This window comes from Hyphomicrobiales bacterium (assembly GCA_016710435.1).
In the GTDB taxonomy this organism is placed as follows: Bacteria; Pseudomonadota; Alphaproteobacteria; order Rhizobiales; family Aestuariivirgaceae; genus Aestuariivirga.
In genome coordinates this window covers 2259621-2374963 of record JADJVV010000001.1, presented here as the reverse complement: position 1 = coordinate 2374963, position 115343 = coordinate 2259621, and the positions used below count along the sequence as shown (strand labels likewise).

General features: G+C 63.1%; 109 protein-coding genes and 1 pseudogene (2 of these 110 cut by a window edge). 43 read left to right on the top strand and 67 right to left on the bottom strand.

Annotated features, from left to right (window positions below):
* The 8 genes from IPM06_11470 to IPM06_11435 form a co-directional block, all read left to right on the top strand.
* Window positions 1-829, top strand: the 3' portion of a protein-coding gene (locus IPM06_11470; GenBank protein MBK8771039.1) for a DSD1 family PLP-dependent enzyme. It extends 266 nt beyond the left edge of the window; 829 of the gene's 1095 nt are visible here — the last part of the coding sequence; its start codon lies beyond the left edge, outside the window; its stop codon occupies window positions 827-829.
* A 12-nt stretch (window positions 830-841) separates the two neighbouring features.
* Window positions 842-1261: a RidA family protein gene (locus tag IPM06_11465; GenBank protein ID MBK8771038.1), complete on the top strand. Its 420-nt coding sequence runs from the start codon at window positions 842-844 to the stop codon at window positions 1259-1261.
* A 3-nt stretch (window positions 1262-1264) separates the two neighbouring features.
* Complete coding sequence (locus tag IPM06_11460) at window positions 1265-2059, top strand: PhzF family phenazine biosynthesis protein (protein ID MBK8771037.1); 795 nt, start codon at window positions 1265-1267, stop codon at window positions 2057-2059.
* A gap of 84 nt (window positions 2060-2143) precedes the next feature.
* Window positions 2144-3649 (top strand): sugar ABC transporter ATP-binding protein, encoded by a 1506-nt coding sequence (locus tag IPM06_11455; GenBank protein ID MBK8771036.1) that lies wholly within the window; start codon window positions 2144-2146, stop codon window positions 3647-3649.
* On the top strand, window positions 3646-4605 hold the full coding sequence (locus tag IPM06_11450; protein ID MBK8771035.1) for an ABC transporter permease: 960 nt from the start codon (window positions 3646-3648) through the stop codon (window positions 4603-4605). The genes IPM06_11455 and IPM06_11450 overlap by 4 nt, the downstream gene beginning before the upstream one ends.
* A gap of 17 nt (window positions 4606-4622) precedes the next feature.
* Complete coding sequence (locus IPM06_11445; GenBank protein ID MBK8771034.1) at window positions 4623-6617, top strand: substrate-binding domain-containing protein; 1995 nt, start codon at window positions 4623-4625, stop codon at window positions 6615-6617.
* Window positions 6614-7573: a cyclase family protein gene (locus IPM06_11440; GenBank protein MBK8771033.1), complete on the top strand. Its 960-nt coding sequence runs from the start codon at window positions 6614-6616 to the stop codon at window positions 7571-7573. The genes IPM06_11445 and IPM06_11440 overlap by 4 nt, the downstream gene beginning before the upstream one ends.
* Window positions 7574-7583: 10 nt before the next feature.
* A complete protein-coding gene (locus IPM06_11435) occupies window positions 7584-8348 on the top strand; it encodes an SDR family oxidoreductase (GenBank protein MBK8771032.1) in 765 nt (254 codons plus the stop codon).
* Here IPM06_11435 and IPM06_11430 read toward each other — a convergent pair.
* From IPM06_11430 to IPM06_11400, 7 genes are all read right to left on the bottom strand, one after another.
* Window positions 8343-8864, bottom strand: a complete 522-nt coding sequence (locus IPM06_11430; protein ID MBK8771031.1) for a hypothetical protein — start codon at window positions 8862-8864, stop codon at window positions 8343-8345. The two genes, IPM06_11435 and IPM06_11430, sit on opposite strands and share 6 nt — an antisense overlap.
* The gene (locus IPM06_11425; protein ID MBK8771030.1) at window positions 8861-9598 is read right to left on the bottom strand and encodes an SDR family oxidoreductase; all 738 of its coding nucleotides are present in this window, start codon (window positions 9596-9598) and stop codon (window positions 8861-8863) included. Before IPM06_11425 ends, IPM06_11430 begins: the two co-directional genes overlap by 4 nt.
* Entirely contained in the window at window positions 9595-10518 is a 924-nt protein-coding gene (locus IPM06_11420; protein MBK8771029.1) for a hypothetical protein, read from the bottom strand. The genes IPM06_11425 and IPM06_11420 overlap by 4 nt, the downstream gene beginning before the upstream one ends.
* A gap of 186 nt (window positions 10519-10704) precedes the next feature.
* Window positions 10705-11967, bottom strand: a complete 1263-nt coding sequence (locus IPM06_11415; GenBank protein ID MBK8771028.1) for an ABC transporter substrate-binding protein — start codon at window positions 11965-11967, stop codon at window positions 10705-10707.
* Between the two features lie 74 nt (window positions 11968-12041).
* Entirely contained in the window at window positions 12042-13100 is a 1059-nt protein-coding gene (locus tag IPM06_11410) for an aldo/keto reductase (protein MBK8771027.1), read from the bottom strand.
* Window positions 13101-13103: 3 nt separating this feature from the next.
* Entirely contained in the window at window positions 13104-13457 is a 354-nt protein-coding gene (locus tag IPM06_11405) for a TIGR04076 family protein (protein ID MBK8771026.1), read from the bottom strand.
* Entirely contained in the window at window positions 13447-14190 is a 744-nt protein-coding gene (locus IPM06_11400) for a GntR family transcriptional regulator (GenBank protein MBK8771025.1), read from the bottom strand. Before IPM06_11400 ends, IPM06_11405 begins: the two co-directional genes overlap by 11 nt.
* A gap of 101 nt (window positions 14191-14291) precedes the next feature.
* On the opposite strand from IPM06_11400, the gene IPM06_11395 reads away from it, so the two are divergent.
* The 5 genes from IPM06_11395 to IPM06_11375 are packed head-to-tail and all read left to right on the top strand — an operon-like array spanning window position 14292 to window position 19189.
* A complete protein-coding gene (locus IPM06_11395) occupies window positions 14292-15095 on the top strand; it encodes an ABC transporter ATP-binding protein (GenBank protein MBK8771024.1) in 804 nt (267 codons plus the stop codon).
* A complete protein-coding gene (locus IPM06_11390; GenBank protein MBK8771023.1) occupies window positions 15092-15832 on the top strand; it encodes an ABC transporter ATP-binding protein in 741 nt (246 codons plus the stop codon). Before IPM06_11395 ends, IPM06_11390 begins: the two co-directional genes overlap by 4 nt.
* Window positions 15829-16743, top strand: coding sequence for a branched-chain amino acid ABC transporter permease (locus IPM06_11385; GenBank protein ID MBK8771022.1), 915 nt, complete (start codon window positions 15829-15831; stop codon window positions 16741-16743). The genes IPM06_11390 and IPM06_11385 overlap by 4 nt, the downstream gene beginning before the upstream one ends.
* A complete protein-coding gene (locus IPM06_11380; GenBank protein ID MBK8771021.1) occupies window positions 16740-17708 on the top strand; it encodes a branched-chain amino acid ABC transporter permease in 969 nt (322 codons plus the stop codon). Before IPM06_11385 ends, IPM06_11380 begins: the two co-directional genes overlap by 4 nt.
* The gene (locus tag IPM06_11375; GenBank protein ID MBK8771020.1) at window positions 17705-19189 is read left to right on the top strand and encodes an aldo/keto reductase; all 1485 of its coding nucleotides are present in this window, start codon (window positions 17705-17707) and stop codon (window positions 19187-19189) included. Before IPM06_11380 ends, IPM06_11375 begins: the two co-directional genes overlap by 4 nt.
* Here IPM06_11375 and phoB read toward each other — a convergent pair.
* From phoB to IPM06_11330, 9 genes are all read right to left on the bottom strand, one after another.
* Entirely contained in the window at window positions 19186-19896 is a 711-nt protein-coding gene (gene phoB, locus IPM06_11370; protein ID MBK8771019.1) for a phosphate regulon transcriptional regulator PhoB, read from the bottom strand. The two genes, IPM06_11375 and phoB, sit on opposite strands and share 4 nt — an antisense overlap.
* 22 nt (window positions 19897-19918) lie before the next feature.
* Window positions 19919-20635 (bottom strand): phosphate signaling complex protein PhoU, encoded by a 717-nt coding sequence (gene phoU / locus IPM06_11365; protein MBK8771018.1) that lies wholly within the window; start codon window positions 20633-20635, stop codon window positions 19919-19921.
* Window positions 20636-20650: 15 nt separating this feature from the next.
* Window positions 20651-21469 carry a phosphate ABC transporter ATP-binding protein gene (locus IPM06_11360; protein MBK8771017.1) on the bottom strand — a complete coding sequence of 273 codons (819 nt, stop codon included), beginning with the start codon at window positions 21467-21469 and terminating at the stop codon, window positions 20651-20653.
* A 2-nt stretch (window positions 21470-21471) separates the two neighbouring features.
* On the bottom strand, window positions 21472-22695 hold the full coding sequence (gene pstA, locus IPM06_11355) for a phosphate ABC transporter permease PstA (GenBank protein MBK8771016.1): 1224 nt from the start codon (window positions 22693-22695) through the stop codon (window positions 21472-21474).
* Complete coding sequence (pstC, locus tag IPM06_11350) at window positions 22688-23635, bottom strand: phosphate ABC transporter permease subunit PstC (GenBank protein ID MBK8771015.1); 948 nt, start codon at window positions 23633-23635, stop codon at window positions 22688-22690. The genes pstA and pstC overlap by 8 nt, the downstream gene beginning before the upstream one ends.
* Before the next feature lie 85 nt (window positions 23636-23720).
* On the bottom strand, window positions 23721-24758 hold the full coding sequence (locus IPM06_11345; protein MBK8771014.1) for a PstS family phosphate ABC transporter substrate-binding protein: 1038 nt from the start codon (window positions 24756-24758) through the stop codon (window positions 23721-23723).
* 97 nt (window positions 24759-24855) lie between these two features.
* Entirely contained in the window at window positions 24856-25869 is a 1014-nt protein-coding gene (locus IPM06_11340; protein MBK8771013.1) for an ATP-binding protein, read from the bottom strand.
* Between the two features lie 65 nt (window positions 25870-25934).
* A complete protein-coding gene (locus IPM06_11335; GenBank protein ID MBK8771012.1) occupies window positions 25935-27071 on the bottom strand; it encodes a Gfo/Idh/MocA family oxidoreductase in 1137 nt (378 codons plus the stop codon).
* Complete coding sequence (locus IPM06_11330) at window positions 27068-27841, bottom strand: sugar phosphate isomerase/epimerase (GenBank protein MBK8771011.1); 774 nt, start codon at window positions 27839-27841, stop codon at window positions 27068-27070. The genes IPM06_11335 and IPM06_11330 overlap by 4 nt, the downstream gene beginning before the upstream one ends.
* Window positions 27842-27972: 131 nt before the next feature.
* Between IPM06_11330 and IPM06_11325 the strand changes: the two genes are divergently transcribed.
* From IPM06_11325 to IPM06_11315, 3 genes are all read left to right on the top strand, one after another.
* Complete coding sequence (locus IPM06_11325) at window positions 27973-28971, top strand: substrate-binding domain-containing protein (protein MBK8771010.1); 999 nt, start codon at window positions 27973-27975, stop codon at window positions 28969-28971.
* An 86-nt stretch (window positions 28972-29057) separates the two neighbouring features.
* Window positions 29058-30518 (top strand): undecaprenyl-phosphate glucose phosphotransferase, encoded by a 1461-nt coding sequence (locus IPM06_11320; GenBank protein MBK8771009.1) that lies wholly within the window; start codon window positions 29058-29060, stop codon window positions 30516-30518.
* Window positions 30519-30679: 161 nt separating this feature from the next.
* Window positions 30680-30967, top strand: a complete 288-nt coding sequence (locus tag IPM06_11315) for a hypothetical protein (protein MBK8771008.1) — start codon at window positions 30680-30682, stop codon at window positions 30965-30967.
* A 50-nt stretch (window positions 30968-31017) separates the two neighbouring features.
* Here IPM06_11315 and IPM06_11310 read toward each other — a convergent pair whose 3' ends face one another.
* From IPM06_11310 to IPM06_11285, 6 genes are all read right to left on the bottom strand, one after another.
* Window positions 31018-31503 carry a YbaK/EbsC family protein gene (locus tag IPM06_11310; GenBank protein MBK8771007.1) on the bottom strand — a complete coding sequence of 162 codons (486 nt, stop codon included), beginning with the start codon at window positions 31501-31503 and terminating at the stop codon, window positions 31018-31020.
* A 9-nt stretch (window positions 31504-31512) separates the two neighbouring features.
* Window positions 31513-33948 (bottom strand): GcvT family protein, encoded by a 2436-nt coding sequence (locus IPM06_11305; protein ID MBK8771006.1) that lies wholly within the window; start codon window positions 33946-33948, stop codon window positions 31513-31515.
* 155 nt (window positions 33949-34103) lie between these two features.
* Window positions 34104-34403: an HU family DNA-binding protein gene (locus IPM06_11300; GenBank protein MBK8771005.1), complete on the bottom strand. Its 300-nt coding sequence runs from the start codon at window positions 34401-34403 to the stop codon at window positions 34104-34106.
* A gap of 194 nt (window positions 34404-34597) precedes the next feature.
* A complete protein-coding gene (locus tag IPM06_11295) occupies window positions 34598-35290 on the bottom strand; it encodes a glycosyltransferase (GenBank protein ID MBK8771004.1) in 693 nt (230 codons plus the stop codon).
* A 7-nt stretch (window positions 35291-35297) separates the two neighbouring features.
* Entirely contained in the window at window positions 35298-35936 is a 639-nt protein-coding gene (locus tag IPM06_11290) for a glutathione S-transferase family protein (GenBank protein MBK8771003.1), read from the bottom strand.
* A gap of 50 nt (window positions 35937-35986) precedes the next feature.
* On the bottom strand, window positions 35987-37306 hold the full coding sequence (locus IPM06_11285; protein ID MBK8771002.1) for a glutamate--tRNA ligase: 1320 nt from the start codon (window positions 37304-37306) through the stop codon (window positions 35987-35989).
* Window positions 37307-37367: 61 nt separating this feature from the next.
* On the opposite strand from IPM06_11285, the gene IPM06_11280 reads away from it, so the two are divergent.
* Window positions 37368-38357 carry an aldo/keto reductase gene (locus IPM06_11280; GenBank protein ID MBK8771001.1) on the top strand — a complete coding sequence of 330 codons (990 nt, stop codon included), beginning with the start codon at window positions 37368-37370 and terminating at the stop codon, window positions 38355-38357.
* Window positions 38358-38381: 24 nt separating this feature from the next.
* Here IPM06_11280 and IPM06_11275 read toward each other — a convergent pair whose 3' ends face one another.
* Window positions 38382-40007, bottom strand: coding sequence for an NAD+ synthase (locus tag IPM06_11275; protein MBK8771000.1), 1626 nt, complete (start codon window positions 40005-40007; stop codon window positions 38382-38384).
* Window positions 40008-40132: 125 nt separating this feature from the next.
* Here IPM06_11275 and IPM06_11270 point away from each other — a divergent pair, with 125 nt between their 5' ends.
* Together IPM06_11270 and IPM06_11265 are read left to right on the top strand one after the other, a co-directional pair.
* Complete coding sequence (locus IPM06_11270) at window positions 40133-41134, top strand: neutral zinc metallopeptidase (protein MBK8770999.1); 1002 nt, start codon at window positions 40133-40135, stop codon at window positions 41132-41134.
* A 156-nt stretch (window positions 41135-41290) separates the two neighbouring features.
* Complete coding sequence (locus IPM06_11265) at window positions 41291-41686, top strand: hypothetical protein (GenBank protein ID MBK8770998.1); 396 nt, start codon at window positions 41291-41293, stop codon at window positions 41684-41686.
* Window positions 41687-41746: 60 nt separating this feature from the next.
* Here IPM06_11265 and IPM06_11260 read toward each other — a convergent pair whose 3' ends face one another.
* Window positions 41747-42535, bottom strand: a complete 789-nt coding sequence (locus IPM06_11260) for a 2OG-Fe(II) oxygenase (GenBank protein ID MBK8770997.1) — start codon at window positions 42533-42535, stop codon at window positions 41747-41749.
* Between the two features lie 93 nt (window positions 42536-42628).
* On the opposite strand from IPM06_11260, the gene IPM06_11255 reads away from it, so the two are divergent.
* Window positions 42629-43624: a LysR family transcriptional regulator gene (locus IPM06_11255; GenBank protein MBK8770996.1), complete on the top strand. Its 996-nt coding sequence runs from the start codon at window positions 42629-42631 to the stop codon at window positions 43622-43624.
* Here IPM06_11255 and IPM06_11250 read toward each other — a convergent pair.
* Genes IPM06_11250 through IPM06_11230 form a run of 5 tightly spaced genes read right to left on the bottom strand, consistent with a single transcriptional unit; the run spans window position 43512 to window position 49744 of the window.
* Complete coding sequence (locus tag IPM06_11250; GenBank protein MBK8770995.1) at window positions 43512-44054, bottom strand: hypothetical protein; 543 nt, start codon at window positions 44052-44054, stop codon at window positions 43512-43514. The two genes, IPM06_11255 and IPM06_11250, sit on opposite strands and share 113 nt — an antisense overlap.
* Window positions 44047-46977, bottom strand: a complete 2931-nt coding sequence (locus tag IPM06_11245; protein ID MBK8770994.1) for a sarcosine oxidase subunit alpha family protein — start codon at window positions 46975-46977, stop codon at window positions 44047-44049. Before IPM06_11245 ends, IPM06_11250 begins: the two co-directional genes overlap by 8 nt.
* The gene (locus IPM06_11240) at window positions 46974-47219 is read right to left on the bottom strand and encodes a sarcosine oxidase subunit delta (protein MBK8770993.1); all 246 of its coding nucleotides are present in this window, start codon (window positions 47217-47219) and stop codon (window positions 46974-46976) included. The genes IPM06_11245 and IPM06_11240 overlap by 4 nt, the downstream gene beginning before the upstream one ends.
* A 10-nt stretch (window positions 47220-47229) precedes the next feature.
* Window positions 47230-48489: a sarcosine oxidase subunit beta family protein gene (locus tag IPM06_11235; protein ID MBK8770992.1), complete on the bottom strand. Its 1260-nt coding sequence runs from the start codon at window positions 48487-48489 to the stop codon at window positions 47230-47232.
* Between the two features lie 55 nt (window positions 48490-48544).
* Entirely contained in the window at window positions 48545-49744 is a 1200-nt protein-coding gene (locus tag IPM06_11230) for a multidrug effflux MFS transporter (protein ID MBK8770991.1), read from the bottom strand.
* 146 nt (window positions 49745-49890) lie between these two features.
* On the opposite strand from IPM06_11230, the gene IPM06_11225 reads away from it, so the two are divergent.
* A complete protein-coding gene (locus IPM06_11225; protein MBK8770990.1) occupies window positions 49891-51102 on the top strand; it encodes a cytochrome P450 in 1212 nt (403 codons plus the stop codon).
* Between the two features lie 707 nt (window positions 51103-51809).
* Complete coding sequence (locus IPM06_11220) at window positions 51810-53381, top strand: trimethylamine methyltransferase family protein (GenBank protein MBK8770989.1); 1572 nt, start codon at window positions 51810-51812, stop codon at window positions 53379-53381.
* On the opposite strand, the gene IPM06_11215 is transcribed toward IPM06_11220, so the two are convergent.
* Both IPM06_11215 and IPM06_11210 read right to left on the bottom strand, forming a co-directional pair.
* Window positions 53382-54311: a DMT family transporter gene (locus tag IPM06_11215; GenBank protein ID MBK8770988.1), complete on the bottom strand. Its 930-nt coding sequence runs from the start codon at window positions 54309-54311 to the stop codon at window positions 53382-53384.
* A gap of 74 nt (window positions 54312-54385) precedes the next feature.
* Window positions 54386-55876 carry a DUF853 domain-containing protein gene (locus IPM06_11210; GenBank protein MBK8770987.1) on the bottom strand — a complete coding sequence of 497 codons (1491 nt, stop codon included), beginning with the start codon at window positions 55874-55876 and terminating at the stop codon, window positions 54386-54388.
* 77 nt (window positions 55877-55953) lie between these two features.
* On the opposite strand from IPM06_11210, the gene IPM06_11205 reads away from it, so the two are divergent.
* From IPM06_11205 to IPM06_11190, 4 genes are all read left to right on the top strand, one after another.
* The gene (locus IPM06_11205; GenBank protein ID MBK8770986.1) at window positions 55954-56325 is read left to right on the top strand and encodes a hypothetical protein; all 372 of its coding nucleotides are present in this window, start codon (window positions 55954-55956) and stop codon (window positions 56323-56325) included.
* 50 nt (window positions 56326-56375) lie between these two features.
* Entirely contained in the window at window positions 56376-57488 is a 1113-nt protein-coding gene (locus IPM06_11200; GenBank protein ID MBK8770985.1) for a hypothetical protein, read from the top strand.
* A complete protein-coding gene (scpA, locus tag IPM06_11195; GenBank protein ID MBK8770984.1) occupies window positions 57488-59638 on the top strand; it encodes a methylmalonyl-CoA mutase in 2151 nt (716 codons plus the stop codon). Before IPM06_11200 ends, scpA begins: the two co-directional genes overlap by 1 nt.
* Before the next feature lie 79 nt (window positions 59639-59717).
* Window positions 59718-60380, top strand: coding sequence for a TerC family protein (locus IPM06_11190; GenBank protein MBK8770983.1), 663 nt, complete (start codon window positions 59718-59720; stop codon window positions 60378-60380).
* 3 nt (window positions 60381-60383) lie between these two features.
* On the opposite strand, the gene IPM06_11185 is transcribed toward IPM06_11190, so the two are convergent.
* Entirely contained in the window at window positions 60384-61001 is a 618-nt protein-coding gene (locus tag IPM06_11185; GenBank protein ID MBK8770982.1) for a hypothetical protein, read from the bottom strand.
* Window positions 61002-61078: 77 nt separating this feature from the next.
* Between IPM06_11185 and IPM06_11180 the strand changes: the two genes are divergently transcribed.
* Window positions 61079-61840, top strand: a complete 762-nt coding sequence (locus IPM06_11180) for a hypothetical protein (GenBank protein MBK8770981.1) — start codon at window positions 61079-61081, stop codon at window positions 61838-61840.
* 4 nt (window positions 61841-61844) lie between these two features.
* On the top strand, window positions 61845-62768 hold the full coding sequence (locus IPM06_11175) for a sugar kinase (protein MBK8770980.1): 924 nt from the start codon (window positions 61845-61847) through the stop codon (window positions 62766-62768).
* On the opposite strand, the gene IPM06_11170 is transcribed toward IPM06_11175, so the two are convergent.
* Window positions 62765-64012 (bottom strand): FAD-binding oxidoreductase, encoded by a 1248-nt coding sequence (locus IPM06_11170; GenBank protein ID MBK8770979.1) that lies wholly within the window; start codon window positions 64010-64012, stop codon window positions 62765-62767. The genes IPM06_11175 and IPM06_11170 overlap by 4 nt on opposite strands.
* Window positions 64013-64212: 200 nt before the next feature.
* Here IPM06_11170 and IPM06_11165 point away from each other — a divergent pair, with 200 nt between their 5' ends.
* From IPM06_11165 to IPM06_11140, 6 genes are all read left to right on the top strand, one after another.
* Window positions 64213-64758: a flavin reductase gene (locus IPM06_11165; protein ID MBK8770978.1), complete on the top strand. Its 546-nt coding sequence runs from the start codon at window positions 64213-64215 to the stop codon at window positions 64756-64758.
* A 113-nt stretch (window positions 64759-64871) separates the two neighbouring features.
* On the top strand, window positions 64872-65288 hold the full coding sequence (locus tag IPM06_11160; protein ID MBK8770977.1) for a RidA family protein: 417 nt from the start codon (window positions 64872-64874) through the stop codon (window positions 65286-65288).
* A gap of 4 nt (window positions 65289-65292) precedes the next feature.
* The gene (locus IPM06_11155; protein MBK8770976.1) at window positions 65293-65970 is read left to right on the top strand and encodes a DUF1028 domain-containing protein; all 678 of its coding nucleotides are present in this window, start codon (window positions 65293-65295) and stop codon (window positions 65968-65970) included.
* Between the two features lie 9 nt (window positions 65971-65979).
* The gene (locus tag IPM06_11150) at window positions 65980-67332 is read left to right on the top strand and encodes an 8-oxoguanine deaminase (GenBank protein MBK8770975.1); all 1353 of its coding nucleotides are present in this window, start codon (window positions 65980-65982) and stop codon (window positions 67330-67332) included.
* 50 nt (window positions 67333-67382) lie between these two features.
* A complete protein-coding gene (gene pepN / locus IPM06_11145; protein ID MBK8770974.1) occupies window positions 67383-70007 on the top strand; it encodes an aminopeptidase N in 2625 nt (874 codons plus the stop codon).
* Between the two features lie 150 nt (window positions 70008-70157).
* The gene (locus tag IPM06_11140) at window positions 70158-72437 is read left to right on the top strand and encodes a PAS-domain containing protein (protein ID MBK8770973.1); all 2280 of its coding nucleotides are present in this window, start codon (window positions 70158-70160) and stop codon (window positions 72435-72437) included.
* A 6-nt stretch (window positions 72438-72443) separates the two neighbouring features.
* Here IPM06_11140 and IPM06_11135 read toward each other — a convergent pair whose 3' ends face one another.
* The 12 genes from IPM06_11135 to ccmI all read right to left on the bottom strand — a co-directional run bounded on the left by IPM06_11135 (window position 72444) and on the right by ccmI (window position 85408).
* On the bottom strand, window positions 72444-72986 hold the full coding sequence (locus IPM06_11135; protein ID MBK8770972.1) for a periplasmic heavy metal sensor: 543 nt from the start codon (window positions 72984-72986) through the stop codon (window positions 72444-72446).
* On the bottom strand, window positions 72983-73348 hold the full coding sequence (locus tag IPM06_11130; GenBank protein ID MBK8770971.1) for a hypothetical protein: 366 nt from the start codon (window positions 73346-73348) through the stop codon (window positions 72983-72985). Before IPM06_11130 ends, IPM06_11135 begins: the two co-directional genes overlap by 4 nt.
* A 3-nt stretch (window positions 73349-73351) precedes the next feature.
* Window positions 73352-73963, bottom strand: coding sequence for a sigma-70 family RNA polymerase sigma factor (locus tag IPM06_11125; GenBank protein ID MBK8770970.1), 612 nt, complete (start codon window positions 73961-73963; stop codon window positions 73352-73354).
* A 10-nt stretch (window positions 73964-73973) separates the two neighbouring features.
* The gene (locus IPM06_11120; protein ID MBK8770969.1) at window positions 73974-74435 is read right to left on the bottom strand and encodes a hypothetical protein; all 462 of its coding nucleotides are present in this window, start codon (window positions 74433-74435) and stop codon (window positions 73974-73976) included.
* 116 nt (window positions 74436-74551) lie between these two features.
* The gene (locus tag IPM06_11115) at window positions 74552-77461 is read right to left on the bottom strand and encodes a bifunctional [glutamine synthetase] adenylyltransferase/[glutamine synthetase]-adenylyl-L-tyrosine phosphorylase (GenBank protein MBK8770968.1); all 2910 of its coding nucleotides are present in this window, start codon (window positions 77459-77461) and stop codon (window positions 74552-74554) included.
* A 59-nt stretch (window positions 77462-77520) separates the two neighbouring features.
* Complete coding sequence (locus IPM06_11110) at window positions 77521-78921, bottom strand: HAMP domain-containing histidine kinase (GenBank protein ID MBK8770967.1); 1401 nt, start codon at window positions 78919-78921, stop codon at window positions 77521-77523.
* Window positions 78911-79585, bottom strand: coding sequence for a response regulator transcription factor (locus IPM06_11105; protein MBK8770966.1), 675 nt, complete (start codon window positions 79583-79585; stop codon window positions 78911-78913). The genes IPM06_11110 and IPM06_11105 overlap by 11 nt, the downstream gene beginning before the upstream one ends.
* 211 nt (window positions 79586-79796) lie before the next feature.
* Entirely contained in the window at window positions 79797-81263 is a 1467-nt protein-coding gene (locus IPM06_11100) for a DegQ family serine endoprotease (GenBank protein MBK8770965.1), read from the bottom strand.
* Window positions 81264-81382: 119 nt separating this feature from the next.
* Complete coding sequence (locus IPM06_11095) at window positions 81383-81832, bottom strand: cytochrome c-type biogenesis protein CcmH (GenBank protein MBK8770964.1); 450 nt, start codon at window positions 81830-81832, stop codon at window positions 81383-81385.
* Window positions 81833-81837: 5 nt separating this feature from the next.
* Window positions 81838-83826: a heme lyase CcmF/NrfE family subunit gene (locus IPM06_11090; protein MBK8770963.1), complete on the bottom strand. Its 1989-nt coding sequence runs from the start codon at window positions 83824-83826 to the stop codon at window positions 81838-81840.
* Window positions 83823-84308 carry a cytochrome c maturation protein CcmE gene (gene ccmE, locus IPM06_11085; protein MBK8770962.1) on the bottom strand — a complete coding sequence of 162 codons (486 nt, stop codon included), beginning with the start codon at window positions 84306-84308 and terminating at the stop codon, window positions 83823-83825. The genes IPM06_11090 and ccmE overlap by 4 nt, the downstream gene beginning before the upstream one ends.
* Window positions 84305-85408, bottom strand: a complete 1104-nt coding sequence (gene ccmI, locus IPM06_11080) for a c-type cytochrome biogenesis protein CcmI (protein MBK8770961.1) — start codon at window positions 85406-85408, stop codon at window positions 84305-84307. Before ccmI ends, ccmE begins: the two co-directional genes overlap by 4 nt.
* A gap of 152 nt (window positions 85409-85560) precedes the next feature.
* On the opposite strand from ccmI, the gene IPM06_11075 reads away from it, so the two are divergent.
* Genes IPM06_11075 through IPM06_11060 form a run of 4 tightly spaced genes read left to right on the top strand, consistent with a single transcriptional unit; the run spans window position 85561 to window position 90781 of the window.
* Window positions 85561-86814, top strand: coding sequence for a sarcosine oxidase subunit beta family protein (locus IPM06_11075; protein ID MBK8770960.1), 1254 nt, complete (start codon window positions 85561-85563; stop codon window positions 86812-86814).
* A gap of 12 nt (window positions 86815-86826) precedes the next feature.
* The gene (locus IPM06_11070; GenBank protein ID MBK8770959.1) at window positions 86827-87171 is read left to right on the top strand and encodes a sarcosine oxidase subunit delta; all 345 of its coding nucleotides are present in this window, start codon (window positions 86827-86829) and stop codon (window positions 87169-87171) included.
* Window positions 87172-87174: 3 nt separating this feature from the next.
* On the top strand, window positions 87175-90195 hold the full coding sequence (locus IPM06_11065) for a sarcosine oxidase subunit alpha family protein (GenBank protein MBK8770958.1): 3021 nt from the start codon (window positions 87175-87177) through the stop codon (window positions 90193-90195).
* Complete coding sequence (locus IPM06_11060; GenBank protein ID MBK8770957.1) at window positions 90188-90781, top strand: sarcosine oxidase subunit gamma; 594 nt, start codon at window positions 90188-90190, stop codon at window positions 90779-90781. The genes IPM06_11065 and IPM06_11060 overlap by 8 nt, the downstream gene beginning before the upstream one ends.
* Window positions 90782-90846: 65 nt before the next feature.
* Here IPM06_11060 and IPM06_11055 read toward each other — a convergent pair whose 3' ends face one another.
* A complete protein-coding gene (locus IPM06_11055; GenBank protein MBK8770956.1) occupies window positions 90847-91746 on the bottom strand; it encodes a methylenetetrahydrofolate reductase in 900 nt (299 codons plus the stop codon).
* Window positions 91747-91951: 205 nt separating this feature from the next.
* On the opposite strand from IPM06_11055, the gene IPM06_11050 reads away from it, so the two are divergent.
* Window positions 91952-92962 carry a GlxA family transcriptional regulator gene (locus IPM06_11050; protein MBK8770955.1) on the top strand — a complete coding sequence of 337 codons (1011 nt, stop codon included), beginning with the start codon at window positions 91952-91954 and terminating at the stop codon, window positions 92960-92962.
* A 301-nt stretch (window positions 92963-93263) separates the two neighbouring features.
* Here IPM06_11050 and IPM06_11045 read toward each other — a convergent pair whose 3' ends face one another.
* The 21 genes and pseudogenes from IPM06_11045 to IPM06_10945 form a co-directional block, all read right to left on the bottom strand.
* Complete coding sequence (locus tag IPM06_11045) at window positions 93264-94661, bottom strand: sensor histidine kinase (GenBank protein MBK8770954.1); 1398 nt, start codon at window positions 94659-94661, stop codon at window positions 93264-93266.
* Entirely contained in the window at window positions 94651-95322 is a 672-nt protein-coding gene (locus IPM06_11040) for a response regulator transcription factor (protein MBK8770953.1), read from the bottom strand. The genes IPM06_11045 and IPM06_11040 overlap by 11 nt, the downstream gene beginning before the upstream one ends.
* 41 nt (window positions 95323-95363) lie before the next feature.
* The gene (locus IPM06_11035; protein MBK8770952.1) at window positions 95364-95750 is read right to left on the bottom strand and encodes a hypothetical protein; all 387 of its coding nucleotides are present in this window, start codon (window positions 95748-95750) and stop codon (window positions 95364-95366) included.
* 137 nt (window positions 95751-95887) lie between these two features.
* A complete protein-coding gene (locus tag IPM06_11030; GenBank protein MBK8770951.1) occupies window positions 95888-96340 on the bottom strand; it encodes a hypothetical protein in 453 nt (150 codons plus the stop codon).
* Entirely contained in the window at window positions 96340-97017 is a 678-nt protein-coding gene (locus tag IPM06_11025) for a lysozyme (GenBank protein MBK8770950.1), read from the bottom strand. Before IPM06_11025 ends, IPM06_11030 begins: the two co-directional genes overlap by 1 nt.
* Window positions 97014-97232: a hypothetical protein gene (locus IPM06_11020; protein ID MBK8770949.1), complete on the bottom strand. Its 219-nt coding sequence runs from the start codon at window positions 97230-97232 to the stop codon at window positions 97014-97016. The genes IPM06_11025 and IPM06_11020 overlap by 4 nt, the downstream gene beginning before the upstream one ends.
* 18 nt (window positions 97233-97250) lie before the next feature.
* Complete coding sequence (locus IPM06_11015) at window positions 97251-98423, bottom strand: DUF2793 domain-containing protein (protein ID MBK8770948.1); 1173 nt, start codon at window positions 98421-98423, stop codon at window positions 97251-97253.
* Window positions 98416-102291: a glycoside hydrolase TIM-barrel-like domain-containing protein gene (locus IPM06_11010; protein ID MBK8770947.1), complete on the bottom strand. Its 3876-nt coding sequence runs from the start codon at window positions 102289-102291 to the stop codon at window positions 98416-98418. The genes IPM06_11015 and IPM06_11010 overlap by 8 nt, the downstream gene beginning before the upstream one ends.
* A 5-nt stretch (window positions 102292-102296) precedes the next feature.
* Window positions 102297-102728: a C40 family peptidase gene (locus IPM06_11005; protein MBK8770946.1), complete on the bottom strand. Its 432-nt coding sequence runs from the start codon at window positions 102726-102728 to the stop codon at window positions 102297-102299.
* An 8-nt stretch (window positions 102729-102736) separates the two neighbouring features.
* Window positions 102737-103621 carry a DUF2163 domain-containing protein gene (locus tag IPM06_11000; GenBank protein ID MBK8770945.1) on the bottom strand — a complete coding sequence of 295 codons (885 nt, stop codon included), beginning with the start codon at window positions 103619-103621 and terminating at the stop codon, window positions 102737-102739.
* Window positions 103618-104244, bottom strand: a complete 627-nt coding sequence (locus tag IPM06_10995) for a DUF2460 domain-containing protein (GenBank protein MBK8770944.1) — start codon at window positions 104242-104244, stop codon at window positions 103618-103620. The genes IPM06_11000 and IPM06_10995 overlap by 4 nt, the downstream gene beginning before the upstream one ends.
* Before the next feature lies 1 nt (window position 104245).
* Window positions 104246-104545, bottom strand: a pseudogene (locus IPM06_10990) (phage tail tape measure protein).
* A gap of 251 nt (window positions 104546-104796) precedes the next feature.
* Complete coding sequence (locus IPM06_10985; protein ID MBK8770943.1) at window positions 104797-104994, bottom strand: phage tail assembly chaperone; 198 nt, start codon at window positions 104992-104994, stop codon at window positions 104797-104799.
* The gene (locus tag IPM06_10980) at window positions 104991-105323 is read right to left on the bottom strand and encodes a gene transfer agent family protein (protein MBK8770942.1); all 333 of its coding nucleotides are present in this window, start codon (window positions 105321-105323) and stop codon (window positions 104991-104993) included. Before IPM06_10980 ends, IPM06_10985 begins: the two co-directional genes overlap by 4 nt.
* Entirely contained in the window at window positions 105323-105730 is a 408-nt protein-coding gene (locus IPM06_10975) for a phage major tail protein, TP901-1 family (GenBank protein MBK8770941.1), read from the bottom strand. The genes IPM06_10980 and IPM06_10975 overlap by 1 nt, the downstream gene beginning before the upstream one ends.
* Window positions 105731-105740: 10 nt before the next feature.
* Window positions 105741-106145 carry a DUF3168 domain-containing protein gene (locus tag IPM06_10970; protein ID MBK8770940.1) on the bottom strand — a complete coding sequence of 135 codons (405 nt, stop codon included), beginning with the start codon at window positions 106143-106145 and terminating at the stop codon, window positions 105741-105743.
* Window positions 106142-106708, bottom strand: coding sequence for a phage head-tail connector protein (locus tag IPM06_10965; GenBank protein MBK8770939.1), 567 nt, complete (start codon window positions 106706-106708; stop codon window positions 106142-106144). Before IPM06_10965 ends, IPM06_10970 begins: the two co-directional genes overlap by 4 nt.
* A gap of 113 nt (window positions 106709-106821) precedes the next feature.
* The gene (locus tag IPM06_10960; protein MBK8770938.1) at window positions 106822-108030 is read right to left on the bottom strand and encodes a phage major capsid protein; all 1209 of its coding nucleotides are present in this window, start codon (window positions 108028-108030) and stop codon (window positions 106822-106824) included.
* The gene (locus IPM06_10955) at window positions 108031-108537 is read right to left on the bottom strand and encodes an HK97 family phage prohead protease (GenBank protein ID MBK8770937.1); all 507 of its coding nucleotides are present in this window, start codon (window positions 108535-108537) and stop codon (window positions 108031-108033) included.
* A gap of 59 nt (window positions 108538-108596) precedes the next feature.
* A complete protein-coding gene (locus tag IPM06_10950) occupies window positions 108597-109727 on the bottom strand; it encodes a phage portal protein (protein MBK8770936.1) in 1131 nt (376 codons plus the stop codon).
* 115 nt (window positions 109728-109842) lie between these two features.
* Window positions 109843-111171 carry a DNA-packaging protein gene (locus IPM06_10945; GenBank protein ID MBK8770935.1) on the bottom strand — a complete coding sequence of 443 codons (1329 nt, stop codon included), beginning with the start codon at window positions 111169-111171 and terminating at the stop codon, window positions 109843-109845.
* 618 nt (window positions 111172-111789) lie between these two features.
* Here IPM06_10945 and IPM06_10940 point away from each other — a divergent pair.
* The 4 genes from IPM06_10940 to fdhF form a co-directional block, all read left to right on the top strand.
* Window positions 111790-112686 (top strand): LysR family transcriptional regulator, encoded by an 897-nt coding sequence (locus tag IPM06_10940; GenBank protein MBK8770934.1) that lies wholly within the window; start codon window positions 111790-111792, stop codon window positions 112684-112686.
* 83 nt (window positions 112687-112769) lie between these two features.
* On the top strand, window positions 112770-113261 hold the full coding sequence (locus IPM06_10935) for a formate dehydrogenase subunit gamma (protein ID MBK8770933.1): 492 nt from the start codon (window positions 112770-112772) through the stop codon (window positions 113259-113261).
* Window positions 113258-114808: a formate dehydrogenase gene (locus IPM06_10930; protein MBK8770932.1), complete on the top strand. Its 1551-nt coding sequence runs from the start codon at window positions 113258-113260 to the stop codon at window positions 114806-114808. The genes IPM06_10935 and IPM06_10930 overlap by 4 nt, the downstream gene beginning before the upstream one ends.
* A gap of 5 nt (window positions 114809-114813) precedes the next feature.
* A protein-coding gene (gene fdhF, locus IPM06_10925) for a formate dehydrogenase subunit alpha (GenBank protein ID MBK8770931.1) crosses the window boundary here: on the top strand, window positions 114814-115343 show its start. Its footprint extends 2335 nt past the window's final position; the window shows 530 of its 2865 coding nt (coding positions 1-530); the start codon lies at window positions 114814-114816; its stop codon lies beyond the right edge, outside the window.

The window sequence follows — 115343 nt, the reverse complement described above, 5'->3', positions numbered from 1 at the left end:
CGTCACACCGGACCAGTTGACCCGTCTCGGCAACCTGTTGGCGGCGGGCGCTGATGTTTCGATCGTGGCGGATCATCACCTGAACCTTGAAGGCTACGCCGCCCAGGCAAAAGCCGCGGGGCGCACGCTCGACATCCTCATCGATTTCGATTTCGGCCTGGGGCGAACGGGGTGCACCAGCTTGCAGGATGCCGTTGCCCTGGCGCAGCTGAGCACCGCGCACAAGGCGCTCCGCCTGCGCGGCGTGCAGGCTTATTGGGGGCACCTGCAGCAGGTGATGCCCATGCCGGAACGGCAGGCACAGGTCGCCGAGCAGCAGGGCCGGCTCAAGGCCCTCATCGCCGCATTGCAGGCAGCCGGACACGCACCCGACATCGTCAGCGGCGCGGGCACGGGAACACACGAGATCGATGGCACGTCGGGGATGTTCACCGAGATCCAGCCAGGCAGCTTCCTGTTCATGGACAGTTGCTATTCCAAGAGCCTTGCGACGGAGAAAGGTGTTCCCTTCGCGCCATCACTCTTTCTGGCGGCATCGGTTGTCTCGGCGAACCATCCTGGCCGCGTCATCGTCAATGCGGGGTTCAAGGCCTTCGCCACCGACAGCGGAAAACCAGAACCGCAACGCGGCGCACCGGCGGGTGCCACCTATCGCTACATGGGCGACGAGCATGGTGCCGTTGACTTCGAAGGTGCAGGCCCCGGTCTTGGAGACACCATCGAATTCCTGACATCGCATTGCGATCCCACCGTCAACCTGCATCCGGCCTTCCATGTGGTGCGGGGCGAACAGATCATCGACATCTGGCCGATCAAGGGCAAATACTGAGGAGAAACCCACGTGAAACGTGCATATCCTGCCCATCACGCTGTTCCGATTTCAAAGGCCATGCGGGCCGGTGACTTCGTGTTCACGTCAGCCTACGGACCGTGGGTGTTCGATCCGCTGGACCTTGTGTTCGATGACAATGGCGTGCCCGTGGGCGATGGCACGGGCAACGAGAACATGCCGTTCGAGGAGCAGGTCCACAAGACCTTCGGATTCATCCAGGAGGCGCTGGCCACGGAGAAGTGCACACTCGAAGACGTGGTGAAATGCGAATGCTGGCTCACCGACGCGCGAAATTTCGTGCCCTTCAACGCCATCTACAAAACCTATTTCAAGAAGGACCCGCCGGTGCGTTCGGTCTTCCCGATGCGCTTCATGTTCACCTGCAAGATCGAGATGCAGGTGATCGCGCACAAGCCCATCTCGGGGTGAGCGGTGCGGGCGGCGCTTCATCAGGTGGTGACGTTCGCGGACCATGTCTTCCATGGCAATCCGGCCTACGTCGCCGTGTTCGACGGGCAGCCGAGACACCCGATGATGGAGGAAGTCTGCAAGGTCGTGGGCGCGGACGTCCTGGCCGTGATCGAGAATCCGGCCGACGCACGGCCCCGTCTCAGCTTCTTCACCGACACAGGCCCTCATCCCGGTGCGGGACATGCCACGCAGGCCGCAGCGCATGTGGCATTGAACTGGAACGGGCGGGCGCGCACGTCGGTGTCGTTCCTGCTTCCTGATGGAGCCGCGCGTGATGCGCGGCGAGGGGAACATGGCGTGGCGGTGGATTGGCCGCTCATGGCTTACGCATCAACCGATCAGGCCGGAGCCATTGCAGCGGCGATCGGGCGCACGCCGCTCGCATGTTTTGACTCCGCCTTCGGCTATATCGCCATCCTTGCCGATGAGCAGGACGTCGCCAGTCTCAAGCCTGATCTTGCGCGCATCACAACCTTTGAACGCACGGCGATGATCGTGACAGCCCCGGCCAAGGGACCTGACGTGGTCATCCGGGTATTCGCACCGCGCGTGGGGTTGCCGGAGGATCCTGTGTGCGGCACGGCGCACCGCATCATCATCCCCTATTGGGCCGAGCGGCTGGGAAAGTCCGTTATCCACAGCCGTCATCTGTCCCCCCGCGGCGGCGACCTGTGGTGCCAGGCGCACGGGAATTCCGTGACGATTGCAGGCCCAACCGTCACTTCTTTCGAGGCCACGCTGTTCTTGCCGACATGATGTGAACAGGGTGACTGGTTTTAAACCTATTGACTCGCTCTGCGAAACTGTCCCATCCTCGCCGTTCCGTCACAGAGGACTTCGATGTCGCGATTGGTCATCAAGAATGTTGTGAAGACGTTTCCCGGCGTCAAAGCGGTGGATGGCGTGTCGTTGGACATCGCCCCGGGTGAAATTCACGCATTGATCGGCGAGAACGGCGCGGGGAAATCCACGCTGATGCATCTGGTGGCCGGCGTTTACGCGCCCGACAGCGGCTCGATCGCACTGGATGGCGAAGCGCTCACTGGCCGCAGCGAACAGGCCATGGCCGATGCCGGGATTGCCATGGTCTTCCAGGAGCGCAGCCTTGTCGGTGCCCTGAGCGTGGCCGAGAACATCTACGCAGGCCGACAGCCGGCGAACCGCTTCGGCATCATCAGCAAGAAACCGATGCTCGACGGTGCGGCACGCATTCTCGCCGACCTTGAGGTGGACATCGATCCGCGCACATCGGTGGACCAGCTCTCTCCCGGCCAGCAGCAGATGGTGGAGATTGCCAAGGGCCTTTCGCACGAACTCAAGCTCATCATCCTCGATGAACCCACATCATCGCTCACGATCGGCGAAGCGCGGCATCTGTTCCGTGTGGTGCGGCGCCTGGCGGGGCAAGGCATCTCGGTTATCTACGTATCGCACCGCATGGCGGAAATCTTCGAGATTTCGCAGCGCATCACGGTGCTGCGCGACGGCCGCGTCACCGGCGTGCGCAAGACGTCGGAGGTCAAAGCGGCGGAACTCATTTCGCTGATGGTGGGGCGTGAACTCTCGTTCGAGCCCGACAAGCAGCGGGCGCCGAAGGATGCGGCGATGGCGCTTGAGGTGGAGAACCTCACGGCACCGCGCGTGCATGGTGCGAGCTTCAACCTGCGCTACGGCGAAATCCTCTGCCTTGCGGGGTTGCTGGGCGCTGGACGTACGGAAACCTGCGAGGCGGTGTTCGGTGCGCGGCCCATCACCTCCGGCACCATCCGCGTCAACGGCGTGGAGATCCGCCCGCGCTCGCCGCGCGATGCAATGGCGGCCGGCATTTCCATGTTGCCGGAGGACCGCAAGGACGGCGGCCTCTTCATGGATTTCAGCATCGTGAAGAACATGGCCGCAGCCAATCTCGAAGCCTACACGCACAGAGGCCTGTTGTCGGAAGCCGAAACACGAGCCATGGCGCAGCACTACGTTGAGGCGTTGCGCATCGCCACGCCGGGCATTGACCGCGAGGTGCGTTCGCTCTCCGGCGGCAACCAGCAGAAGGTGCTGCTGGCGAAATGGCTGGCACGGGAGCCCCGCATCCTCATCGTCGATGAACCCACGCGCGGCGTCGATGTGGGGTCAAAGGCCGACATCTATCGCATCCTCCGCTCACTCGCGGCCGGGGGAATGGCCATTCTGGTGGTCTCCTCCGACCTGCCGGAAGTGCTGGCACTGGCGCACCGCATCGCCGTGATGGCGGATGGCCGCGTCGTCGGCGAACTGGATGCCGCGGGGGCAACGGAAGTGAAGATTCTTGAACTCGCCGCATCAACCGATCACATGGCAGGACAAGCCGCATGACCCTCCGGAACCTGCTTTCGCGCATTGCAACGGACAGGTCGCTGCTGCTTGTCGGACTCATTGCCGCCCTCGTTCTGGTGATGACGGCCACGCGGCCCGACACGTTCCCGACCACGGGCAACGCCGCGGTGGTGCTGCTTGACACGGCCCAGACCGGCATTCTCGCCTGCGGCATGATGGTGCTGATGATCTCGGGCGTCTTCGACCTGTCCATCGGCGGCATCCTGGCGTTTTCCGGCATCATGGCGGCGCTCTGTTCCAAGGTGCTGGGCTGGCCGCCGGTGCCCGCCTTTCTCGCCGGCTGCGTATGGGGCACGTTCCTTGGCGCCATCAACGGCTTCCTCGTCACGCGCTTCCGCATCAACGCGCTGATCGCGACACTGGCCACGCTTTCGATCTATCGCGGCGGATTGCAGCTGATCTCGGGATCGGGTGTCACCAACATCGGCAACGGCTACACGATGTTCGGGCAGACACAGATTCTCGGCATCTATTCGCCCTTCTGGTTCATGGCCGTGATCGTGGCCGTGTTCTGGTTCCTGGTCAGCCGAACACGCTATTTCCGCCAGGCCTACTACATCGGCGGCAATGCGCGCGCGGCGAAACTTTCGGGCATCAATGTCGAGCGCACGGTATTCGTCTTCTTCCTGATCATGGGCTTTCTCTCGGGCCTTGGGGGCGCGCTGCTGGCGTCGCGTCTCAACACCGCCGTCGTGCTCGCGGGGCAAGGCGTTGAACTGAAAGTCATCACGGCAGTCGTGCTGGGAGGCGCCAGCCTGTCCGGCGGCATGGGCACCATTCATGGTGCCTTTCTTGGCGTGCTGCTCATGGCGCTGTTGCAAAACGCCATGATCATCGCAGGCATCAATCCCTTCTGGCAGCTCATCGTCGTGGGCCTTGTGTTGCTGGCAAGCGTTGGACTCGATCAGTTTGCGCGGACCACGAGCCGCGCATGAAAAACATGGAGGGAGTCATGAAGAGAATTCTGCTGTGCGCGATGGCGCTCGCTGCCGGGCTTGCAGCCCCTGCCCGGTCCGAGTCACCCACCGGGTTGAACGTCTCCATCGGGGACGCCAGCCGCGCCGACCAGGAATATGTCTGGATCAGCAACGCTTCAAACCTGCCGCTGTTCGTGGAGCGGGTCTATCCCGGCCTCGAAGCCGCGCGGAAGGCGTTCAACGTGAAGGTGAGGATTGCGGGCCCGACATCGGTTGATCTCGCCGCCTTCATCACCACGGTTGACGCCGAATGCACCAAGAACCCTGCAGGCGTGATCGTGGTCGGCGGATGGGACGACGCGCTTGCCTCCGAAGTCGACAAGTGCATCGACAAGAAGGTACCGACCATCGTCACGGATGGCGACCTCGCCAATTCGAAGCGCCTCACCTATCTCGGCACCAACTGGTACAACCTCGGCTACCAGCACGGTCTGTACCAGTGCCAGTATCACAAGGAAGCGGGCCTTGCGGCGGGTGAAGTCGGCACCATCTCTTTTCTCGCCGCCAGCAATTTCATGGCCGCGCGCCAGGGCCTGCGCGATGCGCTGGCCAAGACCTGCCCCGACGTGAAAGTCGTGGCCGATGAGGAGTCGGGCACGAACGTGGAACAGGTTGCGGCCAACACGGCTGCCATCATCCAGGGCCACCCGAACCTCACGGGCATGGTGGGCTTTGACTCGGAAGCTGGCCCCGGCATCGTTCGCGCGGTGACGGAATCCGGCAAGGCAGGCAAGATCATCGTCACGTCCAACGAGGCAGGACGCGATTTCATGAATTCCATCAAGGATGGAACCGTGAAGATGATCAACATGGAAAAATACGAGACGATGGATTTCTTCGCGATCTCGTATCTCTACACCTTCAAGAACGACATCATCCGCAACCTCGGCATGGACCAGTGGCTGCAGAATCCGCTGCCTGCAATTGGTGACTCAGGCCTGATCTTCGTCACCAAGGACAATGTCGATACGATCCTCGCGGCGACCGATCCTGCCGCTGCGTCGAACAACACGCCCAAGGGACTGGATGTGCCTATCGGCGATGCGAGCCGCTCCGATCAGGAATATGTCTGGATCAGCAACGCGTCCAACCTGCCGCTGTTCGTGGAGCGGGTCTATCCCGGCCTTGAATCGGCACGCAAGGCGCTGAACGTGAAGGTGAGGATTGCAGGCCCGACGTCGGTCGATCTCGCGGCCTTCATCACCACGGTTGACGCCGAATGCACCAAGAACCCTGCCGGTATCATCATTGTCGGCGGCTGGGATGATGCGCTTGCCTCGGAAGTGGACAAGTGCATCGACAAGAAGGTGCCGACTGTCGTGACCGATGGCGATCTCGCCGCCTCGAAGCGCCTCACCTATCTCGGCACCAACTGGTACAACCTCGGCTACCAGCACGGCGAATATCAGTGCCGCTACCACAAGGATGCCGGCCTCGCCTCGGGTGAGATCGGCACAATCTCCTACCTCGCGGCCAGCAACTTCATCGCCGCGCGCCAGGGCTTGCGTGACTCGCTCGCCAAGAACTGCCCGGAGATCAAGGTGGTGGCCGATGAAGAATCCGGCACCAACGTGGAACAGGTGGCGGCCAACACGGCCGCCATCATCCAGGGCCACCCCAACCTCACGGGTATGGTGGGCTTTGACTCCGAAGCCGGCCCCGGCATCGTCCGCGCGGTGACGGAGTCCGGCAAGGCGGGCAAGATCATCGTCACCTCCAACGAGGCGGGCCGCGACTTCATGAATTCCATCAAGGATGGAACCGTAAAGATGATCAACATGGAGAAGTACGAGACCATGGACTTCTTCGCGGTGCTCTATCTCTACACCTTCAAGAACGACATCATCCGCAACCTCGGCATGGACCAGTGGCTGCAAAATCCGCTGCCTGCAATTGGTGACTCCGGCCTGATCTTCGTCACGCAGGACAATGTCGACACGATCCTCGCGGCCACGGCGCCTGCGCCATGACACGCACGCTTTCTCCCCCGGCCCCAGTCTCACTTGCCGAGTTCGACAAGATCTTCGAACAGGTGAAGAACTGGGGCCGTTGGGGGTGGGATGATGAGCGGGGAACGCTCAACTATCTCACGCCGGACAAGGTGGTGGCGGCGGCGAAGCTCGTGAAAAGCGGGCGGCAGGTCTCCATGGCCATCCCCATCGGCAAGACCGCGACGCCGGACAACCCGGCGCCGGCCACGCACGTCTTCTCGCTCCTGCACGACATTCCCATTTCAAAGAGCGGGCTGACATTCGGCATGTGCTACCTCGGCATGGGCAGCCATGGTGATGCCTATACCCATGTCGATGCACTGAATCACGTGGGCTACAAGGGCAAGCTCTACAACGGCAAGCCCGTGTCGACGCTCACCTCGCGCGGTTCGGAGTGGGGCGCCATCACGGCCTATTCCACGGGCCTCGTGGGGCGCGGTGTCCTGCTCGACGCCGCCCGCCATCGCGGCGTCGAATGGCTGGAGCCCGGAGAAGCGGTGACGCGCAAGGAACTGGAAGAGATCGAGAAGGCGCAAGGCGTGCGGCTCGGAGAAGGCGACATTCTCGTCTTCCGCACGGGCCATCACGCGCGGCGCCTCAAATTGGGGGCGTGGAGCAACGAGTATCCGCCGGCGGGCGAAGGCAAGGCGGGCCTGCACGTGGATACGGTTCCCTGGATGCACGAACGCAAGATCGCCGCCTTCCTGCCGGACGGCGATGGCGAGACGGTGCCCAGCAATGTGGAAGACATGCCCTACCCCATCCATCCCCTGCAGTTGACGGCGATGGGCATGCTCATTTCCGACAGCCTGCAGTTGGAAGAACTCGCCGAGGCCGTGACGCAGGAAGGCCGCTTCGAATTCATGGTGGTGGGTCTGCCGCTCCGTCTGCCGGGAGCAACAGGCACGCCCTGGAATCCCATTGCCATTTTCTGAAGGGATCGAGATGAAACGCTTCGCTGGAAAAGTCGCACTCGTCACCGGCGCCACCACCGGGATCGGGCAAGCGACTGCTGTTCGCCTCGCCTCAGAAGGTGCCGTTGTCGCCGTCAACCGAAAACCCGGCCTTGATGCCACGGAGACGTTGGCGATGGTGAAGGCGGCAGGTGGCGAGGCTTTCGACATCGAGGCCGACATGCGCGACCCCGCTGCGGTGAAGGCGATGGTGCAGGAAGCCGCGCGGCGCGGAGGCCGGCTGGATTATGTCGTATCGAATGCCGCCATCAATCCCTTCATGCCGTGGGACGCAACCGACATCGAAGACTTCAATGAACTGTTCGAGGTCAATGTGCGGGGCAGCTGGGTTGTTTGCACGGAAGGCGCGCGCCAGATGATCGCGGAGAAGCATGGCGGCGCCATCGTGATGATCTCGTCCATCTCGGCGCATGTGGGCTCACCCACACAGGTTGCCTATTGCGGCACCAAGGGCGCCATCACCATGCTGGGGAAGGCGTTGGGGTCGGTGTTGGGCAACCATGGCATCCGCGTCAATGTCGTGGAACCGGGGGCGGTGCGCACCAACATGAGTGCGCCCATGTTCGAAATGCCTGACGTGGTGAAATATTACGAAGACCGGATAGCACTGCACCGCGTGGCCGAGCCATCCGAGCTTGCGGCAACGGTGGCCTTCCTTCTTTCGGATGATGCGAGCTACGTGACGTCGGCTTCGCTGCTCGTCGATGCGGGCTTCATCGTCAACGCCGAACTATAGCGGCGGCAGCTTGCCGACCGCTTCTTCCGCCAGCTTGGGCTCGGGTGTCTGCACGAAGTAGATCGTGTCACCTTTCACGTAGGCATAGAGCGGGCCTTGTGCCAGTTGCCCCGGATCACCAATGCGGACCACGCTGCGCGTCCCGTAGGTTTCATCCGCGATGGTGAGTGGCGTGTTGCTGGAGGCCTGGATCGCCGCCTTGAAGGCGGGCATGAGTCCGGAAGCATCCGCACCCGCCACGCGCCAGCAGCCCACCGCCGCCTTCAGCGTGCCTGTCGCGTAGGCGCTGGCGAGCGTGAAATCGCCGCGCGCCTTTCCCAAGGTTGCAAGGAATGTATCGAAAGCTGCGCTGTTCGTGCCGAGTTCAGTGCCATGCTGGCTCTCGATGGTCAGCGCCACGCCGCCGAGGGACGACGGCAAGGCAGCCTCCAGTGCCGCATCAGCGTGGCGGCCGGCCGCCATTGCAAATGGGGCGGCCACGAGAAAACAGATCAGGGCAAAGAGAGCGCGCGTCATGTGATGTCCAGCACTTGTCCGCCATCAATGGGAATGCAGGCTCCCGTCACCCAGGCGGAATCGGGTGAGACCAGCAGGTCGATCCAGCGCGCCACCTCGTCGGCGTTTCCGATGCGGCCCAGCGGCACCTGCCCTGCCAGCCATTCATAGGCTTCCTGCAGATTGCTGGCCCAGGTCTCGTGGATCGGCGTGTCGACGGGGCCGAGTGCCAGCGCGTTGACCCTGATCCTGTCGGCGGCGAGTTCGCCCGCAAGCGAGCGCGTGAGATATTCCAGCGCGGCCTTCGTCATGCCGTAAAGCGATTGGCCTTTCCGCACCAGCGTGCCGGATGACGAGGAGATGTTGACGATGGCACCGCTGCTCTTGCGCAAGGCGGGGACTGCCGCCTGAATGAGCAGAAATGGTGCGCGGATGTTGATGGCCCAATGCAGGTCGATCTGCTCCAGGGGATAGTCCGTCACCGGCATCACCTTGATGGTGGCGGCATTGTTGATCAGCGCATCGATACGGCCCGTCGCATCGAGTGTCTTTTCCACGACGCGCGCCGCCGCGGCAGGATCGGCGAGGTCATCGGCCAGGACGATGGTGCTTCCCTGCTTGCAGGCGGCTGCCGTTTCCTGGAGCTTGTCGGGGCGGCGTCCGACCAGCACCACCGTCCAGCCGTTCAGGGAGAGGCGCTTTGCGGCGGCAGCGCCGATCCCCGTTCCCGCGCCCGTGATGATTGCCGTCTTCAAGCCGGACCTCCATCGATCAGCATCGATCCCGCGATGGAGGCACCCGGTTCCAATACGCGCACGCCATGGCTTGCGACGCCGCGGGCCATGCGGTTGAAGCCATCATTGGCGTTGCTCACGGGCTCCACGCAAACATAGGGGTAATGCCAGGCACTGTAGAGTTGCAGCTTGTCCAGCGCACCGTCCGCCGTGATGCGGGTGCGGAAGCCGTCGGGATAGGTGAGTTCCGCCTGTTGGTCCCACCCGTCATAGAGGCGGTCCACGACGATTTCGGAAACGTCGGCCCCTGCGGTGAAGTCGAGGCCGGGAACGAGCGGTCCGCACCCTTGCCCCACCGCTTCCGGTGCATCGGCGGGCCACATGGCCACGGAGTCGAACCTGAGCCGGGTGCCCGGCGGCTTGGGGAAATAGGGATGATAGCCGATCCCCGCCGGCATCAAGCGGTGATCGCGCGAGGTGACGGCGAGCGAGATGCGCAATCCCTCGTCGGAAAGGCCAAAGCCGAGCCGGCCACGCCAGCGGAATGGAAAAGTGCCGGGTGCCGGTTCGTGTTCATATTGCAATTGCAAACGGCTGGCGTTCTTGTCTTGCACCTGGAATGAACCGACCCAGGCATCACCATGGGTGGCTGTCGGTTCCTCGCGCACGGTGCGGTCCAGCGCGTAGTCCTGGCCCTCAAAGGAAAAACCGGGGCCGAACAGCGGCCCGGAATAGGGCATCAGGGGAAAGCCGGCGAAATCATAGGCGCGGGCTGCGGAGATTGCTTCCGCCGTCGCGGCCCTGAGGATGTCGCGACCCGCCTTCCGGAAGGATACGATCCGCCCGCCGAAGGACGGTGCCACCACAAGGGTGAATGGACCATGCTCCAGGGTGTGAAGCTCGCCCGTGACGGCCGGTTGACGGAACAGGGCTAGGACCACATCACTTCCCTCAAGCACCAGGGCGCGGACCGTTTCGTCCTCACCACCCCCGTAACGAAAAATGCTAGTGGGACAACGCTTCAAACGCAACAGCGTTCGGCAGGATTCCGCTGCGGCAGGCCCGCGAAAATGAGCTGTGGAGCCGGGCCGGCAGGAAGACTTCCCCCGCCGGCCCGGAACGCGATGTTACTTCAGCGACGACTTGATCTTGTCGACGTCCTCCGCACTCATTTCGCCCACGGTCTTCACCGCGCCGTCCTGGATGCGCCACAGGCGGAAGGGTCCGGTGATGTCGCCGTACTGGTCGAAGGAAATGGGACCGATCACGCCTTCATAGCGGATGGGCTTGCCCTCCTTGATGAGCGCCAGCGCCTTGGCGAACTCTTCCTTGCCGGCGTGGATCGGCGTGCCATCAGCCGCGACGACCTGTGGGATCGCCGCCTTGATGGCAGCCGGATCAGCCTTGCCCGCCTTGGCGATGGCAAGCGCCGCAATGGCACCCGCATCATAGGAACGGTCGGCAGCGGGTGCATCGGGCTTGATGCCGCCGGAGAAGGCTTCGTAGTTGGCGTTGAAGTACTTGGTCGACTCCGTTTCCGCCGTGCCCGACGACGTGCCGAAGGCATCGTTCAGATACTGCGGGCCAACGGCCTTGATGAAGTCATCCGCGTTCATGCCGTCATTGAGCAGGAACTTGGCCGGGCCGCCGCCGGAAATCCAGGCGCGGGCGATGGTTGCGCCATCAACCGGGTAGCTGATGAGATAAAGCGCGTCGGGTGCGTCCTTCATCGCAGCACTCGCTTCGGAGGCGTAGCTCGACTGCTTCTCGTTGTAAGGCGTGACAGACGTGATCGTGCCGCCCAGCTTCGTGTAGGCCGCTTCGAATTCCTTCTGCATGTTGACGCCGAAGTCGTTGTTCACATGCACGATGGCAATCTTCTTCAAGCCCTGGTCGATTGCGTATTTCGCAGCCGCCGTTCCCTGCAGCGCATCGGAGGTGATGGTGCGGAAGAAGACGCCGTTGGTCTTGCCTTCCTTGCCGAGTGCGGTGAGCGTGGGCGAGGACGAGGCGGGCGAAATCTGCGGGATGCCAGCAGGCGCCGTCACCGAGGTGAGGATCGCCAGCGACATCGGCGAGATGATGCCGCCGATCACCAGCGGGACCTTCTTGATGTTCACAAGCTGCGTGGCCTGGTCCACGGCGACGTTGCCTTGTGTCTGGCTGTCACGCGTGTCGGTGACGATCTTGCAGCCGTTGGCACCGCCCGCATCGTTGAAATCGCGCAGCGCCATCTCGACCGACTTTGCGCCAGCGACGCCATAGGCGCCCGCAGGCCCGGTCAATTCAAGATCGAGGCCGATGGTGATGGTGCAGTCTTCCGCCGAGGCAAGGCCGGGATATCCGGCGATGGCAGCCGCAAAGGCGGCGGACAAGAACAGTTTCTTCATGGTTGTTTTTCCTTCCCTGTAAATGCCGGAGACAGTCCGGCGTCTTGGTTGCAGTCCCGGTTCAGTCGTCGTCTTCAAGCGGTCTTCGCGCTCCCCTCGCTGTTGAGATTGTATTTCATGATGGCGCCGTGGCCCGCCACATCACGTTCCAGTTCATAGACGTCGCCCGCGAGCGGACGAGCCTGCGACAGAACCTGGTCAATGGCGCGCAGGTCATCCGGCGTGAGCGTGATCTCCGTGATGCGGAGGTTGGCGTCGAGATGCGTACGATTGCGCGCACCCACGATCACGGCGGAGACTCCACGCCGCGCCAGCACGGCGGCGCTGGCAATGGTGGCAATGTCCGTGTGATGCCGTTGCGCAATCGCATCGAGAACAGCAAGCAAGGACTGGAACAGGTCCCAGCCCCCGACGTCGTCAATGATCAACTTGTATTTGGTGAGGGAGCGGTTCTCCAGGGGCGCACGTGGCTCTGCCGCGCCCAGCCAGCGGTTGCCAAGGAATCCGCCCGCCACCGTGCCGTAGCAGTAGATGGCGACAGTCTCGCGCATGGCCACATCAACGAAAGACTTCTCGGGCCGGCGGTCGAGCAGCGAATATTGCACCTGCATGGACGACATCTTCACGCCGGCGCTGCGCATGGCGGTGAGGTGGGCGGTGTCGAAATTCGTGCCGCCCAGCCGGTTGATCTTGCCGGCGCGGCGAAGCTCTTCCAACCACTCAGCCGTTTGCAGCCAGCGGTCGGCGGCATAATCCCACCAGTGGAACTGCACGGTGTCGAGTTGCTCCAGGCCGAGGCGGCGGAGCGATGTATCGATCACGCCCTGCACGTAGGCCTTGTCGATGGTACGCAGGCTGTTCATGTCAGGCACGAACTTCGTGTGCACGCGGATGCGCGCCAAGGCTTCCGCCCCGCGCAGGCGCAGGTATTCCTGGCGGAAGCGTCCGATCAATTCCTCGACGCCTGTGTAGATGTCGGCGCAGTCGAAGGTGGTGATGCCAGCGTCGGCGTAGGCGATCATGTCGCCCAGGGGATCGTCGCTGGTGTTCTGGCTGTGGCTTTGCGACAATTGCCAGCCGCCGCGGATGACACGGGAAATTTCGTAGCCGGGTTCAAGCGCGAGGCGTTGCATTCATCATTCCTTTGGCAGTGGCACGGCGGTCGTCTGCGCGTGGCTGAAGCGGCGCAGGCCCGTGCGCGTGATGCGAAGCCGCGTCGCGCAATTCGGATCGGGACAGGCGATCTCGGCATCAGTCGACATCCAGTCATGCGGATGCGTCGGGCGCTGCTTGGCGGCAAGGAGCGGCAGCACGGATGACAACGAATAGATGGAGAAGCCCTGCCCCGGCGGCAGGTGCAGCATCTCGCCACGCAGTTCGAAGTGATCGCCGGGCTTGGCGCCGCAATAGACATTTCCGCCGTCGGGTATCACCACCTCGACGCGGAGATCATAGAGTTCAAAGAAATCGTCGTTTGGGTCATGCGCCATGGGTTGCACCTGCTTGCTGGTCATCGCGATCAAGCTGCGCCCGGATCAGGTTGAAGGCGCGGGCAATGTCGTTGTTCAACGCCGTGATGGCCGCATCACCGTCGCGCTGTTCCAGCGCGTTGATCAGTTCCCAATGATGATGCGTGCCTGCGGGGTCTTTTTTCTCGTCATGCAGGAAGGCCGCTTTCTGCACAAAGGCGCCGGATTGCAGCCACAGGCTCTCAATCACGGGGATCAGCACACGCGAGCCTGCGGCGCGGTAGATATGGCTGTGAAAGGCGTGGTTCAGTTCGATTGCGGCACGGATGCTGGCCGGACTGCGATTCACGAAGGTGCGTTCGCAATCTTCCGTCAGGGTACGGAGGATTTTGAAATCATCCGCGGTGAGGTGCGGCATGGCGATGAGCGTGACCTGGCCTTCGATGAGGCGGCGGGCCTGCCACAAATCCTCCAGCCTGTCGCGGGTGATGGCTGGCACGCGGGCCGAACGGTTGGGCAACACCTCGATTGCATGTTCCGAGGCGAGGCGGCTCAGGGCATCGCGCACCGGCATGGTACTGGTCTGGAATTTCTCGGCCAGATCGGCGATCCGCAGCATTTCGCCCGGGGCGAATGCGCCATGGATCAGCAGGCGGCGGAGTTCGGCATAGACCTTGTCATTCACCGTCTCGCGGGTGATGGGCGAAAGGCCATTCTCCACGTTGAGGACTTGAACTGACGCCGGCTTGTTCACCACACTCACCCCTTGTGGATAAAAAACTAGTTGCAACGGGGCGTCCCGTAAAGTGTAATCAGTGATCTGTGATCAAACTTTTTGAGAAAGCTGGCTTTCCCATGGATGGCGGCCCGGCAGACGTGCGGACTGACGCCCCCGCACCGTGCGCCATCGATGCGTCGGGCATTTCCCTTGCCTTCGGCGGGGTCAAGGCCGTGCACGGCATGAACCTCAGGCTGGCCGCGGGCGAATTCCTGGGGCTGATCGGCCCCAATGGTGCGGGCAAGACCACCCTCTTCAATATCATTGCGGGCTTCTATCGCGCCGATGAGGGCACGGTGCTGATCCAGGGCCGCGCAGCGCCACGGGGCGATGCCAAGTCGCGGATTGGCCTCGGGCTGGGCCGGACGTTTCAAATTCCCAAGCCGTTTCCACAAATGACGGTGCTCGAGAATGTCCTCACGGGGGCGCAGAACCAGTCGGGCGAACGCATCTGGCCCAACTTCCTTCAATTCGGCCGTGTCGCCGCGGAAGAACGTGCGGCGGTGGAAAAGGCGCAGGCGCTCCTGGAGTTCGTCAAGCTCGCGCATCTTGCGCCTGAGCCGGCGCGGGTGTTGTCCGGTGGCCAGCGCAAGCTGCTGGAACTGGCGCGGGTGCTGATGGCCGATCCGCAGATCCTGCTGCTGGATGAGCCGGCAGCGGGCGTCAATCCGGCGCTGCTGGAGTTCATCATCAGCCGCGTGCTGGAATTGAACAAGCAGGGTAAGTCCATCCTGCTCATCGAGCACAACATGGATATGGTCACGCGACTATGCCACCGCGTCGTGGTGATGGCGGGCGGACGCTACCTCACCGAAGGCGTGCCACAGGATGTCGCGCGCAATCCCGCCGTGATCGAGGCCTATCTCGGTGCCGCGGCATGACTGTTGTTCCTGCATTGCAAACGAAGGCGCTTGTCGCCGGCTATGAGCGCGACCTTCCGATCGTGCGCGGCGTAGACCTTTCCGTGCGGCGAGGCGAACTCGTCGCCATCCTCGGCCCCAATGGCGCTGGAAAGTCCACACTGGTGAAAGCCATCGCCGGCACGGTGCCCACCTTCGGCGGCACGGTGCTGCTGGGCGGCAAGGACATCACTTCCGTGCCGCTGCACAAGCGCATCGGCGAGGGCCTCGCCTTCGTGCCGCAGACGGAGAATATTTTCGCCAACCTCACGATTGCCGAGAACCTGCACCTCGCCGCCGATGTGCTGGCGAAATCGCTGCGGTCCGCGCGGCTGAAGAAGATCCACGCCATGTTTCCGGACCTTGCGGCGCGCCCGCATCTCCGGGCCGGGCTTCTCTCCGGCGGTCAGCGGCAGATGCTGGCCCTGGCGCGCGCCCTGATCGTGGAGCCGCACGTTCTCATCCTCGACGAACCTTCTGCCGGCCTTTCTCCAAAGATCGTGGGTTCCGTCTTCACCATGCTCAAGGAGATCAACAAGAGCGGGGTGACGCTTGTTCTGGTGGAGCAGAACGTGCGCGCCGCACTTGCCATCGCCGACCGGGGCGTGATCCTGGTTGAAGGCGAGTTGCGGCATGACGGCAAGGCCAGCACCTTGATGCATGATCCGCTGCTGGCGGAGCTTTATCTCGGCGCGCAACCGGCGCGGGGTGCTGCATGATTGCACAGACCCTCATGGATGGTCTTATCGCGGGCAGCATGATCGGCCTTGGCGCCATCGGCATCACGCTCACCTATTCCATCCTGCGCTTCGCCAATTTCGCCCATGGCGACCTCATCAGCTGGTCGGCCTATTTCGCGCTCAGCATCAGCACGCTGCTCGGCACACTTGCGCCGGGACTTGCCACGTCTGTTGCTCCGTTCTCCTTCGGGTGGTCGCTGCCCATCGGCCTCGCGGCGTCGGTTGTGCTCACCGCCCTCCTCGCCCTTGCGGTGGACTGGTTGCTGTTCGCGCGCCTGCGGCGGCGGGGCGGAGCGATCATCATCCTGGTGATGGCGGGTTTCGGTGCGGCTCTGGCGTTGCGCAGCTTTCTCGAATTTCTCTTCACATCGAAACCCTATTATTTCACGGGTGCCTTGCAGATTGCCCATCCTCTTGCGGGCGGCGCACGGGCCACAGCGGACCAGTTGCTGGCGCTCGGACTGGCGGTCGTCCTCGTGGCCCTTGTCCACCTCATCCTGACGCGCACGGCGGCAGGGCGCGCCATGCGGGCCGTGAGCGAGAACCAGGCACTGGCCGGGCTTGCGGGCATTGATGTGGCACGCACCATCCGGCTTGTGTGGATGTTCGGCGCGGCACTGGCGGCGGTCGCAGGCGTCATGACCGGGCTTCTCGTGCAGATCAGGCCGCACATGGGACTCGACCTGTTGCTGCCGCTCTTTGCCGCCGCCATTCTCGGCGGCATCGGCAGCGTGCCGGGGGCCATGCTGGCGGGGCTGATTGTCGGCATTGCGGAAGCGCTGTGCGTGCAGTTCGTCGGTGCGGAATGGCGGGCTGCCGTGTCGTTCGTGATCCTCGTTGCCATCCTGCTGTTGCGGCCCCAGGGCCTGTTCGGGAAGGCGGCGGCATGATCGAGTTCATCAGCTACGGCGCGTTCTTCCTCACGCTTGCCCTCACCTATGCCATCATGTGCCTTGGCCTCAACGTGCAGTGGGGCCAGACCGGACTGTTCAATGTCGGCGTGGCGGGCTTCGTCGGAATCGGTGCCTATGTTTCGGTGCTGCTCACGACGCCCGATGCGCCCGACCGCTTCGGGGGGTTCGATGTGCCCATGGTCCTCGGCTGGCTCGCAGGCGCGGCCGCTGCGGGGCTTGCTTCGGCGCTGCTGGGCGCGCTGACCTTGCGCCTGCGTTCGGACTATCTCGCCATCGCCACGTTTGGATTTGCCGTCGTGGTGCAACTGGCTGTGCTGAACCTGCAATGGCTCACCGCCGGTCCCTTCGGCATCAGCTTCATTCCGCGGCCCTTCGGCTGGCTTGCAAGCGATCCGCTGGCCTTCGGCCTCCTCAACCTCGCCACACTGGTGGTGATCACGGGCGGCGTTTATTTCGGCCTCGAACATCTCATGCGCAGCCCGTGGGGCCGTGTGCTGCGCGCCATCCGTGAAGACGAAACCGCCGCCACCGCGCTCGGCAAGGATGCGGCGTCGTTCCGCATCCAGGCCTTTGCCGTGGGCGGCGCCATCATGGGCCTGGCGGGGGCGGTGCAGGGGCATTTCATCGGCTACATCTCGCCTGATGGCTATGTGCCGATCCTCACATTCCAGGTGTGGGCGATGTTGATCGTCGGCGGCTCGGGCAACAACCGCGGCGCCATTCTCGGCGCCATCGTGGTGTGGGCGCTGTGGGCGGCATCGGGTGCACTCATCTCCGAGGTCGTTCCACCCGATCAACAGGCCCGCGCCTCCGCCCTCAAGATGGTGATGATCGGCGTCGGCATCTGCCTCGTCCTGCTCCTGCGGCCGCGCGGTCTGCTGGGCGAACGGGCAACGGTTTCGCGCCATGTGGAAGCAACTGCAGCGAAGGACAAGACATGATGACCTCCCCCGCCCTGCCAACAGCCACGCTGAACAGCGGCCTTACGCTTCCGCGCATCGTCTGCGGGCTGTGGCAGGTCGCGGACATCGAACGCAGCGGCACGGCGATTGATCCCAAAGTTGGAGGCGATGCACTGCAGGCCTATGCGAACGCAGGTTTCACCGCCTTCGACATGGCCGATCACTACGGCACGGCGGAACTCATCACGGCCAACCTGCTGCACCGCTATTCCTCCGGCGCGCGGCCACTCGCTTTCACCAAGTGGTGCCCCGAACCCGGAGCGATGACCGCTGAGACTGTGCGCGCAGGCGTCCAGGAGCGGCTGACGCGCCTCGGCGTCAGCCGCGTTGATCTCTTGCAGTTCCACTGGTGGAGCTTCGAGCATCCCGCCTGGCTCGATGCGCTGCATGAAATCCGGAAACTGAAGGATGAAGGCCTCGTGGGCGCCATCGGCGTCACCAATTTCGACGCGGCCCATCTGGCGCTGGCCCTTGCCGACGGCATTCCCATTGCGTCCAACCAGGTTTCATTTTCCGTGGTTGACCGCCGGGCGCGTGGCGAACTCAGCGCGCTCTGTGCGCAGTCCGGCGTGAAGCTTCTGGCCTATGGCACGCTCAACGGCGGTTTCCTTTCGGAGAAATGGCTGGGGCAGCCGGAGCCCACCGACATCCGCGACTGGAGCAAGTCCAAGTACAAGCGGTTCATCGATGCGGCGGGGGGATGGCGCGTCTATCAGGACCTGCTCACCACCTTGGGCCGCATCGCCAGGGTCCATGGCGTTTCGCTCCCGAACGTCGCCACGCGCTGGGTGCTGGAGCAACCTGCCGTCGCCGCCATCATCATCGGAGCGCGCATCGGGGAGAATGTGCATCACGAGAACAATCGCCAGGTCTTTGATTTCACGCTGACGCGGGACGATCATGCGGCGCTGGAAGAGGTCTTCGCGCGCATGACGCCCATTCCCGGCGATTGCGGAGATGAATACCGCAAGCCCCCTTTCCTCACGGCCTCGGGCGACTTGAGCCATCATCTCAATTCCATTCGTTCGGCCTATGCCTCCATGCCCACGCAACACCGCGAGGGCTTGCGCGTATCTTCAGGGAGTCAGTGGGAACCGATTGCGGGCTACAGCCGCGCCGTGCGGGTGCGCGACACGATCTATGTGTCCGGCACCACGGCCACCCATGGCAACAACCGCTGCGTGGCACCGGGCAATGCGGGGGCACAGGCAACCTATGTGCTCGACAAGATTGCCGCCTCGATCAGCGCCGCCGGCGGACGGATCGAAGATGTGATCCGCACCCGCGTCTTCCTGCGCCGCGAGGAAGATTGCGAGGCAGTGTCACGCGCCCATGGCCGCATGTTCGGACGCATCATGCCGGCCAACACGCTGCTGGTGGCGGGCGGATTGATCGGTGACTACGAGGTGGAGATCGAGGCCGAGGCGGTGGTGGACAGTTCTTCCGCTTCGCAGTCCTAGGTCCCCGTCAACGCCTTGCCGTAGCGCTCGTCGAAAGCGTAGCCCGTGCCGCGCACGGTGCGCAGCGGATCGATTTCGCGGCCACGGGACAATGCCTTGCGCAGGCGGCCCACGTGTACGTCAACCGTGCGTTCGTCGATGTCGCCGCCATCGCCCCAGACGCGGTCCAATAGCTGCGCGCGGCTGAAAACGCGGCCAGGCGTCTGCATGAGATATTCCAGCAGGCGGAATTCGGTGGGTGAAAGCGCTATATCGCGCACGCCGCGGGAGACGCGCTTCTTCACCCGGTCCAACGTGATGTCGCCGCGCGCCAGCGCATCAGACACCGCTTCGGGGCGCATGCGGCGCAACAGCGAGCGGATGCGCGCCATCACCTCCGGCACCGAAAACGGCTTGACGATGTAATCATCCGCGCCCGTGCCAAGGCCGCGCAGGCGCTCGGCCTCCTCGCCACGTGCCGTGAGCATGATCACAGGCAACGATTGCGTTTCGGGCTTTGCCCGCAGCATGCGAACGACCTCGATGCCGGAGAGGCCCGGCAGCATCCAGTCCATCAACACAAGGTCCGGCATCTCTTCCATGATGGCGGGATGCACATCTTCCCCCTGCTCCACCACGCGGGTGCGGAAACCTTCCGCCGCGAGATTGTAGGTCAGCAATTCGTGGATCGCCGGTTCGTCTTCAACGATGAGGATGAGGGCAGTCATGACTTGTTTCCGGTCCCGTTCCTCAATCCATGTTCAGTGGAGAAAATGGCGTGGTTGCAGTGTCGTCCTTCTTCGGGCGTTCGTCAGTCAACGCCCGGCCATGGACGAGGAAATAGATGTTCTCCGCAATGTTTGTCGCGTGATCGCCGATCCGCTCGATGTTCTTGGTCGCGAAAAGCAGATGGGTGCAGGCCCCGATCATGCGCGGATCCTCCATCATGTAAGTGAGGAGTTCGCGGAAGATGGAATTGTAGAGCGCGTCGATATCCTCATCATGCCGCCACACCTCAAGCGCCTGTTCGCTGTCCGCCGCCGCGAAGGAATCCAGTACGCGCTTGAGCTGCGCCTGGGCCAGTTGCCCCATGCGCTGCAGGCCAGTGGTGAGACGGCGCGGAATGGGATCCGAAATGGCGTGGGAGCGCTTCGCCACGTTCTTGGCGAGGTCCCCGATCCGCTCCAGATCCGTGGCGATGCGGATCGCCACCATGATGTGACGGAGGTCGCGCGCCATGGGCTGGCGCTTGGCAATGGTGAGGATCGCCTTCTCCTCGACCGCGCGTTCCATCGCGTCGATCTTGTCGTCGGCGAGAATGACGCGGTCCGCGAGTTTCGTGTCACGGCGCGTGAGTGCTTCAAGACTCCGCGCCAATTGTTCTTCGGCAAGGCCGCCCATGGTGGAGAGCATGGATTGCAGCGACGCGAGATCGTCGTCGTAGGCTTTCATGATGTGGTCGGACATGGTTCCAAATTTTCCTTAGCCGAAGCGGCCCGTGATGTAATCCTGGGTCTTCTTGTCCTGGGGTGCGGTGAACATGACATCGGTATCGCCCACCTCGATCAGGTTTCCAAGATGGAAGAAGGCGGTGAGATCGGAGACGCGCGCGGCCTGCTGCATGGAATGGGTGACGATCACGATGCAATAGTTCTGCTTCAACTCGTGGATGAGTTCCTCGATGCGCGCCGTAGCAATGGGGTCGAGGGCCGAGCACGGTTCATCCATCAGGATCACGTCAGGGTTCACGGCAATGGCGCGGGCGATGCACAGGCGCTGCTGCTGGCCGCCGGAAAGGCCCGTACCTGGCTGCATCAATCGATCCTTCACCTCCTCGAAGAGCCCAGCCTTGCGCAGGCTCTCCACGACGATGCGTTCGAGATCGGATTTCGACTCCGCCAGACCGTGAATGCGGGGACCATAGGCCACGTTCTCAAAGATCGACTTGGGAAACGGATTGGGTTTCTGGAAGACCATGCCCACGCGGGCGCGCAATTGCACCACGTCAAGGTCGCGGTCGTGGATGTCGTGGCCATCGACGGTGATGCTCCCCGTCACGCGGCATCCGGCAATCGTGTCGTTCATGCGGTTGATGCAGCGCAGGAAAGTGGACTTGCCGCAGCCTGACGGACCAATGAAGGCGGAGACCGACTTGTCGGGAATGGTGATCGAGAGGTCCTTGATGGCGTGCTTGTCGCCGTAGTGCACGTTCACGCCTTCCGCCACGATCTTCGGTGACTTCGAGAGCACGGCCTGCGGGATTGCGGGCGTGAAGACCGTCTTCGGATTCATGTCATTCATGGCTACCATCGGCGTTCGAATTTCTTGCGCAGCACGATTGCCAGCGCGTTGAAGGAAAACAGCACCATCAGCAGCACGATGATCGTGGCGGCGGTGCGGGACTGGAAGGCGGCCTCGGGCAGATCCGACCAAAGGAATATCTGCACGGGCAGAACGGTCGCCGCATCGGTGAAGCCCCGGGGCACATCGGCGATGAAGGCGATCATGCCGATCATCAGCAGCGGTGCCGTCTCACCCAGCGCGCGGGCTACACCGAGAATCGTGCCGGTGAGAATGCCGGGCACCGCGAGCGGCAAGACATGATGAAAAACCGCCTGTTGGTGCGAGGCGCCAATGCCGAGTGCCGCTTCCTTGATGGATGGCGGCACGGAGCGGATGGCGGCACGGGCGGCGATGATGATCGTCGGCAGGACCAGCAGCGACAGCACAAGCCCGCCCACGATGGGCGTGGAGCGTGGCAGGTTGAAGATGTTGAGGAACACGGCCAGTCCCAGGAGGCCGAAGATGATCGAGGGAACTGCCGCGAGATTGTTGATGTTGATTTCGATCGCGTCGGTGATCCAGGACTTCCGGGCAAACTCCTCCAGATAGAGCGCTGCCGCCACACCCAATGGCAAGGCCAGCGACAGCGTGATGATGATGGTGAGAATGGAACCGGTCAGCGCGCCCTTGATGCCCGCCAGTTCCGGTTCGCGGCTGTCGCCATCCAGCAGGAAGTTCCAGGCGAAGCCGCGTGTGATCGCGCCCTTGTCGCGCAAGGCGTCGAGCCAGGCCTTCTGCTGGGCACTCAACTGCTGTGCGGCGTAACCTTTCAGATAGAGATCAGCATTGCTGTCGAGCGCAACAGGAACCGTGACCTCCTGCCCCACGAGATCGGGGGTAGCGAGGACGCGGGACTGAAGGACATCCGCAGCGCCGGCCGAAAGAATGCCGTTCAGCGCCTTCCTGTCCTTGCGAGCCGTCACATCGGGAAATTGTGCGGCCAGGGCCTGCTTCACGAGGCCGAGGTAATCACCGGCGGCAAGGTTGACGCTGTCCACCATGGTGGCATCCACACGCACCTGCAGGCTGGCCTCGTGGACGGTGAAGGTGGGCAAAGCCTTGATGACGATGTCGGCGATCAGGGCGAGCAGAAACGCCGTGGTCAGCAGGATTGCACTGATGCCATACCAGCGGAATCTCCGTTCGGCGGCGTAGCGCTTCTGGATGAGGGCAGGCTTACTCATAGTGTTCCCGGTATCTGCGCACGATACGGAGCGCGATGTAGTTGAGCGTGAGCGTGACGCAGAACAGCACGAGGCCAAGCGCGAAGGCGGCCAGTGTCTTGGCGCTGTCGAATTCCTGGTCGCCCACCAGCAGCGTTGCAATCTGCACGGTGACGGTGGTGACGGCGGCGAAGGGGTTGAAAGTGAAATTGGCGGCAAGTCCGGCGGCCATGACAACGATCATGGTTTCACCGATGGCGCGGGAAATGGCGAGGATGAAGGCGGAGACGATGCCCGGAAGTGCGGCTGGCAACACCACTTTCTTCACCGTCTCGGATTTCGTTGCACCCATGGCGTAGGAGCCATCGCGCAAGGCTTGCGGCACAGCGTTGATGATGTCGTCGGAAAGGGACGAGATCAACGGCACGATCATCATGCCCATGACGAGTCCTGCGGCGAGCGCCGATTCCGATGCGACGTCGAGGCCCACTGCCGTGCCGACGGACCTGATGAGCGGGGCCACGGTGAGCGCTGCAAAGAAGCCCAGCACCACGGTTGGAATGCCCGCCAGCATTTCCAGCAGCGGTTTCGCCATGGTCCTCACGCGTGGCGTCGCGTATTCGGCGAGATAGATGGCGGAGAGCAGGCCAAGGGGCCCGGCAACGAGAATGGCAATCGTGGTGATGAGCAGCGTACCCGCCATCAAGGGCAGGATGCCAAAGGCCGGCGGGTTGGCCGTGGGCGCCCACACCGTTCCAAACAGGAACTGCCACAACGGCACCTCCGCAAAGAAACGCAGGCTCTCGTAGAGAACCGACAAGACAATGCCGATGGTCGTGAGCACGGCAACGCCCGACGCCACGGCCAGCAGCGTGAGCACGGCGCGTTCCAGCACGATGCGGCGCATATCCTTCGGGGCGAAGGAACGGGCTGGCTGGTGATCGGTGAGCGTCAATGTCATCTGGGCCCGGAAGCTGGAAGAGAAAACACAATCCCGGGGGCGGCCCGGTACATCCGCGGCACCGCCCCTCAGGCAAAAGTGATGGTTACATCACCTTGTCGGCGGTCAGGGCCGTGAGGTCCTTGACCGTGTTGGCAGAGGTTGCGGCCTCTTCGGCCGGCAGCGGGATCAGGCCCTTGTCGGCAAGGTAGCCTTCATCGCCCATGGCCTTGGCCGAGGTGTATTCGGCGAGGAATTCGGCCATGCCGAGCACCTCGCCCACGTGCTGCTTCTTCACGTAGACGAAGAGCGGACGCGCAACCTTGTAGTCGCCCGAGGCAATGGTCTCGAACGTGGGGACCTGGCCTTCCACCTTCACGGCTTTGATCTTGCCTTCGTTTTCTTCCAGGAACGAAAAGCCGAAGATGCCGAAGGCATCGGGATTGGCTTCGAGCTTCTGGACGATCAGGTTGTCGTTCTCGCCTGCTTCCACATAGGCGCCGTCGGTGCGGATGGACTTCCACACCGTTTCAAACGCCTTGGCGTCAGACTTCTTGAGAGCGGCGAGGCTTTCAAACGTGTCGGCGCCCTTTTCCAGCACGAGTTCGGCGAATGAATCGCGCGTGCCCGACGTGGGCGGCGGGCCAAGTACTTCGATCTTCGTGGCGGGCAGAGACGGATCAATCTCGTTCCACATCTTGTAGGGGTTGTCGACCAGCTTGCCTTCCTTGTCCGGCACCTGCTTGGCCAACGCCATGAAGAGCTGCTGCTTGGTCAGCGCAACGTCGGGAGCGCCGGCGGCAGTGGCAACGGTGAGACCGTCAAAGCCGACCTTCACTTCCACGATGTCGGTGACGCCGTTCTTTTGGCAGGCTTCGAATTCGGACTTCTTGATGGGACGCGAGGCATTGGTGAAATCCGGCGTGTCTTCGCCTGCGCCTTCGCAGAACAGCTTGAAGCCGCCGCCCGTTCCCGTGGACTCGACGACCGGCGTCTTCATGCCCGAGGACTTGCCGAAGGCCTCGGCGACGGCAGTGGTGAAGGGATAGACCGTCGACGAGCCGACGATGCGGATCTGGTCGCGGGCGAATGCCGGTGATGCTGCGATGGCGAGCGCCGAAACGGCGAAGAGAAGTCGTGTCATCTGTTTGTCTCCTGTCAGGTCATTTTCTGTGACCCGTGCGGAGATAGCGTCCGCACGTGAGACTTATGCGACGGCGACGCAACAGCTTTGTGACAATTCAACTCTTTGAAATATATGGCGGAATGGAAATCGTGAAAGTGCTGCCATGCCCCTCGGCGGAGGTGATGGAGAGCCGTCCGCGATGGCGAGAGACGATGTGCTTGACGATGGCGAGTCCCAATCCCGTGCCGCCACGGGCGCGGCTTTCCTGTGTGCTCACGCGATAGAAGCGCTCGGTCAGGCGTGGCAGATGCACCGCGGCGATTCCCTTGCCCCAGTCCTGCACGCTCAACAGGCATTGGCCGCCCGTCACATCGCAGGTCACCTCCACCTTGCCACCGCCATTGCCGTACTTCAGCGCATTTTCGATCAGGTTCTGTGCCACCTGCAACAATTCATCCGCATCACCAGCGACGATGCAGTGCTGCCTGCACTCCACCACAACATCAACAGCGATGTCCTTCGCCAGGCCTGCGAGGTTTGACTTCGCCTGCTTCGCGACGTTGCACAGGTCGACGCGCGCATCGGGCCGCACGTGTTCATTGAGTTCAATGCGGCTGAGCGTGAGCAAGTCATCCACCAGGCGCTTCATGCGCCGCGCCTGGGCCAGCATGGTGTCGAAGAAGCGGTCGCGCGCCTTGGCATCGTCACGCGCCGGGCCCTGCAGGGTTTCGATGGTGCCGAGAATGGCCGTGAGCGGCGTGCGCATCTCGTGCGAGGCGTTGGCCACGAAGTCGGAGCGCATGCGTTCGATCTGCTGTTCGCGGGTGAGATCGCGCAGCACCACCAGCACGCGGGAATCCTCGCCCAACCGCGCCACGTGGGCTTCCAGCAGGCGCGGCGGGGCGGAACGGATTTCGATTTCCACCGTTTGCTCTCCGCCGCCTTGCCAGCATTTCTCCACCGCTTCGCTGAAGGCCGGAAGGCGCAGCACGTTGAGGGCGTTCAACCCGGCGAGGCGCACTTGCAGCATGTCGTCGGCCCGGGCATTGGCGGCCTCAACACGGCCCGCAACATCCAGCAGCATCGCGCCATCGGGCAAGGCAGAGAGGAAGGCAAGGTCGCTGGCCATGCGCCCTTCCTAACCCCAATGCATGCGCGGGCTCAAGCGCGGCGGTGAAGCGGGGGACATGGCCCTCACTTCAGAAGTGCGCGGGCGTCGTCCGGAAGCAGCGGCTTCGGCCGCTTGCAGGTGCTTTTCAGCGTGATGAACTTTCCAGTCCTTGACGAGTCGGCGATGGCGGTCATGACCTCCACCACATGCGCCGTGCGGGAGATGTCGCAGCGAATGTCACGGCGATGGAGGATTCCATCCGCCATGTCGGCAATGCCGGCGGCACGGTAGTTGGGCCAGAGATTGCCTTCCTGGTCCTTCCAGTTCGGTGCGGTGAAGGGGTGGTCCCACAGATCCACGCTGCGGGCCTCGCCATCCTGTCCTGCCAGCACAACGTCACCGCCGAAGAAGTTTGGATCGGGCACAAAGATCGCACCTTCGGTGCCGTAGAGTTCCATGGGCTGGTGGCGGTGCGCAAACACATCCCACGAGGCCGACAGCGTGATGGTGGCGCCTTGCGCGAAATGGAGCAGCGCATGATACGTCGTGGGCGTCGTCACCTTGAGCATCTCGCCGGCGCGGGGCACGGAGGAAATGGGCCGCTGCCTGCGTGGTGTTGCAGCGAGGGCGGCCACCCGCTTCACCGGTCCCAGCAGGCTCACCAGGCTGGTGATGTAATAGGGACCCATGTCCAGGATGGGGCCGCCACCCGGCTTGAAGAAGAAATCCGGATTGGAATGCCAATGCTCCATGCCGGGCGAGAGGATATGCGCCGTGCCGGAGGCAACTTTTCCGATTGCGCCCTCATCCACAAGTTTGCGGATCATCTGCGGCGAGCCACCGAGGAAGGTATCGGGGGCCGCTGCCACGTGACGCTTGCGCCGCGCGGCCAGGGCCTGCAAGGCGCGCGCGTCCTTCATCGACAGGGTGAGGGGCTTTTCGGAATAGACATGCTTGCCCGCCATCAACGCCTGCTTCGTCACCGCGAAGTGAACGGCCGGCACGGTGAGATTGAGGACGATGTCCACGGCCTCGTTGGCCAGCAACGCCTTCACGCTCTGGGCCGGCACGTTGAAGTCCGCACCTCGGGATTCTGCCGCTTCCGTGTTGATGTCCGCCACCGCCACAACGGCGATGTTGCGGAACATGGGGATGAGTTCGAGATAGGTCGCGGAGATATTCCCGCAGCCGATGATGCCGATGCCCAGGACAGACTTCATGTGGCGAGGCCTCCCATCTTGCTTGCAAAATCGTAGGACCGTTTGGCGAAGGTCTTGAAGTCTTTCGGGTTGTCGTGCTCCACCACCAGGTGCCGGCAGCGCGTGTGGCGGATGGCGGCGAAGATCTGCGGCCATTTCAATGTGCCTGCGCCCACGTCCGTCTGGCCACTCTCATCGAGATGGCTGCCCTTGGGCGCGTTGTCCTTCAGGTGCACGGCAGTGATGCGGTCGCCATAGTCACGCAGCCATTTCACCGGGTTCTGGCGAGCGAAGGCCACCCACGCCAGGTCGCATTCCCAGTCCAGCAATGGACCGCCCTCGAAGATTCGTTCGATGGGAAACGAACCGTCCTTCAGTTTCACGAATTCAAAGTCATGGTTGTGCCAGCCGAAGGCAATGCCCTCGCCGCGCAGCCATTCGGCCGTGGCGGCAAGACGCTTTCCCCAGGCTTTCCATCCGGCAGCGGAGGTGGGCTGCTCTTCCGGCGGGACATAGGGGCAATACAGCGCATGGACGCCCAGCGTGCGCATGGCGTGCAGCAGTTTCTTCCGGCCTGTTTCGAGAGAGGCAAGCGGAAAGAGGTGGCCGGTGGGCATGGTCAGGCCGTTCTGCTGCAACAGGCCGCGAAAACGCTCCGGGTCCCCATAGACGGCGGGATCTCCGAAGCCTTCGACCTCGGCGTAACCGCAGGATGCGAGATGGATGAGCACTTGCCGCCAAGGTTGGAAACTGCGGGCAGAATAGAGCTGAAATGACAGGCGCTGGCTCATGGGCGATTCCTCATCGCCTTTCCGTAGCTTTTCCGGGCAAAATCTGCAACGTTTCAGAAATTTCGTGACGTACCGACACAAAGTCGCTTTCCCGGCTTTGAATCGTTTCAGAGCTGCCCTACAACACCGCGATGTCGAGTTTGAAGGACAAGCGCCCCACGCTCCGCAATCTGGCGGCGAAGCTCGGCCTGGGGGTGTCCACCGTCAGCCAGGCCTTGCGTGACAGCCCGGAAATTGCCGCCGCCACCCGCGAACGGGTGAAAAAGGCTGCAACCGAAGCCGGCTACATTCCAAATCGCGCAGGCGTGCGGTTGCGCACCGGCAAGACCAACATCCTCAGCCTCGTGCTCAACCCGGAGGACGATGGCTCCGGCTTCTTCACCAACATGATCTACGGCATTTCCGATGCGCTGGCCGGATCCCGCTATCATCTGGTGGTGACCCCCTACTCGCTGCATGACCCCATGGAGCCCATCCGCTTCATCGCAGAGACCCATGCGGCTGATGGCATCATCATTTCGCGGACGACGCCGGATGATCCGCGTGTCAGCTACCTGAGTGCCGCCAACATTCCCTTCATCACCCATGGCCGCAGCGAGTTGGGCATCAGCCACTGCTTCTATGATTTCGACAACCATGCCTATGTCTGCGAAGCGCTGCGCCGCCTGAAACTGCGCGGGCGCCGCCGCGTGGCGCTGTTCGGGCCTCCGCCCGGACTGACTTATGCCACGCACACGCTCACGGGTTTCCGGGATGGTTTGCAAGCCACCGCCATGGAAGGCCATGTGGTGCAAGACGTGCATTCAGATTCCGCATCCGGACTGCTGCAAGTGGCGGCAAAGGCGCTGGCTGAGGTACGCAATCGTCCTGATGGCATCATATGCACATCGGCACGCGAGGCCATCGCCGTGGCCAGCGGCTTGCGGGCAGGCGGGATGGAGATGGGCCGCGACTACGATCTCGTGGCCAAGCCTATCTCGGAGTTGGCACGGCTCGCCCTCCCCGACCTGATCGGCATCGAGGAAGATCACCGCGCCGCCGGCCGCGAACTGGCCCGCATGCTGATCGCCCATATCGACGGGGCGCCCGTCTCGTCCCTGCAAATGATTGCGGCGCCTGCCAGGGCCTAGCGTGCCCGTTCACCGGTTCTCAACCCTGTCTGCCAAGTCCTCCTTCACCACGGCGCGTGTTCATCCCGCCGCGTTAGCAATTCCTCATGGCGCAGGTGGCATGCCAGCCTGAAGGAACGGAAATGTCCGGGGGGACAGTGATGGCTTCAAAATCAATCGATCAGGAAGTCGTGCAGAGGCTGGCCAAGGCATTTGACCTGGCGGCGCTGACCGGCATCACATTGCTGCTGACATTGCAGGCCTCGCACACGCCTTATCAGCACACCGTTGCCGGGTTCTTCGCATTGTTCATCGCATTTGCGGCGTTGCGTCTGATCCGGGGCTTTGACCTCTACGGTGCCGCAGCGTGGTTCCACGGGTTTTCCACCGCGATCAAGAGCCTTGCCATCACCGCGACCATCGGTTTTGCGGGATGGTGGCTGTCACCGCTGTTCCATCTTTCGTTGGGGCAGGATTGGGCCCTGGGCTTCGTGGTGTTGACGGGCCTCTATTTCGCCGCGTCGCGCCTCTTCACGCACATCTGGTCGCAGCCCTTTGCGCGCAACGGTGGCCTCAAGCAACGCATCGCCATCGTGGGCGGCGGCAAGGCAGCCGAAGACGCGATCCACCTCATCGAACAGTCGTCGGGCCTCGATGCCGAGGTGGTTGGATTGTTTGACGACCGCTTCGACAACCGCAGCCCGGAATCGATCCGCAAGCACCGCAAGCTCGGAAAGATCGGCGACCTTGCCGACTTCGCCCGCGGCAACCGCGTGGACCTCGTGATCGTCGCCATTCCCATGACAGCCGAACAGCGCCTGCTGCAAATCCTGAAACGCCTGTGGGTGTTGCCCGTGGACATTCGGATCAGCGCGGCGGCGGCGGAGCTGAAGCTGAGCCCGCGTGCCTACACCTATCTTGGCCAATTGCCGCTCCTCAACGTGTTCGAGCGTCCGCTTTCGGGATGGGATGCGTTCCTGAAGGGCGCGATGGACAAGGTGATCGCCTCTGTTGCCATCATCGCCCTTGCGCCAGTCATGGCGGGCGTGGCGCTGGCGGTGAAGCTGGAGAGCAAGGGTCCGGTGATTTTCCGGCAGAAGCGTTTCGGCTTCAACAACGAGCTGGTGGAAGTGTTCAAGTTCCGCTCGATGTACACCGACATGTCCGATGCCCAGGCGGCGAAACTGGTGACGAAAAATGATCCGCGCGTCACACGCGTGGGCCGCATCATCCGCAAGACATCGCTGGATGAACTGCCGCAACTCTTCAACGTGCTTGCTGGCACACTTTCGCTGGTCGGCCCCCGCCCGCACGCCACGCAGGCCAAGGCGGCTGGCACCTTGTATGACGAGGTGGTGGACGGCTACTTCGCGCGTCACAAGGTGAAACCCGGCATCACGGGCTGGGCCCAGGTTCGCGGCTGGCGCGGCGAGACGGATACAACCGAGAAACTTGAACAGCGCGTCAAGCACGACCTCGAATACATCGACCGCTGGTCGCTGGGCTTCGACCTCTACATCCTGGCAAAGACGCCGCTTGCGTTGTTGAAGTCGGAGAATGCGTACTAGGGCGATGGCGCAGGATGCAGCATCTGTTGCGTCCTGCTCCCACCTCAACACGCCACTCACCACGCGCCATTCGCCTCACCCATTCCCATTTGGTGAAGTTTTCAAAAAATGCTACCTTGGGTGAGTCCCGCCGCGGGGGTGGGCATCAATGGGAGACCACAATGGAAACACTTCTTCCGATTATCCTGCAACTCGTTGCGGGTGCGGTGGGCGGCAACGTCGGCGGCGCTGCAATGAAGAACGCGAGCCTCGGTGGCCTTGGCAACACGATTGCCGGTGCACTTGGCGGCTTGGGCGGCGGTAACCTTCTCGGCGCCATCATCCCGGCGCTGGCCTCGGCGGCCGGCGGCGGCAGCACCGTGGGCAACCTCGCAGCGTCGGGCATCGGCGGTATCGTGGTGCAGGTCATTGCCGGTCTCATCAAGTCGCAGATGAACAAGAGCGCCTGATTTTCGCGCCAGAATTGCGAAGGGCCGCTGTTCAGCGGCCCTTTTTCATTTCACGTCGGCGCGGCCTGTTTCGCCACGTCGGCAGGTGCGCCACCCGTGATCTCCACCAGCAGGTCCCAGGTCAGTTCAAACACCGCGTTGGGCGTGCCGCCTGCCGCCCAGATGGTGCCGTGGCGTTGCAGGTCCAGATCGAGCAGTGTCACGGGCGGCGTTGCGTGGCCCACCGGCGGAACGCCACCGATGACAAATCCCGTCGCCTCGCGCACGAAGTCCGCATCGGCTGGTTTCACCTTCTCGCCAATCAGCGCGGCCACTTTCCTTTCGTCAACGCGATTGATGCCGGACGCGACCACGAGCACCACCCGCCCGGATTCACGTGCCCGGAAAATCACAGACTTGGCAATCTGCGCCACCGTGCATCCGATGGCGGCCGCCGCATCAGCGGAGGTCTTCGTGCTCGCATCAAATTCCACCACCCGGAATCGCGGTCCAAGCACCGCCTGAACCTTGAGCGCTGATGGTTGCGTGGCGGGGATCACGGGGATTCACCCGCGCATGCGCTTGCCTTCCGGATCGAAGGGCGGATCAACGTTGATGGTGGCTTTTCGCATTTCGCCGATGATCTCGATCTCGAAGGCGCCCTGCCCCAGGTCGCTTGCGAGTTCCTTGGGGATGTAGCCCTGCGCCATCGACTTCTCGACATAGTGCGCATAACCGCCGGATGTGACCCAGCCCACCACCTTGCCCTTGTGGAAAATGGGTTCATCGCCGAGCACATCGGCATCGCCTGCGTCCACGATCATCGAGACGCGCCGCAGCTTGCCACCGGAGCGCTTTTCTTCCATCGCCGCCTCGCGGCCGATAAAGTCGTTCTTCGTCAGGTCGATGAAGCGATCCATCCCCGCTTCGAAGGGCCCGTAGATGGGCCGCAGTTCGCGGTACCAGGTGGGGAAATTTTTTTCCAGGCGCATGGAGAGCAGTGCGCGCATGCCGAAGTTGACGATGCCGTGCGGCTTGCCCGCCTTCTTGATCTGGGCAAAGAGGCGGCGCTGGTATTCAGGCGCCACCCACATTTCATAGCCGAGGTCGCCCGAATAGGTGACGCGGTTGATGATGACGGGGCAGTTGCCGATATCCATGGCGCGGATGTCCATGAACTTGAAGGCGGCGTTGGACACGTCTTCATCGGTCAAGGCCTGCAGCACGTCACGCGATTTCGGTCCGGCAATGGAGAGGCCCACCAGCCCCATGTCGAGGCGGTCGATCTTCACCGAGCCATCGGACGGCAGGTGCTTTTCGAACCAGCGCATGTGGTAGCGCTGCGCCTGCGACGAGCCCCACATGTAGAAGGTCTCGTCATTCAGCTTGCCGATGGTGAAGTCGCCAATCAGCTTGCCGCCGGGATTGAGCATCGGCGTCAGGATGATGCGGCCGGTCTTCGGCATCTTGTTGGTCATGAGGCGCGAGAGGAAGGCCTCGGCACCTGCGCCGGTGAAGCGGTACTTGGCGAAGTTGGCGATTTCGGTGATGCCGACGCCGTTGCGCGTGCCCTTCACTTCCGCCTTCACATGGGGGAAGTCGTTGGAGCGGCGGAAGGAGACGACGTCCTTCGGTTCCACGCCCTTGGGCGCGAACCAGAGCGGCGTTTCGAGGCCCCAGGAGTCACCCATCACGGCGCCTTCGGACAACATGGCGTCGTAGATGGGCGTCGTCTGCTGCGGGCGGGCGGCCGGCAGTTCTTCGTTGGGGAAGCGGATGGAGAAGCGGCGGGAATAGTTCTCGCGCACCTTCTCGTTGGTGTAGCTGCGCGTGGCCCATTCGCCGAAGCGCGCCACGTCCATGGCCCACACGTCGAAGCCCGGATCGCCGTTGACCATCCATTGCGAGAGCGCGAGGCCCACGCCGCCACCCTGGCTGAAGCCTGCCATCACACCGCAAGCGACCCAGTAGTTCTTCACGCCGGGCACCGGGCCGACCAGCGGGTTGCCGTCAGGCGTGAAGGTGAAGGGGCCGTTGATGACGCGCTTGATGCCGGCCTTCTGCAAGACGGGGAAATGCTTGTAGCCGAGTTCGAGGTTGGGGGCGATGCGGTCAAGGTCCGGCTGCAGCAGTTCGCGGCCGAAGCCCCATGGCGTCTGCTTCGGCTGCCACGGGCGGCAGTCCTGCTCATAGGTGCCGAGCACCAGTCCGGTGCGCTCCTGGCGCATGTAGATTTCAGACTTGAAGTCGATGATGTGCGAGACTTCCTTGCCGAACTCCTTGTTGAAGGCGACGACCTCGGGAACATCCTCGGTCACGAGATACATGTGCTCCATGGCGAGCACCGGCAGTTCGAGGCCCACCATGCGGCCCACTTCGCGGGCCCACAAGCCACCGCAGTTCACCACATGCTCGGCGTGAATGTTGCCCTTGTCGGTAATGACGTCCCAGGAGCCATCGGCGCGGTGCTTCAGTTCCTGCACGCGCGTACCCTGGTAGATTTCAGCACCACCAATGCGCGCCGACTTGGCATAGGCGTGGGTGGTTCCTTCCGGGTCGAGGTTGCCGTCGGCGGCGTCGAGCATCGCGCCGACAAAATACTTTTCCTCGAACAGCGGGTTCAGCTTCTTGGCTTCCGACACGGTGAGGAGTTCGCATTCGAGGCCGAGGTACTTGGCGCGGGCATGGGCCATCTTCAGCCAGTCCATGCGCTCCTTGGTTTCGGCGAGGATCAGGCCGCCGGAACGGTGCAAGCCGCAGGCCTGCCCGGAGATCTTTTCAAGCTCGTCATAGAGGCCGATTGTATAGCCCTGCAACTTGGCCACATTGGGATCGCCGTTCAGCGTGTGGAAGCCGCCCGCCGCATGCCAGGTGGAACCGGAGGTGAGGATGTCACGTTCCACCAGTACCACGTCTTTCCAGCCCGCCTTGGTGAGGTGATAGAGCACCGAACAACCAACAACGCCGCCACCGATGACGACAACCTGGGCAGAAGATTTCATGGAGATATTCCTGGGGAAAAGGTGAAAATCGCGGCGAACCTAGAGCCCCCGCCTCGCTCTTGCAATCGCCAGCATCGGTGAAATCGCCTCACCAAATCGGCGCATAAAAAAGCCCCGCGCTGGGCGGGGCTCGACGAAAGAGTTCGGGAGCGAAATCAGATCGCTTCCTTGACTTCCTTGGCGGCGCGGAAGGCCAGCTTCTTGGAAGCCTTGATCTTGATCTGCTCGCCCGTGAGCGGGTTGCGGCCGAGGCGGGCAGGACGCTTGCGGACCTGGAAAATGCCCAGGCCGGTGATGCGGACCTTGTTGCCCTTCTTGAGGTTCTTGACCGTGAGCTCGACGAAGTTGGCGAGGAGTTCACTCATGCCCTTCTTGGACATTTCATGCTTCTCCGCCAGTTCGGCAGCAATCTTGGACAGCGCGACCGTCAGTACCTTTTCGTCAGCCATTGTCATCTCCTTGGTGGTGGCGAATCAATTATGAACGATTGGTTACAGCACTCGGCGATTCGTGAAAACCCTTATTTTTCGCGGGTGTTTTGAATCGGAATTCAAAAAGCCCAAGAGAATCACGCTTAACTTTTTGTTAACGAATCCAGAGACGACGAAAATGCTGTATTTGCAAGGGTTTTTTGACGGCAGCGCCCGCGTCAGAGGAAGTCGGCATGGGTCTTCAGGGCAATCGTTCCAAGGCCGTGGCGCGCCGAAAGGAGTTGCAGATTTTCCCGCCGCGCAGCCTCGGCGGCGGCCGAAGTGTTGCTGCCGTGAATGCGGATGGCCACCGTCGGCGTGGCGATCCGCTCGATGCGGAATCCCGCCCGGGCCACGCGCAAATACCAGTCCCAGTCTGCGTAGTAAGGCAGCGACGGCTCGAACCCGCCCAGGCGATCGTGCAGGTCGCGGCGATAGCTGACGGCAGACAGGAGGATGGTGTTGTCACGCGCCAGCGTCTCCGCCGAGGCGTCCTTCGCGAACAGGCGCGGCGGGGCGCCGGTGTCGAATTGCATCACACCGTCCGCGAAGGTGAAATCTGCTCCATCGCCCAAACGCGATGCCGCGCGGGCGAGGTGAAGCGGGTCCTTCCACAGGTCGTCGTCGTCCAGCCAGGAGATCCAGTCGCCGCGCGCGCTGGCGATGCCGAGATTGCGGGCGGCAATGGCGCCACGGCGGGCATTCTCGAGATGCCGGAGGCGCGGGTCGGCGGGCGGCGGCGGCAATTCAATGCCATCATTGACGATCAGCAATTCGAAATCGGCATCCCGCTGGGCGAGAACAGATGCCACCGCATCCGCCAGAAATTGCGGACGGTTGCAGGTCGGGATGATGACAGAGAATGCCGGCACGCGCCCTTTACGATTTGCGCGAGGGAACGGTTTCATCGGGGCTCGGGCGGGCATCGGCGAAGGCATCCAGCGTTTCGCAGTGAAGCGCCATGGCATGCAGCTTCGGATACTTGTTCACAGGGAAACATTCCGGCACGCGCAGCTTCATGTGCATCAGCATGCAGGCCGTGCTCACGTCGGCCTGGGACAGCTTGTTGTCGAAGAACCACGGCGTGCCGCAATCATGTTCCAGCTTTTCAAGGCTCGCGTTGATCTGCGACAGGAGACGTTTCTCATAGTCCCTGGCGAGCATCTTGTCGGGATGGTGATGGCGCTCAAAGAAGGTCTGCACCACTTTCTCGGCGATGCCTGTGGCAAGATAGACCGCCTGCATGACGTGGCGGCGTTCTGGTCCGTGGCGCGGCGTCAGCGCCCGCGCCGGCCCCGCCGCTTCGTCGAGATGATCGATGATGGCATGGGAATCGATGAGTGTCTCGCCGCTCTCCAGAATGAGCGCCGGCACGCGCAGCAGCGGATTGATCTTCTGCACCTCCGAGGCATTGCGGAAAATGGACAGAGGATTGCGCGTGAAAGGCATGTGATAGTGATTGAGCGTCACCGCCACACGGCGCACGAAAGGCGAGTCAAATTGGCCGACAAGGATCATGATGCCGCGATGATGGCGCGGATGACCGGGCGGTGCAAGGGTTCAGCGCTTCATCCGTCCAACCGCTCCATCGTCCGCGCGCGGCCGATCAGGGGCAGGAGGGCCGCCAGTTCGGGGCCGTGGTCGAGGCCGGTGAGGGCGAGGCGAAGCGGCATGAACAGTGGCTTGCCCTTGCGGCCGGTTGCGGCTTTCACCGCCTCGGTCCAGACTTTCCAGGTGCTGCCGTCCCATGGTTCCGGCGGCAGTGCAACGCGGGCCGCAGCGATGAATTCCCGGTCCTCTGCGGCGATCACCGGCAGCATGGGCCCCGCGATCACGTGGGCCCAGTGTTCCACATCGGCCAGCTTTTCGATGTTGCCGCGCACGGCGAGCCAGAAGGCTTCGTCCTTGCCCATGAGGCGTGCAACGACGGCATCATAGGGCGTCATGTGAAGGAGCTTGGCGTTCAGCCCGCGCAGTTCCGCCTCGTCGAAACGCCCCGGGGCGCGCGAGATCTTGGCAAGGTCGAAGCTCTCCACCAGTTCGGAATAGTCCTTGCACGGATGAATATTGTCGGACGTTCCCAGCAGGGCCGCGTGGCTCACCACGGCCATGGCTTCCAGCCCGTCGGCGCGCATCTGGGCGATGGAGAGCGAGCCCAGCCGCTTGGACAGGCCCCGGCCATCCGCCCCCACCAGCAGCGAGTGATGGGCATAGACGGGTGGCGTGCCGCCCAGCGCCTGCGTGATTGCCACCTGCACGCCCGCATTGGTGACGTGGTCCTCGCCGCGGATGACGTGGGTGATGCCGAAGTCGATGTCGTCGATGACCGATGGCAGCGTGTAGAGATAAGTGCCGTCTTCACGCACAAGCACGGGATCAGACTGGCTCGCGAGGTCGGTGTGCTGGGGACCGCGAATGAGATCGGTCCATTCGATGACACGGTGGTCCAGCTTGAAGCGCCAATGCGGCTTCCGGCCCTGCGCTTCCAGTGCGGCGCGCTCGTCTGCCGTCAGCTTCAGTGCGGCGCGATCATAGACACGCGGGCCACCACGGGCTTCCTGGCGCTTGCGGCGGCGCTCCAGTTCGTCGGCTGTTTCGTAACAGGGGTAGAGCCGCCCTTCCGCCTTCAGTTTCTCCACCAGTGCGTCGTAGCGCGGAAAGCGCTTGGACTGCCATTCCACGCGCGCGGGATGGATGCCGAGCCATGAGAGGTCCGACGCAATTCCTTCTGCATATTCCAGCGTCGAGCGCGCCGTGTCCGTATCGTCATAGCGCAGGATGAATTGTCCACCGGTCTTCTGCGCAAACAGCCAGTTGAGGATGGCCGTGCGAGCGTTGCCGATGTGGATGCGGCCCGTGGGCGAGGGAGCGAAGCGGACGATGGTCATGGTGCTTGTGCGGTAGCCAAATGGCCTTCTATTGTAAAGCGATGCAAGGGAGTTGCACAGCATGAAGCAAAGGCAATTGGGTGCTGGCGGACCGCTGGTGGGGGAAATGGGGTTCGGCGCCATGAGCCTCGCGGGCGCCTTTGGCCCCACGGATGAAGCGACCGGGTTCCGGGCGCTGGACAAGGCGCTGGACCTCGGCGTCACCCATATCGACACCGCCCTGATCTACGGGCCCTATCTGTCGGAAGAGATCATTGGCCGCTACCTGCAGCACAATCCCGCGGCGCGCCGACAGTTTTCCATCGCCACCAAGGGCGGCTTCAAGGTCAATCCGCGCGGCATCAGCAACGAGGCGGGCTTCCTGCGCGAATGCTTTGAGGGATCATTGAAACGCCTCGGCGTTGATCACGTCGATCTCTATTACATCCACCGCCGCGACCAGACGATTCCCATTGAGGATGTGACTGGCACGCTGGCGGGCTTCGTGCGGGAAGGAAAGATCGGCGGCATTGGCTACTCCGAAATTTCGCCAGCCTCGCTGATGCGCGCTTCTGCCGTCCATCCCATCCGTGCCGTGCAAAGCGAACTCTCGCTGTGGTCGCGCCTGCCTCAGCTTGGCATGGTGCAGGCCTGCGAGCGCATCGGCGCGGCCTTCGTCGCCTTCTCGCCGGTGGCGCGCGGCGTGCTGAGCGACGTGACGCTGGACCCGGCCGCGTTCCCCGACGGTGATTTCCGCAGGCCCATGCCGCGCTTCCAGCCCCAGGCGTTTGCTTACAACATGCGCTCTATCGAGGCTTTCCGCGCATTCGCAAGGTCACGGGGCTGGAGCACCTCCGCACTCGCCATCGCCTGGACGCTCCACCAGGGCCAGCACATCATCCCCATTCCGGGCACACGCACGGCCGAGCATCTGGCCATGGATGCGGCAGCGGCGGATATTCGTCTGTCTACGGATGATCTCGCCGAAATCGAGCGCATTCTCCCCATGGGATGGGCGCAAGGGAACCGCTATTCCGACGAACAGCAGAAGAGTTCGGAATTGTATTGCTGAGGAGGCTGGTGGCGGCGCTGGCGTTCACCCCGGATCCCTGAACCCGTTGGTGATCGGATAGCGCCGGTCGCGGCCGAAGTTGCGGCGGGTGATCTTGACGCCCGGTGCGGCCTGCCGGCGCTTGTATTCGGCCACATAGAGCATGTGCTGCACGCGCTTCACCAGCGCCACGTCATGCCCGCGCGAGACGATCTCGGCCACCGATTGCTCGCGCTCCACCAGTCCGTCGAGGATGTCATCCAGCACATCGTAAGGCGGCAGCGAATCCTGGTCCTTCTGGTTCTCGCGCAGTTCCGCTGTCGGTGCCTTGGTGATGATGCGTCCGGGGATCACCTCGCCCAGCGTGTTGCGCCAGGCGGCGAGGCGATAGACTTCCGTCTTGTAGACATCCTTGATGGGGTTGTAGCCACCGTTCATGTCGCCGTAGAGCGTGGCATAACCGACGCTCATCTCGCTCTTGTTGCCCGTGGTCAGCACCATGGAGCCGAACTTGTTGGAGATCGCCATCAGCACCACGCCGCGTGAACGCGACTGGATGTTTTCCTCGGTGATGTCGCTGTTCCTGCCGGCAAACATGGGCTTCAGCGCGGAGAGGAAACCCTCCACCGGTTCCTTGATCGGCACAATATCGTAACGCACGCCCATGCGTTTGGCGCAATCTTCGGCATCGACGAGGGAATCCTTCGACGTGTAGGCATAGGGCAACATCACGCAATGCACCTTGTCGGGACCAAGCGCGTCCACCGCCATGGCGGCGACGACAGCCGAATCGATGCCGCCCGACATGCCCAGCACCACGCCGGGAAAGCGGTTCTTCAGCACGTAGTCGCGCAAGCCCAGGACACAGGCCTTCCATGTTTCTTCCTCGCGCTCGGGCAGCCGGACGATGTCGCCCTTCTCGCAGGCCCAGCGGTCGCCCTGGCGCCGCCATGTGGTGACGGCAACCGCTTCCTCGAACATCGGCATCTGCAGCGCGAGGGAATGATCGGCGTTGAGCACGAAGGAGGCACCGTCGAACACCAGTTCATCCTGTCCGCCCACCTGGTTGAGATAGGCGAGCGGCAGGCCCGTCTCGGTCACGCGCGCCACCACGAGGTTGAGGCGCACATCGTCCTTGTTGCGTTCAAAGGGTGAGCCGTTGGGCGAGAGCAGGATTTCGGCGCCTGTTTCGGCGAGCGTTTCGCAGACCTCTTCCGTCCAGATGTCCTCGCAGATGGGAATGCCGAGGCGCACGCCCTTCACCGTCAGCGGCCCAGGTGCTGGGCCTGGCTGGAAGACGCGCTTTTCGTCGAACACGCCGTAGTTGGGCAGGTCAACCTTGTGGCGCACCGTCTCGATCCGGCCGCCGGAGAGAAGTGCCACGGAATTGTGCAGCCTGTCGCCCTCGCGCCACGGCAAGCCGATGAGAATCGCCGGGCCATCGGCGAATTCGCGCGCCAGTGTTTCAGCCGCTTCCTTGCAGGCCATGACGAAGGATGGCCGCAGCACGAGGTCCTCCGGCGGATAGCCGGCGATGTAGAGTTCCGGGAACAGCACGAGATCGACGTGGCGATGTGCGGAGATCGTGGCGCGGGCCTTGTCGAGGTTGGCGGCAACGGCGCCCACCGTGGGGTTCAACTGGGCGAGCGCAATGGTCAGCGTGTCTGTCATGGGCGGGCTTGTAGCGGAAATCGGTGCGCCCGCAAAACACCTTGCATTCCGGGCGCTCACTCGCCAAATTTGCGCACCAGACGTGCCGCGCCTGTTTCGCGGGGGATATATTTCAGGAGGTCATCATGCGTCTCGACAATGAACGTCCAAGCGACAACGTGGACGACCAGCGTGGCCGGGGCGGCGGCGGTGGTTTCGGCTTTCCGGGCGGCGGCGGCGGAAGGCGCATCAACATTCCGATGGGCGGCGGAAGGGGCGGCGGAATGTCCATCTCGACAATCGTGCTGCTCGTCATCGCCTATCTCGCGCTGAAGTTTATCTTTGGCATCGACCTGCTTTCGATGATGAACGGCGGCGGTGGCGGCTTGCCGATTCCGGGCGGCAACTCCACCGAGTACCAGATTCCGGACGCCCCCACGGACGGCACCACGACAGCCGATGCACAAGTGCCCGGCGGCGGCACGGGCCAGGCCGACGTGACCACGGATGCGGGCAAGGATTTCGTTTCGCGTGTGTTGGGTTCCACCGAGCGCGCCTGGGGCGGCATCTTCCAGAAAATGGGCAAGACCTATGAAGACCCGACACTGGTGATGTTCTCGGGCTTCACGCAGTCAGCCTGCGGCATGGCGCAGTCGGCGATGGGCCCCTTCTATTGCCCGCGCGACCAGAAGGTCTACATCGACCTCTCCTTCTACCAGGACATGAAGAACAAGCTCGGCGCGCCGGGCGACTTCGCGCAGGCCTATGTGGTGGCGCATGAAGTCGGCCATCACGTGCAGAACTCGTTCGGCATCCTCGACAAGGTGATGCAGGCGCGTTCGCAGATGTCGGAGGAGGAAGGCAATGCCCTTCAGGTGCGGGTCGAGTTGCAGGCGGATTGCTTCGCCGGCATCTGGGCCAAGGAAGCCAACGCCCGCGCCAACATTCTTGAAGAAGGCGACGTGGAAGAAGGCCTGAACGCCGCCGCGCAGATCGGCGATGACCGCCTGCAGAAGCGCAGCCAGGGCTATGTGGTTCCGGAAAGCTTCACGCATGGTTCGTCGGAGCAGCGCGTGCGCTGGTTCAAGACCGGCATGCAGGCCAATTCCGTCCGCGATTGCGACACGTTCAACACCGACAATCTCTGACCCCACACCAACACACTCAAAACGCCATGCCTGGTCACGCCGGCATGGCGTTTTTGTTTGCCTGAATGTCAGGTGAACGCGGGCTTCAGCACGGACTCATGTGCGCCATGCTGTGGTGGCGTCATGGCAATTCCGCCACTCCAACAGGAGGTTCCCGTGACGCTATCCGTTCATTCCGTTCGTGGTTGCACCCTTCTCGCCGGTCTGGCGCTCGGTGCCCTGTTCGCGGCCATTCCGGCAGAGGCGCGGACTTTCAATGCCTCGCCCAAGGATGTGAAACACATGTGCGGCGGCACCTACATGGGCGTGAACAAATCCGGCAGCTATGGCTGCATCAACAAGATCAACGTGGTGTTGTGCAAGAAGGGCAAGTGCGAAATCATCAAGACGCGCGTTGCACCTCCGGGGAAGGATGGAGAACCGGGCGGCACGGATACCGGTGGCAATGACACCGGCGGTGGTGGTTCCGGTGGCGCGGGCGCCACGGGTGGCGTGTCCAGCACCAACAACGCCGGCAACGCGGCGGGCGGTGGTGGCGGAACCATCAACTGAGCAACGCGCCAGTCCAATTTGGCAGGCCGCCATGTTGTGGCGGCCTGTTTGCGTCCGGACTCAGGCGGCGCGGCCGTAGAAGCCCATCTGCTCGTCGCGGGAAAACATGACGCCGGGCTTCTCGTAGTACGAGAACACGGCGATGAGGCGATCCTTCTGTCCCTCCACGGTTGCCACCTTGTGAGCGGTGTTCTTGCCGCGGAACACGTTGAGCGTGCCGGACGACAGCGTGAGTGTCTTCACATCCGGGTCTTCGCCGCGCATCAGCTTCGCCACGCCGTCATAGTTGGGGTCGGTGTCGCTGCGCAGGTCGGTGCGGTAGACGAATTCTCCGCCTTTGTCGGGCGCCTGCAACAGGAGTGTGGTGGTGAACTCGCTGCGGTCGAAATGCCAGTTCAGTGCCTCGCCGGCGCGGTAGCTCATCACATTCACCCGCGCCAATGGATCGCGCATGGGATAGAGCGCCGTCTTGCCCATGGTCTCGCCAAGGAACATCACCATCGGTGCCCATTCGTAGATGTACATGACCAGACTCTGCGCAATCTGGTCGGCGCAGACGGTGTGATTGATCGTCGTCGTGGTTGCGAGTGCCGGATGATCGAGGGCAAGCCCGGGAATGGACTTGAGGAAATAGATGTTGTGCTCGCGCTTGTGGAGGAAGGACAGGCGCTCCATCACGGGGTTGATCTCGGCGGTGATGCGGGCCAGGGCATCGGCACGCACCAGTCCTTCCAGGTTGAACATGCCGTTGGCGGCCAGGTCGGCGCGGCAGCGCTTCACCAGCGCATGCCATTCCGCCGTGCCGACACGGTGCAAGGGGTAACGTTCGAGATCAAGAATGTCGTGCATGGGGTCCTCCAAGAACCCGCAGGTCTGACAACGATTTCCTTTGCCTGCAAGCCAGAATTTGTTCATCCTGACTTGGATTTTCTTGGTCAGCGCATGAAGACACCCCTTCCCCTCAACGCCATGAATGCCTTCGCTGCGGCGGGCCGGCACGGCAGCTTCCTGATCGCCGCGCGTGACCTCGGGGTCACGCCAGCTGCCATCAGCCAGTTGGTGCGCAAGCTGGAGACGCATCTGGGCAAGACGCTGTTCCAGCGGCTGAACAACCGCGTGCTGCTCACGGATGCCGGGAAGTCTTTGCTGCAATCCATCGTCCCGGCGCTCGATGAATTGTCGGAGGCGGCCCAGCGTGCGTCGCGCAGCGGAACCCGGCGGCGGCTCCGCATCAGTTGTGTGCCATCATTGGCGGAATGCTGGCTGGTGCAGCAATTGCCACGCTTCCTGGCGCGCCACCCGCGCCTTCGCATCGACCTCGCCGTCGAAGAGGATGTGACGCCGGGACACTGGGACATCCGCATCAACTATGGACGCTTGCCGGATGACGACCTGGTGCAGGAAGAGCTTTGCCGCGACAGCGTGGTGCCGCTCTGTGCGCCGTCCCACCCTGCCGCAATCGGTGCAGAACGGGATCTCACGGCGGCTGATTCCGCCGCACTCATCCACACGCAATGGGGACCGAGCTACGGTTCAAACGTGACGTGGAAAGACTGGTTCCAGCACGTCGCGCCGCGCGAGCGGGTTGATCTTTCCACGGGCCATCAGGTCAGCGCCTCGCGGACTGCGCTGCAACTGGCCGAGTCCGGCTGTGGCATCGCGCTCGGGCAGATTCTTCTGGCGCAAGCGGCACTGGATGATGGACGGCTCGTCGCCCTGTCACGGCATTCCCTGCCACTGGGGCAAAGCTATGTGATTGCCATGCCGGCGGCGCGGCACCGCCAGGCAGACGTGCAGGCCTTCGCGGCGTGGCTGCTGGCGGAAATCACACCCGCTGCGCCAGCCCCTCGCCCGCATCCACCAGCCACTCCCACACGGCCAGCGCAAAGGTCCGCAGCGCATAAACGTGGAAAGCGTCATCCCCTACGCAGTGGATGAGAACGGGCGTGTGATGGATGCCGGTCATGACAAAGTGGCCGGGCTTGAAGGCCTTCGCATCGAAATTCACCTGCGCGGCGCGGGCCAGCACGCGGCGGGCCAGCGCGCCCTCAACGCGGATGCGGCAGCGCGCCGACGACAGGGGTGTCACCAGACAATCGGCTGACAGCTCAGCGGGAGCCGAATCCCCCACGCACCAGAATTGTTGCGGCGCGATCCGCAGCACGGTGAGGGCATCATTCGTTTGCGCCGTCCCCACCTTTGCCGGGAGCTTGCCCGCTTCAGTGGCCAATGCCTTTTCGAATGCCTTGCCGAAGCCCGCCACCTGCGTGAGGGTGAAACCGCCCTCCTCGCGGATGGAAATGCCGGGGGCGTCAAAGGCGGAAGCGCTTGCAAGGGGCGAGCGGGCGTCGAGCATGATCTCAGCCATGGAGACGCGCTCCTTCCTTGTCGATGAAATGCGGCGAGACGATCTTCAGCCGCACCTGTTCGTTCTTCAGCGGGAAGGCGGCGATGATCTCTTCACCTTCATGCTTCAGACCCCCCTTGTAGAGGCCGAGCGCGATGAACTTCTCCAGTTCGGTAGACCAGGTGACGGAGGTGATGTAGCCGCGGCCATGGCCCTTGATCTCGTCTGTCGCCGCAAACAGGATAGAGGCGCCGCGCAGGCGCTTCTCAGGTTCCAGCAGTTCCAGACCGACGAGGGACCAGCGATCGGCCGATTGCATGTCTTCGCGCAGGCGCAGTTCCTTGCCGATGAAGGGTTTCTCCTTCGCCGCCATCTTGCCGAGGCCAAGGTCGTCGAGCGAGTTGCGATGGTCCAGTTCAAGACCGGCCACATGACCCTTCTCGATGCGGAGGCTCGCCAGCGCTTCAAGGCCATAGGGGCGGATGCCAAGCGGTGCCGCGGCCTGCAGGATGTGCTCCCACAATGCGGTCACGAAATTCGCGGGGCAATGAACTTCGTAGGCCAGTTCACCGGAGAAGGAGAGCCGCATCAGCCGCACGGTCGTGCCGCCGAACGAAATGTCCTTCACGCCCATGTAGGGCAGCGCTTCGCTGGAAACGTCCGCATCCGGGAAGGCGAGTTGCAGGGCCTTGCGCGAGTCTGGGCCCGAGACGGCCATGCCGCCCCACTCATCGGTGAGAGAGGCCACATGCACCTTCAGGTCGGTCCAGTGGCATTGCAGCAGGTATTCGAGCCACGACATCACCTCGCCGGCCTGCGCCGTCGTGGTGGTCATGTAGAATTGCGTGTCGCTGATCCGGCTGGTGGTGCCGTCGTCGAGCACGATGCCGTCATCGTTCAGCATCACGCCGTAGCGGGCCTTGCCCACGGGCAGCTTGGCGAAGCCGTTGACGTAGACACGGTTGAGGAATTCCGCTGCATCCGGGCCTTGCACGTCAATCTTGCCGAGGGTCGAGACATCGGCAATGCCGACGCCCTTGCGCACCAGAAGCATTTCCTTGACGTAGGCTTCCTCCGGCGTGGCGCCTGCCCAGTCGTAGTACCAGGCGCGCATCCACGGCCCCGCCTCGATGAAGGTGCAGCCGTTCCTGGCATTCCAGTCGTGCAGTGGCGAACGCCGCGTCGGGCGGAAATGCCTGCCCACGCTGCGGCCCGCGAGCGCGCCGACGGTGAGCGGTGTATAGGGCGGGCGGAAGGTGGTGGTGCCGGCCTGCTCCGGCGTCAGGCCGCGCAGCGCCGCCATCATGGCAAGGGCGTTGACGTTGGAGGTCTTGCCCTGGTCCGTCGCCATGCCCAGCGTCGTGTAGCGCTTGAGATGCTCGACCGACTGGAAACCTTCCTGGTGCGCGACCTTGATGTCCTTGGCCGTCACGTCATGCTGGAAATCTATGAAGGCCTTGGCAGGAAGCGTGACATCGAAGGGATCAGCTGCAGGCGCGATGCCATAGGGGCGGTCGTCGCGCACGGCGGGTGGCTCGACCGGTGCCGGCACCTTGCTGATTGCGCAGCGGGCAAGGGCGGCACGCGCTGCCGCTTCGCCATCGCGCACTGCGGCATGCAGGCCGAAGTGGCCGAGCATGGCTCCTGCGCCGAAATGGCCTTCGGCAAACCCGCCCGGCACGAAGGCGGCAATCGCCGCATCGTATTTCGGCTTGATGCCGCCATGGGAGGTGAGATGCACGGCCGGATTCCAGCCGCCCGACATGGCGAGAACATCGCAATCAATGGTGACGCTGTGGCGGCCCTTCAGGCGCACGGCGCGCAACTGCTTGTCGCCCGTCACATCGGCAATTCCGGCATTGGGGAAGATGGCGATGCCAAGGGCTGCGGCCTGCGCCAGCAGGTCGCCAGCAGGCGCAGAGCGTTCCTCGGCAATGGTCACGGCCACGCCCGCTTCGGCCAACGCGAAGGCCGTGGCGTAGGCGGTGTCGTTGTTGGTGGCGATCACGGCACGGGCGGTCGGCGCCAGCGCGTAGCGGTTCAGGTAGGTGCGCAGGGCCGAGGCCAGCATCACGCCGGGGCGGTCGTTGTTGGTGAAAACGAGCGGCCGTTCCAGCGCACCCGCCGCCATGATGATCGTCTGTGCACGGATGACATGGAGCAACTGGCCCGCGGGCAGGAGTTGCGCCAACGTCACCTGGTTGCCATCGTAAATGCCTTGCGCCGTGGTGCGCGTGAACAGCGTCACGTTCGGCAGGGCCTGCAATTCCGCAATGGTTCCCGTGCGCCAGCGTTCCAGCGCATCGCTTGATTCCGAGAGGAGGCTGCCGCCCAGATCGCTATCCTGTTCGGCCACGATAACCTTCGCGCCGGCGCGGCCTGCGGCCAGGGCTGCCGTCAATCCGGCGGGGCCTGCACCCACCACCAGCACATCGCAGAAACCGTATTCCACGTCATGACGGGCGCCGTCCTTGGCAGTGTCCGCCTTGCCCATGCCCGCCGCCTTGCGGATGAAGGGCTCATAGAACATCCAGGACTTTTTGAACGGTCCCATGAAGGTCTTGTAGTAGAAGCCCGCGCCGAAAAGCGGGGCCGCGAGGCTGTTCACCGCCATGAGGTCGAAGGCGGGGGACGGCCAGGCATTCTGGCTCCGGGCAACAAGCCCCTCTTCCAGCGGCACCATGGTGCCGGCGATATTGGGTTCGGCGCGGTTGCCCTCGCCTACGGTGAAAAGGCCGTTGGCCTCTTCCACGCCCGCCGACATGAAGCCGCGCGGGCGGTGATACTTGAAGCTGCGTCCCACCAGCAGCCTGCCGTTGGCGAGCAAGGCGGAGGCGAGCGTGTCACCGGGATGGCCAAACAGGCGCTGCCCGTCATAGGTGAAGGTGAGCGTGCGGCTGCGGTCGATGCGGCCGCCCTTGCCGAGGCGCGTGAAGGCGGTCATTCCACCACTCCGTCAATCACGTTGGTGGCGGTGTTGCGCTTCAGCTTGAACCACTGGCGGCAGCCCAGCACATGCTGCCAATGCTCCGTGTGCGGACCTTTCGCGTTGTCGAAGGTGAAGGTGTAGTCGTGCCACTCCTTGAGGTCGCCCGTGCCATGGGCAGGCCGCACGCGACTGGCATCGCCGCCGTAGCGGAACTCGGAGACATCGCGGTCGCCGCAATGGGGACAGGGAATTCTCATTGCCGGGTCCTCATTGCTTGAATGTCCAGTTGCCGATGCCGTAGTCGTCCATCTCGCGACCCTTTTCGAAGCGGTCGAGGCTGTAGCAACGGTTGAGGTCGTGTTCGCTGTCGTTGGCGATGGTGTGGGCGAAGGTCCAGCCGGAGGCCGGCGTGGCCTTGAAGCCCTGGTAGCACCAGCCGCCGTTGAGATAGAGATCGCGAACCGGCGTGCGGCAGATGAAGGGCGATCCATCCGGCGTCATGTCCTGGATGCCGCCCCAGTGGCGCAGCAGCCGCATGCGCGACATGAAGGGCATGAGCGACACCGCGCACTGCATCACGTCCTGGATCTTGAAGAGCTGTCCGCGCTGCGTATACGTGTTGAAGCCGTCAATATGGCCGCCGAAAACGAGGCCGCCCTTGTCGGATTGCGAGAGATAGAAGAGTTCCGCTCCCCACGAGACGACATGATGAACGATGGGCTTCACCGTCTCGGTGACGAAGGCCTGCAGGATGTGGCTTTCCACCGGCAGCTTGAGGCCCGCCATGCGCGCCACTTCCGAGGTGTGGCCCGCAACCGCGATCCCCACCTTGCCGGCGTTGATGCGGCCCTGCGTTGTCTCCACGCCGGTGATGCGGCCGTTGTCGATCACCATGCCCGTCACTTCGCAGTTCTCGATGACATGCACGCCCAGTTGCGAGGCGGCGCGCGCATAGCCCCAGGCCACGGCGTCGTGGCGCACGGTACCGGCGCGGGCCTGGTGGATGGCGCCCCAGATGGGGAAACGCGCGTCCTTGGAATAGTCGAGATAGGGCAAGAGCTTCTGCACCTCGCCACGGTCCAGCAGCTCGGCATCGATGCCGTTCAGCCGCATGATGTTGCCGCGGCGGGCGAAGACGTCCATCTGCACCGGCGACACGGCGAGCACGATCTGGCCGCGCTGCGATACCATGCAATTGTAGTTGAGGTCGTGGCTCAGGCCCTCCCACAGCTTCATCGAATGCTCGAAGAACTGGGTGTTGCCGTCGATCACGTAGTTGGAACGGATGAGAGTGGTGTTGCGGCCCACGTTGCCGGACCCGATGTAGCTCCGCTCCAGTACGGCCACGTTGGTGATGCCGTGGTTCTTGGCGAGGTAGTAGGCCGTGGCAAGGCCATGGCCGCCGCCACCGATGATCACCACGTCATAGGATGAGCGCGGCGTGGGCTTTTCCCAGGCCTGCCCCCATGGCAAGTCGGGCTTCAGCGCGTGCTTGAGAAGTGAAAAGACGGAATACCCCTTGGCCATGACCCTTCCTAACCGAGGCTCAGGAAAGCGCAAAGGGTGGAAATTCTCACCCGCTTCAAACGGCCACAGGGCGGTTGCGCTCCGCCCATTCGCTGGCGGCCCAGGCGCCCACGGCGAAGATGACAAAGGAGAGCGCCACGGGGGTCAGCGTCCCGTCATACTGGCGCGCGGCAAAGCCGCCGAGCACAATGGCCATCAGCGAGGACAGGGCACCGGATACCGCCGCCGCCATGCCGGCAATTCGCCCCATGGGTTCCATGGCCATGGCATTGTAGTTCCCGAAAATCATGCCGCTGCAGAAGAACGATATGAACATCAGTACCGCCACCAGCCAAAGTGGTGGCTGGCCTGCCGCCGCAAGGCTGGCCAGCAACATGATCGCCCAGTTGGCCATGAAGGCCCAGAGCGCGTATTTCGAAAGCTTGCGCATGCCATAGACCCTCACCGTACGTCCGTTGACGACCATGGCGATGGCAAGGCCGATGGAGAAACCTCCAAACCAAAGCGCAAAGTAGCCGCCCTGGTCGTATTGCTCGGCAAACACCTGCTGCGTCGTGGCGAGATAGACGTTGAAGGCCGCAAACACGAAGCCCACCGCAATGGTGTATCCAAAAGAGACCGGGTGTTTCACCACGGCCCTGGCGCTGTCCCACAGGGCGCTGGCGTGAAAGAGGTGGCGGTTCTCAGGCAGCAACGTCTCTTCCTGCCGGGTGGCAAGCCAGATCCCGGCCAGAACGGCGAGAACCATGAAGCCCAGGAAGATCATCCGCCAGTCGCCAAAGTTCAGGGCAAGCTGGCCGATCGACGGCGCAATGATCGGCACAAGCATGAAGACCGACATGACATACGACATGATGCGCGCCATGTCCGCGCCCTTGGACCCGTCGCGCACCATGGCCATGGAAACGACGCGCGGGCCTGCCGCACCGAAGCCTTGCACAAAGCGCCCGGCGATGAGCATGGGGAAGCTGGAGGCGAAGAAGCACATCAGGCAACCGGCCAGATAGAAGCCGAGGCCCGCATAGATCGCCGGCTTGCGCCCTGTCGAATCCGAGACCGGGCCCAGGATCAGCGTGCCCAATGCCAGGCCTGCGAAGAAGATGAGAATAATCAGTTGCCGGTCATTGTCATGGGCCGCACCCAGTTCCTTTGCCATGGTGCCAATGGCCGGCAGCATGGTGTCAATGGTCATGGCGACCATGGCGGTGAGTGCCGCCACAAGGGCAATGAATTCGGCGGGCCGGGTTTTCTGCATGGAGTCCAAATATCGCCTGCACTGTCACGCCGGCGACAGGAGGCATACAGGCTTCCACCAGAAAGCGGCTGAAAGTCTGGCCCCTCCTGACGCCGGGGTGACGAACTGCTAGGAGTTCAAAAACGAAGGTGAACACCTAGCCCATCATGAAGATCAATACCAACACCCGTTCTGTCGACCTTGATCCGCGCGACACGCAATTCGTGCAGAACCCCTATCCTGCCTATCACGCCATCCGCGCGCAAACGCCGGTGTTCAAGTGGGAGCAATACGGCCACTGGTGCTGCGCATCCTATGCGGATGTGAACGGCCTGCTGCGCGACCGGCGCTTCGGCCGGCAGATCCTCCACGTGGCGACACGCGATGAGCTCGGCTGGCCGGAAACGCCCGGGCATCTCAAGCCCTTCTATGCCTTCGAGCAACACTCGCTGCTGGAACTGGAACCCCCGGTGCACACGCGCCTGCGCGGGCTCGTGAGCCGCGCCTTCCTGTCCCGCCAGGTCGAGCGGCTTCGTCCGGAAATTGCGAATCTTTGCAACCGCTTGGCGGACAAACTTGAAGGTGCGTCTGAGGCTGACCTGCTCAGTGCCTACGCCATTCCCATTCCCGTGGCGGTGATCTGCGATCTGCTGGGTGCGCCCGTCGAGATGGGCGACCAGTTCCTCGCCTGGTCGCATGACATGGTGGCGATGTACCAGGCCCGCCGCGACCGCGCGATCGAGGACAAGGCGGTTGCGGCAACGCTCGCCTTCTCATCCTGGATGCGCGATCTCATCCGCGAGCGCCGTGGCAAGGGGGGCGACAGCCTGCTGATGGAGTTGATCCGCGCAGAAAGCGAACAGGGCCGTCTCTCGGAGGACGAGCTGGTGACGACAGCGATCCTGATGCTCAATGCCGGACACGAAGCCACGGTCCATGCCCTGGGCAACGGCATCAAGGCGCTCATCGAACAGGGCGCGCGCGAGGATATCGGTGAAGGGCATGTGGAGGAGATCATGCGCTTTGATGCGCCGCTTCACATGTTCACGCGCTATGCGCTGGAAGACCTGGAATGGAACGGCCTCACGTTGCGCAAGGGCGAGGTGGTGGGTCTTCTCCTCGGCGCCGCGAATCGCGACCCCGAGCGCTTTCCCGAACCGGACCGCTTCATGGCGTCACGAGAGAATGCGTCCACCAATGTCAGCTTCGGCGCGGGCATCCACTTCTGCATCGGCGCGCCGCTGGCGCGACTCGAAATGGAAGTAGCGCTCCCCATCCTGTTCCAGCGCTTTCCCAAACTCCGCCTGCCAACCACACCGGCGTACCGCGATGCCTATCACTTCCACGGGCTTGAGAAGCTGGATGTGACCTTGCGGTAGAGCCACGCTATTGACTTTAATCCTATATTGTGATTTATAGCTTGCGATGGGTCTGGCAAGGAGGGATCAGTGTCGCGAGCTTATCTGCACTGCCTTACCCATGAGCAGCGCCCGCGCGGGATGGACGAAGCATCCATCCCTCCCGGGAGCCGGAGGTCCGCCCCTTGGACACTAAGGTCCAAGCGCGGTTTACCGCAGTTCACCCACACCCCGTGTTCCTCTTTGGAGGAATGCGCAACGGGGCCGGGCTCAGTCCGTAAGTGCCCTGGTTGTGTGGATTGGCGAGTGCGGGCCTTGCGGGCCAAAACCGCTGCGTTTCTGGATGCCACTGCACGCTGTTCCGCTTTGCCTCACGGCAAAGCAGGCGTGAGTGGTCGGGCTTATCGCCGAATCCAATACCTCGTTTTCACCACTGCATGCAGGCGACAGGCCCGTACGGGAACAGTCCCTCCATTTTCTCCCCTCATGCCCAAGCCGCCTTGAGCATCGCGCCCACGTCCAGTTCTGTCCTTCGCTCCCCCTGACACGCTGACAAAGCGGGATCCCGTGTCGCAGCCCAAACCTGCCTACGGCTGGCTCTCCTTCGCTCCGGCCCCACCTTCGTCGTTTCCGCACCCTGCCCTGACGTTTGCCGCCACCCCGTTTGCGGGTAATCCCGTAAACCCGAGGTGACAAATTCTCACCCTCATTGTGACGACGAGGCACTCATGACCGATCAGCAACCTGCTTCCTCCGGCCGCCGCGCCCGCGGTGGCGCCGACGCCCGCCGTGCGGCCCGCACTGCCACCACGGTCAAGCAGGCAGGCTTCATCCGCCGTGCCATCAAGCCCTACGAGCCGTTCAGCGACGACCAGCTGGAATTGATCGAGCGCAATGCCGAAACGGTGCTGCAGGAAACAGGCATCGACTTCTACGAGGACGAAGAAGCGGTGCGCATGTGGAAAGACGCGGGAGCCGACGTCAAGGCCAACGCCACGGACCCGAAGCGCTTCCGCGTGCGCTTCCCCCGCGGGCTGGTGCGCTCGCTCATCAAGACGGCGCCGCGCGAATATGTGCAGCATGCCCGCAATCCCGCCAACAACGTGACCATCGGCGGCAACAACACGGTGTTCGCACCCGTTTACGGCCCTCCCTTCATCCGCAACATGGATGAAGGCCGCCGCTATGCGACCATCGAGGATTTCCGCAACATCGCCAAGCTCGTCTACATGCTGCCGAGCCTGCATCACGCGGGCGGCACGTTGTGCGAGCCGGTGGATATTCCGGTGGCCAAGCGCCATCTCGACATGATCTACACGCACATCAAATACAGCGACAAGCCGTTCATGGCTTCGGTCACGGCGGGGGAACGCTCGGCGGATTCCGTCGCCATGGCCGAGTTGGTGTTCGGCAAGGATTTCGTCGACCAGAATTGCGTGATGACCTCGCTCATCAACGCCAACTCGCCAATGGTGTGGGATGGCGTGATGCTGGGTGCCCTCAAGGTGCTGGCCCGGGCCAACCAGGCCTGCGTGATCTCGCCCTTCATCGTGGCGGGCGCCATGTCGCCGGTGACGGCCGTGGGCACGCTCACGCAAATTCTCGCGGAAGCCTCCGTGGGCATTGCCTTCACGCAGCTGTGCCGTCCCGGTGCGCCGGTGGTGTTCGGCACCTTCGCTGCCTCCATGTCCATGCAGTCCGGCGCGCCCACCTTCGGCTCGCCCGAACCGGCCCTTGTGACGCTCGGTGCCGCACAATTGGCGCGGCGCATGGGCGTGCCGTTCCGTTCCGGTGGCGGGCTCTGCGGCTCCAAGGTTCCGGATGCGCAGGCGGCCTATGAAAGCGCCAATACGCTGTGGCCCACGCTGCTCGCGGGCGTCAACTTCTGCCTCCACGCGGCAGGCTGGCTGGAAGGCGGTCTCGCCTCCAGCTACGAAAAGCTGATCATGGATGCCGACCAGCTCACCATGTTCCAGAAATTCGCCGAGGGTGCGGACTTCTCCGAGAACGGCCAGGCCATGGATGCCATCCGTGAAGTTGGCCCGGGATCGCACTATCTCGGCTGCTCGCACACGCAGGCCAATTTCGAGACCGCCTTCTGGCGCTCCTCACTAGCCGACAACAACTCGTTCGAGCAGTGGCGCGATGACGGCGAAAAGGACATCGTGGTCCGCGCCAACGCGACGTGGAAGAAGATGCTGCGCGACTACGAGGCGCCGCCGCTCGACCCCGGCATCGACGAAGCCCTGCAGGCCTTCATGGCCAAGCGCAAAGAGGTTCTGCCCGATACTGTGAGCTGATCAATCAAGGGCCTCGGCGGCAGGGGCCGCCTTCGCCCGCGAATCCGCCCAGGTGAAATAACCGACACCGGCCAGCACGAGTGCCGAGCCGATGCCGTCGGCGAGGGAGAACGGTTCGCCGAGGATCGAGACGGCGAGCACGATCGTCACCAGCGGCGAGACAGTGGAGATCATGGCCACGGCTTGCGGGCTGGTGCGCGCCATGCCGGCGTTGACGAGGAATGACGGCAGCACGGTTGCGAAGATCGCGCAGCCGAAGCACATCCACAGGAAGAAGCTGCTGGCGGAGAAATCGCCATTGAAGATCAGGTGGTGCAGGATGCAGGCCACGCCGGATGACGTGAGTGCAACCGAAGTGAACAGCACGCTGCCCATCCACGTCACGAAGCGCTTGGCGAGCAACTGGTAGATGGCGAACAGGATGGCGCAGGCCATGACCCAGGCCGTGCCGATCACCGTACTCTGCCCGCCCTCCGGCAGATCGAGGCCGAAGACGATGGCAAGGCCGGAATAGCTCACGACGGCCGCGATGATGGCATGGCGCGTGATCTTCTGGCCGAGTGCGAGAGCACCAATCGCCAGCACCCAGATCGGATACGTGAACAACACAAGGCGCTCCAGTTGCGCGCTGATGTATTCCAGTCCCTTGAAGTCGGAGAAGCTGGAGAGATAGTAGCCGATGCATCCGGTGGCGACGGCGCCAGCGAGCGTGCGCATATCGGGGGGCGATTCTCCCCGCACCTGCTTCTGCCGCCAGGCCCACAGGCCCGCCGCCACGAAAAAGGGGATGGAAAAGGCCATGCGATAGGCCAGCATCAGCGTCGCGTTGAGGTCATCGCGATAGGCCAGCTTGATGAAGATCGCCTTCGTTGAAAACAGCGAGGCACCCGCCGCCACCAGCCAATAGCCCCTGTACCGTGCCTCGAACATGGCGCTGGCATACACAGTGCGGGCGGGAATGTCGCGCCATGCCCCCTATGAACAGAGGGCATGGCTGATGGGGATCAGCGCCGGGTCAATCCACCGAGGATGCCGCGCACCAGCGCGTTGCCGATGGAGCGGGCCACTGTCGTGCCGAGTTGCCGACCCACGGAACCGGCGACATTCTTGACGAAGCGGTCGGTGGTGGATTCGCGCGGGCGGGCTGTCCGTTCCACACGATCAGCTTTCGCAGCCGTCTTGACGGCCTTGGCCTGTTCCTGTTCGGCGGCGCGCTCCTTGGCCTTGCCAGCCAGCTTCTCGTAGGCCGACTCGCGATCGACCATGTCCTCGTACTGGCCGAAGACGGGCGAATTCTTGATCAGCTTGTTGCGTTCCTCCGCCGTGATGGGCCCGAGGCGCGAGGATGGCGGGCGGATGAGCGTGCGTTCCACCATGGTGGGAACGCCCTTGAGGTCGAGCACCGAAACCAGAGCCTCGCCCTTGCCCAGTTCAGTGATGGCCTGTTCGGTCTTGAACTTGGGGTTGGGGCGGAAGGTGGAGGCGGCAGTCGCCACCGCCTTCTGTTCGCGGGGCGTGTAGGCACGAAGCGCGTGCTGCACCCGGTTGCCCATCTGGGCCAACACGGACTCAGGCACATCCAGCGGGTTCTGCGTGACGAAGTAGATGCCGACACCCTTGGAGCGGATGAGCTTCACCGTCTGCTCGATCTTCTGCAACAGTCCGGGTGGTGCATCGGCGAAGAGCAGGTGCGCCTCATCGAAGAAGAACACCATCTTCGGCTTGTCGGGATCGCCCACTTCGGGAAGGACCTCGAACAGTTCCGACATGAGCCAGAGCAGGAAGGTTGCATAGAGCTGCGGCGAGTTGATCAACTTGTCGGCGGCCAGGATGTTCATGTAACCGCGGCCATCGCGCGTGGTGCGCATCAGATCCTTTATGTCGAGGGCTGGTTCGCCAAAGAACTTGTCTCCGCCCTGCTCGTCGATCACCACAAGGCGGCGCTGGATGGCGCCGATGGTCTGGTCGTTGACGTTGCCGTAGTCGGTGGTGAGTTCCTTGCCGCGGTCGGCGAGGTCCTTCAGCAGCGCGCGCAGGTCCTTCAGGTCGAGAATGGCGAGACCTTCCTCGTCGGCAATCTTGAAGGCGATGTTCATCGCTCCTTCCTGTGCTTCCGTGAGACCCATCAGCCGCGACAGCATGAGCGGACCCATTTCCGAGACCGTGGTGCGGATGGGATGGCCCGCTTCACCGAAGAGGTCCCAGAAGATCGTTGGCGTTTCCTGGAAGCCGTAGTCGTCGAAGCCGATCTTCTTGGCGCGTTCGAGCAGGAAGTCCTTGGGTTCCCCCTTCATGCAGATGCCCGAAAGGTCGCCCTTCACGTCAGCGGCGAAGACCGGAACGCCCGCGGCGCAGAAGCCTTCCGCCATGATCTGCAAAGTCACCGTCTTGCCTGTACCCGTGGCGCCCGTGACGAGTCCGTGGCGGTTTGCCAGCGGCAGGAACAGTTCCTCGCGCTTGTCGCTCTTGCCCAGGAAAATGGAATTGTCGGCCATCTCAAACTGCCCCTGTGAATCTGTTGGCTTTGCGCCTATCTGCTCCAAATCATGGTGCAAGGCAAACAGGGCGTTCAATGCAGGATTTGATCAACGGGATTGTGGCGGCGACCGGTCTTCCATCGGAAAAAGTGGAAGCGGCGCTGGGCGTGATGTTCAATCTCATCAAGACGCAGGGAAACGCCAGTGCGGTTCCGGCCCTGTTCGAAAAGATGCCCGGTGCAGATGAACTTGCCACCCGCCATGCGGGTCGGTTGACGGGCATGCTGGCGGGTGGCCTCATGGGCGGGCCACTGGCGGCGATCAGCAAGCTCCAGTCGCTTGGCCTGTCGCAGGAGCAGATGCGGCAAGTGGGATCGGCTGCACTGGCCCACGCCCGCGCCATGGCGGGTGATGAACTCGTGCGCCGCTGTGCCGCCAATATCCCGGGGGTCGGCGGTTTCCTGTGAGCCAAAAGGCGGATTTGCCGTCGGGGGTGTGCGGGGCTAGGTTCTCGCAGATGCACAATTTTCCAACACCGACAGCCGATGAGTGGCTGAAGCGCGTGGCGAAGGCCACCAAGGGCGCCGCTTTCGATGCCGACGCGGCCCTGTTCCAGCGTCAGGCTGGACCCTCTGCCGAACGACCGCACCACGGCCCATGGGCTGTGTTCGCGCGCGTGGACCACCATGATGCGCAAGCCGCGCACAGGCAGGCCGTTGAAGACACAGAGAACGGCGTCACCGGGCTTGTTCTGCCCTCCCCGGCACAGGTTCCGGCAATCGAGCACATGGGCCTTCACAAATTCTCGCTCCGCAACGAAGGCGGGGACCTCGGTGCGGAAGCCCTGCGCCACCTCATTGCGCGCCTGCCGCTCGATCCGGCGCGGCTTGCCGTCGATCACGGCGCGCATGATCCGGATCTTGCCAAACTTCTCCATGCCCAAGGGTTCACCGGCCCCCTGATGCGAGGCGATGGACGGGCCTATCACGCCGGGGGGCTTGACGATGCCGAGGAATTGGGCGCGGCGGTGGCAACAGCGGTCGGGTCTCTGCGCCGTCTCACGTTCCTTGATGATGCCGTTCTCGCGGGGGCCGTCAGCATCACGCTTGCCGCAACGCAGGACATGTTCGCCACGCTTGCGAAGTTCCGTGCGGCACGCATTCTGTGGCGGGAGGTGCTGAAGCAGAGCGGTCTGCCGTACCGGCCGCTCTCCCTGCATGCGGAAACGTCGCGCATCATGCTTTCGGAGACAGACGCCCATACCAATATTCTCCGCAGCGTGGCTGCCGTATTTGGAGCCGGGCTGGGCGGTGCTGATTCCGTGTGCGTGTTGCCCTTCTCATTCAACCAGGGTGTGCCCAATGCTTTTGCGCGCCGCGTGGCGCGCAATGTGCAGAACCTGTTGCTGCAGGAGTCGAACCTGTGGCGCGTCCTTGATCCGGGAGCTGGTGCGGGCGCCATTGAATCACAGACAGATCGCATCTGCCATCAGGCCTGGGCCGTGATGCAACGGGCTGAAAAGGGTGATTGGCCTGTAGGCGATCCGTCGCGCTCACAGGTGCTGCCCATCATCGGTGTGACCGCCTATCAGCCTGCGAGGGAACTTGCAGCCGAAGTGGAGGCCTCGTGATGACGCGCATTCCAGACTTCAGCAAGATCACTTTTGCACCCGCCCTTGGGGTCACGACAGGGCCTCACAACGGACCCTGGGAAACACCTGAAGCAATCAGCGTCGCACCGCGTTACACTGCTGTTGATGCGCCTGACGCGGGGCCGGCCTACCCCGGCCTGGCGCCGTTCCTGCGCGGTCCCTACCCCACCATGTATGTGACGCAGCCGTGGACGATCCGGCAGTATGCGGGGTTCTCCACCGCCGAAGATTCCAACGCCTTCTACCGCCGCAATCTGGCCGCGGGGCAGATGGGGCTTTCCATCGCCTTCGACCTCGCCACGCACCGCGGCTATGACTCGGACCACCCGCGCGTCGCCGGCGATGTGGGCATGGCGGGTGTAGCGATTGATTCAATATACGACATGCGCACGCTGTTCGAAGGCATACCCCTCGACAAGATGACTGTCTCGATGACCATGAATGGCGCCGTGCTCCCCATCATGGCGCTCTATATCGTGGCGGGTGAAGAACAGGGCGTGCCGCCGGAAAAGCTCGCAGGCACAATCCAGAACGACATCCTCAAGGAATTCATGGTGCGGAACACCTACATCTATCCGCCGCGTGAATCGATGAAGATCGTGTCGGACATCTTCGCCTACACGTCTCAGAGGATGCCGAAGTTCAACTCCATCTCGATCTCCGGCTATCACATGCAGGAAGCGGGGGCTTCTGCTGACCTGGAACTGGCCTATACGCTGGCCGATGGTTTTGAATACGCGAAGTCAGGCATTGCCGCCGGCATGGCGATTGATTCCTTCGCTCCGCGCCTTTCCTTCTTCTTCGGCATCGGAATGAACTTCTTCATGGAGGTGGCGAAGCTGCGGGCTGCGCGTGTCCTGTGGGCCGAGATGATGGCGTCGCTCGGCGCCAAGGACGAGAAGTCGCTGATGTTGCGCACGCATTGCCAGACCAGCGGCTGGAGCCTTGCCGCCCAGGACGTGTTCAACAACGTGACCCGTACCTGCATCGAGGCCATGGCGGCGACGCAAGGCGGCACGCAATCGCTGCACACGAATTCGCTGGATGAGGCGCTGGCATTGCCCACGGATTTCTCCGCCCGCATTGCCCGCAACACGCAACTTTTCCTCCAGCAGGAGGCCGGTACCTGCAAGGTGATTGATCCATGGGGTGGCTCGCATTTTGTCGAGGCGCTCACCAATGATCTGACGGCGCGCGTGCGCGTTCATCTCGCCGAAATTGAAGAACTTGGCGGCATGGCAAAGGCCATCGAAGCGGGCATTCCCAAGCAACGCATCGAGGAAAGTGCCGCGCGAACGCAGGCTCGCATTGATTCTGGCGAGCAGGTTGTCGTCGGGGTGAACAGCTTCAAGGCCGGGAATGACAAGCCCGTCGACATCCTGGTCGTGGACAATTCCAAGGTGCGCGCCACACAGATTGCAAAACTTGAACGCCTCCGGGCCGAGCGTGACGAGGCTGCCGTTGCCGCCGCCTTGTCAGCGCTGAGCGAGGTGGCCCGCAGTGGCGTGGGCAACCTGCTGGACGCATCCGTGACTGCGGCGCGGGCCAAGGCCACGGTGGGTGAAATCTCCTTGGCTCTCGAAACTGTCTGGGGCCGTCACCAGGCCATCCCCAAGGCTGTCAAAGGCATCTATGCCGCCACGCCCCGCGACCTGCATAAGATCGATGCCACCCGCCATGCGGTCCGCGCCTTTACCGAATCCGAAGGGCGCGCGCCAACGGTGCTGGTGGCCAAGATCGGACAGGACGGGCACGACCGGGGCCAAAAGGTGATCGCCTCGGCTTTCGACGACATGGGATTCACCGTGCACATCGGCGCCCTCTTCGCTACGCCGGACGAGGTTGCGAAACTGGCGGTGGAGAAGAATGTGCACGTTGTCGGCGTATCGTCACTCGCCGCCGGGCATCTCACCCACGTTCCCGAACTCAAGGCGGCGCTGGCGGCATGTGGGCGGCCGGATATCCTGATCGTCGCGGGCGGTGTCATTCCGCCGGAAGATGTGCGCACCCTCATGGATATGGGAGCCGCGGCGGTGTTCCCGCCGGGCACCGTCGTTCCCGATGCTGCTCAGGCCATCCTTGATGCTCTTTCGGCCCATCTCGGTTACGCCCAGCGGCGGCCCGGCTGAACAGCTTGAAATCCACGGCTTGAGAAAGACGGCGGTCCGCCCTATGTGAGGCCGGACTCAACTCAGGTGGTTCCCGTTGCTGGATTTTCTCTTCTCCACCCAGGCCCTCGTCGCCCTGGGACAGGTCATCATGATCGACCTCGTCCTCGCGGGCGACAATGCCATCGTGATTGGCCTTGCAGCCGCTGGCCTTCCCAGGGACCAGCGCAACAAGGCCATCCTCGTGGGTATCCTTGCGGCGACAGTGCTGCGCATCGTCTTCGCCATCTTCACAACGCAGTTGCTCCAGATTCTGGGCTTGCTGCTGATGGGTGGCATCCTGCTCTTGTGGGTGTGCTGGAAGATGTGGCGCGAACTGCGCGACACGGGCCACGACGACGAGGGCGATGCGATCGAGGCCGTCAGCAATCAGGACCTGAACGCCGATGGCACCATCGCGCGCGGTGCGGCTCGCAAGACATTCATGCAGGCGGCCTGGCAGATCGTCATCGCCGACGTTTCGATGTCACTCGACAACGTGCTGGCTGTGGCCGGTGCGGCGCATGAGCATATCGAAGTCCTCGTGATCGGCCTCATCCTGTCGGTGGCGCTGATGGGCCTTGCCGCCTCGTTCATTGCCAAGCTTCTGCAGAAACACCGCTGGATCGCCTATGTCGGCCTGCTCATCATTCTCTACGTGGCGCTACAGATGGTTTACAGCGGTGTCGAAGAAGTGTGGCCGCACGTGGCTGCGGCACTCTGACCGCTACGCATTGGGCAAGAGCTGGGCGCCGGCGAAGGCCCGCCTGAGCCACGGCACGTCCGGGGCGTCCCAGTTCGGTTCCTTGCCGCAAACGAGGTCGAAAAAGGCAATGGCCGCCGCAGGGTTCTCGGCCACGTTTTCCTTGAAGGACGCCCAAAAGGCAGGATCGTCCGAGGCCCGTTCGGTATCGGGTTCTTCTTCCCCGAGTTCATGCAGGATGGCCGCCGCCACCGAGAGGCAGAAACTGGTGTAGGCATAGCCTTCCGGCCAACTGGCAAGGGCATGTTGTGCGTGAGACTGGATGACGGCCGGAACGGCGTCGGTGCGCGGAACCGTTTGCAGGGGTGCTGCGGCAATCAGTTCCTTCAGCATCAACCCGGCAGAATAGATCGTGAAGTCGTGGCGATCGACATGGGCGAGGTGCTTTGTGGCATCGAAACGCTGGCGCCAGTTGGAGAACGCCACGGCGAGCGCCGCATGATCCACATGGGGGGCAAGCCGCGTGTCCCGGAACAGCAATTCCAGGTTGCGCTCGAAGGATTTCAAGATGGTGCGAAACCGCCGGGCCTCGTGGCTGAGGTCGGTTGCTTCTGTCAATTCCGGTTTGAGGGGCGTCAACATGCATTCATCCTGTGGCGGCATGTTGGCTTGACGAAGCACGTCCCGCAAGGTTGAATTTGCCCAAGAGAGACAAGATCATGAGCACTGCCGTACGATCCGCCGAAACACTCACCGACCATGCCGTCTGCATGGCCGCAGGCGTGCGCGACGGGCTGCGGACGGCGCAATATTATGTGCGTGACATGTCGCAGGCCGACTCGGGCCAACCCACGGTGTTGTCGCGGCTGGTAGGCAGGCTTGCCCGGCTGGTGGACACGGTGCTGTCATACGGGGCTGATGCCTCCATCCGCCTGCTCCTGCCGCAATGGCGCAACCTGCCCTCGCCTTTTGCTCCGCACATGGTGGAAGAAGTGACGCGGGCGGTGCGGGAAAACCGCCTCGCCATGACCTCGCTGTTTACGGCCTATTTCTTCCGTGCGACGCGGCACATCCTCGAACGGTATGCCGAACCACCATTCCTCGTGCTGGAGCACCGGATCGATGCGGCTCGGCGTGCGCTGGCGGGACAGGCCACGCCTGCACCCGATGAAATCACCGGACTGGCCCAGATCCTGCTGGCGCTGACCGAGGCCCGTGCCATCGCGCGCATCGGTCCGGCACGCGCGGGTTTCGCGCATCTCAATGGCACGGACGTCAACTTGGCCGTCATGGCAACAGCCTGCCTCGCCCTGCTCCTGGCGGAAGAAGGCAAGCCGATCGAGACCCTGGACGAAAACGAGTTTTTTGCCATTTCTGCCGCGCTCATCAGTCCGCGCCTCGCGGCCATGGACAGAGCTGTGAAGGCAAATGACGTCCCCGCGCTTGCACACGAACTTGCAGCGGTGCGGGAACTCTACTGAGCCCATGCCCCGCTTCCTTGCCATCGGCGAATGCATGGTGGAATTGTCGGATGCCGGACACGGGTTGCTGCGGCAGGGATTTGCAGGGGATACATTCAACACGGCGTGGTACGCGCGGCACCTGCTGCCTGGGGCGTGGAGCGTATCGTATCTCACGGCACTGGGTGATGACGCGATTTCCGGCGAGATGCGCGCCTTCATGCAAGCTGCCGAGGTCGACACCGCGCCCATCCGTGTCATCCCCGGTGCTTCGCCGGGACTGTATCTGATCACGGTTAAGGACGGCGAACGCAGCTTCACCTATTGGCGCGACACATCCGCGGCAAAGCGACTGGCGGATGATCAAGCTCATGTGGAACGGCATTGCGCCTCGGCAGACGTGCTGCATTTTTCCGCCATCACGCTCGGCATCCTGCCCCCTGATGCGGCAATCACATTGATCAGGATTCTGGGTGAAGCCAGGGCGCGGGGTGCGCTCGTCTCGTTCGATACAAACTACCGCCCCAAGGTTTGGCGCGGGCGGTCCGACGCCGCGTCCCTCTTTCTCGAAGCGGCGCGGGTCTCGTCCGTGGTCTTGCCCGGCCTCGACGATGAACAGGCGGTGTTCGGTGACTTCTCGTCCGATGCGGTGGCGAAGCGTTACATGGCCTGCGGCGCGCGTGTCGTCGTCGTCAAGAACGGAGCACGCGGCGCGGATGTCTACGACGGTGCGCAGATGGTCCATGTTCCCGCATCGCCATCACCCGCCATCGTCGATACATCCGCGGCAGGCGACAGTTTTGCGGCAGGCTTCCTGACGCGCTACGCCCAGCGCGGCGATGCTGTCGACGCCGCCCGCCATGGCGCAGATGTTGCCGCTGATGTCATCAGTCACCGTGGCGCTTTGGCTCCATTGTCCAGCGCCGTTTTGGCGGCAGCAAGAATCTAGAACCGGTCCACGCGGAATGGCGTCATGTCCATGTTGGGTGAAACGCCCGACATGATCTCCGATATCAGCCGCCCGGTTGTGGGGCCCCAGGTGAGGCCCATGTGGCCATGGCCGAAGCCATAGACGACGTTGCGCATGGTCTTCGAGCGACCAATCACGGGCAATGAATCGGCGGTGCCGGGGCGGCGGCCCATCCAGCGGGTAGCGCGCTCATCCGGTGCGCGAAGGTTCGGCAATACGCGCTTGAAAAGACGATATAAATTATCAGCCCGCGCATAGTTCGGTTCGGCCTCAAGACCGGCGAATTCGTCCGTGCCGGCAATGCGCAGGCCCATCTCCATGGGGGTCGCAACTCCGGGCGTCCGCGCGTAGGTGAGGGAGCGCGAAATAGAAATGCCGGGATCCGGCAAGACAATGTGATAGCCGCGCTCAGCTTCCAGCAGCACCTGCTCGCCCAGTTGACGCGCCAGTTGATGGGAATAGGCACCAGCACAGACGACGAGATTCTGCACGGGATGACGGCCGCCGCCTGCGAGCGTGAGCGCGGTCACTGCACCGTCCTGCGTGATGATGCCCTTCACATCGTCGGCGATCAGCTTTCCCCCATGGGCCACGACGCGTTTGGCGATGGCCTTGACCACGCCTTCAGGGTTCGTCACGAAATACCAGCCGCCGTGCGAGGCCCCGCGGATGACATTCTTGCCCACGGCGGGCTCCATCTCGCGAACTTCATCGCCAGTGAAGACGTCACAAGGGAAGCCCAGCCGCTTCTTGGTTTCGCGTTCTTCCTCTTCGGCGCGGAAGTGGGATTCGTCGTCAAAGAGGCGCAGTGTCTCGCGATAGACCAGCAGATCCTTGCGCCCGGCGTCCGTCAGCAGTGTTTCGAAATCGGCAATGGTGCGGAGGCCGAGCGCGGCACGGCTCTGCACGATGGACTCCACCCTGGCCGGAGTGGCGTTGCGCGCTGCCGCCAGGAACCACGGCAAAGCCTTGGGGAGATAGCTCCAGCGGATGGTGAGGGGCCCCAGCGGATCCATCAGCCAGCCCGGAAGCTTGCGGAAGATACGGGGGTGCACCGTCGGCATGATCTCGGCGAAAGCGACACCGCCGGCGTTTCCGAAGGAACAGCCCTCGCCGGGTCCCACGCGGTCGATGACCGTGACATCATGGCCAGCCTTTTGCAGGAAGGCGGCAGTGGACATGCCCACGATGCCCGCCCCGATGATGGTGGTGTTGGGCTTCATGGGTGAACTCCTGGAAATTGAAAGCCGGCACATAAGCATGTGCTGCGCTGCGCGCTGTAGCCCTTACAATACTTGGCTCGCCGCCATCCGCAATGGGCCGATGCGCCGGAGGGGCCGCGTCACATCATCTCCCGGCAACTGGCCTGTTCCTGAAATCTGTGCGACATTCGGTTCCGTATCCGCGTGGTGAAAGAGGAACCATGAACGTAGTGAACCCGACGGGGCCCATGGGCCAGGCCGTGAAATCGGAAGATTTCGTGCAAGCCATGGGAGCAGCGGCCACCGGCGTCACCGTCGTCACCACGGCTGGCGTTGCGGGACGGTTCGGCCTCACCGTGAGCGCGCTGGCCTCGGTTTCCGCCGAGCCCCCTTTGCTGCTTGTCTGCGTGAACCGCCGCAATCCTTGCGTGGCCGCCATCACGCAGAATGGCCGGTTTGCGGTGAATATCCTGGCGCAATCGCAATCCGAAGTGGCCCGCATCTTTTCAGGACGGCCCATTCGCGGGGAGGCCTATGATTTCGGCCGGCACGGCTGGGAATTCGGCGCCGCCGGCATGCCGGTTTTGCCAGGTGCTGCCGCGCACTTCGAATGCGAGACGGAAACCATTCACGATGCAGGCACCCACCGCATCTTCATTGGCCGGGTCATCGTGGCGGAACGCGGCAGCGAGCCGCCGCTGATCTATTCCAGCCGCAGTTATGGGCGCCTGATGCCGCTCTCCGGGGAAGATGTCGCGGAGGACTGAACCATCTCCCGGTGCTGGCCTTTCCTTCCCGCTTGTGGGCAATATATGGTTTCACCTGAACGAGCGCTGAGCCGCGCCGACCTTTCCACAACCGATGACCGCCGAGCAACAGCATGACAGCCCACACCCGCATCCGTCCCTTCAACACCAAGGACACCTACCCCGAACAGAAACTCGACAACGACCTCTGCCAAGCTGTTGTGGCGCGGGGTACCATGGTGTTCGTGCGCGGACAGATTTCCCAGGACCTCGACACGCGCGAGTCACTGCACGTCGGCGATGCCACGTTGCAGACGCGCAAGGCCATGGCCAACATCAAGATGCTGATGGAAGAAGCGGGCGGCAGCATTGATCACGTGTGCCGGGTTGTCATCTATCTCACCGACATTCGCTACCGGCAGGATGTGTATCGCGAGATGGGCAACTGGCTGAAGGGCGTATTCCCCTGTTCCACGGGACTCGTCATCAGCGCGCTGGCGCGCCCGGAGTGGCTCGTCGAGATCGAAGCCACGGCCGTTATTCCGGATTGATGCCATGACATTTTCCATCGCGGGGCGCTGCGCCAAGACGGGTGCATTCGGTGTTGCCATCACCACCTCATCAATTGCCGTGGGCGCGCGCTGTCCGCATGCGCGGGCAGGCGTTGGCGCGGTCGCCACGCAGAACGTCACCGACCCCAACCTGGGACCGTTGTTGCTTGACAAGATGGCTGAAGGGTTGAGCGCAAGCGACGCAATTCGTTCGCTTATTCAAGATAGGCCGCACCGGGAATACCGCCAGCTGACGGCGGTGGACCGGCATGGCACCAGCGCCAGTTTTTCGGGTAAAGAGATCCTTGGCACGCATGGTGTTTCAGAACAGCAAGATTGCGTGGCAGCCGGCAATCTTCTCAAATCTTCCACCCTGCCTCAGGTGATGACGGCCGCGTTTGCCGCAAGTGTTGGTGAACATCTGGCAGAGCGCCTGTTGCGCGCACTGGAGGCTGGTCTCGCGTCTGGTGGTGAAGAAGGTCCCGTGCACTCGGCGGCGCTGCTTGTCCATCACACCGCGCCATTTCCTCTCGTGTCGCTCCGCGTCGATTGGGATGACCATGATCCCGTCGCGACATTGCGGAAGCTGTGGATCGCCTACAAGCCGCAGATGGGTGCCTATTTGCAGAGGGCGATCGATCCCACGCAGGCCCCTCGCTATGGCGTGCCGGGCGATCCGTGAGGCCATGAGATGACAACAACGCTGTTGAAGAACGCGGCCGTGCTGGTGACGATGGATGACGCGCGCCGGGAACTCGCAGGCGGTTCCGTGCTGGTGAAGGGCAATCGCGTCGTCTCCATCCACGCGTCGCATGGACGACTGCCGCCCGCGCAGGAGGTGATTGACTGCAGCGGCCACGTGGTGATGCCGGGCATGATCAACACCCACCATCACATGTATCAATCGCTCACGCGTACCGTGCCCGCCGCCCAGGATGCCGACCTGTTCAACTGGCTGAAGGCGCTCTATCCCATCTGGGCCCGGCTCACGCCGGAGATGATCCGCGTTTCCACGCAGACCGCCATGGCGGAGCTCATGCTCTCCGGCTGCACGACCTCGAGCGATCATCTCTATATTTACCCCAACGGATGCAGGCTGGATGACTCCATTGCCGCGGCGCAACAGATTGGCATGCGATTTCATGCTGCGCGGGGCGCCATGAGCGTGGGCGAGAGTAAAGGTGGACTACCGCCCGACAGCGTGGTGGAAGACGAAAGCTTCATCCTGCGCGACATGCAGCGCCTTGGCGAGACGTATCACGATCCATCTGAATGCAGCATGTGCCGCGTGGTGCTGGCCCCCTGCTCACCATTCTCGGTCTCGACCGGACTCATGCGTGACACCGCGGCCCTAGCGCGGTCGCTTGGCGTTTCACTTCACACGCATCTCGCGGAGAACGACGACGATGTGGCCTACAGCCTCGAGAAGTTCGGCTGCACGCCGGCGCAGTATGCCGAAGATCTGGGCTGGACCGGGCCCGACACATGGCACGCCCATTGCGTCAAGCTCGATGATGATGGCATCGATCGCTTCGCCCGCAGCGGCACTGGCGTGGCGCATTGCCCCTGCTCCAACATGCGTCTTGCGTCCGGCATCGCGCCCATCAGCAAGATGCGCCGGGCGGGCATCAATGTGGGCCTCGGCGTTGACGGGTCCGCTTCAAATGACGGCGCCCACATGCTCGGCGAAGCGCGTCAGGCGTTGCTGTTGCAACGGGTGGGGTTTGGCCCGGACGCATTGACGGCACGGCAATCGTTGGAGATGGCGACACGGGGTGGCGCGGCTGTACTGAACCGGACGGACATCGGACATCTCGCGCCCGGCATGGCGGCCGACATCGTCGCATTCGACATGCGCGGCATCGAGCATGCGGGAGCCCAGCATGATCCTGTCGCGGCCCTCCTGTTCGCATCACCCGTGCGCGCGGCGCTCAGTCTCATCAACGGCAAGATCGTTGTGCGCGAAGGTGTTTTGCAAACCGCCGACGTGGCGGGCGTGGTGATGCGCCATAACCAGTTGGCGCGTACGCTGGTCAACGGCTAGATTTGGCAATCGCACGGGCTTTGGCTATCCCCGTTGCACGGAGATTACACATGAGCGCTGACCCGCCACCCGCCATTCACCTCGCCGATTATGCGCCGCCATCGCAGGCAATCCGCCATGTGAGCCTGAGCATCGAACTGCATCCCACATCAACGCGTGTCCGGTCAGAAATGCGTGTGGAGCCCCGCGCGCAGGGGCCGATGGTGCTGCATGGCGAAGGACTGCAACTCGTTTCCATCACCATCGACGGTGCGCCACTGGCTGATTCCGGCTACACATATGCCGGTGATCTTCTCACGCTTGCCGCTGTGCCGACGGGACCGTTCAAGCTTGGCATCGAACAAGTTTGCAATCCACAGGCCAACACGGCGCTATCAGGTCTTTACTTATCGACCGGAGCCTATTGCACGCAGATGGAAGCCGAGGGCTTTCGGCGCTTTGCCTTCTTCCACGACCGCCCCGATGTGATGGCAACCTACGACGTCCGGATCGAAGCGCCCCGGTCCCTCCCCGTGCTTCTGTGCAACGGCAATCCGGGCAAGCGGGGCGACATCGCCGGAACAGAACGTCATTTCGCGGAGTGGCATGATCCGCATCCCAAGCCGTCCTATCTCTTTGCGCTGGTGGCGGGCGACCTTGCCAGTGTGCATGATGTGTTCACGACAATGTCGGGCCGGCCAGTTTCTCTTGGCATCTATGTGGAACAGGGAAAGGAGGATCGTTGCGCATGGGCCATGGAGTCGCTCAAGACCTCGATGCGATGGGACGAAACTGCATTTGGCAGGGAATATGACCTCGACGTGTTCAACATCGTGGCCGTGTCCGATTTCAACATGGGCGCCATGGAGAACAAGGGCCTCAACATCTTCAACGACAAATACATCCTGGCGCGGCCCGAGACCGCGACGGATGCAGACCATGTCAACATCGAGCGCATCATCGCGCATGAATATTTCCATAACTGGACCGGCAATCGCATCACCTGCCGCGACTGGTTCCAGCTGTGCCTGAAGGAAGGCCTCACCGTTTTCCGCGACCAGGAGTTCACGTCGGACGTGCGCTCGCGCGCCGTAAAGCGGATCGAGGATGTGCGCACTTTACGGGCACGTCAGTTCCCCGAAGACCAGGGGCCGCTGGCCCATGCCGTCCGGCCTTCGAGCTACATCGAGATCAACAATTTCTATACGCCCACGGTCTATGAGAAGGGTGCCGAACTGTGCCGCATGATGCAGACGCTGATCGGCAAGCCTGCCTTCCGAAAGGCCATGGATCTCTTCTTCCAGCGGCATGATGGCGAAGCCGCCACGGTGGAGCAGTTCGTCCGCTGCATGGCCGATGCGTCAGGCCGCGATCTCAGCCATTTCTTCCGCTGGTACGAACAGGCCGGAACGCCGCTGGTGAGCGTGAGCACGCACTACGATGCAAAGGCGCGGGCGCTTGACGTCACTGTGGCGCAGGCCACGCCCGCGACGCCAGGGCAGGAGGAGAAGCTGCCGCTGCATATGCCGCTGGGCATTGGGCTTGTCGGGCCGGACGGGCGCGACCTTCCCCTTCACCTCGACGGTGTTGGCGCGTTGAACCAGCCGGTCATCGAACTCTCGACATTGCAGCAAACCTTCCGCTTCACGGGGTTGCGCGAGCGGCCAGTGCTTTCGCTCAACCGTGGCTTCTCGGCACCTGTGGTGCTGACGACCGATGCGAGCGAGGCGGACCGCCTCTTCCTCATGGGCCACGACAGCGACAGCTTCAACCGCTGGGAGGCGGCGCAAGTGCTCTCCCGCGATCTGCTGGTCGAGGGCTATCACGCCTTGCAACACAACGCCGCGGCGCCGGATACCCGCGCCTTCGCGGCCGCCCTTTCGCGCACATTGACCGATGCGGACGCCGATGACGCCTTCAAGGCTCTTATGCTGGAGTTTCCGCCGGAAGCCGAGATTGCCGCGACCATCGGCAAGGACATCAACGCCGACCTTATCAGGGCCGCGCGCCAGTCCGTGCGGGCCTCCGTTGCGGCTGGCCTCTTGTCCGAACTGGACGCCGTATTTGCGCGCACGGCGGACACGGGTGACTACATTCCGGACTCGCAAAGCACGGGACGGCGCGCACTCCGCTATGCCAGTCTCTCGCTCATTGCGGTCGCCGATCCCAACAGGGCTGTTTCACTCGCCCGCGCCGAACTCGCTGAGCCACGTCACATGACAGCAGAGATGGGCGCGCTCGCGGCAGTGCTTGCAACGGCTGATGCAGATGCGCTGCTGGCGCAGTTCCTCTCGCGTCATCAATCCGACCCGCTGCTTGTCGACAAGTGGCTGATGCTGTCTGCTCAGGTGCCGTTGCCGGGTGCCGCCGAACGGGTGAAGAGCCTGACGGCGCATCCGCTGTTCACCTGGACCACGCCAAACCGCGTCTATGCGCTCATTGGCGCGTTCAGCGGCAACCTCGCAGGCTTCCATGCGGCCGACGGCGCGGGGTATGGATTGGTTGCGGATGCCATCATCCGCCTCAACGCCATCAACCCGCAGGTCGCTGCGCGCATGGCCACGGGGTTCCGCAGTTGGCGGCAATTCGATGCGCCCCGGCAGACGGCAGCAAGCGGGCACATGCGCCGCATTCTTGCGAGCGACGCACTCTCGCGTGATGTATTCGAGATCATAACAAGAACATTGGGGGATTGAACCCGCGCCAGAATCCGGTGAAGTGCGCGTCGCGGCTTGGCAAATCAGACCCGCGCGCGTTATTCCGGTTGCACAGCGCGGGCTTGATTCTGAGCCTCCACGGTTGCCGAACAGGCCAGCCCGTGCGCCCCGTTTGGTACTGGACAGATCTTGCAGCGAACCCTCATCAAGGAATGGTTTACACGCGACCGGAGTCTCCGGGTGCGCCTGCCGTTTCCGGGTTTTCCATCGATCCGCATTTCCGAGCGCGTGCTGCGCTGGATGATTCTCATTCTCACTGCCCTGTTCCTGTTGTCGCTCGCTGGTGCGCTGCTGATGAAACTGTCGGAATACCGGCACAGCCACATGACGGATCAGAGTGCGTTCACGCTGCTCCATGCGGATGCGGCGGCGCAGGCGTTGCGGCTGCGGAGTCTCGAAGCTCCAGTCACGGTGGTTGACGGCGATCTGCTGTCGCAAAGCCTCGCGCCGGGTGCGTTGAGCGACAGCCGCGCCTTCGTCCTGGTCGATAGCGCAGGACTGGTGCTGGCCTCGCAGCCTGCTGAATTCGCTGCCGTCGGCAAGCCACTGACGGATGCCATTGCCAGTGATGTCTTCACCGCTGTGCCGGTCAATGGCAAGTCGCTGGTGATCGTGCCTGCGGCAAATGGTTCACCGCTTCATGTTGTGTCGCGCGATCTCGGCCGCCTCGGTGGCAGCCTCATCGTGGCGCAGGCCGAAACCGGGTTCCTCGGCCAGTGGAATGCCAACGCAAACCAGCTTGCCATGTTGTTCGGCGTCACCCTGCTCATCCTCACCATGCTTGCGGGATCGTTTCACTGGCAGTCTGCACGCGCCATAGAGGCCGACGATCTGCTGGCGCTTGCTACCGTGCGCCTCGACAAGGCCTTGGATGGTGGCGGCTGCGGCCTGTGGGACTGGGATATTTCGTCGGGACGCATCTTCTGGTCCGCCTCGATGTTCAATATCCTCGGGCTGGAGAGCCAGGGCAACATGCTGCCCTACCGCGATGTTGCGGCGCTGATGCATCCGCTCGACCAGCCGCTCGACAAGCTTGTTGATGACCTGCTGAAGCGCAACAGCCTGGATTTCGACCACGAATTCCGCATGCGTCATGTGAATGGCCAGTGGGTGTGGTTGCGGGCCCGCGCCGATCTCGCACCGGGGCACCTCACTCAGGATATCGACGCCCCGCATCTGGTTGGCATCGTCTTCGACATTTCGCGGCAGAAGGAACTGGACAAGTTGAACCAGGACGCCGAAGTGCGCCTGAAGGACGCGATCGAGAATATCTCCGAAGCCTTCGTGTTGTGGGACACGGAAAGCCGGCTCGTGCTGTGCAACAGCAAGTACCAGCAGTTCCATTCGTTGCCCGCATCGGTCTGCCTGCCGGGCACCCACTACAATGTGGTTGCGCAGTCCTCACGCGAGCCGGTGGTGAAGCAGTATGTGCCGGGGCAGATCATCGACAAGTCCGGGGCGCGTTCCGTCGAAGTGCAGCTTGCCGATGGGCGCTGGCTGCAGATCAACGAACGGCGCACCAAGGACGGCGGCTTTGTTTCCGTGGGCACCGACATCACGCCGCTGAAGAAGCAGGAGGAGAACCTGCTGTCGTCTGAAAAGACCCTGATGGAGGCCGTGCGCGACCTGCAGAAGGAACGGCAGACAGCCGAAGAACAATCGCAGCGTCTCGCCGAACTGGCGGACAAGTATGCGAGCGAAAAGGCACGCGCCGAGGCGGCGAACCGCTCCAAGTCCGAATTCCTCGCGAACATGAGCCATGAATTGCGCACGCCGCTCAATGCCATCATCGGCTTCAGCGAGGTGATGACGAACGAGTTTTTTGGTCCGCTCGGTACGCCAAAATACATTGAATATGCCAACGACATTCGCCGCAGTGGCCAGTTCCTGCTCGACGTGATCAATGACATTCTCGACATGTCCAAGATCGAAGCCGGCCGTCTGGACCTCGAGATCAGCGAGTTGTCGTTCCCCTCCCTGCTGGAGGAAGTGATGCGCCTGGTGGGGCCACGCGCTACCGAGGGCAAGCTGACACTTGTTCAGGACAGCGAGAATGCGCGCCCGTTCCGTGCAGACCGCCGCGCCCTGAAGCAGGTTTTGATCAACCTGCTCTCCAATGCGGTAAAGTTCACACCCGAAGGCGGCAAGGTGACGATCAGCGGGCGCACGACGGCGACCAACTTCGTGTTCACGATCACGGACACGGGCATCGGCATTCCGCAGCGGGACATTCAGAAGCTCGGGCGGCCCTTCGAGCAGGTGGAAAACCAGTTCACCAAGAGTCGCGGCGGCTCAGGCCTCGGCCTCGCCATCTCGCGTTCGCTCGTCGAGTTGCACAATGGCACACTCGACATCGTGAGCGTGGTGGGCCGCGGGACAACCGTGACCGTCACCCTGCCCTCGGCCTGAGCCTTCTCAATTGCGGCGGCGGCGTGCGGCGCGTTCGGCCCGGTCGCGGATGGCCTGGGCGAGTTCCTTGCGCTCGTCCGGCGTCAGTTTGCTGACGATTTCCATGGTGACGCCTGCGCCACCCGCTGCGAGGCTGCCGTTGCCTGTCGCAAAGGCTTCGACAGCCGCGCGGATTTCAGCATCGCTTGCATCTGGTTTTTCCAGCGCTTCGGCCAGTTTGAGCGGCGAGGCATCGGACGTGGCGCGGAGTTCCCGCAGCTGATGCAGCTTGTCGTGCACGATCCCCATCAACTCTTCACGCCGCTCGCGTGGCAGGTTGCGGAGGAAATCGCGGGGGATCATCTGGATGTAGCTGGCCCCCATCAGGCGCTCGGCCCTGCGGCCCTCATAGCCGAAGCCCAGGGCCAGCCCGATCACCAGCAGGTTCGCCATCAACGAGACGCCGAGCAGCAGCGTCCACCATCGTGAGCGCAACTGCGGCAGCCAGGGGCGGCGGATGGCCGACTCTGCTGTCACGGGCGGTTCGATCGGTGTCATCGCGTCGCTCATGAAAGATCGTCCTCGTTGAAACTTTCCACATCTTCGATGCCGGTGACGGCGTCGTCCGCGTTCCCTGCCAACATGTCGTAGGCGGTGGACGGCAGATAATTCTCAAGCGTGCCGCCGCTGCCCAGGTAGATGCCGAGCGCCAATGATGCGGCAAGGGGCAAACCCGCCAGCCAGCCAATCCGCGAGGGCGCTGCAGCCGCCCGCCGGAACGGAACAACCGTATTCGCGGGTGGCGATGATGCCTCGCCCGCAAGCCGCTGCATCAGCCGGTCGCGCGCACCTTCCGGCAATGATGGCACTGTTGCATGGGCCAGCAGGAGATCAAGTTCCCGGTCTGTCATGGGTTCATGGTTGCGGTTCATGGCTCAGGTCCTTTCTGCGGCGAGTGTCGCCAGCAGCGTTGACTTGTCGGGGGCAAGGCGTTCCTTGAGGCTGCGGCGGGCCCGCGCCAGAAGGGATTCAAGGGCATCCACGCTGACGTCCATGATGGCGGCGGCGGCGATGTTGGTCATCTGTTCGAAATGCACCAGCGTCATCGCCAGCTTTTGCCGTTCGGGAAGGCCTGCAACGGCAGCGTCGATGGTGGCGACGGCGCGGCTTCTGTCCATCGCATCCTCCGCCGTTCCACGGCCATCGGCCAGTTCGCCTGTTTCATCCAACTCCAGCATGGGTTTGACCCTGAAACGGTCCATCACAATGTTACTCGCAACGCGTATGAGCCATCCCCGCAGGGCTGGCCCCTCGCGCACCTGAGAGGGATCGCGCCACAGCCGCAGGAAGGCCTCCTGGGCCACATCCTCGGCATCGGCGTGTCCATTCATCATTCGCCACACCACGCGGTGAACGACGGGGAAATGCCGGTCCACCAGCGCGGCAAAGGCGTGGGCTTCACGCCGCCCGGCATGCACCAGCAGGTCCGCATCAGTGGCCTGATGCAGACCCGCCATGGGCCGTTCGCGGTATGGCGTGATGGCCAAGGCGTCTCCGTCAGTTGCCTGTTCCGGCGGAGGAGCCTGGTTGCGCCACATAGCCCTTGCGCCAGACACCACGCTTGAAGTCGTGGGCTTCCGCCATGCTCAGGTCTCCGTCCTTGTCGGTGTCGGCGCTATTGAACATGTCGGCGGCGATCTTGTCGAGTTCCCGCTGGGTGATTGATCCATCCTTGTCGGTATCCATGAGAGCCATGGTGCGTTCCAGGCGGCGCTTCAACACCTCCTGAAGGCGGGCCTCGATTTCCGCAGCTGTTACGGCCTTGTCGCCGTTGCCGTCCATTTTCTGCAGGCGGCGTTCAGCCAGCGGGGTGAATTCTGCCAGGGCGAGCTTGCCGTCATGGTTGGCGTCCGCCTTGTCGAACCCCTTCTGGGTGCGGGGCAGATAGGGTTCGTTGGCGAAGGCGGTGCTGCCCGCAAGAAGGGCCAGACCGGCTGCCAGAACAATGGTTTTCCTCACTTTGATCTCCTGATGTGTTGCCGTCGATTGTCATGTGTGGAACCGGTTTCCACACACAAGACGGACGGCCCGTGAGATTCCGTCGCTGATGTTCACGATTTTTTCCGCAAGCCGGTTCAGGGTGCGGGCGGCCCCACCAGACGGTCAAAGAGGGCGGCAATGCCGGCTTCCTTTTCCCGAAGCACGTCCTCGGCAATGCGCACGTCCGGCACCTGGGCAGCCGCAGCAATGGCCCGGTTCAAGCCTGGCAGAGCCTTGTCGGGTTCGAAGGTGTGGTCGAGGCAGAGCCGCAGCACTTGCGTGAGCCGATGGAAAAGGCGCGAGGCCTCGACCAACTGGAACGCATCAGCGGCCGTGAGAACAGATGCTGCCTGCAAGGCTTCATATGCCGCCACCGTGTTGGTGCGCAACACGCCGGGATGATCGTGGGCATGCAGCAGTTGCAGGAACTGGGCGATGAACTCCAGTTCCACCAGACCGCCCCGCATGCGCTTGATGTCCCACACGATCTTGGGGAGATGTTCGCGCAGCATGAGACTGCGCATGTCAACCACATCCTTCCGGGTGGCGGCCTCGTCGCGGCGGGCGGAGAGGAAGCCCTTGATGGCCTCCTCAAGCTCGGCCACCAGGCTGGTGTCGCCTGCCACCACGCGGGCGCGGGTCATGGCGAGCTTCTCCCAGGTCCAGGCGCTCTCGGCGTGATAGGCCTTGAAGCTCGGAAAACTTGCGGCCACCGGTCCCTTGCTGCCCGATGGGCGGAGGCGCATGTCCACCTCGTAGAGCGGCCCTTCGGCGGTGGGCACCGTGAGAGCAGAGACGAAACGTTGTGTGAGCCTCTGGTAATATTGCCCGGCACTGAGCGGACGATTTCCCGACGACTGGCTCACATCCTGCGGATGATCGTAGATCAGGATGAGGTCCAGATCAGACGAGGCCGTCATTTCGCGCCCCCCCAGCTTGCCCATGGCGATCACCGCGACGCGGCCCTGTTCGATCGGGCCGTGACGGGTTTCCATGTCCCGCCTGGATGCGGCGAGGAGGTGCCCGATCATCATGTCGGCGATGTTGGCGAAGCCCGTGCCCGCCTCCTCGGCCGACAAGGTGTCGGAGAGCACGCGCACGCCCACACGGAATTGCTGTTCGCGGCCCAGCACGCGGGCGCGGTCCATGGCTTCTTCCAGCGACAGATCGGCCGGGAGAATCTGATCGGCCAGGGCCTGCACCTGCTCACGCGGGGGCAGCGGCCCGAAGAAGCCAGGTTCGAGCACCGCTTCCAGTACGCGTGGGCGGCGGCTCATGCCTTCCGCCAGACGCGGCGCAGTTCCGAGAATGCGGGCGATCAGGTCAAGAAGCCCGGGGTTCGCCTTCAGCATGGCAAAAAGCTGAACGCCCGCGCCAAGGCCGGAGAGGAAACGATCGAAGGAGGTGAAAGCGCGGTCGGCATCGCCATCGCGCGCCAGGGCCTGAAGCAAGGCAGGCATGAGTTCGGTGAGGTCTTCGCGGGCACGGCGCGTTCGGGTCGCCGCATACCGTCCGAAATGCCAACCGCGGATGGTGGCAGAGACTTCCGACGGTTGCTGGAAGCCCATGCGTTCCAGTGTCTCGATGGTTTCGGGATCATCCTCGCCGCCGGTGAAAACGAGGCTGCCGCTCTCGCCTGCCAACGCATCAGAGGTTTCGAACAGGCGCGAGGAATGGCGCTGAACTGTCTCCAGCACGCCCCGCAATTTTCCCGCAAGGGCACCACCATGGCCGCAGCCGCAGAGGCGTGCATAATTCTCGAAGGCCTCGGGCTTCGACGGCACGTGGTGGGTCTGGTGGTCATCGATCATCTGGGCGCGGTGCTCGCAAGTTCGCAGGACGACATAGCACTCGGTCAGCTCCGCGGCCGTGTCCGGCGTGATCCAGCGCGCGTCGGCCAAGGCCTGCAACATCGCCAATGTCGAGCGCCCCCGCAGTTTCGGATTGCGGCCTCCGGCGATCAGTTGTTGCGTCTGGACGAAGAATTCGATCTCGCGGATGCCGCCGCGGCCGAGCTTGAGATTGTGACCTTCAACGGCGATTTCGCCATGGCCCTTCACGGCGTGGATTTGCCGGATCAACGACTGCACATCGGAGATGGAGGCGAAGTCGAGGTACTTGCGCCAGACGTAAGGGCGGAGCCGCGCCAGGAACTCCTCGCCGAGCGCGATGTCGCCCGCTGCGGCGCGGGCCTTGATGTAGGCGGCGCGTTCCCAGTTCTGGCCGAGGTTTTCGTAGTAGTTGGCCGCCGCCTCGATGGCGATTGCCACCTGGGTGGCGCGGGGGTCGGGGCGCAGGCGAAGGTCGGTCCGGAAGACGTAGCCGTTTTCATCCACGTCCTGAAGCAGACTCACCAGCTTGCGGGTGATGCGGATCGCGATTGATGAAGCCTCCTGCCCCTCTGCCACGGGCATGGTCTCGGGATCGAACAGGACGATCAGGTCAATGTCACTGGAATAATTGAGTTCGCCCGCGCCATGCTTGCCCATGGCGATGACGGTGTAGCCGCAGTCGAGCGATGGCCGAGCGGGATCGTTGAGCACGAGTTTGCCGCCCGCGCGGGCTTCAAGCAGCAGCGCGTTGACGGCAGCCGACACAGCGGTGTCGGCAAACCGGGTGAGAGCTTGCGTCACTGTTTCGAGTGGCCAGGCGCGGCCGATATCCGCGAGGCCCAACAGCAGCGCCGCCTTCGCTTTGAATTGTCGCAACAGCTTCGCCGTCTCTGCTATATCTCCCGCATAAGCCGATTTTTCAGTTTCTGCGCAGATACTTGCAAGGATTTCCTCTGGCGAAGTCTCAAGGCATGTGGCGGCGAATTCCGGGTCATGGGCGAGAAGGCCGCGCAGATAGGGTGAGGCGGAGACGATGGCGTCCACGAGCGGCCGGGCCGCGTCGAGGCGGCGCAGTATCGCGGGTACCACACCTTCGCGAAAACGCACGATGGCCGCGGTATCGAGGCCCAAAGGCCAGTGGCCGTGTATACGGTCTTTCAGGGCAAGGCTCATGGAACGGTGATAGCGCACAACCCGGCGATGTCGAGATGCTTGAGACGCTGCCGAATGTCTCAGGCGGGGCTGCGCGCCTCTGCCAGCAAGGGCAATTCCAGCTTGGCCAGAAGGCCGGGGCCTGCATCCTCCAGCGTCAGCGAGCCGCCGTGGAGTTTCATGACGGAGGAGACGAGGCTGAGTCCCAGGCCATTGCCGGGCTTGTTGCGGCTTTCGTCCAGACGCACGAAGCGGTCCAGCACACGAGTGCGGTCTTCGGGTGCGATGCCGCTCCCGGTGTCAGCAACGGTGATGACGGCCTTGCCGTCCACGGACTTTGCCGTGACGGTCACGACCGTTCCCTTGGCCTCTTCCGTGCCGCCGTATTTGAGGGCGTTGTCGAGAAGGTTGCTCAGGGCTTGCGCCAGAAGCTGGCGGTCGGCACGCACGGGAATGTCCGGCTCCACCTCCAGCTTCAGCGTTCCGCCGGCGTCCTCCACGATGGGCTCGTAGAGTTCCGCTACCTCATGCACGATGCTTGCCGCATCCGTCTCCGCCAGTCCTTCGCGGGACTGGCCTGCCTCCGCCCGGGCGATGGAGAGAAGCGCGTTGAAGGTGCTGAGCAAGCGGTCGCTGTCTTCCAGCGTCTTTTCCAGCGCCAACTTGTGGCCAGCGGGTTCGTCGGAGCGGAGCGCGGATTCGATCCGGGCGCGCATGCGGGTGAGTGGCGTGCGCAGGTCGTGTGCCACGTTGCCGGACACCTCTTTCATGCCCGCCATCAGGCGTTCGATCTGTCCCAGCATATCGTTGAGGGATTGGGCCAGCCGATCCAGTTCGTCATCGGAACCGGAAACGGGCATGCGCTGCGTGAAGTCGCCCGCCATGATGGTGCGGCTCGTCTCGGTGATGGCATCGACCCGGCGCAGGAAGTTGCGGCTGAGAAGCCAACCGCCGCCAAGGCCCAGCACGAGCGCGAGCCCCAGGGCCCAGCTCACCGCCTGACGGATTGTTGTGCTGAAGAGCCGCTGTTCTTCCACGTCCCTGCCGACGAGCAGGAGGTAGCCTCCGGGGAGGGGCGCGTGATAGGCGCGGCCCGTATGGCGCTGGCGGGCGATGCCCTTGCCGACGGCAATCGGGAAATCCACCCAACCCGCTTCGCCGGTATTGGCGGCAGGCAACATGTCAATGTTGCCGATGATCCGTTCCAGGTCGGAATTGACGAGCAGGTAGATGGAGCCACCGCCCTCCTCGATGCGCCGCTTCACCACATCCACGACGCCCGCGAGGCTGAGAAGCCGGTACTGGTCAGACAGGCCCTGCACCTCGGCGCGGATCGTCTCGTCGGTCTGGCGTTCGAGGATGCCGACCGTATTCCAGTAGACATAGCCCAATACGGAGCTGACGGATAAGGCGAAGAAGATGAGGTAGATGGCCGCGAGACGGAAGGTCGAGGTGCGGAAGATCTTCGAATTAATTGTCACGGATCATATATCCGGCACCACGAACCGTCTGAAGCAAGGGCTCGTCGAAACCCTTGTCGATCTTGCTGCGCAGGCGCGAGACATGGACGTCGATCACATTGGTCTGCGGGTCGAAGTGATAATCCCAGACGTTTTCCAGCAGCATGGTGCGGGTGACGATGTGGCCGGCGTTGCGGACGAGATATTCCAGCAGCTTGAATTCGCGGGGCTGCAGGGGAATGGGCTTTCCACCGCGCAAGACGCTGCGCGAGAGGAGGTCCATTTCCAGGTCACACGCTCGAAGCTTGGTGTCCTGCACCTGTTCAGGGCCGCGCCGTTTCATGCCCTCAACGCGGGCCAGAAGTTCGGAGAAAGCGTAGGGTTTGGCAAGGTAGTCGTCGCCACCGGCGCGCAGGCCCTTCACCCGCTCATCCACGTCGGAAAGGGCGCTCAGGATGAGGACCGGGGTCGCGATTCCTTCGGCACGAATGGTCTTGATGATGGAAAGGCCGTCGAGCTTGGGCAGCATGCGGTCCACGATCATGACATCGTGAATGCCTTCGCGGGCCATGGCGAGGCCTTCCTCGCCGTCGGTGGCGAGGTCGGCCACATGGCCGGACTCTTCCAGGCCCTTCACGAGCCAGGTACCCGCTTCGCGGTCGTCCTCGATTACCAATACCCGCATTGATCTTCCCCGGGCGCCTCGGCCCTGGCGAGTCGCAGTCTCTCCAGATGCTACTTGCATAAGAAAATCTCTCTTGGAAAGGGGTGGCGCGGAGACAGTTCAGGGGAACGTCGGGGGGAAGCCTGTCTCCGCGCCTTAGAGCGCCGTCGCTGAGCGGGGAAGCGTCTGCGCTCTTTGGGTTATACTACGATGGGTATGACAACCCGGTTTTTCAACTCCGTTCACGAGGAAGTGCGATGTAACGCTGGCTGTCGCCGGAGCGAACCAGCATCAACACGCGCTTGCCGTCTTCCTTCTGAAGGGCATCCTTCATGTCGGCGGCGTTGGCGACCTGGTGGCCGGCGACTTCAAGAATGATGTCGCCCTCCTTCAATCCGCGGTCCGCTGCTGCCGAATCCGGTTCCACAGACGTGATCTTCACGCCTGCGCCGTCATCGGCGGGAGCAACCTGCAAACCAAGGTTCGAGAGATCAAACCCATCGTCGGGCTTGTTCACGCCTGCCATCTTCTGTGGTTCACCCGGCATGGTGCCGATCTTCACCTTGATCGTTTCGGGCTTGCCGGCACGGTAGATGTCGACCGCGATTTCGGTACCCGGCTTCACCTTGGCGATGGTGCGGGCCAGGTCGCGGGCATCGTCGATGTCCTCGCCGTTGGCCTTCAGGATGGTGTCACCCTGCTTGATGCCGGACTTCTGGGCGGGCGAGTCTTCCGTCAGATCGGAAACGATTGCACCCTTGGCCTTGTCAAGGCCGAGGCTCTCCGCCAGGTCGTCAGTCACGGGCTGGATCTGGACGCCGAGCCAACCGCGGGTCACGGCGCCATTCGACTTCAGGCTGTCCACAACGTCACGTACAATCGAGGCGGGGATGGCGAAACCGATGCCCACCGAACCACCTGACGGCGAGAAGATCGCCGAGTTCACACCCACAACCTCACCGTTGAGGTTGAAGGACGGGCCGCCGGAATTGCCCTTGTTGATGGAGGCGTCAATCTGCAGGAAATCGTCATAGGGGCCATTGCCGATGTCACGGCCACGGGCCGAGACGATACCGGCGGTCACCGTTCCACCCAGACCGAAGGGATTGCCCACGGCCATCACCCAGTCGCCGACCTTGGCTTCATCCGCCGCGAGGGTCACTGCGGGGAAGGACTTGTCGGACTTGATCTTGAGGAGGGCGAGGTCGGTCTTGGCATCGGTGCCGACAACGGTGGCATCGAAGCTGTTGCCGTCCTGGAACGTCACCTGGACCGACTTGGCGCTATCGACCACGTGGTTGTTGGTGACGACATAGCCATCGTTGGAGATGACGAAGCCAGAGCCGACGGCCATGCCGTCATGGCGTTGCGGACGCTGACCCGGGCCGCCGGGCAGCTGGTCGCGGAACTGGGGGAACTGGTTGAAGAAATCGCGGAACTGCTCGGGAATCTGCTGTGAGCCTCCGGTGTCGGAGACCTCAGCGATCTTCACCTGAACGCTCACCACCGACGGCATCACCTTCTCGACGAGAGGGGCGAAGCTGCGCGTTGGGTCAACGGCAATCTGGGTCTGGGTCTGCGCCAAGGCATGACCGGGGGGAGGAAGGAAAGTCGAGGCCGTGAGCAGCGTCGTACCCATCAGGGCGGCTGCCATCAGGCCGAGGATCGTCTTCTTGGAAGGGGAAAAGGGGGCTGACATTGTCTCATCACTCCATGTGTCCGTGGGATGGTGAAGAGATAAGGTGAACAGCCTTACGCCGCCATTACGGCGGCATGAAAACTCTGTAAGACTTGCGGCAAGTTGACGGCAAATCCGGCTTATTTGCGCAGGATGGCGTCCAATGCGGCCTTTTCGGCATCGCTCAGCTGGTCCGGTGCCGTTTCGGGCTGGCGGCGGCGAAGCAGGATGAAGGCCCCGCCAACAAGAAGAATCGCAAACGGCGTGAGCCAGAGTACGAGCGTCCGTGTTTCGAGCCGCGGCTTGAGGAGGACATATTCGCCGTAGCGGTCCACCACGAAGGCAATGATCTCGTCATCCGATTTCTTCTGCTGCAACTGTTCACGGATCAGGACACGAAGATCCCGCGCCACGCCGGCGTCGGACTCATCAATCGACTGGTTCTGGCAGACAAGGCAGCGCAGCCCGGCGGAAATGTGCCTGGCGCGGGCCTCCAGCGCCGGATCCTTCAGCATTTCGTCGGGCTGAACCGCAAAGGCCGGCAGCGCGAGCCAGAGGGTGAGGAGTGCCGCAGAGAAGAAACGAAGCATGGTCATTACTCGGCAGGGCTTGGCATCGCGTTCACCGGAGCGGCTGCACGCTTGGGCACCCCGATGCGGAGCCGCCGGTCTGTCAGCGACAGGAGGCCGCCCAGGAACATCACCAGCGCACCCAGCCAGATGACGCTCGCCATGGGATTGAATGAAGCGCGCACCACGTAGGCTCCATCCTCGCCGGGATCGCCGAGCACGACATAGATGTCGCCCCAGACGCCCTGCATCAGGCCCACTTCGGTTGTTGGCATGCTGCGCGGGCGGAACTGGCGCTTCTCCGAGACCACTTCCTTGACGAGACGGTCGCCCCGCATGATTTCGAAGCGGCCGTAGGTGCCGTCATAATTGGGACCGACCAGCGGCTGCACATCCTTGAATACCACGGTGTAGCCCGCCACCGGGATTTCGCCGCCGGGCTTGAGGGTGACGATGTGTTCTTCCTTCCACAGGGAAAGGACGATCACGCCGATCACGATCATGCCCAACCCGCCATGAGCCAGTGCCGTGCCAAAGGCACTGCGCGGCAAACCTTTCAAGCGCAGCCAGGCAATGGCCGTGGTCTGGTGGCCGAAGCCTGCGCGCTGGATGATCTCGGCGGCCGAGCCGAAAATCAGCCAGAGGCCCACGGCGATTCCAAGGGGCGCGAGCCAGGGCCCGCGCACTGTCACCATCAGAACCAGCAGCGTCACCAACAAGGCGAGGGCCGCGGCCCACCACAGGCGGCGCAAGGCCGCCAGAATGTCAGCACGCTTCCAGGTCAGCATGGGTCCGAGCGGCACGAGCAGCAGCAGCGGAATAAAGATCGGTCCGAAGGTGAGGTTGAAATACGGCGCGCCGACCGAAATCTTTTCGCCCGTCAGTGTTTCCAGCGCGAGCGGATACAGCGTGCCGATGAAGACAGCGGCGCAGGCGGCGGAGAGCAGGAGGTTGTTGAGAACGAGTCCGCCTTCACGGCTCACCGTCGCAAACAGCCCGCCCGCCTTCAGCGAGGGGGCACGCGCGGCAAAGAGCGTCAGGCTTCCGCCGACGAAAACCGCGAGAATGGAAAGAATGAAAATGCCGCGTTCGGGGTCCACCGCAAAGGCATGGACCGAGGTCAGTACACCCGAGCGGACAAGGAAGGTGCCGACCAGTGACAGCGAGAAGGCGAGGATGGACAGCAGGATCGTCCAGATCTTCAGTGCGCCGCGCTTTTCCACGATGGTTGCAGAATGCAGCAGCGCCGTGGCGATGAGCCAGGGCATGAGGCTGGCATTTTCGACCGGGTCCCAGAACCAGAAGCCGCCCCAGCCCAGTTCGTAATAGGCCCACCACGCTCCCATGCCGATGCCGATGGTCAGCAGGGCCCAGGAGACCAGCGTCCACGGCCGGACCCAGCGGGCCCAGGCTGCGTCCACACGGCCTTCGATCAATGCCGCCACCGCAAACGAGAACGCAATCGAGAGACCAACGTAGCCGCCGTAGAGGAAGGGAGGATGAAAAGCGAGGGCCGGGTCCTGCAGGATCGGATTGAGTCCGTTCCCCTCCACTGGCGGCGGGAGCAGGCGCAGGAAGGGATTGCTCGCAACGGTGATGAAGATGAGGAAGGCGAGGCCGACAGAGCCCTGCACCGACAGGATGCGCGCCTTCGTCGTTTCCGGCAAGTCACGGCCAAAGACCGCAACGGCAGCACCGAACAGCGACAGGATGAACACCCAGAGCAGCATGGAGCCCTCATGGTTTCCCCACACGCCACTCAGCTTGTAGAGCAAAGGTTTCGCCGAGTGAGAATTTTCGGCCACGTTCAAGACGGAAAAATCCGACGTGAGATAGGCGTGGGTCAGGGCCGCGAATGCAATTGCCAGCAAGATCAGCTGTGTCACGGCTGCGACGGATGCTGACGCCATGAGAGTCGCATCATTGCGCCAGGCACCCCATTGCGGCACGACCGTCTGATACAAGGCCACGGCAAGCGCGAGGATGAGAGCAAAGTGGCCAAATTCGATGATCACGGCGACGTTCCCTGGGCTCCTGACTGCGTCGCTGGCTGGGCGCCACCCTGGCCTTCCTGCCAGACGCCCTTTTCCTTTAGCTTGTCGGCCACGTCCTTGGGCATGTATTTTTCGTCATGCTTGGCCAGCACCGTATCAGCCAGCATCGTGCCGTCACCCTGCAGCACACCTTCCGCCACCACGCCCTGGCCCTCCCGGAACAGGTCCGGCAGTTGCCCTTTGTAGCTGACGGACAGGCTCTTGATCGTGTCGGTGACGGCGAAAGTGTAGATGGCGTTGCTGCCCTGCTTCAGCGTGCCCTGCTCCACCAATCCCCCAAGACGGAGCCGGCTGCCTGGCTGCACGCCCTTTTCGGCAATTTCACTCGGCGTGTAGAAGAACACGATGGTGTCGCGGATGGCGTAGAGGATGAGGCCCGCGGCGATGCCGAGCACGGCAAGCGAAGCGAGGATGATGGCGGTGCGTGTCTGTTTGCGTGTCATTTCAAACCCAATTCCTGCGCCAATGCCGAAAGCTGGGCCGCTGCACCTTGATCTCCATCAAAAATGCCGCGCGCCTTGTCGAGTGCCGCCTGGGCGACGTCTGCTTCCTTCAGCACAACGCGGGCGCGAATAAGGCGGAGCCAGCCATCCAGGTTCTTGGGATCAGCCTCAAGTTTCGCCGCAAGACCATCCACCATGGAGCGGATCATGGACTGCTGGTCGCCCGCCGTCATCGCGCCGGCGGCTTCGACCTGGTTCTGCGTGGGGCCGGTCGGATTGGCCTGGGGCTGCTTCAACGCTGCGATCTGCTTTTCAACCGCAGGGCGCCAAGGCGCGTCGCTGGCGGAGTCGGCCAGCAGGGATTCGAAGGCCGCAAGGGCGGCGGCATGCTGGTTGTCCTGCGAAAGGCCAAGGGCTTCGTAGTAGCGCGCCTTGCTGTTCTTCGGATCAATCTTGAGCGCCTCGCGGGCGGCATCGAGTCCTTCGGCAGGCATCAGGCCATTGCCGGCGAACATGAGCATCTCGGAAAGATCGGCATAGAGTTCGGCGGTCGGACCCTTGAGAGTGATCACGCGTCGCATCGCCTGGGCCGCATCGTTGAAGCGGCTCATGGCCTTGTAGCTTGGCAACACCACTTCCCAACCGTTCACATCATCGGGGTGTTGCTGGAGATGCTGCTCGACCTTGTAGACCATCACCTCGAGGTCGCCTGCCTTCTCGGCATTGGCGAGGCGTTCGGCCTGCGGCAGATCCGGGAATGATGGCGCACCCAAACGGCTATACACGGCGAAGGCCAAGGCGGGCACCAGCAGCGCAAGGATGAAGACCATCCAGGCCTGACCGGGCCGTGACACATTGCCTTCCGCAGCAGATACCGCGAGAAGGCGCCGCGCCACTTCGGTGCGGTGGGCATCTGCTTCGGCAGGGGCCATCACGCCGCGCGTCAGGTCAGCATCAATCTCGCGCAACTGGTCCTTGTAGATGGCGATTTGCGCGCTGGCCGAATCCGTTCCCTGTCGCGCCGCCAGGCGCCGGGAACCAAAAAAAAGCGCCGTCACGATGCCAACGGATAGCGCTGCAAATATGAACCAGATTTCCATGTGACCTGAATGATCTTCAATTTCGCCCTACATATAGTCGCCCGCCGGCTTTCCGCCATGGCCCATTGTCGCATGGGCCGGGGCGCCTGTCGGAAAACAATGGAGGGTTATCCGCCACTTTGATATGAGGACGGCTCAACCGGAAATCCGTCATGAAGAGCCGCTACTCCGTTTTCTCGCTGGCCCGCAATGCCTTCTCCTATCACAAGGACTGGGAACGCGCCTGGCGTTCGCCCAATCCCAAGGCCGAATACGATGCTGTGATCGTCGGCGGCGGCGGCCATGGACTCGCCACGGCCTACTATCTCGCCAAGAACCACGGCATGACGAATATCGCAGTGGTGGAAAAGGGCTGGATTGGAGGCGGCAACACAGGCCGCAACACCACCATCATCCGTTCGAACTACCTGCAGGATCCGTCCATCGCGATCTATGAACTGTCGCGGTCGCTGTATGAGACGCTGTCGCAGGACTTCAACTACAACATGATGTTCAGTCCGCGCGGCCTCATGATGCTGTGCCAGACGGAACATGAATTCCGCGCCATGAAGCGCACGAGCCATGCCAACCGGCTCGCGGGTCTCGACTGCCGCATGATCACTCCGGCCGAGGTGAAGGAAATCGTTCCGATCATCAACGACGATCCGAACTGCCGCTATCCCGTTCTCGGCGCCTACTACCAGCCGCGCGGCGGCACGGGCCGTCACGACGCTGTCGCCTGGGGCTATGCGCGCGGTGCCGACTCCATGGGCGTCGACATCATCCAGAATTGCGAAGTCACGGGCATCCGCCGCGAAGGCGGCAAGGTCGTCGGCCTTGATACTTCGCGTGGGCACATCAAGACAAAGAAGGTCGGCGTCGTCGCCGCAGGTCATGTCTCCACCATCATGGACATGGCGGGCGTGCGCATGCCCATCGAGAGCATGTGCCTGCAGGCGCTGGTCTCCGAGCCGATCAAGCCGGTCATCGATTGTGTCGTCATGGCCAACACGGTGCACGGCTACATCAGCCAGTCCGACAAGGGCGAACTTGTTGTGGGCGGCGGTACAGACCCCTACAACAACTATTCGCAACGGGGCTCGTTCACGGCGCTTGAACACACCGTCACGGCGCTCGTCGAAACCTTCCCCATCATCTCGCGCCTGCGCATGCTGCGCCAATGGGGCGGCATCGTCGACATGACCGGCGACCGCTCGCCCATCCTCTCGAAGACGGATGTGGACGGCCTCTTCGTCAACTGCGGCTGGGGTACCGGAGGCTTCAAGGCCATTCCCGGATCGGGCTGGGTATTTGCCGACACGATGGCCAACGACCGCCCGCATCCGATCGCCGAACCGTTCTCCATCAACCGTTTTGCCGAAGGCCGCCTGATCGACGAAAGCGTCGCAGCAGCCGTGGCGCACTAAGGGAGCTTTCACATGCTGGTTGTCACCTGCCCTGTGTGCGGCATCGAAGGCGAGGAAGCGGACTTCCACTACGGCGGCCAGGCGCATGTGCGCCGTCCGGCCACGACAGACCCTGTCAACATCAAGGACGAGGAGCAGCGCGACTACCTCTTCATCCGTCACAATCCCAAGGGCCTGCATTTCGAACGCTGGCGCTGTGACCGTGGCTGCGGAAAATGGTTCCACGCCGCGCGCGATACCGTGACCATGGACTTCAAGGCCTACTACGGCATCACGGAAATGCCGCCGCTCGAACTGCAGCAGCAGGCCAAGGGAACGTGGGCCGACTATTTCAAATCCGTTGCGAAGGCGAAGTAAGCGATGACTGGCAAACCCTATCGTCTGGCGTCCGGCGGCAGCCGCATCGACCGTTCGAAACCCCTCTCCTTCTCCTTCGACGGCCGCAGCCTTTCCGGCTTTGCGGGCGATACCATTGCCTCGGCCGTACAGGCCTCCGGCCAGCGGGTCTTTGGCCGCAGCTACAAATATCATCGTCCGCGCGGCGTCATCGGCCTCGGTTCAGAGGAAATGAATGCGCTCATCGGCGTGGGCGTCGGTGCACGGCATGAGCCGAACCTCCGCGCCACGCAGATCGAACTTTTCAACGGCATGACCGCCGTTACGCAGAACCGCTGGCCGTCGCTCAATTTCGACATCGGCGCATTGAACAACAAGCTGTCGCGCTTCTTCCCCGGCGGCTTCTACTACAAGACCTTCATGTGGCCGCGCAGCTTCTGGAAGCATGTCTATGAGCCTGTGATCCGTTACGCCGCGGGCCTCGGCAAGGCGCCGGAAGACCGTGATCCCGACACCTACGAACATATGCATATCCACGCCGACGTCGTCGTCGTGGGCGGCGGCATCGCCGGTCTCACGGCGGCGGAAGCTGCTGCTGCCGGTGGCGTGCGCGTGCTGCTCATCGACGAGAACCCGGTGCTCGGCGGCATTGCCGACCTCACGGCAGGCAAGATCGGCGAAGTTTCCGTTGCTGATTACGCCAAGGCCGCGGCAGACCGTCTCGCCGCGTTGCCGAACGTGCAAATCCTGTCGCGCACCACAGCGGTCGGGCATTTCCATCACAACTACATGATGGCCTTCGAGCGCGTGGGCGATCATGATCCGTCCATTCTCGCCAATGGCGCCCCGCGGCACCGTTTGTGGAAGATCCGCGCGGGTCACATCGTCCTGGCCTCGGGTGCGCTGGAGCGTCCGATTGCCTTTGCCAACAACGACCGGCCCGGCATCACGCTGGCCTCCGCCGTGCGCGGAATGGTTGAGCGTTATGGCGTTGCCCCCGGCAGCAATGGCGTTGTCTTCACCAACAATGACGACGCCTATCTCACGGCGCTGGCACTGAAGAAGGCCGGCGTCAACGTTCAGATCGTCGACAGCCGCGCGCGCCCGCAGGGCGACCTTGTGCAGAAAGCGATTGCCGAAGGCATCGAGATTTCCGCGAGCTCGGTCATTTCCAAGGTCGAAGGCACGCTGAACGTGAAATCGGTGAAGATCGCCGCCTACCGCAAGGGCCAGGGCCGCGTCATCACCGAGAAGAAGGTGGATTGCGATTTCATCGCCATGTCGGGCGGCTGGAACCCGGCGCTGCACCTGTGGTGCCACAACGGTGGCAAGATCAGGTTTGACGATGGGCTTGCGAGCTTCCGTCCCAACACCCACACAGATGCGATCACGGCGGTGGGTGCCGCCAACGGAACCATGTCGGTTGCGGAAACGCTGGCCGAGGCTGTTGCCGCGGGTGAAGGCGCTGCCAAGGCAGTGAATGCCAAGGCAAAGGCTGCGAAGATCAAGCTGCCCGCCATCGAAGAGCCGGTGCGTGGCGCGCTTGAGGCGATCTGGTTTGCGCCAGCCACCGGTGGTTACAACGAAGGCAACAAGCACTTCATCGATTTCCAGAATGACGTGACGGCGGCCGATCTCGAACTCGCCCAGCGCGAAGGTTATGAGTCGGTCGAACACACCAAGCGCTACACCACGTTCGGAATGGCAACTGACCAGGGCAAGACGTCGAACCTCAATGGTCTCGGGGTGTTGTCCGAAGCAACGGGCCGCTCCATTCCGGAAATCGGCGTCACCACCTTCCGTCCGCCCTATACGCCATATTCGTTCGGCGCGATTGCGGGGTCGCTGACCAAGGAGCTCTTCCTCCCCATCCGCCGCACGCCGGTCTTCCAGTGGCACAAGGACAAGGGCGCCGTTTTCGAACCTGTCGGCCAGTGGCGCCGCGCCTACACCTATCCGGCGGCCGGAGAAGACAAGCACGCCTCGATCACGCGTGAAATTCTCGCCGTGCGTAACAAGGTCGGCCTGCTCGATGCTTCCACCCTCGGCAAGATCGAGATCAAGGGGCCGGATGCGGCCGAATTCCTCGACCGCATGTACACCAACATGTTCTCGACCCTGAAGGTCGGCAAGTGCCGCTACGGCCTGATGATGAACGAGTTGGGCTTCCTCAGCGACGACGGCGTCACTGTGCGCCTCGCGGACGATCATTTCCTGATGCACACCACATCCGGCGGCGCCGACCGTATCTCGGCGTGGCTTGAGGAATGGCTGCAGACGGAATGGACGCAGTACAAGGTCTTCGTGACGCCCGTGACCGAACAGTGGGCTCAATTCGCCATCGCTGGTCCCAGGGCCCGCGAGGTTCTTGCCAAGCTCGGTCCGGATTTTGATGTGTCGAACGAAGCCTTCCCGCACATGTCGTTCAAGATTGGCCGCATGGGTGGCTATCCCGTGCGCGTGTTCCGCATCTCCTTCTCGGGCGAACAGTCCTACGAAGTGGCAACGCCCGCCAACCTCGGCCGTGGCCTCTGGGATGCGATCCTTGCCGCCGGAGAAGAGTTCGGCATCGAGGCCTATGGCACGGAAGCACTGCACGTGCTCCGCGCCGAGAAGGGCTACATCGTCGTCGGTGACGAAACCGACGGCACGACAACGCCCATCGACGTCGGTCTCGAAGGCCTCGTCTCCAAGAAGAAGGCGGACTTCATCGGCAAGCGCTCGCTGGAACAGTCCTACCTCAAGGGTCCCAACCGCAAGCAGCTCGTCGGCCTTCTCACCGAAGACCCCAACGAAGTCCTGCCGGACGGCGCCTATGCCGTGCGCGAAGTGAAGGACAAGCCACCCATGGCCATGATCGGCCAAGTGACCTCCACCTACATGTCTCCCACCCTTGGCCGCTCCATCGCCATGGCCCTCATCGAGAATGGCCGGGCGCGCATGGGCGAAACCATTTCCTTCCCGCTGGAAGGCGGCAAGGTGGTGAAGGCCAAGCTCGTCAGCCCCGTGTTCTATGACCAGGATGGAGGCCGCATCAATGCTTGAGGCCCGTTTCGAATCTCCCCTCGCCGGACGTGAAGTTCCCGCGGACACCTATGTGTCGATGCGTGAAATCAGCGAACGCGGCATGATTGACCTTCGTGGCTCCGCCGCGGACCGCAAGTTCATGGCAACCGCGAAGTCGGCACTCGGCGTTGACCTGCCGAAGCAGCCGCGCACCACGGCGACATGGGGCGACGTCCGCGTGTTCTGGCTCTCGCCGGACCAGTGGCTCATCACCTGTCCCCGCGCCAAGGCACAGGAAATGGCCGACCAGTTGTCGCAAGACCTCGCTGGCGTTCACTCTCTCGCCATCAATGTCTCGGACATGCGTGCTGTCATCCGCCTGGAAGGCGAAGGCGTGCGTGAGGTGGTGATGAAGGGTACCGCCATCGACCTCACACACGGCGACTATCCGCCGGGCACCGTGCGCCGCATGCGATTCGCTGAAGTCGCCGCGCTGCTGCACATCGTCGAGGACAACGTCATCGACATCTATGTCTTCCGCAGCTTCGCGCAGTACACGTGGGACTTCCTGCGCAAGGCCGCGCGCAAGGGTACGGAAGTCAGGATCTTTCCGAAAGCGGGCTGAGGCCCGTCCACGGACAACAAAAAACGCCGCCCTTCCGGGCGGCGTTTTTCGTTTGGTCTGCCGTATCAGCCAGCCTGTACGCGCTTCTTCCAGTCGAAGAGCTTGTCGAAGCCGCCGAAGGGATAGAGATGCGGGGCCGCGATGTTCAGTTCCGGCTTGTCGAAATGCAGCTTGGCTAGCTGGTCGACGAACTCCGTCGGTTCCGAAACCGACAGCAGCTTGGTGATGTTCAGCGCCTGCTTGCGGATGAAGCGGGCGGAATTGCCCACGCCACACATGGCTGCATATTTCACCAGCGTCTTGATCGTCGCCGGTCCGGGCACGCCCACATAGATCGGAAGATCAATGCCGGCCTGGCGCAGCGATGCGGCCCACAGCGCCAGCGGTCCGGCTTCAAACAGGAATTGTGTGGCGATAAAACCGCCGATGCCATTGGCCTTGAGCCAGGCGTTCTTTTCCGTGAGTGCCTGCATCAACGCCGCTTCGCCCAGTTTCTTGGTGATGTCGGGATTGCCCTCCGGGTGGCCTGCGATGCCGATCCTGGTGATGCCCGCCTTCTGGAAAAGCCCGGTGTTCATCATCTGGATGGCGGAATCGAATTTGCCGATGGGTTCGGGTGCACCGCCGCCCAGGGCCAGCACCGTGGTCACGCCAGCCTTGTCGCGGAACGCCGTGAGGCGCGCTTCGAGGTCCGCCTCGTCGCGCACGAACCGCGCCGGGATATGCGGCACGGGTTCAAAGCCCAGCCGGCGCAATTCGGCAGCGGCATTGATCTGCGCTTCCAGGTCCTGCGCTTCGATAAGGGCGATGAACACGGTCGCTCCCGCGGCCATGTGTTCCTTGAGGAGTGGAAACTTCTCGATCTGCTTGCCCGTCACTTCAATGGTGGCCTTGCTGGCGAAGGCACCGAGGGGATTGCCCACGGCAGCAGAGGTGGCAGGGGGAAACTTGACGCTGGTGTCCATTGATGGGTCTCTTGGAAGGATCGTGGAAGGATGTCGCTACCGTGCCACGCCTGTCGCCAGCCGCTCCCCGGTTTGCGACACGCCGAGCGTGTTTTCGACGGCACCTGCGGTATTGCGTCGCAAACCGGCCAAGTGGTGACGCCTATGGACAAAATGCCGGAAATAGACCATGGAGTCGCAAACGGAACATTCTGCGGAGCGTCCCATGTTCGGTGACAAGGCCAAATCCCTTCCCCATTCGGTCGCCCTTATTCTGCTGCCAGAATTCACGATGATGCCGGTGACCTCCGCCATCGAGCCGCTGCGCCAGGCCAATCGCTTTGCGGAAAAGCAATTGTACCGTTGGACCATGCATTCGATCGATGGGCAGCCGGTCGCAGCATCCAATCACATCCTGACGATGGTGAACGGCGATCTTGAATCCGTTCCGCCCGATTCCTCGGTGATCGTCTGTGGCGGATTGAATGTGCAGAAGCACGCAGACAAGCGTCTCATCAGCTGGCTGCGCAAGGTGGCGCGGCGCGGGGTGGACATCGGAGCGGTGTGTACCGGGGCGCATGTTCTGGCGGAGGCCGGCCTGCTGGATGGTTACAAGTGCACCATCCATTGGGAAAACCTCCCGGGCTTCACCGAGGCGTTTCCGGAACTTGAAGCAACCGGTGGCTTGTTCGAAATCGATCGTGACCGCTTCACCAGTGCGGGCGGCACCACGGCCATCGACATGATGCTCACGCTCATCGCAGGCCAGCACGGGCCCGATCTTGCCGCGCAGGTGGCCGAAGCAATCCTGCATTCGCCGATCCGCCATCACAGCGAGAACCAACGCATGTCGCTGCCTGCACGCATTGGCGCACGGCATCCCAAACTGGTGTCCATCATCGAGAAGATGGAAGGCTGCCTGGAAGACCCGCTTTCGCCCAGTGTGCTGGCAAAGCAGGCCGGGCTTTCCACCCGGCAGCTGGAGCGCCTTTTCCGGCGCTACCTCGACCGCTCGCCGAAGCGCTACTATCTCGAACTCCGCCTGAAAAAGGCGCGTTCGCTGCTGCTGCAAACGGATCTTTCGGTGATCAATGTGGCGCTGGCCTGCGGGTTTTCATCCCCGTCGCATTTTTCGAAATGCTACCGCGCCTTCTACGGCCGCACGCCGTACCGGGAACGCGGGCTTCCCACGCCGTCAACGGCTGAGGCTACGCATGAAATCGGGGAGCGAATCTGACGATTCGCTCCCCTCCTCCGACATGCAATCCGCGACCGGGGGCAGTAAACGGAAAGATGTCTGAGACCGTCTGTTGAATGTCTGAAATGCCCCGCTGAACTTGCGCGCAATTGACGCAGTTACCTGTTCATTTCTCACATAACTATCGTATGAGTTGGAATCAAGTACTGCAACATTTTTCCGATTTATTTCAACGTTAACCCTGCGCCAACGTGAAGAGTTGTCATCGCATTCAACTCAAATTGCGCAACGCGTCGGGATAAATTCCCGGAATACGCGAGTTGTTACGCTTCAAAATATTTCAGATTGCAGAACCGGGGGTGCCCACAAGTGCCGGAAGTTTGAGTCGGGCCCGCAAACCACCGATTTCGGCGGCATCAAGCGTGGCCGCGCCGCCATACATCGCCGCCGTTTCCGAGACGATGTTGAGGCCAAGACCCGAGCCGGGTTTTGATTCATCGAGGCGCTGTCCCCGCTTCATGGCGATGGCCCGCTTCTCGGGCGGCAAGCCCGGCCCATCGTCGTCCACCTCGATCAGCATCCAGGGGCGGCCGTCGTCGCCGGTCTGGCTGAGGAGCTTGGCGCGCACGAGCACCCGGGCCTTGCTCCACTTGCAGGCATTGTCCATCAGGTTGCCCACCATCTCCTCAAGGTCCTGGCGCTCGCCGCGGAACTTGAGATTGGGGCCCGGCTCCACGATCACCTCGAGGCCGCGGTCACGGTTGATGCGTTGCAGCGTGCGCGCCAAGGCCTGAAGAACGGGATCGACGTCGGTTGCGGAACCCACTGTCTGGGCGCGGGCGGCGCGGCGGGCGCGGTCGAGATAGAGGTTCACCTGTTCGCGCATCACGTTGATCTGCTCGCCCACCTTGTCGGCGAGGGGGCCCCTGTGGTCGCGGGCCTCATTCGTCAGTACACTGATGGGTGTCTTCAGCGCGTGGGCCAGGTTGCCAACCTGCATGCGCGCCCTGTCGATGATCTCGAAATTGGACTGCACAAGCAGATTGAGTTCATCGGCAATGGGCTGCATCTCGGACGGGAAGTCGCCTTCCAGCATTTCCACCTTCCCGGCGCGGATGTCGTTGAGCTTCCGCTCCATCACCTTCATGGGCAGAAGGCCGTAGCGCACCTGGAAGAAGATCGCGGCCAGCAGGCCAATGCCGATCATGGCGAGGGAGAGATACAAGCCGCGCTGGAACGCCCTCATCTCGGTGCGCAATTCATCGAAATTGCCGGTAACGACGAAGGAATAATCTTCACTGCTGCCGAACAGCTTGAGGCGCTGTTCGATGCCGCGCAACTGGTTGCCCGCCGCATCCACCAGCGAAAAACGGGCATATCCGTCCTTGTCGCGATTGCCGAGACCGGCCTCGGGCAGCACCAGCGGCGGCTCCAGCAGCGAGGCGGAGGCCACGAGCTTGCCACCTGGTTTTGCCGCCTTCACCTGCCAGTACCAACCGGAATCCTGAAGCTGGAACCGGGTGTCGGCGATACTGCCCTGCACGCGGGGCGCACCATCGGCGGCCAGTTCAATGTTGACCTGCAGGCCATCCATGATGGCGCGCAGGCGCGCATCGAAATTCCGTTGCACGGTCTGGTCAAAAAGTTCGGAGAGAACGATCACGGCGGCAATCAGGAGTACGACGGCCGTCACGGCCGCCGACACCGTCAGGCGGAACGCGAGTGAGTTAGTCCGCATTGCCGGGTGGCTGGACGCAATAGCCCATGCCGCGGATCGTATGCAGCACGTCCACACCCAGCTTCTTGCGAAGGCGGCCCACAAAGACTTCCACCGTGTTGGAGTCGCGGTCGAAGTCCTGGTCATAGAGATGTTCAACAAGCTCGGTGCGCGACACGACCTTGCCCATGTGCATCATCAAATATTCGAGCAGGCGGTATTCGAGCGAAGTGAGCTTCACGGCCAAGCCATTCACGAGCACGCGGGCGCCCTTGGTGTCGAGGGACACGGGACCGCACGTCAGTTCGCTGGAGGCCTGTCCGGCGCTGCGGCGCACGAGGGCGCGCACCCGCGCGAGGATTTCCTCCATGTGGAAAGGCTTGGTGACATAGTCATCGGCACCGGCATCGAAACCCGCCACCTTGTCGCTCCAGCGGTCGCGGGCGGTGAGAATGAGAACCGGCATCTTGCGACCGGCGCGGCGCCATTTTTCCAGTACGCTCACACCATCCAGCACCGGAAGGCCAAGGTCGAGGATAACGGCATCATATGGAGCAGTGTCGCCGAGATAGTGTCCTTCCTCGCCGTCGTGGGCCTTGTCCACGACATAGCCAGCGTCCGTCAGGGCCGTGGAAATCTGGCGGTTGAGGTCGGCATCATCTTCAACAACGAGAACGCGCATATTGTCCCGGGGCTCCAGCTAGGAGGGCAAACCGCCCGGGATCAGAGAATGTCGCCGCTGCGGCCATCCACCATCACGCGAGTCAGCTTGCCATCTCCACGCAAGGTGACAGCATAAATGCCCGAGGGCAAGAGTCTGACATTCAACACTTTTGCGCCGGGAACCGTCTGCCGGGCGATGCGGGCGGCCTCGCGCGGGCGGATGGTGAGTTCCGGGTCGGCGGGGCCGTCGGTGGCGTAGCTGTCCGTCCCGTCATCCAGATTCTGGGCAAAGTCCACCGCTGCAGGAGGCAGAACCTCCTGCTGCACAGGGGGCAGCAGGCGGCGGAAACGGCCCGCTTCAGCCGGAGAGACGGCCAGCGACACTAGGCCCGCTGTGCTCAGCATCAGCAGTCCGACGGTCGCAATCTTTCGCAGCGCAATTATCATTTTACTCCGCACCCCAGTGATCGGGCTATGCCTTAGGCTCTCCAAGCTGAACGCCACATGAACAGTGCCGCACCTGCGAAAAGCGGTGTATATTGACCGTTAACAATGGTTTACGAGAGGCGCTTCAGTGGAGTTTTTCAGGCCTTGCTGCGGCGGCCCACGACCTGCACCACGCTGGCGATCTTCTCCAGCGAGCGCCCGCCCACATAGCCGCCGATGCCCACGGAGAGGAAGTTCCAGAATTCGGGCGGCAGAGCGCCCCAGCGCGGATTGAACGGCACTGTGTGCCCGGTGATCAGGTCCGCCAGCGGCAGGGCAAGTCCCACAAACCCGAGGAACCCGAGGAACGACAGCATCAGGAGCGGGCGCCACGTCTTCGTCAGCCAGGAGTCGGAGTTGATCTCCGCCAGGATGATGGATTGTTCCAGCGCCATTTCATGGCCGAGGTGGTCCACGAGCTTCGCCTGCAGGTCCGCCTCCAGTTTGCGGCGCAATTCAATGTCATGGATATAGGCATCGAGGATCTTGCTGATGGGACCGCCCATCAGGCCACCGACCAGATTTCCGATGAGCGCCACGGGAATCGTCATTACACGCCCTCCTCTTTCAGTTTCTTGATGCGCTGTTGAACAATGAATGCGGCCGCCACCAGCACGGCAGCGGCCAGGACAAGAACCACGGTCCGGGGTGCCAGCACCACCTGGGCCGCCGCCGCCACCGCCGCCGCGAGTGCGGCCCACAGGGTCCGGCTTTCCGCTGGCGGCTTTCCATCGAGCTGTTCCACCGGGCGGGAAGCGGGTGGCGGCGTTGCGTCTTCGGCGGAATGCGGGCCTGCAAACAGTGCGCCTTCCGCGGCGCGGCGGGTCACAAGGCCCGGAAGGATGCGCCCTCCCGCCTTCACCCACCGGTTCAACCGGCGCGGCACTGCCTCCCAGTCGCCGGCATTGACGGCCTTCAGCACGCTTGATGACCGGAAATTCCCCAGCCCGACATTGTAGGCAAAACTCACAAGGGCGGAGAACTGATGGTCATCAAGCGTGACGCGCAGGCAATTGCGCACACCGGCGGCGAAAATTTCCACATCACGCGTCAGCACCGTGGCTGCTTCCGCATCGCTCAGCCGCAGGCCCGGCGAGACGTGCGGTGGTCCGGCGGCGCTGGTATGGCCGTAGCCGATCGTCCACACACCCACGGCATCGCGATAGGCTTCATGCCGCAATCCTTCGAAGCGGCGGATGAGTGCGAGGCCCTCTTCCGTCATCCTCATTGCCGCACACCTGCAACGAGGGAGATGGCCTGCATGGCCCAAGCTCCCATGGCTGCGGCGGCAGAGAACAAGAGCAGCATCGCCATCCAGCCGCCCTTGGCGCGCACCAGCGCATCGCGAATTTCGCGCACATCGCTGCGGATCGCCTGCAATTCCTGTTCCACCGTTTCCATGCGGGCCTGCAGCCCGCCGATGTCCCGTTCGAGGTCACTCATGTCCATGATGTTCCCGTGCTACTGAATGCGAACCGCGCTGATCACAGTCGCCGTATTGCCGCTGGCATTGTTGGGGGCCGCAGCCTTCATCAAGCAGTTGGCGATGCCGACCGTGGTTGCCATCTGCAGCTTGACTGTCGTGGCCGCTGAAAGCGTCATCACTGCCGTCATGGCGAAGCCGAGCGTGATGTTGGCCACCGAGCCGTGATACAGGCACTGGCTCGCGTAATGCACCGTGCCGGTAGAAAGCCGTGCCGTCACGAAGGATGCCGTCGACGTCGTTTTCTGAAACTGCGCAAATCCCGAGACGAGCCACGTGCCCGCCGCAAGTGTCAGCGTCGGCCCGTCATAGAACGAGTTGCTGGTCACAAGCTGCACATCTGCTGAAAGGGCCGCGGTGGCATTGGCGAGTGCGGGAGCATCGGGCAGCAAGTCAGTGGTGACGCCATTCTGCCGCTTGCGGAAGCTGTTGCCGGCAGTGCTGTACCAGAGTTCGCCATCCTGCGGGAAAGAAGGGTCGGAGCCCCTCGGCAGGAGGCGAAGCGATTGCCGCGCGGTCACTGCCGCCGTTGTGGCATCAATGGTCAGCGCTTCCCGGAAGCTCGATCCATCGGGACTGACCTTCACATGAAAATCATCGTTCCCGGTGGTGCCCATTTCGGCGCGGGCCGAATAGTTGGTCTGGAACAGCAGCGACGCCGTATCGCCCGCTGCCGCCTTGTTGATCTTGAGTTGGTGCCCTGCCCCTTCATGGGTCAACAGGGTCGCCGGACTCGCCACGCTCAACCGGTTCGCGGCATCAGCGCTCGCATTTACACCAAGCAGCGTGAGGTTTTGCAGGTATGCTGGATCGGCTGCGGCCTTCTGCCAGGTGGTCCCATCGAAGGCGATCAGCAGGTCCTCATCATCGACCCACAGGCGCCAGCCCTCGCGCGGCGCGATGAAGCGCCAATCGCCATCCATGAAGGCGGCAAACAATCCCTCCCGAGTTGACCATGCACCCGTCGCCGTGGCGGCCACCAGATAACTGTCGCCTTGCGCCGGAACCGTCGGCGGGGTGGCCAGCGCACGCGATTTCACGCCTGCCTGCACAAGACTGTCGAGCAGCATCAGCGCATCATTGTGCGTCACGTGCTTCTGCGCCTGGGCCGCTGCAAGGCAAGGCAAGCCGAGGCGTGGTGTATCAGACATGAATGGTCCTTTCGATAGGCGTTCCCGCTCCGTAGGCGGAACTGAGTTGCGAGACGCGCGCTGTGAACAACGCCGGCATGCCGCCGAAGTCGGAAGTCATCTCGGCATTTCCATAGGAGAACTGCGGGGCAGAAACGTCGGCGCTGCGCACGGCGGTGGCGCCGTTGAGAATTGTAACGGTGTAGCGTTCGTCAGCCTCGGCGAGCGGCACTTCGGCCAGGTCCCAACTGTCACCGTCGATGCGGGTCTGGCGGATCCAGTGCAGCGTGACGCCGCCGCTCCCGGCCCTTGCCGTCAGACGCACGGGGGCCAGGGGCCGCAGCGCCTTCACCGCGCCCGCCGTCGTCACCTCAAGATATGAGGGGTGGCCATGGTCAAGGCCTTGCGGGCCGATGCGCCAGGTCGATGGCATGGCGGCTTCCGCCAAAGACGGCCCGGTCTGCACGGCGGCTCCGTTCAGCAATACCAGGCGCGCGCCGGCGGCGCGCAGCGGCAGCATTTCCGCTGCCGACCCCGCCAACCCGCGCAGCAGGCCAGCAAGACGGTAGGTATCGGGGGCGATGAGGGTCGCCCGTTCGAACTGGATGATTTCGTATCCCGTATCCGCATCACCAATTGCAGCCACGTTGGCGCCGTTCAACAATTCGGCCCGGCTGACGGAAGCAAGCGCGCCGTGGTGCAGCACCACGTCAAGGACGGGTCCACCGTTGATCCGGTCCAGCGCGCCTGCAGGCAGGGCGCTCTGCGTCCGGCCCATGGTGGCCTGGTTGTCGATGAAGCGATTGAAGGCAAAAGCGGCGGGGCTGGTCTGGCGCAACAGGGCGAGCCGCGCCGGCCAGGGCGACGCCTGTGCCGCAACCCAGGGCGCGGCGGGCTGGGCACTCACCGCAAGGGCAAGGTCCATCATCACCGCGTCGGGCTTGGCGAACACGGATGCCAATGCACCCGCAGTGACACGCGCCAGCGCGGGGGCCGGATCATAGACGCCGGGTTCATGCGACACGGCCTCGATCCGGCGCGCTTCGGCATCGGCGATCCCCGTGATCCGCCAGCGCTGCCCATCGCTGGCGATCACGTCTCCCGGCTCAACTGCAAGGGATGATGGCGGCAGCGCGAATGTGGCCGACGTGCGCTGCGCCCAGGTCTCCTCCAGCGTCACATCACAACGCGCCTGCGCCAACGCGCCGCTGACGGCAGCAGGCAGATTGAGCGCGACCTCATGCGAACTGTGAGACCCTACACGCGCCTGCGTCACGGCGGAGCTGCGGTAGTCCAGCCCCGAGTCGACAAATCCGATGCGCACGGCGGAGGGCAGGTCTGTCTCCTGCGCCCGCGTTTGGCTGAGCACGGGCTTGCCTGAGCCGGGATCGGCCAGCGCCTCGCGCTCCACCGCCGTCTCCAGAACGGTCCTCCGTGTGCGGATGATCATGCGCCCGCCGCTTTCTACCGCATCGAGGGAGAATGCCGCGAGCAGGTCTTCCAGTGCCGCACGCCCCGTCATCGGACGGTCAAGCACGAAACCGTCGATCAGTCCCGCCACGCCTGTCACGTCGGCGTCGGCGAGTGTGTAACGGGCAGAAATCGCCGCGATCAGTTCGCCCAGGTCCACCGCCCCCAGCCTGCCGTTCAGCCAGTGGCCGCGGGCGTGGTTGACGCCGTCGTTCCAGATGTCGGTGCGCGCCGGAAAATCGGGATAGGGCCGCGCATCCCAGGCCCAGAAGAACATGCGGCTGGCATTCACCATCGCGTCCCCTGTGACGGTGGAGAGCGGATTGTGCGCGCCGGATGTTCCCCAGTAGCTGCACATGGCCCGGAGGTAACGGTTCTGGATCAGGTCGTCGGGCTGGCCGCCGGAGTGGGGTGGAATAGTGCTCTCGACCGATTTGTCATCGACGAAGGCGTTGGGCCCGTTCGTTCCCTTGTCCACGGCGGGGCAGCCCAGCTCGGTAAACCAGATCGTTTTGGATTGCGGCACCCAGGCCGTGGGCGTGGTGCTCTGGTTGCCGGCGGGCCGGTTGAAATGCGCCTGTTGCCACCAGTTCCGGATATCCTTCGGGCGGAACACCCAGGGCTTGCCATAACTCCCATCGGTGATGGGGGTTCGCACTTGCGCCTCGCGATCTGCCGCACTGGCATAATACCAGTCGAAACCTTCCCCGCCGCCGATGCCCGCGCGAAGATAGTCGAGATCATAGATGGAGGACCAACCGGCCATGGCATCTGCATGACTTCCGCCATCGCGCCAGTCGGAGAGCGGGAAATAGTTGTCAATGCCGACAAACCCTACATGCGGCGAGGCCCACAGTGGATCGAGATGGAAATGCACATCGCCGGTGCCATCGGCGGGCTGATGGCCGGAATATTCGCTCCAGTCGGCGGCATAAGAAACCTCCGCCGCGGGCAGGATCGTCTTCACCTCTGCCGCCAGCGCCTGCAAGGCCGCGACGAAGGGATAGGACGATGAACCGTCACGCAGAGTCGTCAATCCACGCAATTCGCTGCCGACGAGAAATGCATCGACGCCGCCTGCGCTGGCGCAGAGTTTCGCATAGTGCAGGATCATGCGCCGGTACGACCATTGCGCCGTCCCGCTGAACGTCACGGTCTCGCCAGCGGGTGTGAAATCGCCGGGCAGCGCCGTTCCGGTGAAGGCGGCAATCTCTGCGGTCGCAGCGGCAGTCTTGTCGGGTGTGCCCGCCCGCCCGGGCGCAACGCTCGTGGTGATGCGCCCGCGCCAGGGATAGTGCCCCTGCACCGCGCTCCCATAAGGGTCCGGCAGTGCATTGCCGGCGGCAATATCCATCAGCACGAAGGGGTAGAACATCACCTTCAATCCGCGCGCCTTCAGGTCGGCGATGGCGTGCAGAACGGATTCATCGGAAGGTGTGCCCCCGAAGGCAGGCATGCCATCGACCTTGCTCACCTCATGGGCCGCGCTCCGGTCGATGCCGGAGACACGCCATGTGCCGCCCTCCGTCTGCTTGGTGGCATTGTCGACGCCGGGGCGGATGCTGCACTGGTTGCAGCGCAAATCATTCCCGAACCAAGACACCACCAGCGAAGCCATGCCGAGGTTGGGCGCTGCTCCCTGCAACTGGTCCATGGCGATGGTCCAGTCACTGCGCTCGGCGGAGACGTGGGCATTTTCACTCTCCACCTGCCCCGCCGTCACCTGCCGTTGCACGATGGCCGTGTCGTATCCGAATTCGGTGGAGCCGGGGATGATGTTGATGGCACGCACAAGGTCCGCCGCAGTGCCACCCTTGCCGATCACCTCGATCGACAATTGCGGGATTCGATTGCCAAATTCGGCAAGCGGCAGGCGATCGAAGACGATATAGGCGAGGCCACGGTAGGCCGGCGCTGCTCCCGCACCCTGCACAGCCTCGATCAGGCTGTCGGGCGCCTGCGTTTCAGAACCCGTGTAGAGCCGCCAGGTGAAGCCGCTGATGTCCGTCTCGCGTCCGTCGGCCCACACGCGGCCGATGCGGTCAATCTCGCCTTCACACAGCGCCACCGCGAAGTTGGCGTAGTAGGCATAATTGGTGGTGGAGGATTTGGGCGCGCCCTTGCCGGATGCCTTCTGGGTGGAGGTCGTGGAATCTTCAAGCAGCTGTGTTGCCCAGATCACCTGGCCCGAGAGCCGCATGCGGCCGTAGAGAACCGGGATCGATGCGCCCTCTTCCGAGGCCATCACGCGCAAGCTGGAGAGGCGGGGGCCTTCGCGATGCTGCTTGGCGCCGAACAGTTGCTGGTCCAGCAGGTTGCCGGCCATGGCACCCGCCGCGCGGCCCAGCAGCCCGCCCACGGGTCCGCCGATGAGCGTGCCGAGTGCAGCACCCGCATATTGAAGAACAACAGTTGCCATGGATGTCAGGTCACGTCAGGAAAGCTGAAAACATAGGCGAGTTGCCGCCGCCACCAGGGCGACAGCGCCACCTCGCACACGGAGAGCCCATCGTGGGCGTGGATCATGCGGTCCGCCGAAACGGCAATCGCTGCATGCTTTGCGGGAAGATGCGGTTTCCAGCGGAACAGCAACACATCGCCCGCCGAAATGCTGTCGCGTGCGGCAGGCACCAGATGGCGAAAGCCGGCATCGGCCAAGGCTTCATCGCGGCAGGACTCGGCCCAGCCGGGCGCATAGGGCGGTGGTTCCTCCGGTTCGGTGCCGTGGAGTTCGCGCCACACACCGCGCACCAGTCCCAGGCAATCACAGCCCACACCCTTGATGCTTGCCTGGTGGCGGTATGGCGTGCCCAGCCAGCCGCGCGCCGCCGCGACAATCTCGTCTCTTGTCGTCATGTGATGTCTCAAACAATCCGGCCGCCGGTGTTGGCGATGTCGCCCTGGTGCGCGCCGCGCGACAGGAAGTCATTGCCCGGCATGTGGGGGAAGCCGCGGAAGTTCACGCCATTGGCAAACTTGGCGCAGCAGGTGGCGAATTGCTTGTCGCAGCCCGCCGTCAGCTTCACGCTGTCGGCAATGGCGATGGGAACCGGAGGCCGCTGCCACAGGGTCACGCGCAAGGCACCGCCACTGAGACGCTGGCGCTTGACGCGCCATGTCTTGCCAGTCGCTGCACCCGAAAGAAACGCCGCCGTTCCCCGCGTGAACCAGTCCTCCACCGTGGAAATGCCGCCAACGGTGAGGATCTCACCCTCCACCGCCAGCACATTGCCTGTTGCGCTGAAGGCAGCGGCGGAGATGTCGGCTGCACAGCGCGCGCCGCCCAGTTCGGCATCGCAGCCATGCTGGTAGATGCGGCCCCGCGTCTGGCCCAACAAATGCGCCAGCCCGCGCACCTCCGCATGGAAGGCACCATCGCCATAGCTCACTTCGCCGAGGTGGCCCCTGCGCAACAGCACGCGTTGCGCTACATCAGACCAGTTGACCCGCCAGATCTCCACCGTGGCGTGATCGAACTCACCGGCGCGCAGACGGTTTTCATCCAGCCGCGCCGATTCCAGCGCGCCCGAGGCCTCGAGGTTGTCGACCGACAGGCCAAGGGAAGATTCGATTTCACTGCCGCTGAAACCTGCGGCGGCTTCGAATACCGTGCCGTCGAAAGCGATGGGGCAGTCGTGGTCGGTGAAACCCAAGGTCTCGCCGGAGACACGGACCAGCCGCCAGCACAGGCACAGCGTGGTCGTGCCGCTGTCGAGATGGGCCTGCATCCCGGGGGGAAGCGTTTTCATGGCAGCACCTCGATGAGGGGAATATCGGGAATCTCGCCCGCTTCGAAATGCGAGAGGTTGATGCTGATCTGGTCCGTGTCGAACCGCACGGGAACATCGAACTGGAACCCCGCCGTCACGCTGGCACCTGCGGCAGGAACGTGGCCAGTAGTGAAGCTGATGCGCCCTGTTGCTGCGTCGAGCGTGAAGAACATCGTCGCCACGCCGTTCACCGCAACCACCACACTCCCCGGAACCGGCGCGGTGATTGTCCGGGCGTAGGCGCGCATGCCGCTGCCGTAGCGTTTGACGAGTTGGAATGTGGCCGTGGTGCCATCACTCGTTCCCAGAAGCTGATCGGTCGCTGCCGGGGTGGCGCCAGGTGCGCCGGAGGTCCAGTCGGCGGCGTCCCTGAAGCGGAAGGCGTGGAGGCGTCCGCGGCGTTCCTCAAAGAAGCTCACCACGGCATGAATATCGGCCAGCGTCTTCACGCCAAACCCCACATTGTAGCGCCGGCGCGATTGCGCCCAGCGGCTGTTCCGTTCTTCCCGCCCGGATGCCGTGGTCACGACATCGGTGCGGCGCTCCGGTCCGCCGGTTGCGCCACGCGCGATTGCCGTTGGGAAACGTACGTCGTCGAACATGTCAGGCGTTCCTCTGGCCACGCGACAGGGCACGGCCCATCTGCGCGGCAATCTGGTTCTGCGACTGGCGGAAAGACTGGATATCGGGCGTGGTGATGTTGATGGTAACGCTGTGCCCGCCTCCTGCGCCACGCACGCCCAAGCGGCCATCGGGCCCGCGCGCCAGCGGCATGATCGCCTCTGGCCCCGCCTCGCCCATCAGGCCGGTGCCGCCGCGCATGGGAAACAGCAAGGGTGAGTTCACGATGCCGCCCGCCGCAAAGGGCACGACCTGCCCCGCCGAAAAGGCATTGCCGTTTGCATTCGCAAAGACATTGCCCAGCAAGTTGCCCACAAGATTTCCGAGGGGGCGCAGGGCCTGGCTCAGGGCCTGGTTTGCCAGAGACATCGCAAGCCCGCGGAAGGTGTCGGACAGGCTGCGGCCATGGATCACGGCACTCGCCAGCGACGTCACAAGCCGTGTTCCGAACATGTCGGCCAGGCGTGAGAGATCCTGCATCTCGCCGCGCAATTCGGACACGCGCGAGCTCAATGCATCGGTGGTTTCTGGTGTCATGTGGGTGTCTCATCCGGCCATCTGGCCATCATGTCGTTCAGGCTCTGGCGCAGCCCTTGCGCGGGAGGGGAACGCGTGTCGGTCACGAGTTCCCGCAAGGTGCTGCGCCAGAATTCGGCAGGGCTCAGGCGCAGGTCGCGCAGGCCCCAGGTCATCAGGCGCTGCCAGGGAAAGCGGTCTCCGGCAGCGCTCATGGATTTTTTGGCGATTGGTCCTCCACCGCGAAGGTTGCCTTCAGCAGGTCGGCGACAATGCGCAGGTATCCCGCCGCACCACCCTGCACCTGCAGAGAGGCGAGCTCGGCATCGCTCACCGCATTTCCAGCACCACGCAGGCCTGCGCCGATCACGCGGATTGCATCGCTGGCGCGGATGCGTCCCTGTTCGAAGCGTTCGGCGATGGCAAGGAGGTCATCCCCGCCATAGGCGTTCTCGATTTCGGCGAGTGCGCCAAGCGTGAGGCAGAGTGTGTAGGTTCTGCCGCCCAGCTCCGCTTCGATTTCACCACGGTGCCTGTTCGCCATCAGATCACCGCGAAGCTGAGGGCACCGGCCGAGGCGAGCGAGAGTTCGAAGCTCACCTCGCCGTCGTGGCGGCCGGAATAGTCGAGCGACACCACCTGGAACGGACCTGTCACGACACCGAAATCCGGAATGGTGATCTGCCAGGACACAATCGACCCCGCGAAGAAGATGCCACGCACCGTCGCATCGCTCGCCGCATCCTTGAAGATGCCCTGCCCGCGGATGGTGGCAGAGCGCAGCCCCGCACCTGCCAGCAACTCCCGCCACGCACCGGCGCTGTCCTGCGACGTGGCGTCAACGTTTTCGGCATTGAAAGAGAGCGTGGTGGCACGCAATCCTGCGACGGTTTCATACGCCGTGCCGTTGTGCACCTTCAGGAGAAGGTCACGGCCTTTCTGTGCAGTCATGGGAATGTCCTCAGTTGGGTTCGGTAGCGGCGCGGAACCGGAGGGTCGCGCCGAAGGTCTGTTCACTGCGGTTGCGTGCAACACTCCAGAAGACGAGGCGGAGGTTGACGAGGCTGTGGCCCGTGAGTGTCAACGCGGCATTGTCCAGCACTGCTTCGATGCGGTCACAGATCGCCTGCGCCTGGGCGCGTCCGCGCTCGCCGGTCGCCACCTGTAACTGAACGAAATGCTCATGCGCCTTGGCGTCCGAGGTGCTCCAGTCGCGCGTCTCGATGTTTTCGAAGACCAGCAGCGGAGCCTTTGCACCACGCGGGGCCTCATCATAGACATGGGCACCGCCAAGCAGCGTGGTGAGCGCGCCGTCCGCCAGAAGTGCGGCGCGCATGGCCTGTTGCAGGCTGAGGGCCGCGTTCATGTCAGCCTCACGATGCGCTGGGAACTGATCAATTCGCTGGCAGCCAGGGGCAATACGCCGCCCTCGCCATCCCCACGGTGATCGAACCAGTGCGCCACTGTCATCAGCACGGCCTGGCGCAATTCCTCCGGCACCGCAGCCGCGGTACCGAAGCCTGCACTGAAGCGCACTTCAATCGCGTTGACGGCACGGCCACCCCGCGGCGGCGTGCGGCCATCGCGGAGAACGGCACGGCCGGGGCGTGAGACAGCATCCAGATAATAGTGCGCCGGATCGACCGTCGCCGCTGTGTCATCTTCACCATAGGTGATGATGTCGGTGATCGACGATACCGGTGCCAGTTGCAACGACAGCATTGGCGTATCGGGCCAGCGCTCGGCGAAGAGCGACCAGCCTTGCGACACAAGCCGCAGGCCGGACGCCAGTTCAACGGTGCGGCGCGCGGCGGCAATGAGGCGGGAGATATAGGCGTCATCATCCGCATGGGTCACACGCAGATGCGCCTTCGCCTCGGCCAGTGAAACGGGTTCTGCCGCCGGGGGCGTGGTGAGAATGAGGGACATGAATGACTCGCAGGAAATGAAGCAGCGGGCGAGGCGGGAGCAGAAAATGGCGAATGGCGCGTGGGGTTCTCCCCCGTCCGCCACAGGCCATTTCCCACTCGCTCTTCACTCGATTACGAGACGCCGAACTTCAGCGTCTTGATCGCCTCGAAGTTCTGGATGCCGCCGCCCACGCGCTTCGTGGTGTAGAACAGCACATAGGGCTTGGAGGAATAGGGATCGCGAAGCAGGCGCACGCCCACGCGGTCAACGATCAGGTAGCCGCGCTTGAAATCGCCAAACGACAGCGCATGCGTGTCGGTGCCGATGTCAGGCATGTATTCGCTTTCCATCACGCGGAAATTCATCAGCGTGGCGTTGCCGTCAGCCGTCGCGGCCGGCTGCCAGAGGTAGTTGCCGGCGCTGTCCTTGAACTTGCGGATTGCCGCCTGCGTGGCGCGGTTCATGATCCAGGTGCCGTTCTGGCGGTAGCCCGCCTTCAGCGCGAAGATCACGTCGACCAACTTGTCGCTCGGATTGGTGGCGGCGAAGCCACCGGCCACACCCGTTGCGATGTAGCCGACGTTGCCCCAGGTCCACGCGGCATTGGCCAAGAAGGTGTACGCCATGAAGCCCTTGGGCTTGTTGGTGCCGTTGCCGTTGACGAAGGCATCGGACTCCTGTTCGGCGAAGACCGTCTCCACCTCCTGCGCAATCCACTGGTCGAGGTTCACGGCATTGTCGTCGAGCAGCGCCTGCGTGGCCGCCGGCATGGCGTAGAGTTCCATGGCGGGGAACTGCAATTCAGCCAGCGTGTTGGCCGCGGTTTCGGGGCGCACGGCAGTTTCGCCAACCCAACCCGAAGCGGCGCCCACAGTTGCAAATGGCTTCTTGTAGACCGAGGACGACACCTGGCGCACGTCGGCGATCTGGCGCATCGGCGAGGCGCGCGAGAGAAGGCGGCCGATCTCCGTTTCCGTCTCGGTGGGCACGAGGTAGCCGCCGTCCGGGTTGGACGCAATCGACATGGACTTCTGCTCGATGTCGAACAGGCCCTGCGTCTCGCCCTTGCGCACATAGCCTTCGAAAGCACGCTTGTGCTCGGACGGCTCGGCCTTTGTCTCGCCCGCAAGCTGCGGGCGCCTCGCCTTCAGTGCCAGTTCGTCGATGGCGCGGCTGATGCGGTCAACCTTCTCGGCCGTTACCACGTCGGCACTCATGCGCTTTTCGATCTGCGCCAGGCGTTCATCATTGGCGTCCTTGAAGGCTTCAAAGGCCACCAGCACATCGTCCTGCGATGCGCCGCCGGCGACCTTTGTCTCAAGCGGTGTTGCGAATTCCATTCACGTCACTCCATGTTGTTTTGAATGAGGGCCCTTTGCGAAAAGAGAGTCCGCCAAGGCCCGGCTTGCAGACTTCACGTTGCTCACCCGCGCGCCTTCCAGCATGGGGAAGGTGACGAGCGAGATTTCCCAGAGATCGACATTGAGCAGGCGGCGCGCCTTGATGATGCGGTCGGTCTTCGCCGCAACGGTGCGGAAGCCGATCGACAGCCCATCGATGCCGCCGGATTCCAGCAGCGAAAGCAGTTCCCGCCCACGCTGCACATTGCGGTCGAGGCGGCCCAGCACGTAGAGCCCGCGCGGCGTCTCGCGGATCTCCAGCCAGGTGCCCACGGGTTCGGCGGGATCATGCTGGAAGAGCATGCGCACGCCAGCAGCACTTCGCTTCCGCAGGGAGTCGGAAAAGGCACCGGGCATCACGATATCGCCCTGCCCATCCCGCCTGCCGAACAAGCTGGCATAACCAGCAAAAACGCCATGACTGGAGAGCGCCTGGAGAGGCTTCATTGAAATTTTCCTCAGTGTACAGATTGTCGGGATGCCGCGAGTGGCCGGTGGTCTATTCGCTATTCGCTTCCACCATACCCCACCGCCTGCCGCTTCTCGTTCGCCGTCAGGAAGCCTGCATCGTTCACGCGCTTCCACAGCGCATCGCGGTCAGGCGCGAGAGCCTCAACCTGGTCGAGGTCGGGCACGAGGGCGAGGCTTCCACCGGCATGGGGTTCGAGCCACAGCGCCAACGCATCGGCGACGCGCAGCACCAGCGGCACGATGGTCTGTCGCCAGAACACGCGGTTTGCTTCGGCGAAGTTGGCGTAGGTGTTGTCGCCGGGAATGCCCAGCAGCATGGGCGGCACGCCAAAGGCAAGTGCAACTTCGCGCGCAGCCATGTTCTTGGATTCGATGAAGTCCATGTCCTTGGGGCTGAAGCCCATCTCTTTCCAGTCCAGCCCGCCTTCCAGCACCAGGGGGCGGCCCGCATTGGCGGCGCCCTGGTAGGCGGATTGCAACTCGCTCTTGAGGCGTTCGAATTGGTCCGCCGTCAGGTGCCCGTCGGCGGCAGCAAAGACCAGCGCACCGGAGGGGCGCGCCGCATTGTCCAGCATGGCCTTGTTCCAGGCGCTTGCGGCGTTGTGCGTGTCGATGGCGCGGGCCGCGGCTTCGAGGGGCGACTGGCCGTAGTGGTCGTCTGCGGGGTTGAAGAGCTTGAGGTGCAGCACGTTTTCACGCGGCATGCGCACGGATGATCCACCCACGGAGTATTCATAGGCCTCGGGCCAACCAGCGCGCGACGGAACCACCGCCATGCGGTCCGGCCGCAGGGCAAAGATTTCGCGGGGTGCACCATCCAGCAAGACCAGTTCGGCATAGGCATTGCCCGCCAGCATGAGTTGGGCGAAGAGTTGGTCGAGAAGATCACGACCGCTCTGTGCCGGATTGGGACGCGCCAGCAGCGCCTTCACGGGATGGGATTCAGCTTCTGCACCGTTCACCTGCAACAGCAACGGCACGGCACTCGCCGCTTCCGCGATCATGCGCACGCAGCGATAGCCGACCACGTTGCCGGCAAACCCCTCCCGCGCCAGCGCCGTGTAATTGCGCGGTGTCCACTGTGCCCGCCCCGCACTGTGCAACGAGATCAGCGGCGCCGTGGCGGAGGACTTGGTGGTGAGAAGGTTTTTCAGTTTCTGGAACATATCATCTTCCTCATCCTGAGGTGCCACGCGGGTTCGCGTGGCCTCGAAGGATTTCTTCAGTGTCTCGTGTTTCGAGGCAGCGACGTGGTGCACCTCGGCATGAGGGCCCGGCACTTCACACCGCGCGCACACGGGGTCCCGATGGTTTTCGCAGCATCAGTTCGGTCAGTGCCCAGACGAGGGCGTCAAGGCGGTCTGGCGAGGCGCCGTCACCGATGACGCTGCACATTTCATCTTCGAGTTCGCCAAAAGCGCCGACATGCGACACGCGGCCCTGCTCGTAGAGGGCGGCCACGGGTTCGGCCCGCGCCTTCTTGCCCTTGGCGGCATGCACGGCCTTCACGGGCAATGTCGCATCCACCTGCATCAGCACGTCGCGTACCATGTCGCCGCCCTGGTTCACCTCGGCGACGATGCGGTCAGCTTCGCGCTGGTGATAGAGGGCCGCCACGCGGGCCGCCCATTGCAGCGGGGTCAGGCGCTTGCAACTGGCATCGTCCAGCACATAGGCCCGGCCATCTTCGCCCAACCCCGCGCAGACGATACCGCAGGCGTTGGCCCGCATGCCGGAGGTGGCCGGCGGATCAACTGCCACCACCACCCGCGTCAGCTGCGGCAGCTTGCGCACCCGGGACTGTTCAAGCATGGCCCGCGTCCACAGGGCATCGGGATCGTCGGCGATCAGCTCGCCGTCCAGTTCCTGCCGCCCCAGGTTGGTGTTGCCGTAGCGTGCCAGCACGTCCGCGAGGAAGGAGGATGCGAGGTTGTTGCAGTTATCCAAGGTTTTTGACCGCGTCACCACCGTTGCGGCGTCATTCATCAGCTCACGGATGAGCTTCGTCGGACGGGGCGTCGTGGTGATCACAGCTTGCGGCGCCTCGCCGAGGCGGAGCGCCATCTGCACATTCATCCAGGCGTCACCGGCCTTCTTCCACTTCGCCACTTCGTCGCACCAGGCGGCGTCGAATTGGGGTCCACGCAGCCCGTCCGGCTCTTCCGCCGAAAAGATTTGCGCCACCGAGCCATTGGCCCAGGTGATGGTCCGCTTCGAGGGTTCGTAACGCGGCCGTTCCTTGTCGTGGTGCACGGCCAGAAGCCCGCTGGCGCCCTCGATCATCACAAGGCGCGCCTCGTCGAAGGTGGGAGCCACGATGGCAATGCGGGCACAGCGGCGGAATACAGGTTCCAATATGCCCAGAGCGAGGAACTTCACCCATTCGGCGCCGGCGCGCGTCTTGCCGGCTCCGCGCCCACCCAGGATCAGCCAGTTGCGGAAGTCATGTCCCTGCGGCGGAAGCTGCTGGCCCGGCCTCGCCCAATAGAGCCACTGGTTGTTCAGTTCCGTCACTTCCTCCGGGTCCAGGATCTTCGACAGCCACGTCCCCGTCCCGTTCCGCTTCGAGTCGTTCAATCTTTGCCGCAAGCTGACGACGCTGTTCGTCATCAAAGTACTTGTGTTCGCCGCGGGCCTGTTTGCGCTTGAGTTTGTCTTTGCGTTCAAGGTCGAGAACCTTCTCCAGTGTCCGCACCAGGGTGTTGACCGACTTGATGCCGCGCTCGGAGTTGAGCGCATTCACTTCCGTGCCTAGCTCGCGAAGTTCATCCTCCAGTTGGGTCACGCGCTGTTGCAGCATGTCCTTGAGGCGCTGGATGGTTTCGCGTGTCGTCTCGGCCTTGCGCGGAGCAGCGGCGGGGGACTTCGCCACCCTCCTGGCCTTGCGCTTGCTCCGCAGCGCCCAGCCCTCCTTCAGGGCGCGGAGCGAGAGCGTGATCCGCGTCATGCCGATGTCTGCGGCAATGGCGTCCACCCGTTCCTCGCCCTTCTCATAGCGCGCACGAATGTCCGCCCAGGCCGGATCGCCCGGCGGCGGTGTGTGTGTGGTCATCTCTGCCTCTCTTGATGGTGAGCGGGCGCCGGTTGGGGGGCCCTTTTCTCTTCGCCCATTGCGGGGATGTAGCGGACACTACGGGAAGGCCTGTCCAGTGTCAAGCACTTTTTTCCTATTGTATGATTTTTCTTTTTTGCCGTGCCAGTTCGAAGGGCACAAACTACTGTTGCGCCATGGATATCCGGCAACTGCAATATCTCGCGGCCCTGGCCCGCGAAAAGCATTTCACGCGGGCAGCGCAGGCCTGCAACATCACGCAGCCCACGCTTTCCGGGCGAATCCGGCAACTGGAACAGGAACTGGGCGTGCCTCTTCTCGAACGCGGGCAGCGTTTCATCGGCCTCACACCGGAAGGCGAGCGCGTGCTCAACTGGGCCCACACCATCCTCGACAACTGGAACGCGCTGCAGGCGGAACTTGCGCAAATCAAGGGCAAGAAGGGCAAGCTCGTTGGCCGCCTTGTGCTGGGCGTCATTCCGTCGGCGCTGCCCAAGGCGTCTCTGCTGACGCGCGCGCTGAACGCGGCGCACCCCGCCGTCGACTTCACCATCCTGTCGCAGTCCTCCGTGGAAATCCTCCGTACACTGAATGATTTCTCCATTGATGCCGGCATCACCTATCTCGACAACGAGCCGGTGGAAGGCCTGATGCAGGTGGAATTGTACCGGGAGAACTACTGCCTCTTCGTGGCCAGCGAGAGCGACATTGCGGCGCGCGACTCCGTCACCTGGTTCGAGGCGGCGCAACAGCCGCTCTGCCTCCTTACCCCCAACATGCAGAACCGCCGCATCATCGACCGGGCCTTCGCGGCCGCCAAGGTGCAGCCCACGGCGCGGCTGGAGACGAACTCCATCATGAACCTCATCGCCTCGGTGCGCAGCATGGGCCTCTGTTCGATCATGCCGGATTATTTCCGCAATGCACTCGGATCACTGGAAGGCGTCGCGGCAATCCCGCTGGTCGAGCCCACCGTCTCCCACAAGGTGGGACTCGTGGCGGTGGACCGGGAGCCGCTGTCGCCACTGGTCGCGGCCCTTTTCGCAAGTGCGAAGACGATGATTCCCGACTAATTCAGTCGATCATACAGCCGGTCTATGCTATCATTGGCGCAGACGATTAGCCTTTTCCGCGCCGCTCGGCCAAAAGGCGACACATGACGACAAAAACGACAATTCCTGACTTTTCCGCTTCGGCTGCAACTGCTGCTGCCGCCGTGTGTTTGCGCCATGGCAACAAGGCCGATGCGCTACTTGAAATTCTCCACGACCTGCAGAATGACCTCGGCCACGTGCCCGAGCAGGCGCTCCCCGTCATTGCCAAGGCGCTGAACCTGTCGCGGGCTGAAGTTTATGGTGTCGCCACCTTCTACCACGACTTCCACCTGCAACCGACAGGCCGCCACATCATCAGGATGTGCCGGGCTGAAGCCTGCCAGTCCATGGGTGGCCGGGATCTCGTGGCTATGGCCGAGAAATTCTTGAATGTCCGCATGGGCGGCACCACGTCAGACAACAAGGTGACGCTGGAAGCCACCTATTGCCTGGGCCTCTGCGCCACCGCCCCCGCCATGATGGTGGACGGCAAGGTGATTGGCCGCGTCGATGCCGCAAAGCTCAAGCCCATCCTCGCCGAGGTGACGAAATGATCCGCCTGTTCCTCACCCGTGACTCCGCTGCACTGGCCGTTGGTGCGGACGAGGTGGCGCAGGCCATTTCGGCAGAAGCGCAGGCGCGCAAGTTGGACGTCACCCTGTCGCGCACCTCGTCTCGCGGCCTGTTGTGGCTGGAACCTTTCGTCGAAGTGGAAACGCCAGCGGGCCGCGTGGGCTATGGCCCCGTGAGCGCGGAAGACGTGAAAGGCCTGTTCGATGGCGGCTTCCTTGAAGGGGCGGTGCATCCCCTCTGCCAGGGCAAGACGGACGATATTCCCTTCCTGAAGTACCAGGAGCGCCTGACCTTCGCGCGCGCCGGATTGACCGAGCCTGTTTCGGTTGAGCAATACATGGCCCATGGCGGATTTGCCGGGCTGAAGAAGGCACTGGCGATGGCTGGCGCCGAAATCGTCAAGGAAGTGACCGACTCGGGCCTGCGCGGACGCGGCGGTGCGGGCTTCCCCGCTGGCATCAAGTGGAAGACGGTGCACGATTTTACCGCCGACCAGAAATACGTCTGCTGCAACGCCGACGAAGGCGACAGCGGCACCTTCGCCGACCGCATGGTGATGGAAGGTGACCCCCTCATGCTGATCGAAGGCATGACGATTGCGGGCGTCGCCGCTGGCGCAACCAGGGGCTACATCTACATCCGCTCCGAATATCCTCACGCCATCGAGACGATGAAGGCGGCGATTGCCGCAGCGGGAGCAGCCAACTGGCTTGGCCAGAATATTCAGGGTACGGACAAATCCTTCACCCTCGAAGTCCGCCGCGGGGCTGGCGCCTATATCTGCGGCGAAGAAACCGCGATGCTGGAATCGCTGGAAGGAAAGCGCGGCATGGTGCGAGCCAAGCCGCCCATCCCCGCCATCACGGGCCTGTTCGGCAAGCCCACCATCATCAACAACGTGCTTACCTTCGCGGCTGTGCCCTACATTCTCGCCAAGGGCGGCAAGGCCTATGCGGATTACGGCATGGGCCGGTCGCGCGGCACGCTGCCATTCCAGCTCGCCGGCAACATCAAGCATGGCGGACTTGTGGAGAAGGCCTTCGGCGTCACGCTGGGCCAGCTTATCAATGATTTCGGCGGCGGCACCTTCACGGGCCGTCCGGTGCGCGCCGTCCAAGTTGGCGGGCCACTCGGTGCCTATGTGCCGGTGTCCCAGCTTGACCTTCCGATGGATTATGAAGCCTTCGCGGCCAAGGCGGCGATGGTCGGCCACGGCGGCATCGTGGTGTTTGACGACAGCGTCGACATGGCGGCGCAGGCGCGTTTCGCCATGGAGTTCTGCGCCATTGAATCCTGCGGCAAGTGCACGCCCTGCCGCATCGGCTCGACGCGCGGCATGGAAGTGATCGACAGGATCGTCGCTGACGAAAACCGGGCCGCGAATACAGCTCTTCTCGAAGACCTCTGCCAGACCATGGTGGATGGTTCGCTCTGCGCCATGGGCGGATTGACACCCATGCCGGTGATGAGCGCCCTCAAGCATTTCCCCGAAGATTTCACGCGCGCCAAGCGCCTCGCTGCGGAGTAATTCCCATGCTGATAAAAGAAACCGATTTCGGAACGCCCGCTGCCGCCACCGGCCAGATGGTGACGCTGGAGATTGACGGCCAGGAAATTTCCGTGCCCGAAGGCACGTCGATCATGCGGGCCGCCATGGAGATGGGCACGAAGATCCCCAAGCTCTGCGCCACCGATTCACTCAACAGCTTCGGCTCCTGCCGCCTGTGCCTTGTGGAAATCGAAGGACGCAAGGGAACACCTGCCTCCTGCACCACGCCCGTGGCCCCCGGCATCAAGGTGAAGACCGAAACGCCGCGCCTCAACCAGTTGCGCAAGGGCGTGATGGAGCTTTACATCTCCGATCACCCGCTGGACTGCCTCACCTGTGCGGCGAACGGGGACTGTGAATTGCAGGACATGGCGGGTGCAGTCGGCCTGCGCGACGTGCGCTACGGCTATGCCGGCGAAAATCACATCGCACCGTGCAAGGCGAATGGCGAAGAGAATTTCCGCTACAAGCCAAAGGACGAAACCAACCCCTATTTCACCTTCGATCCCGCCAA

Bases quoted from the DNA above. Each gene is read 5' to 3' on its own strand.
- IPM06_11455 (MBK8771036.1), top strand. From the start codon at position 2,144: ATGTCGCGATTGGTCATCAAGAATGTTGTGAAGACGTTTCCCGGCGTC.
- IPM06_11450 (MBK8771035.1), top strand. From the start codon at position 3,646: ATGACCCTCCGGAACCTGCTTTCGCGCATTGCAACGGACAGGTCGCTG.
- IPM06_11445 (MBK8771034.1), top strand. From the start codon at position 4,623: ATGAAGAGAATTCTGCTGTGCGCGATGGCGCTCGCTGCCGGGCTTGCA.
- IPM06_11440 (MBK8771033.1), top strand. From the start codon at position 6,614: ATGACACGCACGCTTTCTCCCCCGGCCCCAGTCTCACTTGCCGAGTTC.
- IPM06_11435 (MBK8771032.1), top strand. From the start codon at position 7,584: ATGAAACGCTTCGCTGGAAAAGTCGCACTCGTCACCGGCGCCACCACC.
- IPM06_11430 (MBK8771031.1), bottom strand. From the start codon at position 8,864: ATGACGCGCGCTCTCTTTGCCCTGATCTGTTTTCTCGTGGCCGCCCCA.
- IPM06_11415 (MBK8771028.1), bottom strand. From the start codon at position 11,967: ATGAAGAAACTGTTCTTGTCCGCCGCCTTTGCGGCTGCCATCGCCGGA.
- IPM06_11410 (MBK8771027.1), bottom strand. From the start codon at position 13,100: ATGCAACGCCTCGCGCTTGAACCCGGCTACGAAATTTCCCGTGTCATC.
- IPM06_11405 (MBK8771026.1), bottom strand. From the start codon at position 13,457: ATGGCGCATGACCCAAACGACGATTTCTTTGAACTCTATGATCTCCGC.
- IPM06_11395 (MBK8771024.1), top strand. From the start codon at position 14,292: ATGGATGGCGGCCCGGCAGACGTGCGGACTGACGCCCCCGCACCGTGC.
- IPM06_11390 (MBK8771023.1), top strand. From the start codon at position 15,092: ATGACTGTTGTTCCTGCATTGCAAACGAAGGCGCTTGTCGCCGGCTAT.
- IPM06_11385 (MBK8771022.1), top strand. From the start codon at position 15,829: ATGATTGCACAGACCCTCATGGATGGTCTTATCGCGGGCAGCATGATC.
- IPM06_11380 (MBK8771021.1), top strand. From the start codon at position 16,740: ATGATCGAGTTCATCAGCTACGGCGCGTTCTTCCTCACGCTTGCCCTC.
- IPM06_11375 (MBK8771020.1), top strand. From the start codon at position 17,705: ATGATGACCTCCCCCGCCCTGCCAACAGCCACGCTGAACAGCGGCCTT.
- phoB (MBK8771019.1), bottom strand. From the start codon at position 19,896: ATGACTGCCCTCATCCTCATCGTTGAAGACGAACCGGCGATCCACGAA.
- phoU (MBK8771018.1), bottom strand. From the start codon at position 20,635: ATGTCCGACCACATCATGAAAGCCTACGACGACGATCTCGCGTCGCTG.
- IPM06_11360 (MBK8771017.1), bottom strand. From the start codon at position 21,469: ATGAATGACATGAATCCGAAGACGGTCTTCACGCCCGCAATCCCGCAG.
- pstA (MBK8771016.1), bottom strand. From the start codon at position 22,695: ATGAGTAAGCCTGCCCTCATCCAGAAGCGCTACGCCGCCGAACGGAGA.
- pstC (MBK8771015.1), bottom strand. From the start codon at position 23,635: ATGACATTGACGCTCACCGATCACCAGCCAGCCCGTTCCTTCGCCCCG.
- IPM06_11345 (MBK8771014.1), bottom strand. From the start codon at position 24,758: ATGACACGACTTCTCTTCGCCGTTTCGGCGCTCGCCATCGCAGCATCA.
- IPM06_11340 (MBK8771013.1), bottom strand. From the start codon at position 25,869: ATGGCCAGCGACCTTGCCTTCCTCTCTGCCTTGCCCGATGGCGCGATG.
- IPM06_11335 (MBK8771012.1), bottom strand. From the start codon at position 27,071: ATGAAGTCTGTCCTGGGCATCGGCATCATCGGCTGCGGGAATATCTCC.
- IPM06_11330 (MBK8771011.1), bottom strand. From the start codon at position 27,841: ATGAGCCAGCGCCTGTCATTTCAGCTCTATTCTGCCCGCAGTTTCCAA.
- IPM06_11325 (MBK8771010.1), top strand. From the start codon at position 27,973: ATGTCGAGTTTGAAGGACAAGCGCCCCACGCTCCGCAATCTGGCGGCG.
- IPM06_11320 (MBK8771009.1), top strand. From the start codon at position 29,058: ATGGCGCAGGTGGCATGCCAGCCTGAAGGAACGGAAATGTCCGGGGGG.
- IPM06_11315 (MBK8771008.1), top strand. From the start codon at position 30,680: ATGGAAACACTTCTTCCGATTATCCTGCAACTCGTTGCGGGTGCGGTG.
- IPM06_11305 (MBK8771006.1), bottom strand. From the start codon at position 33,948: ATGAAATCTTCTGCCCAGGTTGTCGTCATCGGTGGCGGCGTTGTTGGT.
- IPM06_11300 (MBK8771005.1), bottom strand. From the start codon at position 34,403: ATGACAATGGCTGACGAAAAGGTACTGACGGTCGCGCTGTCCAAGATT.
- IPM06_11290 (MBK8771003.1), bottom strand. From the start codon at position 35,936: ATGATCCTTGTCGGCCAATTTGACTCGCCTTTCGTGCGCCGTGTGGCG.
- IPM06_11285 (MBK8771002.1), bottom strand. From the start codon at position 37,306: ATGACCATCGTCCGCTTCGCTCCCTCGCCCACGGGCCGCATCCACATC.
- IPM06_11280 (MBK8771001.1), top strand. From the start codon at position 37,368: ATGAAGCAAAGGCAATTGGGTGCTGGCGGACCGCTGGTGGGGGAAATG.
- IPM06_11275 (MBK8771000.1), bottom strand. From the start codon at position 40,007: ATGACAGACACGCTGACCATTGCGCTCGCCCAGTTGAACCCCACGGTG.
- IPM06_11270 (MBK8770999.1), top strand. From the start codon at position 40,133: ATGCGTCTCGACAATGAACGTCCAAGCGACAACGTGGACGACCAGCGT.
- IPM06_11260 (MBK8770997.1), bottom strand. From the start codon at position 42,535: ATGCACGACATTCTTGATCTCGAACGTTACCCCTTGCACCGTGTCGGC.
- IPM06_11255 (MBK8770996.1), top strand. From the start codon at position 42,629: ATGAAGACACCCCTTCCCCTCAACGCCATGAATGCCTTCGCTGCGGCG.
- IPM06_11250 (MBK8770995.1), bottom strand. From the start codon at position 44,054: ATGGCTGAGATCATGCTCGACGCCCGCTCGCCCCTTGCAAGCGCTTCC.
- IPM06_11245 (MBK8770994.1), bottom strand. From the start codon at position 46,977: ATGACCGCCTTCACGCGCCTCGGCAAGGGCGGCCGCATCGACCGCAGC.
- IPM06_11240 (MBK8770993.1), bottom strand. From the start codon at position 47,219: ATGAGAATTCCCTGTCCCCATTGCGGCGACCGCGATGTCTCCGAGTTC.
- IPM06_11235 (MBK8770992.1), bottom strand. From the start codon at position 48,489: ATGGCCAAGGGGTATTCCGTCTTTTCACTTCTCAAGCACGCGCTGAAG.
- IPM06_11230 (MBK8770991.1), bottom strand. From the start codon at position 49,744: ATGCAGAAAACCCGGCCCGCCGAATTCATTGCCCTTGTGGCGGCACTC.
- IPM06_11225 (MBK8770990.1), top strand. From the start codon at position 49,891: ATGAAGATCAATACCAACACCCGTTCTGTCGACCTTGATCCGCGCGAC.
- IPM06_11220 (MBK8770989.1), top strand. From the start codon at position 51,810: ATGACCGATCAGCAACCTGCTTCCTCCGGCCGCCGCGCCCGCGGTGGC.
- IPM06_11215 (MBK8770988.1), bottom strand. From the start codon at position 54,311: ATGTTCGAGGCACGGTACAGGGGCTATTGGCTGGTGGCGGCGGGTGCC.
- IPM06_11210 (MBK8770987.1), bottom strand. From the start codon at position 55,876: ATGGCCGACAATTCCATTTTCCTGGGCAAGAGCGACAAGCGCGAGGAA.
- IPM06_11205 (MBK8770986.1), top strand. From the start codon at position 55,954: ATGCAGGATTTGATCAACGGGATTGTGGCGGCGACCGGTCTTCCATCG.
- IPM06_11200 (MBK8770985.1), top strand. From the start codon at position 56,376: ATGCACAATTTTCCAACACCGACAGCCGATGAGTGGCTGAAGCGCGTG.
- scpA (MBK8770984.1), top strand. From the start codon at position 57,488: ATGACGCGCATTCCAGACTTCAGCAAGATCACTTTTGCACCCGCCCTT.
- IPM06_11185 (MBK8770982.1), bottom strand. From the start codon at position 61,001: ATGTTGACGCCCCTCAAACCGGAATTGACAGAAGCAACCGACCTCAGC.
- IPM06_11180 (MBK8770981.1), top strand. From the start codon at position 61,079: ATGAGCACTGCCGTACGATCCGCCGAAACACTCACCGACCATGCCGTC.
- IPM06_11175 (MBK8770980.1), top strand. From the start codon at position 61,845: ATGCCCCGCTTCCTTGCCATCGGCGAATGCATGGTGGAATTGTCGGAT.
- IPM06_11170 (MBK8770979.1), bottom strand. From the start codon at position 64,012: ATGAAGCCCAACACCACCATCATCGGGGCGGGCATCGTGGGCATGTCC.
- IPM06_11165 (MBK8770978.1), top strand. From the start codon at position 64,213: ATGAACGTAGTGAACCCGACGGGGCCCATGGGCCAGGCCGTGAAATCG.
- IPM06_11160 (MBK8770977.1), top strand. From the start codon at position 64,872: ATGACAGCCCACACCCGCATCCGTCCCTTCAACACCAAGGACACCTAC.
- IPM06_11155 (MBK8770976.1), top strand. From the start codon at position 65,293: ATGACATTTTCCATCGCGGGGCGCTGCGCCAAGACGGGTGCATTCGGT.
- IPM06_11150 (MBK8770975.1), top strand. From the start codon at position 65,980: ATGACAACAACGCTGTTGAAGAACGCGGCCGTGCTGGTGACGATGGAT.
- pepN (MBK8770974.1), top strand. From the start codon at position 67,383: ATGAGCGCTGACCCGCCACCCGCCATTCACCTCGCCGATTATGCGCCG.
- IPM06_11135 (MBK8770972.1), bottom strand. From the start codon at position 72,986: ATGAGCGACGCGATGACACCGATCGAACCGCCCGTGACAGCAGAGTCG.
- IPM06_11130 (MBK8770971.1), bottom strand. From the start codon at position 73,348: ATGAACCGCAACCATGAACCCATGACAGACCGGGAACTTGATCTCCTG.
- IPM06_11115 (MBK8770968.1), bottom strand. From the start codon at position 77,461: ATGAGCCTTGCCCTGAAAGACCGTATACACGGCCACTGGCCTTTGGGC.
- IPM06_11105 (MBK8770966.1), bottom strand. From the start codon at position 79,585: ATGCGGGTATTGGTAATCGAGGACGACCGCGAAGCGGGTACCTGGCTC.
- IPM06_11100 (MBK8770965.1), bottom strand. From the start codon at position 81,263: ATGTCAGCCCCCTTTTCCCCTTCCAAGAAGACGATCCTCGGCCTGATG.
- IPM06_11095 (MBK8770964.1), bottom strand. From the start codon at position 81,832: ATGCTTCGTTTCTTCTCTGCGGCACTCCTCACCCTCTGGCTCGCGCTG.
- ccmE (MBK8770962.1), bottom strand. From the start codon at position 84,308: ATGACACGCAAACAGACACGCACCGCCATCATCCTCGCTTCGCTTGCC.
- ccmI (MBK8770961.1), bottom strand. From the start codon at position 85,408: ATGGAAATCTGGTTCATATTTGCAGCGCTATCCGTTGGCATCGTGACG.
- IPM06_11075 (MBK8770960.1), top strand. From the start codon at position 85,561: ATGAAGAGCCGCTACTCCGTTTTCTCGCTGGCCCGCAATGCCTTCTCC.
- IPM06_11070 (MBK8770959.1), top strand. From the start codon at position 86,827: ATGCTGGTTGTCACCTGCCCTGTGTGCGGCATCGAAGGCGAGGAAGCG.
- IPM06_11065 (MBK8770958.1), top strand. From the start codon at position 87,175: ATGACTGGCAAACCCTATCGTCTGGCGTCCGGCGGCAGCCGCATCGAC.
- IPM06_11060 (MBK8770957.1), top strand. From the start codon at position 90,188: ATGCTTGAGGCCCGTTTCGAATCTCCCCTCGCCGGACGTGAAGTTCCC.
- IPM06_11055 (MBK8770956.1), bottom strand. From the start codon at position 91,746: ATGGACACCAGCGTCAAGTTTCCCCCTGCCACCTCTGCTGCCGTGGGC.
- IPM06_11050 (MBK8770955.1), top strand. From the start codon at position 91,952: ATGTTCGGTGACAAGGCCAAATCCCTTCCCCATTCGGTCGCCCTTATT.
- IPM06_11045 (MBK8770954.1), bottom strand. From the start codon at position 94,661: ATGCGGACTAACTCACTCGCGTTCCGCCTGACGGTGTCGGCGGCCGTG.
- IPM06_11040 (MBK8770953.1), bottom strand. From the start codon at position 95,322: ATGCGCGTTCTCGTTGTTGAAGATGATGCCGACCTCAACCGCCAGATT.
- IPM06_11035 (MBK8770952.1), bottom strand. From the start codon at position 95,750: ATGATAATTGCGCTGCGAAAGATTGCGACCGTCGGACTGCTGATGCTG.
- IPM06_11030 (MBK8770951.1), bottom strand. From the start codon at position 96,340: ATGACGATTCCCGTGGCGCTCATCGGAAATCTGGTCGGTGGCCTGATG.
- IPM06_11025 (MBK8770950.1), bottom strand. From the start codon at position 97,017: ATGAGGATGACGGAAGAGGGCCTCGCACTCATCCGCCGCTTCGAAGGA.
- IPM06_11020 (MBK8770949.1), bottom strand. From the start codon at position 97,232: ATGAGTGACCTCGAACGGGACATCGGCGGGCTGCAGGCCCGCATGGAA.
- IPM06_11015 (MBK8770948.1), bottom strand. From the start codon at position 98,423: ATGTCTGATACACCACGCCTCGGCTTGCCTTGCCTTGCAGCGGCCCAG.
- IPM06_11010 (MBK8770947.1), bottom strand. From the start codon at position 102,291: ATGGCAACTGTTGTTCTTCAATATGCGGGTGCTGCACTCGGCACGCTC.
- IPM06_11005 (MBK8770946.1), bottom strand. From the start codon at position 102,728: ATGACGACAAGAGACGAGATTGTCGCGGCGGCGCGCGGCTGGCTGGGC.
- IPM06_11000 (MBK8770945.1), bottom strand. From the start codon at position 103,621: ATGAAAACGCTTCCCCCCGGGATGCAGGCCCATCTCGACAGCGGCACG.
- IPM06_10995 (MBK8770944.1), bottom strand. From the start codon at position 104,244: ATGTTCGACGACGTACGTTTCCCAACGGCAATCGCGCGTGGCGCAACC.
- IPM06_10985 (MBK8770943.1), bottom strand. From the start codon at position 104,994: ATGAGCGCTGCCGGAGACCGCTTTCCCTGGCAGCGCCTGATGACCTGG.
- IPM06_10980 (MBK8770942.1), bottom strand. From the start codon at position 105,323: ATGGCGAACAGGCACCGTGGTGAAATCGAAGCGGAGCTGGGCGGCAGA.
- IPM06_10975 (MBK8770941.1), bottom strand. From the start codon at position 105,730: ATGACTGCACAGAAAGGCCGTGACCTTCTCCTGAAGGTGCACAACGGC.
- IPM06_10970 (MBK8770940.1), bottom strand. From the start codon at position 106,145: ATGAACGCGGCCCTCAGCCTGCAACAGGCCATGCGCGCCGCACTTCTG.
- IPM06_10965 (MBK8770939.1), bottom strand. From the start codon at position 106,708: ATGTCCCTCATTCTCACCACGCCCCCGGCGGCAGAACCCGTTTCACTG.
- IPM06_10960 (MBK8770938.1), bottom strand. From the start codon at position 108,030: ATGGAATTCGCAACACCGCTTGAGACAAAGGTCGCCGGCGGCGCATCG.
- IPM06_10955 (MBK8770937.1), bottom strand. From the start codon at position 108,537: ATGAAGCCTCTCCAGGCGCTCTCCAGTCATGGCGTTTTTGCTGGTTAT.
- IPM06_10950 (MBK8770936.1), bottom strand. From the start codon at position 109,727: ATGTTCCAGAAACTGAAAAACCTTCTCACCACCAAGTCCTCCGCCACG.
- IPM06_10945 (MBK8770935.1), bottom strand. From the start codon at position 111,171: ATGACGAACAGCGTCGTCAGCTTGCGGCAAAGATTGAACGACTCGAAG.
- IPM06_10940 (MBK8770934.1), top strand. From the start codon at position 111,790: ATGGATATCCGGCAACTGCAATATCTCGCGGCCCTGGCCCGCGAAAAG.
- IPM06_10935 (MBK8770933.1), top strand. From the start codon at position 112,770: ATGACGACAAAAACGACAATTCCTGACTTTTCCGCTTCGGCTGCAACT.
- IPM06_10930 (MBK8770932.1), top strand. From the start codon at position 113,258: ATGATCCGCCTGTTCCTCACCCGTGACTCCGCTGCACTGGCCGTTGGT.